This window comes from Njordella aestuarii, from assembly GCF_056494165.1.
This window is the reverse complement of sequence record NZ_CM151397.1, coordinates 3,229,596-3,344,938: the sequence shown is the minus strand read 5'-3', so window position 1 is coordinate 3,344,938 and position 115,343 is coordinate 3,229,596. Positions and strand designations below refer to the sequence as shown.

Here is a 115,343-nt window from a genome sequence, read left to right as displayed (position 1 = left end):
GAAAATGTCCACCAACGCGACGCGGTGGCTCGGGAAATATTCAACGTTTTTGCGGCCTCGACTTCCGTCAAACCGACAAAATACCGCAAGCGAACGAGTTCCGCTTTTGCTGGCTCCTCTTTTTCAAACGCACCAAACGCCTCATGGATGGCTAAAAGTTCCGAGTCCGAAACTTGTCCGGAAACTGCAATGTCAACTTCGATTAGATCAACTCGCTCAAGATTTCCACCCCGCTTGAGCTGTTGTCGGCGACGAGCTTGCTCGACAAGTATGCGTTGCATCGCCAGCGCGGCTGCGCCAAAAAAGTGTCGACGATTCTGCCAATTCAGTTGATCGCCGCCAACCAGTCGAAGAAATACTTCGTGGACCAGAGCAGTTGCCTGCAACGTTTGACCTGCACGCTCATTCTGCATTTGAGCTCCAGCCATTCGGCGGAGTTCGTCATAGACCAACGGCAGAAGGTCTTCGGTCCTTGCTTGTCCTGATTCGATAGCTTGCAATGCGAGAGTTAATTTGGTCATGGTCTCGTAAGTATAACCCGAATCTCGATCCTTTGCGGGCAGAGTAACGACTACCAATAAGATCCGACGAGCAGATTGCCAAGAGCCAACCACTGTTCCCGTTGCCGTCGCCAGTCGAACTCCAAAGCGATCTTTAGAAGTAAGCGAAGGCATTTCGAATCTCGACCTTCAGCAATTCAATCATTATTGGCACCACGTGTTGTTCCCAATAGCTTTTCCGGCCGATACGCAATCGATCGACTCCGTCGAGTGCAATCCATTGCTTTGATCGCAGCTTACTTTCTTCAACATTGAACCCACGGTAATCGTCGGCCACGAACAGCCATTTGTGGTGGTAGATGTATGGATCGGAAGGAGTGTTGCGTCGTTGAGCGGTCCCGTCAGCGCTGACAACGATGATGGCCTGGATCGCTGGTTCATTCCGCTAACGTGTCTGCTCGCGCCAAAATGGGAGCGGGAATTCGGGCAATCATGGTCAGGGTAAATCATTCAGCCCGAGATCGACATGAGAACTCGATTACCCTGGGCGTACGTCACGCTGCTCTTCGCCGTGACAAATATCGCAGCATGGAAGCAGTGGAGTTAATAGTGATGCATTAAGTTAGCGTCTGGTTACTGTTTCGCTTCATACAGTGACGGAGCTTTGCATCGCAACATGCGATTCGCAAAGTCTTCAAGAAAATCTTCACGCCACCGGCTGACGGACTTGGCGCCATGGTGTTCGCGTTCGACGAACTCAGGCGCGGGATTGTCGGTCCACCAGTTTGGAAGATGCGGATCAGGCTGCGAGGCAACCTCTGGTTGGGTAGCGACTACTTTAATTGCGCCGGTCTTGCCATCTAGGGCGGTAACATTGCTGGAGATAGCCAGCGGGTAGGTCTTGGCTGCTTTTGGACAAAAGCGAAATCGCAAGGTGCCATCGCCGTAGGCGTAGCCCGCTAATGCCAAGCCGTCTGCCATGAGCTGCGCTTCGGGATTCTTTGGCGGGTTATTCCCCAGCGGCAAAACCAATTCGAGCACGCCGAAGACCTCCATCTGATCATCCTCTGTTGTGATTCGTTCGTACCGCGAATACGGTCGCTTCCATGCGCGGACAAACTGGCCGCCCCAGCCTGGCTCCGTTGGATCCTTTGGCGTTCCATTCAATAGCCAGCCCACAGAAGGCGTATCCCCCATTTTGATAGAATTCATTTTAGTGGTGAAGAGATCGCCGAGCGCGCCATGGCTGGAGACATGTTCTTTCACGAACTGAAGGTTGCCCCATGTGCCCGACTGATTACCACCGGTGAACCAACCGCGATAGGTTGCATTGGCTTCGATGATCCACAGCTTCGGATGCTGGTCAGCGATGTACTGATATGCATTCGGACCCCACTTTTTATTTGGCCCACCGATGTAGTAGACTCGCAGCTTCGGCAGGATATCTGGAGCGTCGTGCAATGCCTGGGCAAGATCTTCAATACCGCCCCAGACAAGCACGTGCAATGGTCGCGGATCGCTTCGCCGAGCACACTCGATAAGCCACTGCGAACCTTCCGTGGAAGCTCGAACGCCGGAATACGGGGCGATTTCGGTTTCACCCTGTTTGGTAATCGCTCGCAACGTCTGAGGCGTCGGATACTTGTCCGAATACGATTTCAGGTTTGCGTAGTCTTTGTCATAACAATCGATTACCTCCAGAATGTGCTGCTTGCGCCCCGGCCCATAGGGCGATGAGATCAACCCCTCGATTTCCAGCATATCGGCACATACAAGCAGATGTACCATCGATTGAAAGTCATCGGGATCGGTGCCACCAATATCTGTGGACACAACCACACGCTGCCGTTCAGCAGAACCCGCACCGGTCTGCATTACCACCGAAGCAATCAGTGCCAATAGAACTACGTAACTCGACATCGATTCAATTCATTTTAAGTGGAATGACGGCCTGCAACTACTCAATGTCAAACACGATGCGTTGGTATCCGACTAACGGCGGCGTACCGTCGTCGGTCACTTCGAGAATGACTTGCATCTGTTTGCTTGGTTCGTCAGGTACAACGAAACTGGCTGCATCTAGCGAATCGCCGTTGGTGATGGCTACGGTTGAGTTGACAGAATCAGCGTCAGCGTATTGCCACCATGCATATCTCAAGTTGTCGCCGTCAGGGTCCGAGGCAGTGGCCGAGAGCATGACACTCTCTCCGGCTTTCACAGTGCGTCGAGCTTCGCCAATTACCCGTGCGACGGGTGCGTGATTGGCGTTGTTGAATTCGTTAACGCACCAGTCTAATCTTGCGGCAAAATCGTTCTGCGCAGCAGGGACCCACCGCCAAAACATTTTGTGTGCATCCCCGTCATCGGTAAGCGTTTTGTCGGTGATGTGATTCGGATGTTTTTGCGGATCGTCATAGGCCCCTCGCCCACCCCAACCGCCCAGCGTGTAGTCGCGGTCTGCATGCAGTCCGTTGTTCACAAGAGTCAGGAACGAAGGTGTGTCCCCTTCGCTGATATACGACTGCGGCGTTAAAGCGGCCAGCGGACCATGTCCATTCATGACATGCTCATTCACCCAATCGGGATTCATAAACGCCTGGATTGCTTGCGGATTTGCGATTGGCTTGTCTTTTCTTCGTGCATTGTCGTAACTCTCATAGTCCCAAACGTCGTCCCACTTATACGCTTCATAAATAAAAGCTTCGGGAATGTTTTCCTGAATCCAACTACCTCCTCCATCTTGATACCAGATGCAATAGATGCGGATACGTGAGGCAGCATATTCGAACTTCTCCTTAGAGTATTCGGTCTTCAGCTTCCACAACGCGGAAGCCGTAGTGTTCGCCCCACCCCAAGATAGTACATGCACTGGTCGCGGGTCATCGTCGAGCAGAGTGTCGATGATGAGTTGTGCTCCTGCGGTGTTTTGAGTTTCCATGGCTGGCGGAGCTACATACAAATCATTGATGTTCTCATTGCCGATTCGCAGAACACTTCGGATCGCATTGGCGTCAGGGTAGGCCGTGTTGTGTTTGCGTAAGTTCGGCAACACATTCTCGTAGGCATGCATTTGTTCCTGAATCCAAAGCTCTCGACTGTGGCCGTTCTTCTGGAACTTGGAGTTCACTTCCACGATGCCAGCGATATCGAAGTCGCAGGAGTAAAGCAGAAAGCGAATCATGCTACTGCGATCATCCACCTCGCCATCGGTGGTGGCAATGACACGTGGCTTTTGCAAAGTGTCTGCCGCAGAGGTGTCAGCTACGGTCGTAAAGCTACAGGCGGCTACGAGCAGTAAGCTGGCAAGCGACCGAATTCGAGCGACAGCGATCAAAAGAGCATTTCGGGATGAACTGCACATTTCATTGCGTCTCCGCAGGGAATGAAGGGAGTGATTCGTAGAGGTTATGTAGCCAGTCTCAGACGACCCGGATAGAACCGAGCCCCACTGGATTGGCTATTTTAAGCTCGTTTCTCAGGTGATCTCCCTAATGTGAAGCTTAAACTAACGATATTCTAAGGCGATGGAAGACTTGATACCACGCGGCCCGAGTTTTCGCCCTATGGTTTCACTTGCGAACCGTAGGCAGATACCATTCCACACTCTATTGGTAGATTTCTCGCTTGGTCAAAACCCGAAAGAACTCTTTGCGGCATGCGGCTAAGTCGGTTGCTTCTTTGGGAATGACTAGGATGCTCCCGGGTTGTTTTGCGGTACTCGGGCTGAATTGAACAGATTGTCCCTGGAATTCTGTGTCATAAACTACCGCGTTCGTCCAGCACCTCGGCTGATACAACCAGACCAGTGGCGCGCCGTCCCCAAGTTGGTTTGCTCTGCCAAGGTCTGTCTGTATGAACTGCTTCATGTCTCTTGCAAAGTCGTTGTCGGGAAGTACATCAAATTGCTCCGCTCGTAACACGGAGTCCTTGTCCCAAAAGTCGCCCCCGCCCCAATCCACATACCTACATCGTTGCGTGACGATGTAGACGGACCAACCGTCCTTGCCGTTGTATCCACCATTGACGGTCAGACCGAAAACAATCACGTTCGGCGCTATTTCTGGATTGGTAAGTAAAGCATTGGCGATGGTCGTTAATGGACCTCCAGCAATGATTACAAGTGGCCGTTCAGGGGTACAACTGCTTGCTTCGGCCACAATCAACTTACTGCCGGCAGTCGGATAGGCTTTGGTATCTTCGATACATCCACTCGCAGGACGCTTCAGAGCGGTATCGGAGCCGATCGTTAAATCAGGGATGTTCTTCAATCCTGAATCTCTAGCTAATTTGAGAGCTTTGTTGGCATCATCAATTGATTGCTGCATCGTGTACTGATAACCCTTCTGCCAGTCCCACATGTCGCGAGAGACGATGTTGCCACGCAGGTTGGCTGCACCGAGGCTTGCCTGTGCCCAAAGGTAGTTGTTATCAAAAACGTCAAACCACCAATCATTGTCGTACAGGATTGGATTCCCTGGACCAACGCCCTCAATCTTGACCGCTCCATTGAGGACTTCAAATGCAGGGGATTCCGCTGCGAGTCGCTCTGCACCGAACGCGAAACAAGTCAGCCAGCAGAGCGAACGAACGAAAGTGAAAACCTTTACCATACGAATGAGCTGATCGAAACTGAGGTTAGGCAATCGCCAGTGCGGTGTTGCAGGAGGCCGCAGGTCTGGACATCATAGACCATCTAGCGCTAGGAGCAGCGATTTGCTTGGCCTCGATCTCAAACTTTCATCCCTACATGCATCGTCGTCACTGAAGAGACTTCCCGCAGCGCGACTTGGCTAATACAATTGCAGGACTACTGATGTTGTTCTGCGGTAATCGACAGAACGATTGGAGCCGACTCGTCCTCACCTTTCCTCAGCTCAACAGACTCAATCGGCTCGCGCCGCTTAGGCTGAATAGCAAGGTAACGAACTTGCCTGGTGCCTGCTGCAAATGCATAAGTCGATTTCGGGACGTCCGACTTGCCGGCAAACGACGCGATGTGCACGTTGTTGAGCAGTTCGTGGTCCTCAGATGCACCATCTTGATAATGAAGCCGGACAACAATACTGACGGTCTCGCCTTCGGTTCTTGGATATCCGTAACCACTGATCGCCCCAAGTATGTGAAGGTTCTTGACAATCATATTGCACGGAAGCGTGACCGAGCGAGGCATCTTTGGCGGAATGACGCCAAGGCTTCCGTTCAGTACTACGATGTTGGCGCGTTGATCACCCTGAGGGTCCACTAGCTGGAATGGGATACCCTCAACTTCACGCTGGCCCCAGCTTTCCAGTTCTATTGTGTCGGGAGCCCCTTGGTCGTCAAACAGTTCCTTTGTGCTAACCGCGTTGGCAACTTTGGCGATTGGCAAGGGAACGAACCGGCCTTTGTTGGTCAGGAATTCTAGCATGTCCGTCATTTGGGATAGATTTAGAAGTTGTTCTATTCCATCCGGCATGACGGACTTATTCGATGAAGTAAGCTGTTCAATGTCCTCTCGGGATACCGATTGTTTCTTTCCCTCGGCGTCGATCAAATCAACCGAGGACAGGGACTCGGCGGCGAGCATTCCGGTGAGAACTTTTCCGTCCACGGTCAACAACGTGTATCGGCGAAAGTTTCCTTCGACGCCGCGGCTGGGGTCAAGTATGTGGGTCAGCAGTTCTTCTTTGGGGTGAACTGCCATGCCGGTCAAGTCCGGACCAACCTCATTACCTTCTCCCGAGTGCTTATGGCAGATGGCGCAATTCTTGGTAAACAATGCCTTTCCTAGCGCTACGTCACCGGTCGCGTGTGCAGCAGCCAAGTATTGGTCGATAACTTCCTGTCGCGCAGAATTGACGGCACTTCCCGCCGCGTCCATCACCTGCTGAGCTTGCTGACGAACAAGTTGACTAGGGTGGTTAATGAGCGTTTGGCGTTGATCCAACGAGAGATCCCCAAAGCCGATTTTCTGTTCCCGAATTGCATTTAGCAATGCCAACGTGGTGCTGGGTTTGGTCATAAGCACAGCCACGATATCATTGCGTTGCGCGGGAGTCATTGTTGGCCAGACGTCGAGCAACTGCGTGGCCACATTTTCAGCGGTTGTGTTCGCGAGCAAACGAATAACTCCGGTGGAAACCTTCGGAGCAAGCTGAGGTGACAGCCGTTCAACTAAGCTGGCTACCGTTTCATCTTTGTCTGCAGAAATTGCCAACCACTCTTCCGCAGCCGCAACGCGATCTTTCGCATTCAGCGCAACGTCATCCACCTGGGTTTGCAGATGCTCAGCAAGGGCAGCAGAGTATTTTCCTAGTTCCTTACTTCCGAGCAACGCTCCGAGTCGCAACAAGGGACCAATTTCCGCGACGGGTGTCGACTCGACGGTAGCAACTAGTGCCTTTTCGGTGTCGGCGTTGATATCGCTAGGTTTCGATGCGGCGGGCCATCCGGCAACGAGTCCTTCGATCACAGCTTGGCGTACTGATGCCTTGGAGCTCGCGATCTGGGTCAAGAGCGTTTCTAGGGCGGTTCCTTCAAGCCCCGATCGCGCAACGTGCTCACCGACGACTCTCGCGACGTTAGTCCGAGTCTCATCGCTGGCCGAAACCTGCGTTAAGAGTAGATTAGCAAGGAACGAGTGGGAATGAGCGGCGCCGGCGAAAACAATGCCGTCTTTCAAATAGCGATCTGCGAGCATATCTTCATCCGTTGCGAGGCTGGCAATGGCTGCGCCAGCATTTTCGTTGGATGGCATATCCGCTAACGCCATCAATGCAGCCAAGCGAACTTGCATGTCCGAGTCGGCTATAAGCTTCGCTTCGAGTAATGCTTGAGTCGATGCGTCGGCCGCTGGAAGCACCAGAGCAGCGTTCCGGCGCACTCCTGCAGCAGCATGCTTCAAAGCAGACGCGGCAGCTTGAAACGCCTTACCTTCCGCTTTCGAAAGCGCTCCGAGTCCATGTAGCGTCCAGAGTGCATGAATTGCTCCTGCGTTGTTACCGATATCATCCACCGAAGGATTCTGAATCAGTTCAATCAACTGGTCAACGACGTCCCAATCCCCTCTTTCAACAAGCAAGCGTTGAGCGTGCCGGCGCCAGAGACGGTTTGAGTGAGACAAGCCTGCGACCAGTGTCGAAGGTTTGGCAGAGTCAAGCGCCGGAGGAATGGTGGCATCGGGCTGGCCTTCGTCGCCATCGTATACAAGTCGATAGATCCGCCCATGCGATTTGTCACGCAGATCGGATTCGTAAGCGTTCCCCTTGCCGTTCTTGAAACCGTTTGGAACAGGATTGTGCTGCACAATGAAGTTGTACCAATCGATGATCCAAACGTTGCCATCCGGGCCAACCTCGGCCATGATCGGTGCGCTCCACTCGTCGTCGCTGGCCACCAAGTTAAACGGATTATCTGCTTTATAGTTCGCCCCATCGCGTTCCAGCACATAAGTTCCTACCAAATGGCCGGTAGGACCGCAAACAAAGGCAACACGATTCCACCAGCTCTTGGGGTAGGTTCGAGCCGTATAGAGCGCGTGTCCTGCTCCTGCCGTGTAGCCGCCGTGCCAGTCGACTTGTCGGACTTTCTCAGTGATTGGGTCGAACAAAAAATCACGCGCAATATTCTCGGCGACTAGTTGTGGTGTCCATCCTCGAACACTTTCATAGTAGCGGTTTGGAATTGGAACGAAAACGCTTGGTACTCCGTTCGCAGTTGAAGCAAACACCAAGCCTTCTTCGCTACTGCCTAGTCCCCAACTGTTGTTGTTCGTCGAACGAATAAACTCGACGTTTGTAACTTCAGGATGCGCCGGTGTTCCGCCAATGGTGAAATTCCAGGGGCCTTGGCGAAATCCAGGGTGCTCGCCACCAGCGTACTTAGGTTTGGAGTCGTTGTAGCCTTGCATGGACCAATAACGATTATCGAGTCCGTATTGAAAATTGCTGACTCCACCATGCGTATCGTTCATCGCCCAGCCAGTTATCAACACTTCGCGTTGGTCTGCTTTGCCATCGCCGTCCGTGTCGCGCAGGAAGAGAGTTTCAATACCAGCTTGAATGACAATGCCATCGCGGCAAAATTCGATTCCGGTCGGGATGCTCAAGTTCTCTGCGAACACCGTAAACTTGTCTGCACGCCCGTCGTGGTCGGTATCTTCGCAAATGCGAATGCGGTCCCTTCCCTCCGATGGAGGCATTAGTTCGTTAGGATAATCGACGGTTTCCGAAATCCACAGCCTACCGCGGTGGTCCCAATTCATAGAAATCGGTTTGGCTTGCAGATCGGACTCGTCTAAGAACAGCTCGAGATGAAAGTTTTTGGGCACGACATAGTGCTTGACCGATTCCTCAGGAGGCAACGGCTTTTGCATTTTCGTGATAATGTCGCCCTGAGTTCCCCACTGTTGATTGGGCAAGTAGTTAGGGATCTTCGGCCCTACTTCTTCGTATTCAAACGGAGCGACATCGGCGTTTGGCGCTGTCATCTCGGGTACAGGGAATTGTTCTATCGATGCAACCGCAGGCGGGGTGAACACGCTTGCATCGTCGGCTAAAGCATTAGACGAGAGAAAGAGAAGCCAAGCTGTCGCAACACTTAGAATTGCAGTGCGAACGGTCATTACTTTAACCTTTAGCGAGAAGTAGAGGAGTTCATGCGGCGGAGTGCAGGTCGAAATATTCTAGCTCGAATGATGCACCGCCGAATCGAGCGATCTTAGTTCCGAGACTATCACGAAAAAGTCACACATAGCTTCCTCATTGTATTCACAATCCGAGAGAAGTTAATAAGCAGAAGTCTATAGTTTGCCCGTCAGTTTACAACTACCGCCTCGCCGTTCCCTTCGTCAATAAAACCAATTTTAACGCCGTTCAAATCGAAGGTTTTGTGCTATGACCGGTGAAGCGAACAGGGAAAAAGGGGACAAAGCTAAGAAAATTCGTTCAAACATTCGGAGTCCTCGCAATGACCATTTTCAGTTCAATAACATTGGGGCTCTAAGTGTACGGCCAGCATCGCTTTTGCATACTGACCTTATCTGGAAAGCGGAAAGGAGGTCGTGATCTGGCTCGCATTGCAGAAACCTCTCCGTGGACAAAACGATGTTATTCCTACGTATTAACACCGAGATCATCTTGATTGGACCAACCTTCGATGAGCTCTCACTTCAACGGGAAGCGAACAGCAATATCGTCTGCGTCGGACACTATTTGTTCGCGAAGCGGCCGTTGACTCAACGGCGGAGTGCCTTTAATAAACTGAGCCTTAGAAAGAGCGAGGATCTCATGGTCCGATCCATAGGCCATGAGGTCCAGACTATAGCCATACAGCGTGGTTAGTTGCTGATGGCAGCCCCAGTCGTCCCGACCGTTGCGGCCTTTCGAGTAGAGCAAGTAGCCATCGGCACTTCGACGGAAAACGAGCGGCTGGCCATGAAAGAAGTCGCGTGGGACGCTTGGAAGATTGTGCGGCACCAATTCTTCCAACGACTCCGGGAGCCGTCCTGCATTCTCTGCCCGATACTCCGCGATCGCCACGACAACTTGCGTCAGCTGGAGTTGAGCATTGCTCCGTTCTCGAGCCTCAAATAACTGATCGATATCTGGCGTCAGCAAAAAGGCTTCGAGAAGCTTGCCAGCCTCGTCGCGGTCCTCGTCTGTTTCGCCATAGTCGCGCACGATCTCCGCAAGCGACCGGCGAAACTCGGCCTGGGCCTTGTCAACTGTCGGCATAGCGACCAGTCGCTCTGCATAGCTAGAGGCCGATTCTGCGCGGTCCATTTCATCGCAGCAATTATTTAAATTCTGCATCACCGCTGTCCAGTCCGGCGCCGACCTTGAAAATTTCTCAAAACCCTTTTTGAAATACGGAGACAAATCCTCCTCATATTCTCGCCGACCGGAAATGAATAACGCAAGATCCAACCCGCTAAGCCGTTCGCGATTGTCTCCGGTGAACATCGGCGGCACGGACAACTCTGGGTTCGCCAAAAAAACCTTTATCTCAGAAGCCAACGCAGCCGAGATCGAGTGTTCGCAGAGAGTGTGGACCCTGTGCCAAATGATCCCGTGGATTGCGATTCGTATGAAGTGTCCGACATCCCCTGCAGAATCGATCCGCCTGCTCAACAAAAGCCCAACCAGTAGGTCTTGCCAGGCCCCTGATGGATCCCCCTCGCCAAGCTTCAGCATGGCGCGCGTGGCCAAGTTGCGTGCAACAACGCGAAATAAAGCGATGGCGGCCGGACGAACCGAGGTCAGCGGTTTGTTTCCTGCGAGCAGGTCGGGCTGCGGCAGGTAGAATCGCTCGCGACCGGCGGCTTCGTAGATTAGATCGAACTCGGCGGCGTGATCGTCAAACCATTGAGCGAGCTCGGGTGCGTCCAAGCGGGTCCAAGGTCGGTTGATAAAACGGCTAAAATGAAGGAAGAGTTGGATATTGATATCTTGCTCATCGACTGCGGTTTCTCCTGAGTATTTACCGGAAGCGTTCTCGCCTAGGTCTGACCGTAGCTTTCTAAACCGCTCCCGTACCCCGTTTTGCAACATTTCGAGATTGCGATCGCGGTAGACCTTCCAATGAGCCGACTCCAATTCTTGGAAGTCAAAACCGGTTGCCCGTTGCAGCGGTTCGATACGCAGCTCATGTGCGACCACCCGCTGTTCGGGTTCCGTCATCCCACCGGGCCAAACTGCCATGAGGAATGGGACTGCGCCGTTTTCAGTTGGATCTACACTCCGATCCTGCTGACTCAGTACAAATTTCTTGTAATCGGGGTAACCATCTTCTGCCAGCGGCGTGGTGAGGTACGTTGTCTCTCGCGTTACTGGAATCTTTTGCGCAAGCGTTGGAGTTGGAACAGCGAAGCATAATGCAATCGCCAAAAGTGTATCAACGCCGATAGCAGCTTTAAGTTGAACCATTCACCCTATCCAATTGCGATAACTAATCAACATCCATATTACAGGACCAGGTTTCAAGCTCTTAACTTGAAGGCCGAGGCAAACATTAGAGTTGGAGGAATCCGTTGATGCAACCAGTGTTCTTTTTTCGCTTCTAAACGAAGAACGGTTGCAGGCCTCCCACGCTTGTTATTGCAGCGAATAACAAAGCCCTTTCGTAGTACCGCCTTTAGGCGGACCCAAGCGCAACCAAACGAATCCGCTATAACACCAGACTAGAATCAACCAAACCACAAGTACTCGCTAAAACTACCGAGCGATACTATTTGTTCTTCATCTCCGTCGCCGCTTGCTCGGGCTAATTCCGTCAGCGTCGCCATTTGTGATGCTAAATGTATGGATCGGAGGGAGAGTTGCGCCGTTAAGCGATCCCGTCAGCGGTGAAAACAATGATAGCCTGGATCGCGGGTCCATCTTCAAGATCAAAATGGTGCAATAGATGAAAGAAACGGCAGACCGTTTGCTCGGTGTGCACAGCTTTGTTAGAATCATCCTCACGGTCGGCGTGCGGTCAGAGATCGAGAGACCTTTATGTCGACCGTAAAAAAATACTACGCCATCGACGTAACAGGACCCCGATTATCAGCGATGGAATTGAAAATCTAATTGATATCGGAAGGGCAAGCTGTAATTGAGCATATGACCAGTCGCGCACGAATCCGGCAAGAATACAGCCAGACATGGTGCCCGCGACGCAACAAAGCGGTGATAGAAGCAAGTCTCTTGTCACCAAAACCGAAACAATAGCAATTGCGGCTGTTACAACCAGTTCCGGCCATGCTCCATAAGACGTTCCAAGTAGAGCTTCATCAGTGTACGTGTAAGTGAGCGACAAAATTACGGATGCGCCTAGAAAGTAGAGCGCGTGCCGTCGTGTATATCGAATTCGTCGGACACCACTATCTGATTTGCATACTACAGTTGGCGGTGAGTAGGGATTAAATGGTTCCATCAAACTTAAGGGCACGCTTTGAACTCGAGGACCGAACGAATCTATGTAAGTCCTTTGATTGGGTAGGAGTCATCTGATTGCAATCTCGCGACTCGGGTCCGTGAAGCCGAGGTGCTTGTAAAATGCTCGTTTGCAATCATCCAACCCCAAGCCTATGGATTGTACACCATGAAGAGCTCGAAATAGACCTCGGTAAGTTCAAAACATTGTGCTGCTTTTTTTGAATCCGAAACTCGGAAACTTCAGTTTCTCAGGTGCTGCCACCGAGCGAACGAACCTCACCACACAATTCATTAACGCAACGTTGACCTCAAAACGCAACGTTGACGTCTCGTCCACGCTCCCTTCTAACTCACTCATCAACCGGCCACTTCGGGCCGACGCCCTTAAACGCGGGTTGCCAGCCTAGATACTAAGCCGGTGGCTAACAGCTACTCAGGTGAGATTCACACTCACTCGGCTTCAACTATTTCCAGTTCGATTCGTTCACCGCTTGGTTCGGCGTCGTTCTAGAGCGGAAATTACTAATTCTCGTACGTCCATGGGAAGCCGAGCAAGTTGCCATGCCTGCTCTTTGTCGGCCGCCCCTCCTGCCGCCTCGATCGCCTTCGCGCCATAGATCACCGGTCCCAAGCAATGATCGGCAAAATGGGCCGTTGCCACGGCATGGCCCGCAGCTCGAGCAACTGCGACTGCGGCAGCGTCTGAAGTCTCACGGGCCGCAGCATGTGCCGCGACGGCCGCTCGCTGGGCAACGCCGGTTTTGATCTCGCCTCGAGCCCACGCGCGTCCGATTTCAATAGCTTGTTGCGGCCGATCATCTGAACTGTGAAGCTTGAACAGCGGAAGTAAATGTTCCGCACAATCCGCGGCCCAAGCCGCGAGTAATCGATGCTCGGCAATAGCTAATGGCCCGCCTCGATGGGCCGCGACAAATCGCTTGTCACGCACAGTAGATCTCCGTCGCCGAACGAAGGCGATAACTAGGTGGCTGCAATTGATCTTCCGTTCGCAAACGCTCTGCCCGCCACTCCGTGTTCATCGCTTGGTTACCAGCCGCTCGCTTTGGTTTGAATTAGAAACAACGCATAGCTTGAAACCATAACCGCAGCGCCACAGTGTCCGACGACCAGTATTGGGTTGCTGCTCGGACTGCAGAAGAGCAGCGAGAACATTGTCGCCCACGCGAAGTTCCAGAGCAAGCTGAATGCCCAGAATGTTCGTGGATTTGCCTAAGGTTTACCCATCGCGTTCAAAACCCAGAGCAACCAGACAATTCCTCCTGGAATGAAAACGATTTAAATCACCGACGGGAGAAATATGGTACCCGTTAGTTCTAAGGGGCGACGAGCGAGAGCGAGTTGGCCCGTTCCCTTCCGCCTTCGCTCTTAATAAGGATGAGAATGAAACCAATTTTGCTGCGGAATCGATATGCATGCCAACAGCATGTTCGCCTGCGTGGTCGACTCTCTAGGACAAAACGACTCCACGCGAACTTACATACCCGCGATACTGCGTTTAACCGCGTGCCCAACGGGCCGCGCTCGCCTTGTTGGGTGAGCACGTGGTCTGAGTCGCGCGAGAGCGTGGCCAGGAGCAGTTCAGCGACAAGGAAGCTCGCAAGTTAACTTCATGTCCGAATCGATAATGGTTCATCTTGCAGAACGAAAAGCCGCACCAGGAGTAGTGCAGGAGATGATTTGTAGGTTGATCCTCGGAGCTCGACAAAAGAGAACTTAAGAACATCAGCTTCGGCGCGAGTTCAAAGGGTTGGCAAGCGAGAGCGAGTTGGGCCGTTCCCTTCCGCCTTCGTAAGGACGAGAACGAAAGGCAAAAGCGGAAGGGAACTCACGAAACCGAGCTACAAAAAATGGTCAACTTTTACCGTGGCTACCGGTACGAACCACTCGACTTCAAAGGCCATGTAGATGTTCGTCGCGATCTGGCAGCACATTGATCATATTGCCATCAACAATATCTCCGTACTCGCGACTTGAATGCGTCCGGATCGTTGTGAATGTCCTCGCCAAGGTTGTGAATGAAGCAATCACCACCATCCTCATGATAATTAGTAATCTCATCCATCGTTAGCGCAATCTCGACGCCGTACTGTCCAACTCGTCCACACAATACATTCAACATATACAAGCCATCGACCGTGCGACGTAGTTGGGTTCCGTACTCGTGGTACAGCACTTCGTCGCCGTCCGCTCGCTGAGGCATTATGTCCGAATACCGCGATGAACGGTAATCGACGTTGTTACCACTTCGTGTTCGGAGTCTTGGCTTTTCTTTACGCATTTAGGAATGTCGACGAACGCATGCGGTAACTCAGTCGCCGCGTTTGATGTTGACGTAGTAACGTCGCTGTCGGCAACTTGGTTTCATCGCAATGATCCCCATCATGGCCTGCTTGGGTGAGGCAGTTTTTCCAATACAGCCTGAGCCGTAAAACACTCGTCAATGGAGCTTACACTCCAAAGCGAAATCTATCGCTGTCTAATAAACTGTTTCACCCTCAACCCAAGAAGACACCCACGATGAAATTCTATCAAACTCAATACCAATTTTACTTCGGAATCGACCTGCATGCCAACAGAATGTACGCCTGCGCGGTCGACTCTCTAGGACAAAACGACTCCACGCAGACTTCCATACCCGCGATACTAGTTTAACCGCGTGCCCAACGGGCCGCGCTCTTAGCATCCCAGCGCGGGGCGTTGCCCACGCGGTTAAACGAGTTGCATCGGTCGTTTAACCGCGTGCCCAACGGGCCGCGATCGCTAAGTGAGCGTTCCCACTCTTGAGATAATACCCACGAAATTCCCTGATGAACCTAGTTCTTTGCAGCAGCCGCAGACCGACACCGAGCAATGCTTCACGGCGTTGTTTGGCAGAGCACCGGTAGATGTTTGAACGCAACCGCCTTGCTGGGAAGCACGTGGTCCGACTCGCACCGGCGAGCGGGGCAGTTCAGCGACAAGGAAACGCGCAAGACAACCGCTAGCATCAGTTCGGCCCGCGAGTGGACTCCTCCCAGGAAAAGCCAAGCCAGTACCGTAGCCAAAGGAGTCGGGTGACGGAGTGCAAGCTCCGAGCTCGACAAAAGGGAACAAGAACAACCGTTTCGATCTGAGTGATAGAAAAGTCGGAATTGATTCGAGTTGGTCCGTTCCCTTTCGCCTTCGCCCTTCACCAACGCAGCTGTGAGTGAAGGGCGAAGGCGAAAGGGAACTCACGAAACCAAGCTACAAAAAAATGGCAAACTTTTACCGTGTCTACCCGTACGTACTACTTGATTTCAAATGCCATGTAGTTGTTCGCCCCGGTTTTACCCGTTTAGCACCCGATAGCGGACTGTTCTTTTCTGACATTTTATCATGGAGTGCACCTGTGGCATACGACGTCGCGATTTTTCTTTTATTGTTGCCGTTTCTTGATCGCCAAGAGGACATGGGACAGTAGGACCACCGCAAGTACACAGACAGAAGAATAGATCAGCCCTGGTAACCAACCAGCAATGATCGACAGTCCTGGAGCCATGCTGTCGTATTCGGGATCCGCTGCCAGATTGTATTGACTACCGACAATCATCAGCCCCCAGAACGCAACTGTGCCGAAGCAAATGGCTAGTGGCCTGCTACGAACTCTGATCGCGAACCAAAGTGGTATTGTTAATGCAAGTAGACCAAAAATGGCATCCAATTGAATGTGTCCCTTCAATAGGCGAACTATTCATTAAAAGCAGCCAGCGCGTGATATCAGGCTGTACGACTGCGTGTTCCTCAGCTTCAGCCTAAATGTCTTTCATGACGCAGTCAACGCGATGTTACTGCGTTTTCCGCAGCTTGCGTGGACAATCTCAAATCAACAGTCTCCATTCGATTTTGTCGCAGAACGATGGAAATCACGCGGTTGCAGCCAAGTGATCTACCATCAGGACCCTCGTGTGCAGTCATGTGTCCCCCCATTCTTCGTCTTAGCCGAACAGATTTCGTAAGAACGACTTCTTGTAGAACGGTTTTGTTTCGTGGAGTAGGTACTGAGACACGCTAGTGTCACCCGGGGACACACGTATAAAGTCAACGATTTCATTTGCCGACAGTGTCTCTTTGGCAACCATTCCTGCATCACCAATGATCCTGTCCCATTCTGCAACGGCATCAATTCCAATAAGCGTGTGCGGCGCTTCGTCGCGTTCAGGATTATGAATGTAGGCCAAATACGCAGCCTTGACCACTGGCAGTTTGCGAAAGAGTCGAGATAGCGATTCTACCAATATTGTTGGGTATACAGCTGGCTGTCCAAGGAGCACCTGGGTTGCTTTCTCTACGGTGTATCCTTGGCCAGCGTGAAAAATGGAACCATCGAGAATGCTGGTAATCTCAGATGTGGTGAATTCTTTTCCGTATTCAAGATTCGGGTTTAGGACTACGTTTGCACCGCGAGTAATTTCAAAGAAGGCCTTCATGTTGAGGCGTAAGTAAGTTGCTTCTGATTGCAATGACTGCTGAAGACGCGGTAAAGACGAAAACATGGGAATCCAGTTTTCGCCATCTCGTTCCCATGATTGCAAATGAATTTTGCCGCCCTGTTGAACAACTCCATCATCAATTTCGAGCGACTCATCTCCCTCGTTAACGATGAAAATGTCGGAGACGAGTAGATCGCGATAAAATTGCGGTCGATGGCTGGTGTCGGTACTGGCTTTGACCAGCGAACGCTCAAGATCGTTGTTAGGCTGAAACATCATCATAACTGTAGTAACGACCAAAATCACCCGGTTGCCGCCCAGAGGTTTTGATGTAAGGAAACGCCCGATCGGCAACTCGGGTGCAGTTTTCGGTTCGCCCGCTATCTACGTGTGCCCGGTATACGCGTGAAACGTTGCGGTTTATCGGTTCGAAAACATTTCTCAATCCCCTTTTCCTCGATTGACTCAAGGAATTCCTTTGAATCGGCAGTTATAATCGGCCAGCGACTCTTCTTTTCATACGTTTGAATATCGCCCGCGATAGTTCCAGACTCAACCATTTGGAGAAACACATCATCGTTCGGATCAGCGATAAGCAGAACGTCATTGTCACGTTGCACTACGTAAGCGAACCCAAACTCTGTACCCTTTGATTCGACGCCGAGCATGCGCCCGAAAACGAATTCTCTTTCACCTAGACGAGTAAACGTGCAATCCATGTTTACAGCCGCGAATCCGATTTTGTCGTCCTCGCGATCAAGCCAACATACTATACAACCTTCATCCTTCTTAGCGCTAAGGCGACATAGTTCGCCCTCGGCGTTCTTCCACCAGCCAGTAAGTGTGTCTAACTGCTCACGTGACAGCGGGGTTCCATGAATCTGCGTCGTTGCAGGAGTGTGACATCCGATACAACATGCGATGAACATGATCAGATGCGAGAAAGCGATCGGTTTCATTTGCGTGTACACTCGTGGACGAACGAATTGCATCACGGGGCGGCGAGAGTTAACGTTGCATTCAAAATAGACTGGCCACCGCCGCTCCCCTACATGCGATGGTTCGCCGTGATCTTAGGTTTCTGTGATGTTCGATTCACGCCAGTGACGAGCCCATTTTTTGACGCAGCAAGTTGGAAAGTCGTTCGTCAGCGTCGTCTTTAAGAGCTCGCCTCGGGATAACCGACACATCGCGCTTGCCATGATACAGAATGTAGAATTCATCATCACGTAGCCATGAATCGTAAATTGACCATTTCAGCTCCGAGTCGATTTGGTCAGTTTGAAAACCGATCGCATCGTCCGAGAATCGAAGACGATACTCTAAAAGGAGCTTCGGTTGATAACGATAGATCAATTGTGGCAATATCACCACTGCGTAGATAACAAGCATCAGGAGTACCGAGCCGACAGCTATGAGCATCCACGCCAATCCAGGCATACTGGTCGAGCGCAGCAAATAGGCTCCGGCGAGAATCGCGACAGCGCTGCCAATGAGATCGCGTTTCAGCTGAAGGTTCGTCTTGTAATATCGACGCATAGCACTTATGTATTCATCTCGCGAAATCGTAAATGTGGCTTCGATGAGATCCGGCATTGAGCGATGTTCTTTTCAGCGAACGCGCAAGGTGACCCAGCACAAACCAAGCGACAATCGATCAGCAAAACCGTGCAGGTCGTCCGCCGGTGAACCATGTTGTTATCTTCGATTTGTAATTGGATCGCCAGCGAGCCGACGAAGGATAGTCTCGACATAGCGTACGTCTGCGATTGCAAAGAACCCATGTTCAATCGATTCGTGGTCTGTGTCAACCGAAGAAAAAACTACCTCGCGATCCAAAAGCAAGTATCCGGACCCGTTTGGCAATTGTTTTCGATGGATTATTTTAAGGTTTTCCGGTGTGAATGATCTAATTGAGGTGGGAATACCTGTCATTAGAAACGTCATCCCGCGTTTGAAAATGATGGCTCGTTGATCAGTTACGACATACGCAATTCTATATGTGCGAATCATAGCCAGTACTGGAGCTATAAACATAAGAAATCCCAGGATGATGAATGGAATTCCGAATAGAAATCCAAAATCTCTGCCTGCATTGAATTGAGGAATCTTGAAGCCCGCCATCCCTGTCATGACGAATAATGCGAACGCGGTCCAGGGTATGGAAAAAATGGTCATATGGTAAAATCGTCGCGCGTTTAAGCGCGCAATCGGTTGGCCAACCCAAACGATTCGCTCGTTTGTTTCAAGTTCGTTCTCGATCATATCTTGCATTGGACGCGAGATGTTCAAGATATCCCTTAAGTGGTTTCTTCAGGTCATAACAATTGCCGTGACCGGCCACACGCCAGTTCGGCCACAATGTCAGAAACGCCAGATCGCTGGCTCCGGTGCAAGGCTTTACTTTCTTATTTCTTTTTTCGTCGCAAGGTCAATCGGACCTCGTCGTCCATTTGTTTTTTATCAAATGATGATGGCGGCATGAAGTCGCGAAAATGCTGACCTTCACGACCTTGACCACAGTACATGAGCGCGACTCGAAGCTCGTCATCTTGAAGCCTGTGGATCCCAACAAACCAAAAGATGGTGATTTGGTTTTCAACATCAACAATCCTGTCCAAGTTCCGCGCACCGCGTTTTTGCAGCTGTCGATACGGATTTTCCTCAAGCGTCTTGGGAATCGCGAACTCAAGAGGCTGTGGCAGTTCTTTCGACACACCGGGACCATTTACGGTCATTCGTTGTCCGGTAATCGTCACATGTAGTTCCGGTGGCGTTTGATTTTTTCCCGAAGAATCTGATTGAGAAACGAGAATCCAATCGCCCTGAAATTTCTTATAGTGATTTGGTACATCGATTCCCTGAGACGCATGCGTCTCCTGCGCGACGACGATGCTTGGCATCGCCAAGAGGAGAATCAATGACACGAGATTCATCACACTGTTTCCGTAGGCGAACGATCAAAATGACGCGGTTGCGGCCGAGTGGTTGCCCACCACGAAACGCAAGACTCGCATCTCGCGTGAATGTTTTTGCTACCTCTGATTTGTCTCTGCCGCCATCTCCAATTGTTAAGCGACATCTCGTGCAATTGTGCGTACAGTTTTTCCAGTACCTGGAACGGTGTCATGCTCATGTTCGTCAATAACTTCATTACACAAATGGAGGTCGATTACCTTTGAGCCATCCAAATTGCAGTCGCAATCTAGTTCTATCAGTGTGCCGCTAGCGGAAAAGAACAAGCCAGCGAACGGGTTTACACCATGGGCATCTTGAGATGCGCTAATTAGTATCGTTTCCTGGGCTTCAATGCCTCGCGATTCGAGCAAGGAATAGGCAGCACTCGGAACTCATGCAGTCCTAACGCGAAAGCGAAGCGTAAGCTCCTTTATCGCTAGCGACTTCCGCCTATTCTCTTCGTTGGTGTTCAGGGTTTTGGCGGTAACGCCTGGCATCGCCGAGCACGAGGAGTTGACTCAACGCAAGTGAAAACTTTGACCGATTGTCGGCGGCCCGACGGACTGAATCGGGTACTCCGTCTAGAATTGCGTACGTGCCGGACTATTCTTTTGGCCAGTCTGGCAAGTCAAACTTCTTTACAACGTTGGCTGTGTGCTCGTCGTAATGCCGCTCCATTTGTACTAGCAATGCTTCGAGTGAGGGCCAATTGGTAGCCGGAAGTTTCGCGTCTAACGCAGTACTCTCTAACAAGTAGGCGTACCGTCGACAAAAATCATCAACCCTTTGCATGGCGCGAGCTTCTTCTTTGCCGCTCCAATCTGGATGACGCGCTTCGTATTCTGTTGGCATTTGCGCCGGATTCCAATCGAAGACCGGAATCGCGGGATCTAGTGCATGGTAGATTTGCGAGAAAAACAGTAGCTGTCGACCTGCCATGTGCTCGACGTTCCAACGCGGAGTATGGGATCCATTCGATGGTTTGAAATTCATTTGTGCCGTTGACAGCTTCCGAAACACGTCTTGGGAACGGCGATTGGCCGCTTCCATCCGGTCGAAGAGTTCAAGTAGATGGGCTGGAACAGTGGGTGGCTTCTCGAGCAGCACCGCAGGCTCGATGAGCTTGCGGCTCGAATCTTCGACATGAGATTGCCCTAGCGAGATGCAGGGAAATGCTGCCATCTCACACGCCAAAACGAGAATACTCAGCGGCATAAAATGAAACAAGTTCGACATGCAGTTCCTCTTCGAAAGACGCGATGAAACAGTTGGCTCAACGTAAGCCGCTAGCCTTGGAAACCATCATTGTAATCTTGTGCGAGGTCCTGGTGTTCAACGTAAGGACACTTCGACATTGCGATTGCTTTTCGAGCTTGCGCTATCCCGGAGTCGATAAACCAACGGCATTTCCGCGTGGAAGAAGTTCGTCGCGTCCGTCAGGCATGCAACAAAGGTCAATATTCTACGATTCGTACGGACGATGAATTTCTGAACACATTCTATCTCCCCTTACTCCACTCGGCCAAAAACTGCGCCCTCCAACGCGCACTTCAAAACCTGCTAATAACCATAGGAAGCAACCAAATGCACGGAAGTGAAATTCAATGTGGCTATCTTTATAATTATAAATGCGCATTATTTTGCTCTACAGAGATCTCCAAGGCCATACTCTTTGGAATTGAGTTCGATTAGTGGCGAGAGTCATAGTGCCGAACATCGGATCTTCGATTTTGGGGGCACGTGTAAAACAGGGCAAACGCATCTTAATTGACCGAAAATTATTCGTGACAGGCTTGCCAAAGTAAATGCTAGCAGCGAAAGATTTCCGAAGTGGATGATTCGTTCTCACGGAGGTCTTTATGAACAGCGTTACAAAACTGGTGCTTGCTTTGGAATCCATTCCTGATCCTAGAATCGAACGAACTCGCCTTCATTGTCTCAGTGATATCCTCACCATCGCGGTGCTAGGGGTTAGCTGTGGCGCTGAAGGATGGGAGGACATTGAGGACTTTGGAAAGCAAAAAAGGGAGTGGCTCCAGAAGTATCTCAAAATGGATAACGGTATACCTTCCCATGATACGATCGCTCGTGTTTTCCGCATTCTGAAGCCGGAACTGTTTCATAATGTCTTCCAAGAATGGTTAGAGCAAACCGCTAACACTGTTGATCAGGACGACATCATCGCCATTGATGGCAAAGCGCTGCGTGGAAGCCACGACAGAGCCTCCGCGAAACGGATGCTTCACAGCGTGAGTGCTTGGAGCAGTGCTCGCGGCTTAATGCTAGGACAACAGGCCGTTTCCGATAAGTCCAATGAAATCACCGCTATCCCAAAATTGTTGGAAATGTTGGAATTACAAGGAACTGTTATCACCATCGATGCTATGGGCTGTCAGAGTGCGATTGCTCAACAGATTATTGATCAAGAGGGCGACTATATGCTGGCGGTTAAAGGTAATCAGCCTAACTTGAACGCCCAAATAAATAAAGTCTTTGATGCACATCACCGTAATCAGAAAACTGATTGCCGTATCGCGTTATACGAAGACCAAGAGGTTGGTCATGGACGATCCGAGCATCGCATTTACTTTCAAGCGATGCTAAGTGACGCGATGCGGGATACCAATCCTCAATGGCGCGGGATGCGAAGCTTTTGTCAGGTCCTCAGCACTTCACAGCGGGACGGTAAGCAAGTCAGCGAGACACGCAATTACATCAGCAGCCTTGGACGCAACGTCAGGCGAGCGGCCAAGGCGATCCGCAATCACTGGGGCATTGAAAACAGTCTGCATTGGGTTCTTGATATGAGTTTTCGGGAAAACGAGAGTCGTATACGAAAAGATCACGGCCCTGAGAACTTTGCGCTGGTGAGGCGAATAGCGTTAAACATTCTCAAGCAGGACACTTCGGCGGGCAGTATCAAGCGAAAGCGCAAACGAGTTAGTGTAACTTTGTTTCTGTAAATTCAAGTTATCAGCTATGGCTCGTTTGAGTTCGTGAGCGCAGCGAACGAATGAAAACGAGCCATAGCTGGGTGGCCCTCTTGTAAGAGTGGGCCAGGATTGGTTTCTTTTTAGTTACCAGACTGAAAGGATCCCAACACCATGACCCACGCGTTCCAATCTAACAATACTCACGAAGCTGTCCAGTTGCTCGCCGAGCACGGCTTCGATTCCATGGCACAAGCGATCCAAATCCTCATGAATGAAGCGATGAAGATCGAAAGGACCGAATACCTCAACGCGGCCCCCTACGAGCGTACCGACCAGCGTAGAACCTACGCGAACGGGTTTAAGCCAAAGACCGTCGATAGCCGACTCGGGAAGCTCCAGCTCCAAGTCCCCCAATCCCGCGACTCCCAGTTCTACCCGTCGGCTCTCGAACGTGGTGAACGAAGCGAAAGGGCTCTCAAACTGGCAATCGCTGAAATGTACGTCCAAGGTGTCTCCACTCGCAAAGTCGCTGCTATCACGGAACAACTTTGTGGACTTGAGGTGACTAGCACTCAAGTCAGCCGCGCTGCTGCCTTGCTCGACGAAGAGCTCGAGGCCTGGCGGAACAGGCCCATCGGGCAAGTCGAATACTTGATCGTCGATGCTAGATATGAAAAGGTACGCGTTGATGGAACTGTCAGAGACTGCGCTATTCTGGTCGCTATCGCCATCTTGCCTGATGGTCATCGAAGCGTCGTCGGAGTTAGTTGTTCGCTCAGCGAAGCCGAAGTGCACTGGAGAGAGTTCTTCGAGAACCTCTTGGCTCGCGGAATGACCGGAGTAAAACTCATTGTTAGCGATGATCATTCCGGATTGAAAGCGGCGCGCAAAGCGGTCATGCCCTCGGTGCCGTGGCAGCGATGTCAGTTCCATCTCATGCAAAACGCTATGCATCATGTCCCCAAAGTCTCGATGCGCAAAGAAGTTGCTGATGACCTGCGGGCCGTGTTCGGTGCCAAAGATGCTGTTGCCGCTAGCCAAGAACTAAAGCGAATGGTCACAAAATATCAAACCGATGCGCCCAAGCTGGCTACATGGGCCGATAACAATGTCCCCGAAGCGTTCGCCATCTTTCAACTGCCAAATGAACATCAAAAGCGAATGAGAACCACCAACATGCTTGAACGTCAGAACAAAGAACTCAAGCGTCGAACTCGCGTTGCTACGCTCTTTCCCAATGAAGCCTCCGTCCTCCGACTCGTTACTGCCGTCCTCGTCGAACTATCCGACGAGTGGGAAACCGGAATGAAATACCTTACCTTTAACCCCTGAAATCAATCCGACTTTTACAGAAAACATGTTGCTTTATCGCAAACGAGCGGGTTGGAGCAACGAATATCTCGAAGAATTCCTCAATAAGCTTGAAGTTTAGATGCGTTTGCCCTGACCAGTTGTTAACTCAATTAGATTTTGACCCTGAGCTGCACTTAGTTACTGAAACCGCAACAGGATTGCTCATTTGGAGCGACAACGTTCATCGAACTTTTAAATCTTACATGCGGGATTCTTTTATTACTAAAAAGGAGGACGGATAGATAAGCTGCCGACAAACAACTTGCATTCGCAAATTTAACGATGAATTTCAAATCATCATAGATCAGAGCCCGATTTAGCATGATTCATATCGCAGATAAACTCCACGGTTTCTGTCACCAAAACTAAAATGTCGGGATTCGCTCAACGAAGACAAGCTTATAATTTAATACTCGTCCATTCTCGAATGTTACTGACTTGTTGAACGGTTGCGTGTGATTCACATTATATCCGCAACGGACCTCAATAGTAGCGTCTCCAGGCCGTCCTAGTGCTTCGAATTTTTCTTCATTCTCCATAAAGGAGAGGCAGCAATCAATTTTATGATTGAGTAAATCAAGGTGCGCGTCCGAGTCTCGTGCACGCAGTTGGCCAGAATCGAGTATCACGAATTTCACGCTAATACCCGGATCTTTTACAATCAAGTCGATAGAGTCACGGTCTTCTAACACGACAAAGCCTTCCGAGATTCTCAATTGTTAGTTTTAATCTTGACATATTGTTAATTAAACGGCATGACTCGCGTATGTCGCTACTCCCAACGCCCAAAGGGTTCACCTTCCCAAACTTCATGGGGAGCTTCGATTTTCTCTAGCAACGATGCCAGAACCTTCGACGGAATTTTGGGCTTGCCAGAATGCATCACTTGTAGGTCGTACAAGCAGTCTCCGGCAGGTCGATGAACCACATCGACTTGGACATCGGCACCTTGTACTTCTTTAAAAAGCAGAGGGAATCGCACGGTATGTCCATGGTCGGCCTCCGCCGGTCGTTCGTAAGGATCAAAGCCTTCACGATACATGAAAGCCGCGATTGTGCTTTCGTATGCAGGCAAAACCTCAACCAATGCGGAAAGCGTTTCGTAATAATCGTCAGGACAAACTGAAATCAAAGCGCAAAAGTCCTTAATACCTCGCTTGGCATATTGCTCAAAAGCAGAGCAGAGAGGTTTAGTCAATTGTGACGATTTCGCTTGAAATTCAGCCAACTGAGATTCTTTTAATGAAAACCATTCGACTAACGAATCTAGCGTCCAATCGGATGGTTTTTCATTTGGCTTAGACTTAAAACCTAATTCGATCGAAGCACCTGGAATTTCGCTCCACGGACTCAACAAATTGTGTCCACGCGCCTCCTTGTTCACCGACATATACCAATGGTTATCCTCTAGCACCAAACTAGCACTAACCTGACAATTATTCATATAGAAACTAACATTTTTGAGCCCCTTCATCGGCTTCTGCATTAATTGGAAGGTTCCTAAGAGGCTAACAAAAAACTGGAGTTTGAAAAAAGGATTTATAGATTATCAAAGATGCGAAAAGTAATGACGGCAGCGGCGAGTTTTGCCCAAGCATCAATCATGGTAGCATCTCGATCATAGCGAAAGCGAAGTCGTCTTATTCCTTTAAACCACGAAATGGTTCTTTCCACGACCCATCGTAATTTGCCTAGATGGCTGCCATGTTGCTCTCGACGCCGTCGAATCTTGGGTTCAATACCGATCCATTCAAGAAGCTTCCGTCCCGAGTTGTCGTCGTATCCTGCATCGGCGATGACTTGCTTGGGATGCGTTAGTGGGCGTCCCCTTCGACCACCAATCTGCGGAAATTCGACGACAGTTTTGACGAGTTCTTTCACGTCAGGCACATTAGCACCGACCACTCGAACTGCGAGAGGAACTCCGTTAGCGTCCACCATCAAAGTGTGCTTAGTCCCCGGTTTTGCACGGTCGGTCGGATTGGGACCACTCTTGGCCCCGCCTCCAAAAGCTCGCGTCAGAGTCGAATCGATAATCGCTACTTCATGGTGCAACCGCTTCGCTGCATTGAGCTTATTGAGAATCTTCTTATGGATACGCTCCCAAATTCCCGTGGACTGCCAAAGGCGCAAACGCGATCGAGCGGTCTCACCGCAACATCCCATCTCCAACGGGACATCTGCCCAGCGGCAGCCGGTCGTCAGCACATGCCAAATTACCCGCACTACCACCTCATGCTCGATCGGTCGTCGACCACCATCACTGGTAGATTCTGGCAACGGCGGCAGTTCAGCTAAAATGAATCTCAGTAAATCGTCCGGTATAATATTCTTAGCCATGATATTCTCCTTGAATTCATGGCTGGCGCAAACCCTGTGCCAAACGAACGTTAGGCAAGTTTTTTGTTAGCCTCTAAAGACAATTCTGTCGTTTTGGCTAATTGATCACAATCAAAAATTACTTCGTAAGAATCACAATTTTTACTTTTACTAAGACTTAGGCTATCCAGTTGTCTGGGCACTGAATACCAAAATCTCATACGATGAAATCCTTGTTGCGTATGCAGCGGCTTGCCAAGCTTCAACGGTTTCAACGCCGCTTTCATTTCGCTAAGTTCTTTGCCAGAGGAAGCCTTGATGGCTGCTGACGCAAACGTCCAGGGCATGTTGTTACCTTCAAAAAATGTTGATTGAAATTATATACCACGGTGTTCAAATTTTTTCGCTATCACGTTGAATGTAATTTTGCTTTTCAAGTTAGCGGCCCAAGTGGCACTCATGCCGTAAGTCTTGAGTAGCTCTTTATCATTTAAAACCTTGTCGATGAAAGCCTCCATACTTTCATCTAAGAGCGTGTCCCGAAATTAGTTTTGGAATTTTTCCAGCCTCTTCAACATCAGTGCAATCATCGTCATTTCAATCATGGCTTTGCTTGAGTCCGGATGCCTTTCGTAATCTTTGCTATGTCGACGGCAGCGATTGATCCATGCAAAGGTTCGCTCAACAATCCAACGCTTGGGAAGGATCACAAAACCCTTACTCTCGATTGGACGCAACACCGTTTGCAATTTAAAACTACATGTTCGTTTCGCCCACGTTGGTAAGCCGCTACGCCCGTATGCACTATCGCCGAATACTACCACCAGTTTCTTCACCCTATCTCGTGCCTTTTGTAAAACCGACTTCGCTCCGTCTTGATCTTGAACACCCGCAGCGTGAATACATATGGCGATGATCAATCCAAGTGTGTCGACGACCAGATGCCGTTTTCGGCCAGCAATCTTCTTGCCCGCATCAAAGCCGCGTTCATCGCCACCGACTTCTGTTGTCTTAGCACTTTGGCTGTCAATAATCCCTGCGGTAGGCTTGGGCTTTTTGCCAAGCGAAATGCGCACTTTCGCAACCAGAAAATCGTGGATTTTTTGCCAGATCCCCGACATCCGCCAGTTCCAGAAGATGTTGTAAACGGTTTTCCATTTGGGAAAGTCTTTTGGCAATTGACGCCACTGACAACCAGTTCGATTGATGAAAAGGATTGCATTCACGATGACTCTGCGATCAATAGGTTTGCATCCCAATGGGGACTGCGGTGGCAGAAAAGGAAAAAGCAACTGCCATTGATTTTCGGTAAGGTCGCTGGGATATTGGCGTTCCATCGCTATGACTCCGTATTCCGTTATGGGATTTTTTCACAACGGTTTCATAGCGATTTTTTTATGCACAAGTCAATTTCGGGACACGCTCTTAGGGCGAGTACGAGGTAGTCTTTTGAGTTTAGGTGGAGTTTTGTGTTTAGCTGTTGCCACGAGTTTCCTCTTTGTGATGCTTAAATAGTACTACTATACTCAATTGTACTAGCAAACAGCGACTTCGGCACGGTGCCCTACACGCTGGTTACCAGGCTAGATACTGAGCCTGAAGCTAACAGCTACTCGGGTGAAAATCACAATCATTCGTTTTCAACTAATTCTAGTTCGATTTGTGCATGTCATGGTTCTTGCGATTCACGTTGTAATGTGATTTGGGTGTCAGGGGTACGTGCCATATCCCCATTCTCATCTTCTGTGAAACACCCAACCAACAGGATAACCTCTAATCCCTCGTGTTTCATCAGGCGTTCCAGTACGCCGTTGGGCAGCGCTGAATCGTAAATTGCAAGGAATCGCACCGTTTTAACATCTCGGAGAGTTTTTTCTAGAACGAGAATTTTGGTGGATTCACGTTTATTGATCTCAACGCGTGCCAGGATTCGCGAGGTCATCCCGCAGTATTTGACCCAACGCAAGTGTTTAAGTTCAGCGAGGAGTCTCAAGTCAGCTGGCTTCTGCCCTAACGGTAGAGCTAGAGCGTCATTGTCTGGGTGCGGATTGGAAGTATCGAATTGTGCCTGCCAGTCATGCGGAATCGACACATCGGGCCCAAAGCTTTCGTGCAATGCAGGAATTGTAATCCCAATCGTGTCGCCAGATCCGTTTAGGTACGATTGCGCACCCAATTTTGCATGTGTATCATCTGCGAGACAAGAAGGAACCAGCAACCACAAGACTGCAAATCGAATGTAAAGAGAGTATGTGAGCATTGATCGATCCTTGATCGGAAGAACGCCTACCGTCACCGAGCATCCGCGAGTTAGGTCTTTCAAGTCAAAGCGCCCGGCAGGATGTTTCGGTGCACGCTTTTGTACGTCCGGTACCGCGATCACGGCGTGTCTGGTTTAAGCCGTGCCAACATTCTATTTGGGCCACGCAAATGCAGCAATCACGAGCACCATCCCAACAATACATCCAGCGGAGACTCCAACGATTGTAAGTGAAGTCATATTCGGTGCAAAGTCCAGGGGATGCAGTGGTTTGATCCAGTTGGCGACGAGTCCGCCGCCGATAGTTATTAGCGGGCCAATCAAGATCGAAGCCAATCCATATACGACCAAGGATTTCCGGCGATGAGCAATTCTGTAACTGTCATTGTTCGTGTTCGGAGCATGCGCTTGTTTTCCGGTCAGCGCTAATCCAACAATGACGACAATTGGCACTAGCAATATGATTAAAAAGCCAATTCTGTTCTTTTGGAGAATCAACGGCATTCCCGCAAGAAGTCCGAGCGCAGTTGCAACAGCAACCGCAAGAAGCGTCGGCAGGTTTGTACTGCGAGTTTTTATTGCGATGCCTCACAAACTTAACGGACGAACGGTGGGCGGCACTGGGGACGAAGGTAAAGGCCACCATCAGCACAGACGCTTTTGATTACTCCGGTGCACCACACGGTTTTCCGTCTGCTGGTGAATGAAGTTATTCTAACAGAGCATCGGAGGCTGGGGAATCAAACCGGTCTAGAAAGTAATCAATCATGGCGTTGGGATCAGACCAAAGGCAGACAAGAGGTGAACCATCAACACTCGTGACCGGAACTTCAGGTTTGCGTGTTACCGGGTCAAATTCCCAATCGATCTTAACCATCTTGCGAATCTGTTCGAAGTAGTCCGGTTCGTGTGCGTTCCATCGCAGTCTCAGATGTGGTTCCTCAAGATAAAGTTGTTCAAGATCTGACCATTCGTCGGGCCATTCGCCGTCATACTTCTCCATGTATCGCACGAGTAGCGTACCGGTGTCCCACGCGGCATAGGCTTCTGGAATGTGCCACCAGACGTAAACAATCTTCCCGACGTAGAATGTAGCAAATGATAATACTATCATCGCAATGGAGTAGGCGAACAATCGTCGTCGTTTTAGCGTCATCTCTTCACTCAAAAACGGCAGCGTTAACGGAGTCGCCGGGGTGGATTTGTTAGCAAGTCAGACAGCCACGGCTGCGCCCGTTTAACGCTTTGTTCTGCCGCTATGCGAGCATGTTCCGAGCGCGTCAACGACCTGCTGCTCATTGATCATGTCGAGCAGCAGTATTGGAGCTTCTCTGTTTGGACAGTACACCATGGTTGCGGGGACACTTAAAACGTTTTGTTCTCGCATGAGTCGTGAGACTTCCGGTGACTTATTGGTCCAATCTGCTCGTAGGAAGGAAGCGTTTGTTGAGCGACATGCCTCCTTGATCGTTTCAGAGTTCCGCACAAGATAATCATTCGTTTGTGACGCTAGAGTCCAGTTTCCAAAAACGGCCACCAGTACGGGTCTGCCTTCACCAAGTTTCGCTTCTAGTGTTTCAGGGTTGTATGGCTCATGCGATAACGGCATTGCATCTAGACGGTATCGAACAATCATAGCGGCGATCGCAATCAGAACAAAAAGCGGTGCCGCGGTTCGAAGGGTAAATTGCATTGGAAGATCCTGTACTCAAGGCAGAAAGGCCAAGTTCACTCGGTCGCGGCGAAAAAAACTATTCATCAGTAAACGCCCGACCTGCGTCTCCGGAGCATCCGATTGATACTCATCCTGCCCTCCTTGGGTGAGGCAGTTTTTCCATTACAGTCGGAGCTGTAAAACATTCGTCAATGGAGCTTACACTCCAAAGCGAAATCTATCGCTGGCTAAAACTGTTTCACCCTCAACCCAAGAAGACACGCACGATGAAATTCTATCAAACACAATGCCAATTCTACTGCGGTGTCGACCTGCATGCCAACCATGTACGCCTACGTGGTCGATTCTCTAGGACAAAAACGACTCCACGCTAACTTCCATACCCGCGGTACTAGTTTAACCGCGTGCCCAACGGGCCGCGTTTGATTTGTATGATGCGTTAGCGCGGGGCGTTGCCCACGCGGATAAGCGAGTTGCATCGGTCGTTTAACCGCGTGCCCAGCGGGCCGCGATCCCTTTGCTGATAGAGCACGTCGTCTCAGTCGCGTGAGAGCGGGGCCAGGAGCAGTTCAGCGACTAGGGAACGCGCAAGCCAACTACGACTTCGAATCGTCAATGAGTCATCTCCCCCGAACGAAAAGCAGTACCAATAGTAGTGCAGGAGTCGAGTTTTGGGTTGATCCTCGGATCTCGACAAAACGGAACTCACGCAACCGAGCTACAAAAAAATGGTCAACTTTTACCCTGGCTACCGGTACGTACTACATGACTTCAAAGGCCTTGTAGATGATCGCCATTCTTATCCAAGCCTTTCAAAGAGGCAATCAAGGTTTCCGTTGAACCGCGTTCGGATCCAAAAGAGTTCTTCTCAACCAGGATTACATCGTGCGCTTCCCATTCCAGGAGCAGGTTTCGATCGGCTTTATCGGAAAAGTATTTTTGCGTGGCGAACGATTGCCGTTCACGAAGTACGACGAGCGAACGTCGCCATGTCAAAAAGCATCCGTGTCGTGCGTTGGTGCGTCGGAATTTTATTCACTAACCTGACCTGTTGACGAATCGAATTCACTTACCATTTGCCAAAGTTGCAATTTAACCTTATCAGAATTGGAAACAGTTACTCGCGGCGTCGAGTACATCGGGATTGCCAGAATCGACTGCCGTTCTTCCGGATTCAATCGGCTTAGATACGGCGGTGGCGACGGAAATTTAACATCCGCTAATCGAATTTCTGCCGTTAGGTGAAGTTTCTTTCCAACCGTGCTCCTAAGTAGATCCATTGAGAAATCGCCTTCAACTTCACAAGCGTCTTCGTTGAATCCAACAATACGTCCCCTGAATTCAGGTCCAAGTTCACTACTGATCTCTTTCAATGGAAGGTTCAACGATTTGGCTATATGTGCAGAAAGCTCATGGTCCAAATAAAGAAACAGTTCTGTCCCAACTTTCAGCGGCTTTGGCTCGTCTGCCTTGACATACATCGACGGTAACATCGTTAGGCATGCGATTATGCTTTGAACCAATACGATACGCATCAGCAAACTCCATGATAGAATAACTATTCATCCCACGCAGCTTGCGTGCGATATCTGGCTGTGGGCGGTGTAACCGCAGTTACAGAGTAAATATCTATTATGGCGCAGTCAATGCGACGTTAATGTATCTTTGGAAGCTAGCCCGGTAGTCCATGCCACCGCGCTAGAAGGAATATTTTTCACCTCCATGCGAAATCGGGCGCGACGGAAAGACCGGCTGAAGCCGGAACTACGAACGGTTCAGAATAACGTCCTCAGGCGGAATCGAGCGCAAGGCTTTGCACTCGCTAGCTCGGGGGTTTCCACGGAGCTAACGAGCGCCTCGAAGGGTTCGTGTTTGCTCCCACAGAAATGCTTACGCGGCGCGGGTCATGCCGAAGCCGGTGATGGTGGTAGCAGGCGCACACATGGGATCGACTTGAGCTTAACAAAAGAACGCTGCATCGAACAAACAAATCATGCGCTCCGCCGAGACTCTGCGCCGATGGGTGTCGGATGCGAATTCGACGACCTTTCTGCAGTCTGAAGCTTTTATCATCAGCGCTGTCACTTGCTCGTTCCACAGATCGGGTAGGATTAGGTCTAACAGACTACCAGAAACCAGCACGGAGAAGATTCTGCTTGGGCCGCTGACGCGTTTACGGAAATCAACATCGACAATCATGATTGATTCGCCTGGCAATGACCAAACGCCGCAAACGTTGTGGTGCTATATTAGTTTACAAAACTTCACCATGGCGAAGGGAACATGAAGTACGCAATCCAACTCTTTACTCTCCTGTATTTCATTGCTGGCTGCATTGGCGTTGGCTACCTTACAACAGCCAACCTGGAATTGACCTCCGATGTCAGTCGCCTGGAAGCTGAGCTGGGTAAGATGACGATCACGGATCCCAACCGCATCTATCTCACCGAAATAAAAAATCCCGACGTTCCGCCCGAGATCGCTCGCCATCTGGAAGGCGTCTGGCAGTTTCGCTGTTACATGCCACCGGGATACGATTTCATACAAATGAGCGGAAGTGGCAACATTGCCGAGGAGGGGCTTTATCACGATGGTGGTTATGGTTCGAGCTCGGGCATGCCCAAGCCCGAAGCTGTCCATGAATTGATGACGGTGAGCCTTCAGAAGAGGGGCGAGCAACTAGTCATATTCGAATCTTTTGGCGGATCGAGTGGAACTACTTCGTGGAATGAATTGCAAACGGCCGACATCGGTGCCCTCGTAATCAAGCAGCTTGTGAAAAGTGAGCAAGGTCCGCGTTCCTTTGACAAAGATTCCATCTTGCCCATCCTAAAAGTGTACGATCCCGAAACGGCGCAAGAAAAAGAAGTTGCTGGCAAGAAACTGAGAACTTACAAAGGTGGGCTGTTCGTCATTTACCCAAAGTCTCGCTACGATCATTTCGAATTGTTACGAAGTGGCATAACGCCTGCTGACTTCGAGCCGAAGTGGCTAGCAGAGGAGTTAGGCGATGAGTGAAGCCAAGCCTGCTCGAACCGCTGTCTTCGTTTTTTCGCTGCGGCATTTGCTTACGCTCACCGCTTTGATTGCGGTAACCGTCGCATTCGTCTTGGCATATCTGAAAAGTTATTCGTTGTCTCAGCAGCAACAAGAGCTCTTATCTCTCTCTGGCCATTTGCACGCGTCGGCCAACGACAGATTAGCAGAGTCGTCGTTGCCTCGCGTGGCGGATGACTTCTATTCGTGGCAAGTTAGCGTACCGGTTGGCAATGAATATGTCCTACAGCTTGGCATCGGGCCTCAGTCAGACCAGAGCGTTCCGCAGATCGTTGGTAGTGCGCCGCTTTCAGCCGGGTTGCATCGAGTGACATTGCACACGGGCGATTCGCCGAAGGAAGAGTTTAACTATGTGGTCTATGTTGATGGCAAGCCGTTGATTGAAAAAAAGATGGGCAGCGACTGGCTGCCGGGTGGATGGTCGTCAGCTCGTGGCATCAGTTGGCCGAGTCGATGGAAGCGATTGCCTGCACCTTTGCAACTAGGAGGACAAAGCTATCTACCGAGGCGCGATTTTGGACCTAACAACTACTTTAACGGACAAGGCGATAGTTTCGTCACCCATCTTGGTTACCGATTATGGATTGATCAAGCTGCGGCGGATTATCCAGCATCTTCACCGTTTTTGGGATTGCCGGAAGACCCAACGTATGAAGGAATCGGACTCAGTAACGGGCTCCGGTTCAAGGCGATTTCTTCAAACTATGAATGGCAGTTCACTCGACCAAGCCTCGAGTCAATAGCCCCGCTTTTACGGATTGAAAGTGAATTTGTCGCAAGCGATGGGCGGAAGCTTTCAAAGCTGAGCCAACCACTGCCTTATTGGGAAGTTCGCAACGAAGCGACTGGGAGCGACAAGATTGAATGGAACGCCGATCCAAGCGTGACAACGCAAACGGCATTTCTTCATGCAGTGTCGAACGCTCCGAGTGAACTGCAGCCGGTAGTTGAATTGAAATGGGATACCAACAGACCGGATGAAGTTGGTTTACGGCTAGCTGACACACCCGCGAATGAGTTGATCGTGCAATGGCGGCTTCGGATTCTCGATGGCAGCCATCACTTGTGGCGAATGCTAAAGGATGGCGAGCGAGCTTGGATAACGCCCGACGATGTAATGCCCTTAAACGAAGGCAATGTGGAAGCGTCGGAGAATCAGTCGCTTCGACCTGCAAAGATCGAATTGGCGCAAGATTCATCGGACAATCATTCTTTGGAATGGCGCACGGATGAGGCGTTGCCACTGCAGATTGCTGGACGAGGCAATAAGAACTATCTGAACATGAATCTATATCGAGGGTTGCCCGCTACTTTTGGAATTCAGATCCCTCGCGAAATGAAGCCAAGCATTTCAGTTGCCATTCAAGCCAACCACACGCAAGTTAGTAAGGCGGCGTTTCCCGGAGGGCCTGTTTTTGAGGAGATCCAAATTGATGTGGAAACCATTACACACGCTTGGATCTGGGTGGGAGCAAAGCAGACTGAGTAGCGCGGTCAGATGTCGAGACATCGGGGGAATTGACGATCTGCTGAAGCCGGACCTCCCATCGGTTCGCAGTACCACTTTTGCGCCGATGCATGCACAGCTAAAACGCGATCGCCGTTGCTCAAGCCCACGTCAGTCGACCGGTGCTCTGGCTGAACGAATCCGTCTCAATTCCGATGTCTTGCATCAGACGAACAAAAAGATTACACAGCGGCTGGTCATCTTCTCTTCGCAAGTCGACATAACCGCCATGATCATAACCACCACCCGCTAAAAAAATCGGTAGGTTCCTGGCCTCGTGCGCATTAGCATTGCCAAGATTGCTTCCGAAAACAAGAGTCGTGTTGTCCAGCAACTGCGAACCGAGCTCGTTCGGTCGTTTCACTTGCTCCAGTAAACTACCGAAACAGCCGACGATGCCAGCCTCGATCTTCTCAAGCTGCCCAATCTTCGCAGGGTCTTGCCCGTGATGTGACAGATTGTGATGATCTCCGGAGACTCCTTCGACTTTGGGCACGACCGAATGATCCTGCACCATGACCGTTATTACACGGGAAGAATCAGTCTGCACGATCAATGGCACAAGGTCCATCAACAACTGCGTCCGTCCGATCAAGTCAGCTGGATCGTTGATATCCGCTGGAGGTTTCGCAGCAACAACTGGTTTCGGTTTGTCCATCCAACCTTGTACGGCGGCGATCTTCGTTTCCGCTTGTCGAACCGATTGAAAGTAGTCATCGAGCAGATGGTTGTCCGACGCACTGGCTTGGCTGCGCAGCTTGGCGGTTTCGCTTCCCAATTGATCCAAGATGCTACGGCCTTCGCCAAGTAGTCGCTGTTGCGTCCTAACTTCGTCGGGTTTGCCTTGTAAGAACATTTTTGCAAAGACACTGGCTGGCGACGTTTCCGCCGGAATCATCACACCGCCGCCCGTGTACGATTGGCTCTGGGCCTTCGCGGTCCCAAGTGTGACCGATGGAAAGCGAGTTGCGTTGCCGAAGTGATTCGCCACCACTTGATCGACGGAAACTGAATTGCGAAAACCAGCCATGCCTGGCTTCCGCGCCGCCGTTAACCAAGTCATTTCGCTGTCGTGCGGTTGTCGGCCAGTTTGATCTTCGTGCGAAAGTCCGCTGAATAGCGTAAAGTCATCTCGGTGATCTTTCAGAAGTTCCAGATACGGCGTCGATTCGTAGTCCCGCCCCGTCGATTTCGGCCAAAGGTTCGGTGGATGTAGTCCTAAAGCGGTGCAGACAAAGATCAATCGCTTGGGCGCTGCGGTCTGGTTCGTTGCAAGCGCAGGAGTCATCGACTCTAGGAATGGGAGCGCGAGCGAGATACCTGAGGCCCGCAGGAATGTTCGGCGATGAAGCGAGTGTGGCATGGGCGAAGCTCAACTATTTTTGACGGAAAAGGCGGCTCTGGACAACAGCGTGAATCAGGTCACGCACCGGATAATCATCCGCTGCGGTCTTGCTAAGAATCCCTTCGATAACTTCTCGGTCAGCGAATTCAATCTCGCCGCCGGTTGCATAAACGATCAACTGCGAAACGAAGTTGCGGGCGATCTGTTCCTTTTGGTCCATCAAGAGTTTTTTGAACTCAGTGACGTCTGAAAAATTGCGACCATCGTCCGTTTCACCACTGGGGTCGACCAGCGGCCCTTGGTGATATGACTCTTGCGATAGACTCGCCAAGAAACCTTGACCAGGACCGCTGGATCGATAGTGGGTACGCAGTGCTCCGATCGGATCAAATGACTCTAGCGCAAATCCTGGCGGATCAATCGATCGGTGACAAGCTTTGCAGGACTCATTGTCGCGATGCGCTACAAGAATCTCGCGGATGGTCGACTTGCCACGTGTATCCGGCTCGATTGATCCCACGCCTGGCGGAGGAGGCGAGGGTGGAGTTCCGAGCAGATTGGTGAGCACAAAGTTTCCGCGAGTAACAGGCGAAGTCACTGTGCCGTTGGCCGTTGTCTTCAAAATCGCAGCTTGGGTAAGCACACCGCCGCGGCGACTCCCTTCAGGCAGTTGCACTTTGCGAAAATGTTGGCCTTGAACATTTTCTAGACCGTAATGCTGAGCAAGTCTACGATTAACGAAGCTATAACTAGAATCGATGATATGCGTTAGCGGTGCGTTTTCGCGAATAAGCCCGTCGAAGAAAAGTTGCGTCTCTTGCGGAAGTGCATCGGCAAGAAGTTCGTCGAATTCCGGATAGAGCTTTTGATCGGGCGACGTCGCATTGATTTTGTTGAGTCGCAGCCACTGGCCGACAAAATCATTAACGAAGCGTTGCGCTCGACTGTCATCCAGCATGCGTTCCACTTGTCGCGCCAGTTCGACGTCGGTGCGCAGTGCTCCAATGTAGGCAGAATCGTACAACTCGTTGTCGGGCGAACTCATCCAAAAGAAGTAGGACAGGCGACTAGCGAGGGAGAAGGGGTCCAAATCGCCGGGTTCACCAATATGCATCAAAAATTGTGGCGAACAGAGTACGGATCTCAAGGGCACACGGATGAACTCTTCCAAAGGCAATCCTTCCTCAATGGCTGGTCGAGCTAATTCGACGAACGATTCTATCTCGTCTCTTTGCAGTGGTCTCCGAAACGCGCGCTCTGCAAAGCTTTCGACAATTTCACGCACGTGTTCGATCGGTTCTTTCGAAAGTTCAATTTTTGTAGCACCGGTCTGTGCATCGGTGACAAACGTTACCCCATGCAGTAAATCGCGCGTGCTCTTGGGTGGCCACTGTTGCTGGATCGGTCCAGACGCGCTGAGCGACCGAATCGCAAGCCCCGGGCCGGTGTAGTTCTTTACGTCGATTATGGTTAGAGCCGCGTAAACGGTCCCAGGATCATCGTTGTGCATTGTCACGTAGAAGTCGTCGCCCGGTTCCAAATAAACATCTTCTTTAATCTGTACATGCCCACCTGGCTCGATATCGCCCAACTTGATGATACGCGCGTCGCCACTCGGGCGCTTTCCGATGATCTTGTACGTGACTGGTTGTTTCGCTTGATAGGCTTCAAGATCCGCGGTGATACGGTAAGTCCCTGGCACTTCGACGATCAAGCCCATCGCGCGATACGAGTGAATGAGATAGTCGTTATCGAAAAAGATCGCGACGCCTTTGTCCAGACGCTGCATAATGTTGCCGCCTTCATGAAGGCGTTTGTCGTCAAAATAACGCAAGTTAACACTGTTCACGAAGTCGAGACTCAATTCACGACAGGGATTTGCACCGAGAAAAATAGCACGATTCAAGGCTTCATCCGCAGCCTGCAAAAAGCCTTGCATATGAATTGCCGAGAGTCGTTGCGTACTGCCGACCGTATCAAAACTTCCCGCTTCCACTTCGTCTGGGAGATGGATGGCTACATCGCCTTCTATATGCATTAAGTCCTGCAACGTGTAACTATACTCGCGCTTGGTCAGTCGCCGGGCTGGGACACGACCTGCGGTGCTCTGCTGTGACCTGCTATATTCGCGCAGCCAACTTTGCATTGTGTCCATCGCCGCATTAGCCACCTTAACATCAGGTCGCTCTTCAGAGTCTGGAGGCATCGTGCCCGCGCGAACACGGTCGAGAACAATAACCCATTTGCGCATCGTATCTGGATCGTTCAGGTCGCCTGATAGCGATTCGAGATTCAGCGGCGTGGTTGTACTTGAATCGTGACAATGAACACAAGATGCCTGCAGCAATGCGTCGATGGATGGATCGATCTCGCTCGCAATAGTCGCAGCTACGAATTGTAGCCAGACGAGTGTTAAGAAGAGCGTCGACCGCTTTACCGCCCTACATTTATCTGCGAATTTCATCGACTCTGCCTATAACCTTTGAGGCCACGAAATATAAATCATTGGTTAGCCGAACGTTGCTCAAAAATGTTTCGAATTTGCGCATGCGCATCATGCAGTGCCTCAAAGTCGAGTTCTAGGTTCAGCGTCTGGTAAGTATGTTGGTAGACAGCTTTCCAAGCGGAGTCCAATTGTTCCGGTGCTAGTTCGAGCGGCGTAACCCCGTACAGGTTTGTTTTGGTCGGGTCAGCCCCTGCGTCCAGCAACATCGCAACTATCTCGGGCTGAGCGAAAAAGCAGGCTTGGTGCAACGCCGTGCCTCCGGATTTGTTGCGCACCTCTAGATCTGCCCCAGCTTTGATAAACAAATTCACCGCATCGCGGTTACCAAACGCAGCAGCCAGCATCAGTGGCGTATTTCCGCCGACTTGCTCCGTTTCACTTAGCTCATTGCCGCCGCCGAGATATTTTTGGATCGCTTGTACATCACCAGCGATCGCAGCATTCAGGATGTAGGATGGTTCGGAAGCCGCACCCGCTTTATCACTTCCAAGCAGCAGTTTGAGGATTGTTAGGCGTTCGCTGCGAATGCGATTCATATCTAGCCGAGTGTTCATCTCTGCTTCCGCACGTCGCAGGTGCGCTTCATAGTCTTGGCTCCACGGAGCTCCCGCGCAGTCGACGGAACTAAAACCGGCAGCGTTGCGGGCCATCGGATCCGCTCCATGCGCGAGCAACGCACGTACAACGTCGGTGTGTCCCAGAAAGACAGACATGTGCAACGCCGTGTTACCTTCGTTGTCGGTTAGAGCCACATCTGCGTTGTGATTCAATAGCAACTCGACTGCACTTGCATGACCGAACACTGCAGCAATGTGCAAAGGCGTGTAGGCTTCTTCGGTTGACGCGTCGACCGCAATGCCGCGCAGCAGATCCGCTTCCAGCATCGGCAAGTCACCATTCAACGCACCCACCCAAATATTTTGATCGTTCCGCGAGACGCTCGTATATAGCTTGCCCAACGAGGGAACGGCCATCGCCGTACGTGAAGGTGGAAGGTACAACAAGATTAGGGCTAGTAGAATCGAGGCCGCTAACGTCGAGATCCCGGAAACCCATTTCCAAAGCCCGGAAGAGTCGCCAACCACGCTTTCGGTGCGAGTCAATCGGTACGAATCTGACGGATCGACGTTGTTGATAGCTTGGACTTCCTGACGCAGAAGCGCGTCGATTTCCGCTTGAAGCAAGAACTCATGCTGCAGTTCCACATCGCAGGTGAGACGACGCTCAAGCTCGTGCACTTCTTCTTCCGTCGCAATCCCCAATAAATATTTTTGGATCAACTCGTTCGATCGAATGTTCATGTTGCCTCCGCGGCCATACGATGGCGAATGCACTCAACGAGCTGCTCACGTAGCCGCCCCAACAACTTATAAAGTGCATTCGGCGATTTTTCTTGCCGCTGGGCAATCTCGACCACCGAATCATTCGCACTATGCGGAGCCAACAAGAGTGCCCGATGCTCTGGTGAGAACTGGTTCAAGCATTCGTGCAGTGCTCTCCCACGCAGGTTCGATTCGACGACGCGATCGGCACAACGCTCAGCCAAAGTTTCCAACATGGTATCGGACAGCAGCGGTCGTCTTTGACGCAGCTTTTCCAACTGTTTCAGGCATTTGAAGCGAACTATTACTTTGGCCCAGGGCACAAAACCGTCCGCACTTTCGAGCTGCCCGCGTTTCTGCCACATCGTCACGCTAGCTTCCTGCAGCGATTCGTCCACCAGATCCCAATCTGGTAATAGGACCCGCGCATAGGCTCGCAGGACTGGTTCATGCTTAACCAATTGGGACAGGAACTCTGTTTCCGACAACTCAAATGGTGTAGTTTTGTCATTCATACATCTCTATTATCCGATCCTGACCATCAATCCTGCCGCATTCTTCGAGAATTTTTTCGCTACGTTCGCAAGAAACGGCGGTTGCCTATAATTGACGCAATTGAAGAACGGCTAATTTCGGGACCGCCAACGCTTCATGGCAAGGCATTTAGGCGATTGCAAGCGCGACAACCTTACCTACCAGTAGTCCAGCCACAGCGAATCGCTGATTGGTAGCCCTTGTGGCGTCAAGCGAATATTCCCTTCATGCCACTCCAAAAATCCCAAGGCGATATGTTTCGTTATTTGCGCAGCGATCGCTTCCACCGACTGCGGTTCACCGGAACAGACCAGCAAACTCCAGTCGACTCCTTTCAGACGACGCATACCAAAGATAAAACGCTCGCGAGTCCTTGTTGACCAATCTAGTGTCTGCGATTCAGCTACCGGCGACTGTCCGCTTTCCATTCGCTGAAGATACTTGATCGTGCTCCGGTGATTGACGGTACGCGTTCCATCAACGTAAGCCGCAGCGCCGGGACCAAAGCCTAACCACGAATCGCCCTGCCAATACGTCTGGTTGTGAAGGCACTCGCTACCCGGCTTAGCAAAATTAGAAACTTCGTAATGATTCATCCCTTGCTGTCTGAGTGTTTCAATCGCATAGAGATACATCTCCAACTCGGTTTCTTCAGCGAGGGCGACGACTTGACCTTTCTGAAGTTGCGCCCAATATTGAGCTCCCTTTTCATAGGTCAACCCATAAGTCGACAGGTGGCTGACAGAACGCGACGTAGCGGCATGCAAGTCCCGCTTCCAAACCTGCATGTCTTCGCCGGGGACTCCGAAAATCAAATCGACTGAAACTTCATCGAACCATTGAGATGCAATGTCGATCGAACCGGCAAGTTGATCGCCCGTATGCTCGCGTCCCAGCATCTTCAATTTCGCTGTGTCAAAAGATTGTCCACCCAGACTGATACGGTTGATGCCTTGATCACGCAAAAGGGTACATAGTTCTTGATCGACGTCTTGCGGATTCGCTTCGATACTCCACTCTCCACCTTCTGCCAATGGTAGCCAACGACGGATCACTTCTAATAGACTTAGCATCGGTTCGCGCGGGAGCAGGGTCGGTGTTCCGCCACCGATGAAGATGGTGTCTACCGTGCATGGGCTCTCGAGCGTAGCCAGCTCACGACGGACGGCCTCGAGGTAGCGATCTACCAAGTCCATCCGATTCGCAACGACCGTAAAGCTGCAGTAGGGGCATCGAGCGTGACAGAACGGGACATGAATATAAGCTGCCTTCGGAGTTGACAAGTGCTCAGTTGTACTGAGGGAAGTTTCCATAGATCCAGTCGCGCAACGTAAAAGAGGTATCCGTATAATTAAGCAGTATCGCTATTTCAGAACTCTTCACCAGTGGCTGCGAGCGGCTTCATCGCCATATCGATTGACAAACATCGCCGCAGATGCGACCTCAGTTGTCAAGCTTAGCCAGATGCGCCGCTTGCTGTGAAGACTAGTCCCATGCGATTGTCGACCAGCGCTCCGCGGAAGAACAAGAATGCGACTTTCGCGGAAGCGACATTGTCCCCGCTGTCTCGTGAGTTGGCCAAGCGAAATGAAAATTTTTACCCAATACGACCATTTTTTTTGACACGCTCAGAACGTTGACCTAGGGTTCACAAACTTGCCTGCGACTGTCGCGGCGTGACACTTCTAGCCTTCTCGCGTGCGCGACAATGAATCCAGAAACCACGAACCAAGTCCAATACATTCCAGAGAATACGCTACCCAACCATAATAAGTCGGGGTCCAACCGAAACTGGCTCTTAATCGTGCTGGGCATTCTTTTTGTCGGACCACTTGTCTTGTTTGTTGGTACCATCGGCTTGCTGGTTTTCGTTGCATTCCTTGGCGGTGCCGCTGACCGGGGGCAAGCATCGGTCGGAACTGAATTGCAACCCGTACCTGTCAAAGCCGCCAGCACCAATTGGCAGCAACAGGATCTCTCGCGTGCCGAACAAGCTTCTCCTGAGGAAGCCCGTGTACTCGACTTTAGAGGCGAACGCTACGTTTTGGCATACGCCAGCGGAAACCTCGAAAACGGGATCATCAATGAATACATCCTTGAAGGCGATTCGCTAGATCATTGGACAAAATTGCTCTCTGTGCGGTACGATGCAATCAATGTTGAACCGAAAGTGTTCGCCAACAACGTGGTGCAAGTCATTTCAGAGCGGTATCCTGAATCGACTCCACATGTTTACGTAGGCCAAGACTCCGAACGAGCAAGGGTCGATTTCGTAGTTAACTCTGGTGAGTTCGCGGAACTCAATTTCTTTATCTACCAGACTCCTGCAAACACGAATGGCCTCATCAGCTACCAATACGCAGAACGAGCCTACAGCGATCAGGCAGACTCTTTCATTGGAAATTCTCAGAACACAGTCGATGAACTGACTCCGTATATTCTCGACTTTGATTTCCCACCAATAAGCATGAAGCCGACGACCACTCCCCCGTCGCACTAGTTCTAAGGTGCTGGCGTGCGTCAGCTCATGTGATAACCGTTCGCGGGGCGTTGCCCACGGTGAAGCGTCGGAGCGCTAAGCTATTACACTACAGACAAGAATCAGTGTAGCGACCAACTCGTAACTCAGCACGGATCCTGCGAATTCCCAGCGAAACGCCATCAGTACCTGGTTCTCGAAAATAGAGCGTACTTGGCGACTGCATACAAAATCCCAAAGTCTGCCCAGATCGTTCTCACGCCGGAGCCACTAATTTTACCCTCACCAATGCGACGCCGATAAGGAACCGAGACTTCTTCAGTTCTCAGACCATGCTGCATTGCTTTCACTTGCATCTCGACTGTCCAACCGAAATTTACGTCGCGCATCTGTAGACGATTAAGGGCGTCGAAGCGAATCGCGCACAAGGGGCTAAGATCGGTATACGATGCCCCCCAGATCCCATTCATAAGTAAGCATGCAACTTTAATCACTGATACGCGTTGAAGCGGCGTGACACTGCTTTGGCGTATCCTTAACAAGCGTGAGCCCACAACAAAATCAGCTTGATTTTGTACGATTGGTCCCAACAACTTTGGCAACAACACAGGGTAATCGCTGTAGTCGGCATCCAAAAACACCACGTACTTAAGCGTCTTTTTTGGGGAGCCGATAGTCTCTCTAGATGTAACATTAAGTCTGCGATTGTACCGGCGCAACGCATAGATCCCAGCTCGGCACGCCCGACCGTAACCAGCCGTTTCTTCGTGAACAACATATGCGCCGTTCTTTGCCGCAATATGCGAAGTCAGATCGGTTGAGCCATTATCCACCACAAAGACTTTCCCGACCTTCGGTAGGTCCCGCAAAATCAAGCCGATGGAGTTTTCTACGTTACGAGCGGGTATAATTACAGCCATTTGCTCAAGAGCATTTCTAATACTTTGCGATGCCACCAGCAGCTTCTTACTTTTGTAGTTGAGCAACATTATCATCAAAAATTCCTTTCGACTTCCAGACCTTTGACAGACTTGGGCCGAAGCGAATACGCGACCCTACAATTGCTGGCGTCTAGTTTGTGGCTGCGGCGAATGTTGCGCATTTATCGACATTGCTTGCAACAAGAGCCGCGTGGTTTGTCAAGGCTCTCATTCGTTTTCATTTACGTTCGTTCAATCCCCAGTCATAATCAAGAAATGCAATTGTTCCCGCCCCAGACGCAGCGGCTCGTGAAGAGATTGGGTCAGGCAACCAAGGGGAAATCTTTCTTAATTGCGCTGACGGCGAACTCCCAAAATCCTCTCCAAACCAATCAAGAATAGGCGAGAGATGAAAGATCCGACGAGAAGCGTCGTAGCGAAATTTATCCGGATCAGAGAAGAACGATTTGGCATTGCTTGTGAGCTGCTCGTCAAGCTTTTCTGCCAAGTACGCTTGGTTCAATAGGCGTGGACAACCCATTGATGCACACACGATTGCGAAATGAATCCGAGGTTCTTCCATTTTACGTAGTACTTGATGCTCGATTCCATCAAGTGAAATAGGCTTCCCACCGACCGTAATTGTTAAATCCTTCCAAATGTTATACCCTATCAGTTTGGCGGTATGGTTACGAATACTTGACGTCGGATACTCCCGTAGTATGCCTTTGACAGTCAATGCGTTGTAAGTGTTGATCCAAAATGCAAGTTGCTGGTCCTTGGTGCCTTTACCGTTGGAACAGGATAGATGGTCCAAATAGCGGTCAAGCGTCTGGCTATCTGCTGCTGAAGCTTTCCACGCTGCATAGTTGACCATCCCACGATCATCACAGAACTTCGTTAAGAGCAAATCCCATGCAGAGTGATCAATATGGTCTAGCGAAAGTTGTTCGGCGACAGGTACGATCACTCCGACAGATCCGTCGGCTGCCTGCGATAAAGAACAATTCGTCAGTACCAGAACGACAAAGACTTTTAAGACTGGCAAGAAAGTCAACTTGTACATAATTATGAAAACTCCATTGCGATACTTAAAAAGACAACCAACCATGCCGCTATCCAGAAAGATGTTACGGAAAACACAACTCCTCGTCTGTGAGGTGTCGCACTTATACGGCTCGATATTTGACTGTCGCAAAAATGGTAGATGTCTTTGTCATCGTGCTGCTAAAGTTCCAAATTTTTCCGGATTCGACGTTTAGATTGAGCGGACTATATGTACCGATCATCCGGAGTTCTGGTCGGTAAATCGGATGCTTATAATCGTTCAACCGCATGCCAAGCGAGTATTATGTTCCCTACATCGAACGGCCGTTGCAAACGCATCGCGACGGCAACTGAAAATCACCCAGCCTGGAACACGGAAAAGAATTGAGAGATCCCGAGGGAGAGTGTTGATGAGAAGCGGACTTTTGCGAACAACCAAACCAGAGGTTTTTCTAAAATCAGCATTAAGTACTGCCTCTTCATCAGTGGCACAATTCGCAGGCAAGCTCTTTGGCTTCGATGAAGTCTACGATAAAAACAAGACACGAGTATCGCTCAGCGAAGCCACCTTGGCCACCGAAGACGATGTCAGGGAGCTAGCGTTTGTCGTTGCACCATCGCTGGCTGATTCCATTGGAGATGCGTGGCAACGACTTGAAAATTTCTCAATCGCTTTGCCTGGTTGGGCGATAGGCGAACCCATCGTAGAAACCAATCGAGCCATCTGGTTACGTGATCTGCTGCGTGAGTTGGCTCGCTTTGAGTTGCCGACAGAACCAGCAGGTGCCGTGCTGTGGCTTGCGATTCACTGTGGTTCCTTTGTGGAGAAGCAAAGCGCTGTATTTGCCGCCATGACAGCTGCAGTGTTGGGTAGTGGGAGGTACAACCTAAGCTCGACCGGATGCGATCATGTTGGCCGTTGGCTGGCCTGCGAACTTGCGAAGAAGGATCGCGATGCAGAGAATTTGCTAGACACCTTGCGACTGGTCGGAACTGGTCGGCATCCTGCGCTAGCTTCTGAAATTCGTTGTGTGCCGTCACCACATGTCGCGAGAGCACTTGCGCTTTGTGGTCGCCAAGACGCACTAGAAATACTTTGCGAAACGATCACAGTGGATCGCGGAGACGCCGAGCTAACGCTGATGGCAGCCATGCAAGCAACTGCAGCGGCCGCTGAAGCGTTTTCCGTTTTTCCCCATGTCTTGCCGACCGTTCTCGAAACGATTGCGGGAGAGTTAAACCGAGGAACGATCGAACCAGACGCACTAGCCCAACAATTAACATCGGTGATCGCATTGCCGGCAGCAATTCTGGAGCTACCGACTTGTGATTCCATGCTGCGAACATGCGCTAGTATGCTTTGCGATGCAGACCATCGTCAACAAATGATCGCTAGCAACGACGAAAGCGAACTCTTTTTGGGCTTATGGGCGGAAGCGGCTGTCGATATACACGGCTGTGTTTCTCGCCTGCTCGCGCTTTACTCACAAGCTTGCGTCGATGGACGCGAAGATCTCAAATCTCTGCTGCGCACCTTTGCAAGAATTCGCGAAGGACGAACGCTCGCGATGCGACCGATGTGGCTCTGTATATTGAAGGAGTCGATCAGCGACGCGTCCGAGCAGCTCAACCCAGCACTGCTTGCTGAAGCGCTGCAGTTCGGGTGCGTTTCCGGACTGACTTTGGACAACACCGACTTGATACCCGCCGATGAAGCTCTTGAGTTGCTGGTCGAAATTGAAAAGAGACTGCGCAACGAGACATTGATGACTAAGCTCGTGCAAGCTAGCCCTGGCAAGCCGGCGTTCGAGATCCAAAATACGCTGGTCCGACTCATCGTGCTCAACCTAGCCGGCCGACCTGGCGATTCAATGTTGCCGTTTGTCGAACGCATGGACAGCTACAGTATCGCTGTCCTCCTTGATGCGGACTTGTCCAAGACAGATGTAGCGACGCGTAAGTCGATCTTTGAGAAGTGCAGTGTTGATACTCCGCACGGACCAAAACTGATGGTTCGGGCGGTTGCTGCAGCCGAATCGACGCAAGAGTTACTGGATTGGATACTGGAGCAACGTCGACTTTTACGTTCGGTCAATGCATTGTTTGCGTTCGCTTGCGCGTTGCGGCAAGATCGCTTGGAACTATGGCGCAAATTGTTACTAGCAAGCAAGAAAGATCAACGCGGACTGGGTATCGATGTAATTTCCTTGACGCTTAGAGCCATCGATGAAACGCAACAGTTTAATGAGTCCAAGATTGTAACGGCGATCACTCCCGACATCGTTGTCGATAGTGAGGCCATCCGAAGCGATGTTTCCTTGGTGCTTGATGAGTATGAAGCGGCACAAAGCAAGAAGAAAAGCGGAGACAATCTGAAGTCACGCACATTTCTCGCTGCTCGTGAGATGTCACGTTCGTCCGTTGAGGTCGAGAGCGAAGACTACAAGAAGCGAGTTGCATTGGAACGGCTATGCAAGCTGGTTGCCGATATGGCAGGGCTTGATCGAAGTCGCTTTATCCCGACTCCGCCAGAACCACCTCGTGATCGTGGAAGTCGTTGCCAAGATGTCTTTGGCGCAGTTGCACCAAGGTTGCTCGAGACAGCGGGACGCTGGGTCGAGGAACTCGACTTACAATCACTCAGCTCGGAGGAACTTAAGTTCCAATTTCTTGCACGGATGGAAAGTCGTGGCAAAGATTTGCGGGAGGATGATGGCTCCGAGTTGCTTCGTGCCAATTTTTGGTTATGGGGCATTGGTGAGTGGAAATCTTTCGACGAAAAAGTGCTCAGTCGCGCAAATCCATTGCTAACACCCGACCAAGCAAAACGAATTTCGGAACTCCGTCCGCCTGCGTTGAGTGTACCCAAGAAGGAATCCTTGAAGTCATTCTTGGGTTCGCTGCAGTGGAACGCGACCTACCGCTATGAAGACATCTTGTTAACTAATCTCGATTGGTATGAATCAGTGCTCGCCAATCTCCCGAAGGAAGTACAATCACTTGGACCAATGGCAGAACACTCTGCTGCACCGCATCCGCGACACGATCAAGGCATCTCGAGTGTGTACATGATGGTCAAGAGCCATCTGGACTGGAAGAAGAACGACAACCAGTCCGAAAAAGATAACGTTCGCCAGCGATTCTGGCCGTTGCTGTGGTGGACAGCGTCGTTTGGTGGCCGAGTGGAAGGAATTGATGCCACCGCCATCGGTTCGGCCGTCTCATCTGGCCAAGCGAGTCTCGCAGATTTGGTTTGGTACCTTGTACAACCCGGTTATGACCAAGCGGCTGAAAATCTCATCCGAGCAGTCGAATATCCAGACCGACTATGCTTGGGATTCAACGCACAAAGAGATCACGAGATCTTGGCCGTCGTTGATGCGGTGGCTGACATCTGCCGACAACAAGAGCAAGCCATCGATCCAACTTTGCCGGCAAGTTTGGGTGAATCTTGGCGGAAGATGCCTGCACCTAAGAACCAGAATGGGCTTCGCGATGTACTGATCAAGTACGCCGATGTTCCTTATCAAACGGCCGGACGGACCGATGACAAGCAGAAGGCATTCGCGGCCCGTGTGAGAGAATCCCTCAACGACGCCGAAGAGACTTGGATCGTTAGCAAGGACTACTTTGCACCGAAGTTCGTCAAGTTTGATGTTCTCGATGCATGGCTCAAGCAGACGACAGGCGAGTTGAGTAAGCTGGTTGAAGAGAAAGCAGTAAGCGAAGATCTTCTGCTGCGAATTGCATTCGATCATCCGGTGCTGATGCGCAGCGTCTTGGAAGCAACGGGCCGCGCCGATCAACTAGAAGCAGCCATCTGGATCGTGTTTCATGTGGGGATGAGTCTAAAGGATCTAGCGATCACTTTGGATGGGGATACCGGCCACATGTTCATTCGTCGACCCGAGCTAAGTACCCAGCAAATTGAGCAGCGACTACTTGGGCATTATGGGGTCGCGAACAAGGAACTGTCGGAGTGGGATTATCGAGCACCTGTCCAAGATGCAACGATCCGACGTAGCTGGAAGCGATCGGCTATCGATACTCATCCGCGTGAAAAGCTTGAGCCGTTGTTCAAAACGCTCAAAGCGATCACTTCGCCGACGGATCGACTGCGCGTCGAAGGTCTGCTTGATGCAATCGATGGCAAGCTCAGCAGCGCTGCTCAGCGCAAGGCACTTGAGGCCTCTATCAAAGATCGTCCGAACCTCGAATTGCTGCAGCTTGCGGTGTTGCCATTGCCAGATACTCATGACGCGTTGATAGCCGATATTTCACAGCGTCTGAAAATCTTTGAAGCGATGGCCGTCGCAGGCCGCAAACGAAAGACGGCGGAGGCGAAAGATGCCATGCGCCAGGCTACTGATCAAGTTCGGCGAACGTTAGCCGACAACGCTGGGCTTGCGGACCCGATTCAGCTTGATTGGCTGTCCGGTGAAGCGATTGCAAAAGAACTTGCCGAGTTTGAACGCTGCGAAGTGGGCGAGTATATCATTCAGCTTCGATTAAAGGGTGACGGTCCCCATGTGCTGGTAACTAAGGCAGGCAAGTCGTTGAAGTCGATACCTGCTTCATTTAAGTCATCAGAGCCCGGGAAGAGGTTAGCTGAACTACAAAGTCGACTCAAGTTATCGTTGCGTGACGTAAGGTCGGTTCTCGAGACATCGATGATTCAGCAACGTAGCTATTCGCCGGAAGAATTGATAATGATGATGACTCATCCCGTGGTGGCCGCTGTAGCGAGTGAGCTTGTCATGGTAATGAACGCCTCAACCGACAACACGACGCCTGTGGTTGGAATACCCAGCGTGGATGGAACTCAGTTGATTGGCTTTGATGACGCTCATACAAAGGTCACACAACCAGTTCGCATCGCACATCCTCTGGCGCTCGATGAATTGGGAACATTGACGACATGGCAAGCATTCTTTACGGACCGGTCGCCTCAAGCGTTTCAACAAGTCGATCGTGCGATTGTACGTGCGGAAAACTTGGAGACGGCGGAGGAAGGAAAGAGAATTATCCGGCATGATGGCGTCCGAATTGTTAATGAAGACCAAGCGTTTCGTATCTTGCAAGCGCACGGTTGGCGGGACGATCGTGAATGCAACTTGCTTATGAGGACTTTCATGAATGAGACTCAGGGTGAGATCACGGCGAATCTTGTTGATTTTATGAGCTCCGGTGGCAGCATTGGAGCACTTAAGTTTTGGGGGCCTGACGGAAGCGAACTGGCCATCCAGGAAGTACCTTCGATCATCCTGAGCGAGGCGATTCGCGACATCGACCGAACCGTCAGCGGCACGCAAGCATGAACATCTCGTTTCAAAAAAAAGCATCCGTGTGTTACGAAGGTATAAAAGGATCAGCTCGGCTGTCGCCTCGTACTGAGGCGCTGCACGGCTGCGGGCCGAAGTGCCTGAGCTATGCTAAACAAGTAGGGGGATCCGAGTTTCCGATCGTACGGCTACGTTTCACATAGATCCTTTCGCGTACTATCACGTCTCTCATGTAACGCTCCAAAGACTGCTCAGTACCGCTGAGGCAAGCATGGTTAATCGATCGTTTCTGCGATGGCGTTGAGAAAAGCCTTGGATTCATGTAGTTGCAGCGAGCCAAAGGACCGATTCTAATGGACGATAGGGTTACCCATTCAGGACCGCCGGTCGAGTCGACAAACATGTCTCGACGAACCCAAGCGGAGAATCAAGCCGCCGACAGCGTCGTCACTAAGAGCGTGTCCCGAAATTAGTTTTGGAATTTTTCCAGCCTCTTCAACATCAGTGCAATCATCGTGATTTCAATCATGGCTTTGCTTGAGTCCGGATGCCTTTCGTAATCTTTGCTATGTCGACGGCAGCGATTGATCCATGCGAACGTTCGCTCAACAATCCAACGCTTGGGAAGGATCTCAAAACCCTTACTCTCGATTGGACGCAACACCGTTTGCAATTTAAAGCTGCATGTGCGTTTTGCCCACTTTGGCAATCCGCTGCGTCGATACGCACTATCGCCAAATACTACCAGCAGATTCTTCGCCCTTTCTCGTGCCTTTTGTAAAACTGACTTCGCTCCGTCCTGATCTTGAACACTTGCAGCGTGAATACATACGGCGATGATCAATCCAAGTGTGTCGACTACTAGATGTCGTTTTCGGCCAGCAATCTTCTTGCCCGCATCAAAGCCGCGTTCATCGCCACCGACTTCTGTTGTCTCAGCAATTTGGCTGTCAATAATCCCTGCGGTAGGCTTGGGCTTTTTGCCAACCGAAATGCGCACTTTCGCAACCAGACAATCGTGGATTTTTTGCCAGATCCCCTACATCCGCCAGTTCCAAAAGATGTTGTAAACGGTTTTCCATTTGGGAAAGTCTTTTGGCAATTGACGCCACTGACAACCAGTTCGATTGATGAAAAGAATTGCATTGATAATGACTCTGCGATCAATAGGTTTGCGTCCCAAAGGGGGCTGCGGTGGCAGAAGAGGAAAAAGCAACTGCCATTGATTTTCGGTAAGGTCGCTGGGATATTGGCGTTCCATCGCTATGACTCCGTATTCCGTTATGGGATTTTTTCACAACGGTTTCATAGCGATTTTTTTATGCACACGTCAATTTCGGGACACGTTCTTAGGTAAACTCAGTTCCGTGGTTTTAAGTTGAATGCAGATTTGCTTAAAAACGATTGGCAGCCTCGCCCACGAGGCTCTTTGTCTGTTCGGCTTTGTTGTTTTTTTCAAACTCTTGGCTGTGCAACTGTGAGCGTGTCGAAAGAGCCACACAACTAGCACCGTCTTTTTCCGCTTTGTGATGTTGCAAAAGCCTAAAAGCTGATCGATGATTTCGGGCGACGCATAGCGTTTTCGGCGAACTATGCTCGAAAGCATATCTGAAGAAGTGTTTCTTCCAATGCTTGGACATGACATTACCCGCGCTCGCTGCGGAAAATACAGTAACGCCGTGTTGACCACGTAGTAGAAGATATTTACGCTCTAGCTGAGAAAAACGTTGTGGCATAGCCTGATATCACGCGCTAGCGGCGTGTTATGAATAGTTCGCCTTATTAAAAGTATGATCTTATGCGTGCAAAGATAAAGTGCTCCAATTGCGGGGCAGAAATGTCGAACCTAAACATGTCATGGGGCTGGAAGCATCTCTTGATCATGGTCCCTATTTTACTGTTGGGTTTCTTTCCTCTCCTGAAGTTGACATTCTTCAAGGGTGACATCGCCACGGAATTATCTATCAGCGACACGGAAAAACGCACCAATAAGGGACGCTTGGAGATCGTTGGGCTGATCACAAATTCAGGCTCTCGCACATGGACCGGTGTCACGATTCAGGCTGAGTTTTTTGATGCAACTGGAGCATTTGTTGATGAGGCCACGGAGTATCTCCGAACGGATGTCACAGGCAAGGCTGAAGAGCATTTCAAGGTAACCATTACGAACCCCAATCCTGCACTGACCGCACCGGACACCAAGATGGTTGTCAAAGTGGCGGGTGGTCGGGCGTCACTGTTTTGATCCCGAATGGCAAGGTGCACGACTCGACCGTCGAAGCGAACCAAGCGTTGCCCCAGAGACGCCGATGATGCGGGTTCCAAGATCATAGATTCTTGGCGGCGGCCCGGCTACCGCAGTCGTTTCGCCAAATAAATGATGAGCACACAGGGCAATAATCCGACTCCGGAAATGATCTTAAACTTCGAACGCCGAACGTTTGAACACATCGGTCGAGTACGCAAGTGCCTCTTTGCAATGGCAGCGGTGACACCTTATGACGCACAGCTTATTCGACGATCGTTAGTTCACGATGCGTCGAAGTACTCGAATGAAGAACGGGTACCATACATCTGGCTTACTGAGTACCATCGATGCCGTCGAAATAATGAACCATTTGAATATCCGGATGGCGTGGAAGAATTAGTGCGCCAAGCCATCGAGCACCACGTTCGAACAAATCGCCATCACCCTGATTTTCATTCGGATCCAAACGAGATGACGGATGAATAGCGTCAAAGGGTGGATAGGCAACGAATAGACAAATACATTAAATTGGCTCGTAGAAGCATCGACTCAAAACTGAGACTGCCAACTATTGGACGCGACCAGCTCGATTGGCCGACTTGTGTTAAGCTTGCCGCTCGGGCTCGGTCAATGGCTGCCGTTTATTGTGAAAGACAAAAGTACATGTGGCACTGCCAGAAATGTCGAGAATCCATCGAACCCTCCTTCGATACGTGCTGGCGTTGCGGTACTTCGCAAGACGGAACTGAAGATCCATCGTTCCGCTCCGTCGAGGAAGTGGATAACGTGCGAAGCAGTTGGACAACCGCAGAGTCGTCTTCGCTATCAAAAAACGTCTTGGCCTGTCCTCGATGTAATCAAGAACTTACATACGTCGGTACCAAGAAGTTTCACGAAGGTACCCTATACGGCGTCCTGGGCGATCTGGGAGAGTTGTTTGTGAACAAAGAAAAATTTGATGTATACTGTTGCCCGAAATGTGGGCGAGTAGAGTTCTTCTTGGAAGGCATCGGTGAGGACTTGCGGCCCCAGTAGTACTCCTGTATCGGAATTACGATCCGATGGACGGGAGCGAGGGATTGAGCGATTCCTGAATGTAAATAAGTTAGCCCCACTCGGTGATCGAATGTTCGGTAGTAGACTAAATTATTTGTGCGTCACTTCCCAAATTAATCGTCTGAAGTGCCATTGCATCTTGACGATTCCATATTCCCAGCCCATGCGACACAACAAACTTTACGCTCAATGATAATCCGTAACCTCCATTTAAAGACGCTTGACGAAGACCGACTCAAGCAATCGATCAGGCGAGCACTCGAATGCAGAAATGTCACGATCTTCTACAGTCAGTCGGAGAACGTCTTTCGATTTTCCAAGTTTAGCGCTTTGTCTAACCTTGTGGAAGGCACCGGAATGATCGCGATTGAAAGAACTCTAAAAGGGATCCATGTGCGACTAGGCATGGATACCGCTGCAACTTCGTGGGGGCAGGCATTGCTTGCAGTTTCATTTCTTCTCTTTTTTGTCGGTGTTTTGATCGCGACATTGATGATGCAAACGACTACCAGTATGTTAATCCGAGAATTTGATGCACTAGTAGAAGAAATTCATCAAGAATTTCAGTTTGCAGATCGCTATACTGAGAAGTCGATCAATACGGGGACATAGAGGATAGGTCGATTTTTTTGGCGACGATTCCTCCGATACTTACGCCCGAGTAAATGGTAACAAATCGCTGCACTGAATTCGCAGCTAGGCCATTTTCTGATGTTTGATCTATTCGCCGCGACGTCGGTGATTGCGGACCTTACGCCACTAAAGCCATGTCACTAGCTTTTCCACTCAACATCGCTCGTCGCACGGACCGGATTGATTTGCTGCGCTTGTTGCTGGAAAGACTACCAAGCCCTGTCACTTACCAAGTCTTGGAAGGGCGATTCATACCTTATTCGATTACACACGGTGATCTCGATGACGCCGCAACGCGCGTGGCCGGATGCTCCATTGCATACGTTCTCGACAGTAGTCGCAACGGACTGTGCGAACCTATCGCTGGATTCATTGCGAACGAGTCGCTCGGAATCTCCAAGCTTCAGTATTTGATCGATACTCGTGCTCCTGCATCATGTTGGTTTGATCTTAATTGCGAGGTTGCCAGTGGTAGTGTTGAGTGATTCTTCCAAATCAAGGCGAGCTCGAAATCAAGGCCTGCTTTTCTTGATGGGTGCATGCTTAGCTTTGGTTGGTCGGCTACTTTATGATGTACCTAGCGTATCAATTCCAATACAACTGCTCCTAATGATCGCCTTGGCGTCCTATGTTTGGCACTGTCATCGAAAGATGAAAACTCAAATGGCAGGAAATGGAAAATGATGATTGCAAGTCCAATCTTCCGCACGGTGCGTGCTGTTGGATAGACCTCTAGCTTTTTTCAGCCAGTAAACGAAATCGCACAAGGCGCTTGTAGCGCTTGGTTTTCTTCTGGTACGGTTGCACAGTAATACTAGTTCTCACCTCATCTGCAGACGGATGGACATTTGTAATAGAGCTAGTAAACCAAGCGTGGCGCCGGAGCGTGCGTTGGACTGGGTTTGAAATGGAAACATTAACTTCGCGGGCCGCGGTGAGCGCCGCCGACTATGAAGTCCTTGGTTTCAAAGTGGCTAGAATTCAAGGGCGAGCTCTTCATCGTGTATAATCCATAGGTTTGGGTTGGAAGAATTTGATTGAGCATTCTTCAATGCGACTCGCTGTCACGGGCCCGAGTCGCCAGATTTAAAATCAAAGACTTCCCCTAGCCCGAGGAATTACATCGACTCTTTTGTCGACCGAAAAATGATCAATCCGTACGAAGCAACCAGCACTATTTCAGCGACGCCAACAAGTCCGTGGCGCTATGCAATTGCTTTCCTCGCAGGAGTTGTTGGTTACTGTGCACTCACTGTGACCTTGGGATTGACAGCTTGGTTAAGCAATGGGCGGGCGGCTGCGTATGATAATCTCGAAAGAGTAGTTCGAATCCATTGTGAACTGTCGCTCAACACGATTGCAGCAAACATGCCTAACCTAGCATTGGCAATTATTGTTTCGATCGCAACCATAAGGTGGATTGATTCACATGACTCACAATCACGATGGTGGATGTTCGCGGGCATCACAGTCATCGGCTACGTCGTTGTTCTCCTTTCCACGGGGAATGTGATACCATGGACTTGGCCAAGTGAACTTGTAAATGCGGTGCGTTCAGCGCTCACACTGCTGTTCCCACTTGTTGCATATGTAGTTACAAGCATTGTTGATCGGCGAACAAAGCGTTGAATGCGGGCGGGCAATGACACAGGTCTACACTTTAACGTCTAACGCCACCGTTCGTCGCTTCGGAACTCGGTACAACGATACAGCAACCGAGCAACCAGCCTGTGAAACGACTCATGCAGATCGCATCGGCCCTTTCTCCTTTGAGTGAGTGACGACGCAAAAGCATAATCCCCGGAAAGGTTGGTTTGAGCGACGAGTTGCGTTTTCGCCAAGTTTTGGAGCAGGCACATCTCAGCGAACTTTCGTTCCAGCCTGTGGAAATGAGATTATGCGCGCTGACTGCGGAAAGTGCAGTAACACCACGTTGACTGCGGATTAAAAACATTTACGTTGTAACTGAGGTAACCACGGCCCAGAGCCAGATATCGCTCGCTAGCTGTGGGTAATGAGTGGTTCGTCTCTGCAAAAGATCGGGGAGTTAGCCCAACCATGAGAACGATTGCGACCGCCTGTTTTTGGGTTACCTTCCTCGCACATTACTGCAGTGCGCAAATTTCGGTTAATCCAGACTGGCGTGAACGAAACGGACTGACGGTTGCTAGCTCTCAAGCTATTTCGGTTCCCGCAAAAATCCTTCGAGGTTTCGTAACACTTGAATCCGTTGATGTCGAACCCAGGAATGCGATTGCAAACGTAAGTGCGAAAAAGAAAGCCGCGATTGACGCATTGAAAACGATCAACATTCCTGAGGATTCGATCAAGACCACAACCTCTCGAATCCCAGAATGGGACACGACGCCTAGAACCGGGAGTTTCAATGGATCAAGTACCAACGCATTGTTGCCAACAACGGAATCAAAAGAAATTGCGGCTGTCGCCTACATGTCATTTGATATTCCAGTAGCTGACATGACCATGGACGAACTTGCAATCCTTCCGCAGGACACTTGCAAACGCCTGAAATCGCAACCTGTTTTCGAATCCAGTAAAATCTATTTTCTCTATGTCGGCGAACTGAACGAATCCCAAATCAAGGATGTTTCCAAGAAGGCGTATGATGAGGCTCTTGCGAGTGCCAAGTCGACTGCTGCACTCTCTGGTAGGTCCTTGGGCAAGCTTGCAGCATTAACTCCGGAAATAAATGGGAGATGGAGGTATTGGTCGGAACTGACCTATGGATACTGGAATGATGCAGCCGCAGAAAAGAACCCGCTTGCCAACTTCAGTCCTGCCGAAAATGAAGTCTTCGGAAACGATCCTTCAAAGCTCTCGCGAACCTATACTGTCGAACTTCGGTTCGATCTCGAATAGAATGTCACGAACAAACGATTGTAACCGAGCCCTCGATCAGGCGTTTTGACTTGCGTAGAGTCTACTGCTCGGGATGGCTGAATCGAGTCCTTATGTCACGAGAAGACGCAATGAATTCGAACTATCGAATCGTCGCCCACGCCGCTATCGTGGTTGTCGTCACACTTGCGTCTCTCCCGGTTGCATTACTCTCGGCCGATTAAGATTTTGGGATGGCCAGTTTCCTAGTCGTTCCAGTGTTCTTCGTCGCAGTGGTGTTTACCATCATCGCCCAGGCGGGCGGTCGTCGCATCTGGTGGTTCGCCTTCGTTTGTGCAACTGCAGCCTGGATGCTTTTTCTTTCGCAGCTTTTGGAAACGGGAGTTCACCACACCGCACTGTATTTGCAAAAGCTAACGCAGAGCGGAACGATTTCGCTTTCGCAACGTGTAATCGAACCCGCGGCGTTGGCGGTGATTTTTCTTGGTTCACCACTGGGCGCGGTCTTGACTGGCATTGGACTGGGGCAACTATCGCAAGTTTGGGTGCAGCGATGTCGCGCTCAATCGCTTCCTACTTCCGAATCGCGACATTTGATAAATCGGCTAGAAAAGCATAAAAACCAAGCGATGAACACGGAGCCGTTGAGCGTTGGTTTTCGGTTATCGTAACACTTGAACTCGGCGACCCAGTTATCGCCACCATAATTACAATCTGATCTCAAGGCTTACCTCACTGACCGCCGCGACGCATTCATGGTACAATTGACCTAATTGGTAGGCGAGCGAGAGACGTCGAAACTAGGGCCATGGCACGCTCCTATTGGATGTCTTTGATTTCGCGAATCGATTCGGAACTATCAATGCTCAACTGAAATTGTGACGAACAAGGCATTGGATCGACGCGTTAGGACATTGTAGCATTTCCTATTCGCACTTGGTCAACGCCGCCGTCCGTCGATGGAAGCTCGTATGCTTGAACAGAATCCATATGAGTCGCCTGCCACATCTTCTTCCAGTCCTCGAAGTGGGCCCCAGTTCCATCGCATATCCCGCATTCCATTCTTCGTCTTAATTTTCGCGTCGATTGCTTTGGCAGTGCAATTCTTCCTCACTGTGACGATGTACTTCATTTATCCGGCGATAAATACTGTTGCGGTGTTCGGGTTACTTTTCTTGAGCGTGATGCAGCCAGCAAGGGGACAAGATGCAACACGACAACGCCGGTTGGTCTATGCCAGCTATATCCTAACCTTTCTTTTCGTTTTTCTTCCATGGGTCCAAATGTTTGCTAACATTCAGATTCCGCCTTACGGATGGATCGCCTGGTGGTTCGAGCGAGCGATAGAGGGAAAACTGTAACGCGCACTACGGCCAACCATCGCATGCACTGGATCGGCGGTGACGAGTCGGTCTTGAAATCATTGTATACTCCCGTCCCATGATGCGGGGCGTTATCCTTCAATTCACAATTGCTACCAATTTACGTTGCTCGGTCTCCAAAAAATTAGCATTACTTTCTGATATCGATACGCATCATGATTAATACAAGTGGCCCGAATCGATCTGTTCTAAATTGGTTGATGATCGTTGGCGTTACGATTATTGCCATTGTGGTTGTTGGATTGGTTGGTTTCTTCGTCTACGAGTACCAGAATTATGGCAAATTCGCCAAGGCATTTCCGAAAGACACGCTGGACAGTATGTTGAACCAAACCGGACAGCAGATTGACACTCTTAGCAGTACTAACGGTTATCGACAGTTGAACAACCCCTTATTTGGCGCGCACGCGTTGGCAATTGATGCGCCAAACGGATCTTGGTTGATCTCATTCAAATTTGACGCGAATGGGAAAGCACAGGAGTATTCCGTAATGTATTCAAACGTTAATTCCGTGATGTACCATAACAAATTTGTCAAAAAATAGTCTAGAATCCTAGCCCTACAATATCGTTGGTATAGTGCTGCTCGATAGCAGAAAACGCAACGAGCTACTGCACACGAGCGGTCAACTTGTGCTCTTTTAAACTAGAACTATCTCCGTTGTCGCTCGGTGATTGTTCGACGTTCCCCTTTCAAAATGATGCGATAACTTGATGCATGACGATCGTTGCTTCCGCATTGACGAATTTGACATTGACGAATTGCGTGACCACATTCGAGATCAGGCCATTATTGATTCGTTCACACATTGGGTAAAAACGTTCGCTCCACACGTTGACGATGTTGTCGCCAAGATTGAACGCGCATTCGCGAATACGAAGTTGGATAACGGCATCGGGCTCTTCGAAGCAAACGGATTAGACGACTATGCGGCGGATGCAGAATTGCGACGACTTCGCGAATCGGACGAGAAGCTTGGTTGGAAACGAATCTCTGTTGCAGACTTGGCGAAATGCCACTGCTCTCCGGCATATTTTGATCCGCAAGGTTTTGTTTTTCACCTCCCGGCTTTCCTGATCGCAGAATTGAATGACAAGCATCCTTATGGATTTATCGATCGTCTGTATGCCGCTGACGAACACCCCAAAGGTTGGCGAGCACTCCTGACTCGCGAGCAGCGGGATGCAATAATTGCTGCACTAGAGTTGATTCGGGAGCACCCCAACTACCAGCACGAAAAGAACGACATCGACGCGTCCATTGATCGGTATCGTGACGGACAACAAAGGGAATAACCATCGGATGTTCGAATCGAACTGGAAATAGTTGACGTCGAGTGATTGGAACTCTCAGCTGAGTAGCTGTTAGCCACAGTCACAGTAACCTGGCCTTCAACTTGCGTAAAAGGCGTCGAGCTTTTGTCGCTGGTGGATATGTAGTCAAGAAAAGTAGCGGGTAAGAGTGGTAGGTTCCGGCTGTCCGGCCCTGAACAACACTGAGCTTCGAAAAACCCAACTTCTTGTTAGGCATTGCACAAAGCTACGAAGGGAATGATCGCGGAACACCCGGCCGAGACCACAGGAAGATTCAACGACCAGAAAATGACATCGTTGAGGGTCACTTGAGACTTAACTATAGCGTCGCACGTGAAAGCATATTGCATTCCAGGGGCCATCAGGAATCGTCCGTGTTCCTAGCATCGCTTGGTTTCTTACTGAACCTCTTAAGTATGGTAGAGTTCCAATTTTCATCATATTTCGCAAAGCTGAAAACGTTTGTACGATGAAGCAACTCACAGCCACTCTGGCGACGGTCGCAGTACTGGCGTGTGGAGCACTTATGCTTTTCGGGACTTGTCGAACAGAGTTTTATGGCGTCGGACTTCATAACTCAGATCGCAAAAACACTTGCATGGATGACTGCCTTCGGGTTGCTCGGGCTGTCGCTCGCACCGGCAATTGCTTCTGCGCCTCAGCGTCACTATGAAATTCAGTACGTGATTGTCGGAGGCATTGCAGGGCTTATAATTGGGATACTGATTCACCGACCGCCGATGGCGAAATAAGACTTACAATCGTATAGCGAATACATCGACTTTTGCACAATCATTGTACAAGGTTCGATCAGCAACTGCTATGATCACCTATAACCATGCGATGGTGACGGGGCAACAGTGGCGAATGTGTTTAAGTCGTCCGTCACCGCCCGCTCATCGCTACCGCTAAAGGTTGTTGAAATGTCTGAAGACTCAAATGAAATGCAGTCGAGAATCCGAGCGCTTGAGAAAGAAGTCGCATTGCTCAGACAGACTGTGCAGTTTTGTGGAGTCCGAAAGCGATCTAGTACCGTAATATGCGGCTTGCCGCTTTACGATATAGCTACGGGACCAAACCCTGAACGCGGTGAGATCCGAGGACATGCGCGGGGGATCATTGCAATTGGTGATTTGGCGACCGGGGTAATAGCCCTTGGTGGCATGGCAAAAGGGTTCTTTGCAGTTGGTGGCGGAGCGATCGGGGTTGTTGCAATAGGCGGCGGGGCGATTGGACTGCTTGCACTCGGCGGCGCAGCGATTGGTGTCGTGGCGTGTGGGGGTGGTGCTTGTGGATACTACGCTTGCGGCGGTGGCGCGATTGGTAAATACGTTTTGTCGGCTGCGGAACAGAGCCCAGAGGCAGTCCGATTCTTCCAGTCGTGGCTTCCCGGCATTAAGGACATGATTCGCTAAAGAATGCGAAAACACACAGTAGCATCGCCGCTGAAGTCGGTGAGTTTTGCAAATGGATACACCACTGGCCGCAAATCGGTGCCCCGAGTCGTTGCGTCGTTTGTAATTGAAACTTTTGTTTACCGATTCAGTCATGAATATTTTAAGCGAGGAAACAGAAACTGGTTTTTCCTATCGATGGGAGTATCCGAATGTTAAGCACGCAGCAAACATGCTGATTATTGTTTGGGTAGCTAGTATCATTGCTGGACCGTTTTTCCATCTTGCAATGTTCTTGGAGAGTGACGCCAAACGCACGCCGTTATTCTTCACCATCAGTTGGTCGGCACTGTCAATCATCGGCATGATCTTTACATTCATTGCAATCTACTACGTGGGACGTCGGACTCACCCCGAGGTATTGACTTTTACCGATAAATCGATGACTTACGACACTGGGATTTGTTCCCCAATCGTTTATGTATTGCGCTTGAATAAAGCTGCAATTGCGAATCCTCTTGAATTAATGCATTTGATGCTTCGTGACCGGCTTTTGATTGATGTGGACCAAGAAGAAATGAACGGATTTGAGTTAGATAGAAGCGGCGAACGCCAACGTCTCTTTTTTACCAAAGGGGCAGAATGGTTCGAAATAGGTAGATTTCTAGGTGAGACTGACCGTGAATGGCTGTACAATCAAATCCGAGAATGGAAAAAGACGTAACAAAACGGTCTACCAGAGTTCGCCATCCGGTGTCTTTCAGAATTCAGGTTAACGTTATGGGACACCAGTGACCGTTGATGTTGGACCGCAAAGGAAACCAAGTTGATCGGCAGTCCATATGCACCGTCCGCTGAAGCTGAAACGAGTCTTCCGATGAACGACAAAGCAAGCTCGTGGGCACATCGGCGAATCGACATGCTTGCGGCATGTGTGACAATCGTCGGGACGCCATTGGTCTCACTTTGGGCGATTGAAATCATTATCGACAATTTGCCGTACGTTCCAAATATGGGAACGTGGACGACGGTCGTCTTTGCCCTAGCCGTGCTGACAGCGCTGCCCAATTGGATATTGTCGATTGTTCTCAGTTACTTTCTGCGAATGAACCGTGTGCGTGTTCGATTGCTTATCTCTCTTGTTCTGTTGGTTGCCTCAATACCAATTACCTATATTGGAATAAGACAACTTGCGTTGTGGAATTCCAACAGCATAGTTCTTCACTACGCAGTATTGTTGGGATTGATTGCCCTAATTCCTATTGCTTGCGGCGTCTTTATCCGATTGTTACCTCGCAACTCAGCACTGACCGCGTGAGACCGTCGAATAACATGCTCGATCGAAGCCCTCGTCCGTCTTATTTGAAGTGGAAGCCAGGTTGGTGGAGGCACGATCAACGTCGGCTATCGTCGTTGCGACCGATGTTTCGTCCATCCACTAGAGAAGTGCAGTTCACGAAGGGAGTGCTGCTTCGATGACACGCCTAAAATCACGGATGGTCAGAGCACTCCTTGTAATTGTGACAGTCTTTGGCTTGACCTGGGGCTTTTGGGAATTTGTATACTTACGCCCGGTTGCGAGAGAAGATCCTTGGGGACTTTGGATTGCTGCGCTCAAGGGTTTTGAAGGTACCGTACTGTATGTCGGTGATAAAGATGGCTACTCTTTCTTTCTAATCGGAAATGACAGGACTCCAAAATACATGCGGCGGATAGAAGACGTGAATCTGCCCCGACATTTTGAGTTCGGTCGTGAGCCGGGCTATAAGGTTCATTATTCGATGGTACCACAATGATGCTGCGTGACTCATATCTAGGTCATGAATGATGACCGCCTAAGAGAATTGTACTGTGCTTGAAAGACGTTCCTTCCAAGCACTGCGTTGTACACGAACCGGCACTGCCGATAGATCTGACTTACTGGCATTGTCGAGATCCTCTCACTTCCCCGTCGTCCTGCTCCCAATCTGACGCGTTTCCCTATTACCGCCCGCAAAGTTTGCAACTTTGGTCCACCTGGTGAGGCAGATCAATGAACGGAAAAGAAAGTCCTGTCAGGCAGACAATTCATAACTCAGAGTCGTTAACCCGGCGGCCAGCGTTAGCTGAAGAGACAACACGGATAACCCAGAGACTCTGAGAGTATTTGTCTCTGATTGGCCCCCAGAGAGGGGCTGATTTGGCGAAAGTCGCGACCGAAGAACGAGTCTCGGGAGAGTGGTCGAAACCCGGAAGATTGCAGGAAAATACGAAAAAAGCCGACGTTTTGCTTGTTTGCTAAACGTCGGCTTCTTCGAATAACCTACTGCGGTCAGTTTCCTAACCAAACAGAGAAGTTGAGCAGTCCGCACCGCTGTCAAATAGCCTCTAGCGCTCGAATGCGGCGAAATGATTCTTATGGTGGATTGAGGATGGCAACCTTCGGTGGGCAAGACTTCTAGCGAACATCTGGCTGATGCAACACGACCGACCGGTAGCCAATTGGCCTGCTATCGGGTGTTTCGTGGGGCGGCATCCGTGCCGCCGGAAATGCGAAGGGATTCCCTAACAACTGAAGGGAGAAACGCCGCCACCGAGCGATCGTCCTTTTCGAATTGGTCAACGAGCTTTTGATAAGCTGTCTGCAGGTCGTCACGGAACCTGCTCTCATCCGAAACCTGCTTGACGAGCAAAGCAAAGTGGAAGGTCGCCGCATACCAGTTCTTTGTTGTGGTGGCTGCCGTCGCCTGCTCGTGATGCCACTGGGGATCAAATCGAGCCTTCGCAGCAAGGTAGTTGCCTTGATGTGCCGTGTTCTTGTATTGGAGATCAACAAGAAGCAGATTGTTCCTGTCGGCATTGATCAGCCAGCGACCGTCCGGAGAAACCTGTGTATGCCTGGCAGGTGGATCAAAGCTTCCGTCTGAGTCATGTTGTTTTGTCGCCAAGTCCCAGAACATTTTTTCATTTCTGGATTCCGAATAAATCTGCCTGCCGTCATCGCTAAAGCTGAAGTGGACGACGGTATCGGTGTGTCCGAGTAACGTTGTGACTTCGTGTTCGATGGGTGCGTCAAATAACTTGATTAATCCGTCGACCGCACCAGCGGCGACTTGCAAGCCATCCGGACTAAACGCAACACCGAAAAAGCCCTGAGGACTTTTCTCGATGGTGAAGACCTCTCGACCTGTTTCAGTATTCCACAGCTTTATCGCACGGTCGAAACTTGTCGATGCAATGCGTTTGCCGTCGGGACTGTACGCAATCCCGGTCACTCCTGCCACATGTCCTTTCATGCAGTAGATCTGCTTGCCAGACTGAGCGTCCCAGATGCATATCGTTTGATCATTGCTCGAGGATGCGATTTGTTTGCCATCAGGGCTGAATGCAACGTCGACAATACTCTCGAGATGGCCGCTGAGCGACATGATCTCCTGGCCCGATTGTGTGTCCCAGACTTTGATCGTCCGATCATCGGATGCAGACACAACGTGAGTGCCGTTGGGACTTAAGGCAACGCCATTGATCCGTCCGCTATGTCCTTTGAAAGTTGTGATCGATTCGCCCGATTCAACATCCCAAAGTTTGACCGTCTGGTCCTGGCCGGCTGAGACGACATGAGTGCTGTCGTGACTAAAGGCAACTGCGTTGATCAGGCCCTCATGCCCCTTCAAGGACTTCAGGTTCGCACCTGTTCGCCCATCAAGAATCTTCACGGCATTGTCGTCGCCGACGAATACAATGTACGCGTCGTTTGGACTGAAGGCGACACAATGCGCAGCGGGCTCTGCGGCAGGTTCAAGACTGTTCATACTGATGATTGTCCGCCCCGTCTCGACCTCCCATAACCGAAAACTGCGATCCAGCCCCACCGATGCGATTCGTGTCCCGTCATGGCTAAAGGCAACTCCGTTCACCTTGGAGCGGTGAGCCCGATGGGAGAGATGTTTTTGTCCGGTGCGAGCGTCCCACAACTTCAGAGTTGTGTCCGAGCTAACTGATGCTAACCGCGCGCCGTCAGGGCTGAAGGCGACGTCCTTCACTTCGTCGCTATGACCAACCAGTGCCATCATCTCCGTCCCGGCACGGACCTCCCAAACCCTAATTTGGCGGTCTCCCGATGCGGATGCGATCCGAGTGCCGTCAGGGCTGAACTTCAAATCATTAATCCACCCCGCCTTTGCATCCGCAACCCAGAGTGACTCTGTCAGTCCTGCGTCCCAAAGGGTCACGATGTCATAGGACCCGACGGCGATGTGCTGGCCATCTGGACTGAAGGCAACGCTGTATGCCCACTGCGTTCTATCGGATTGTCTTGCGAGCTCCTGACCTTTTATGGCATCCCAAAGATATACTGTCGAATCGCCACAGGACACTATGCGTGTTCCGTCAGGACTAAATGCAACGGACAGGATGGGTCCCGTGATTTTGAATTCGGATAAGCCTCGTCCGGTACTCGTGTCCCATCGCTTGACAGTGCCGTCAGTGCTCACCGAAGTCAGGTGATCGCCATTCGAGCTGTACGCGACTCCTACGACGGGGCTTTCATGACCCTCGAGCGTTGTGAGTATTTGCCCCGATCGTGTATCCCAAATCCTGACGGTCTTGTCATCGTAACCTGCTGATGCAATGCGTGATCCATCAGGACTGTAAACAACCTTGACCACTCGTCCATGATGTCCCCACAGCGTGCCGATTTCCTGGCCTGAGTTCGCATCCCAGAGTTTGATTCGATGGTCGTCACTCGCCGTGGCGACTCGTGTTCCGTCGGGGCTATAAGCAACGCTCCGCCCTCGTTTCCAGTGCCCATAACAGGTGAAGACACTGCCATCGAATTGCTGGTTACAATAATTCCATTCGAAGGTGTCGCGGTACTCGCCTGGAATCTCGCGAAGCAAATCTTTAGCGTCGCGCGCTCGTCTAGACTCCCAGCGAGCGGTGGCAAGCTGAAATTTGGCGACGGCTTCTGAACTTCGGACACGCTGTGATTCGGCTGTCGCTCGTTCTTCTGCCTCAATGGCTTTCCCGCGTTGTTCATTCGCTTCTCGGGTCTTGTCTTCCGCGACTCTGGTTTTCCGGTTCGCTTCAATCAGTCCATACGTCGTGCCGGCGAAACCGACCAGTAAAACAAAACTAATCGCAAGCATGGCAGCCACCAGGCCGCGATGTCGTCTGGCGAACTTCTGAAGCTGATACCATGTCGATGGTGGCCGCGCGGTCACCGTCTCGCCCGTCAGGTAGTTGGTTAAGTCCTGGCCAAGATCATTCGCGGTTTGATATCGACGAACGCGATCCTTCTCCAAAGCCTTCATCACAACCCAGTCGAGTTCGCCTCGTAAAAGTTGATGAAGCCTGGTGGGATGTAACCTTCGCAACTCGCCGACCGCTGAATTCACTTCGCCCGATGACGAACTCAAACGATGGCTGGGGCGAGGTGGGTCTTCCACTCGGATGAGTTCGAGAATCTTCAACAGTGCGTTTCGACCCAGGGTTTCTTTATCCAGTGGAGTGGAGCCCGTCAGTAGTTCATACAGAATAACACCGAGTGAGTAGACGTCTGTTCGAGTGTCAATATCCTGCGCATTGACTCCTTTCAGCTCGGCTTGCTCAGGCGACATGTATTGAACCGTACCGACGATCTTGCCATACTCCGTCTGCATTGTCATGTCGGTCAACAGCCCGTCCCGTTCAACGGCTTTCGCCAAGCCAAAGTCGATAACCTTTGGAACCGCTTCGCCATCAATGACCGAGACCAGAACGTTCGAAGGCTTCAGATCGCGATGAATAACTCCCTTTTGATGAGCGTGCTGGACGGCTTTGCATACCTGGACGAACAGCTTCAGTCGCTCGTCGACACTCAGCTTGTTATCGTCGCAGTATTGAGTGATCGAAATCCCATCGACCAGTTCCATCACGAAGTATGGACGACGGTCGTCCGTCGTGCCGGCATCAAGCACTCGGGCGATGTTGGGATGATCCATCATTGCCAGAGCTTGTTTCTCGGCATCGAAGCGAGCGATCACATCTTTCGAGTTCAACTCTGATTTGATCAGCTTCAGTGCGACCCGACGTTTAACCGGCTTGTCCTGTTCGGCCAGCCAGACGACGCCCATGCCGCCGTGGCCGAGTTCTTTAATCAGGCGAAAATTGGCTAGGACGGGCGGTACGTTGACTGGTAGTGAAATCGTGCCTCGATCGTCTGAAAACACCGCTTTTGCATCACGAGCAAACACCGCGGCGATTACGCGTTCCTGTTGCGGAAATCGCTGGAGGTATTCCACTTGCTGCGGTACATCACCTTGCTTCGTGCGATGTTCCACTTCCATGGCCAACAGCTCTGCCAGCAGTCCTTCGCGAGCGGCATCTGGAGCCTCTACCAGGAATGTCTCGATGCGCGGAGCGTGCCCTTTCACCAACTCCAAATCGAAACGATCACAAAGTGCATCGATTTCAGAGAGTTGCTTATCCGTCAGTGCGAAGTAGGCAGGGTTGCTGATTGAAGGGTCGTCCACAGGGCAAAAAGATGAATAGGCAGAATGGAGTTGTCACTATCTTCCAATGGTCAAACAGCGGAAAACTCCGACAGGGTAACAGAAATTTGGCAACAAGAATTGGGCAAATAGTGAAGCCGCAGCAAATGCTTTTTGCACATCCATGTTTTTGCCAGTCTCATCACTGCTCGCCGTCATGCAGTCCTGCCTCGATCCAGATACGGCGAACTCGTTCGAGCTTTCGTTCGATGGTCCGTTCTGTGCAATTCAGTTCGCTTGCAATTTCGGCGTTCGTGGCCCCCTGAAACTTGAGCAACACGATCTGCTTCATCGTTTCGTCAGGAACAGCATCGAGTAGTTGGGCACAGCTTTCCGCGACTTCTGCCAACTCATCAGGTGGCGGCTGTTTGGAACCGACCGCGTTGATGCCGGCATCGCCAAGCTTGGCAAAGCCGGATTCACCACTCACATTTCCGCCGCCTCGTTTCTGACGATGGCCACTTCGCAGTTGAGCGGAGATTTTTCGAGACGTGATGACGGCCAACAGACCCCATAAGGCGTTGCGGTCTTTAGCTTCCAGTCGCCCATCGGAGATACCACGACACAGACTATGAAAAGCACTATTTGCGGCGTCGTTCTCGTCGTATTGGCGTCGGGTAAGCGGGTCGAGTTTTTGACGCGCGAACGCACAGACCCGCGCGGAAACATGTTCCCACAGTTCTTTGACTGCCTGCTCATTGCCATCGGCAAGTTGGTCAATCCAACCTGTGATTGATGGGCGTTCCAATGCGAGCTTCTCCGGCGAAAAAAAATGACTGTCGCAACCCCTGACCGCCCAGATGTTTCGACGCTTGCATGATAGCTCCCAGCGATAACTTCTCCCAGCGAATTCCAAAAATTCTAGCGATGGCCTGTCGGACTTGAGCCGCATTTGAACATTCTGGTTATGAGGATCGATTGGTTCACGCGGCCTATCACCCCACTTCCGGCATCTAATCCTTCACCCTCACCCGACAGGAAACACCACCATCGTAACTCCCTTAGGGGACATAGCACGTTTTCAAGGGGGGCGTACCAAAGTGCGATGCCCCAGCTTGCCCGGTCCGTTGTTAGACGCAGTCAGAATCAAACTTCTTATCAGTTAGCCGGATACGAGAGTTCCGGAAATTGTCTTACCACCACCTTCATGAAAGCAAAGTCAACATGACACTCCGAATCCTCAATCTCACCTCACCCCAAACGCCCAAGTCGATCGGCAGGACAGCAGTTCGTTGTTCAGCCTTGTTGTTGGTTCTGGCAATTAGCTGGCTCTCGACTAGTACTGTCGAGGCCGACATTATTGACGTAACTAGCGTTACAGACAACGTGTTTCTCCAGGACAGCCCCAGCAATCAGCTTAGCAATAGTGGGTCAAATCTTTTAGGAAACAACCTGTCTACAATCATCGGTACAGGTGATGAAGTTACTGGAGGCTATCGTAGCCGCCAACAATCCCTTACCACCGGGACCGTGATAAATGTTGCATGGCAAGTTGAAATTCCTGTTGCGGCCAGCATTGGTCCCGATGCGTCTGGCTCTGGAGATTCGACAATACTCTTCACCGCTTTAAGTGATTCCGTATATACAGCTTCCGGAGGAAACCTCTTTGGGGAAAACAGAATTAACACACTGTCGAATTACAAACTTCGTAACCTGACCGCTGGCGTCGACTTGCTTGAATATACAGGCGGCTGGACTGAGGGAGTCCAAGTTAACAACATCACTGGTTCGCTGACAGGAAATCTCATCTCGGGTAACGAGTATTCGTGGTCGTCGAATTACGAAGCCAGTAAACGGGAGGGCCTCTCCTCTCTGAGTTTTACAGCCACAGGTGTCGCGCGCTTAGACGTTGCCGCTGTGCCTGAACCGACATCCATCGCACTACTTGGAACGGTCGTGGCCGGCTTTGTCGCTCGGCGACGTTTCAAGTCGGCTGTGAAGAAGTCGTAGTACGAAGGACAAAAAGAAGACAGCCCCAAACCGGGAGTAACTCTTTGGGGCAAAGCACGTTTTCTAGGGGGGCGTCCAAAGTGCGATGTCCCTCTTGCCCGGTCCGTTGTTAGATGCAGTTGAAATCAAATTTCTTATACGTTAGCCGGATGCGATAGTTCCGGAAATTGTTTTACCACCACCTTCATGAAAGCAAAGTCAACATGACACTTCAAATCCTTAATCCCACCCCACCCCAAACGCCCAAGTCGATCGGCAGGACGGCAGTTCGTTGTTCAGCGTTGTTGTTGGTTCTGGCAACTAGCTTGCTCGCGACTAGTACTATCCAGGCCGATATTATTTCGGTGACTAGCGTTACAGACAACGTGCGTATCCAATCCAGCCCCGGCGTTGTGAATGACGTTAGTGCGTCAAGTCTTTTAGGAAACACATTAGGTGCTAGCACACAATCTTTCAACGATTTCGGTCCAACTTCTGGAGTCTATAATAGCCACCAAGTTACCCAAACCACCGGGAGCTCTCTGTCTAGCGATTGGCTCGTTGAAATTCCTACCGAGGCAAGCCCTGCTCCCGCTGCGCAAGGCCGCGGGGATTCGACAATTCTGTTCACCGCCTTGAGTGATTCCGTATATACAACTTCCGGAGGGAGCTCCTTTCCGGATAACACAATTACCACACTGTCTATATACAAACTTCGTGACCTGACCGCTGGCGTCGACTTGGTTTCATACACAGGCGGATGGGATTTTAGCGGAAACCAAATTAACAACCTCACTGGTTCGCTGACAGGAAATCTCATCTCGGGTAACGAGTATGAATGGACGTCGAGTTACAGAGCCGGCAAACGTGCGGCCTTCAGCGAGATTGAACTTTCAGTCTCAGGTGTATCCCGCTTAGACGTTACCGCTGTGCCCGAACCGACATCCATCGCACTACTTGGAATGGGCGCGGCCGGCTTTGTCGCTCGGCGACGTTTAAGGTCGGCTGTGAAGAAGTCGTAAAACGAAGGACAGAAATAGGACGGCGAAATGCAAATGGGTCAGCAAGGGTCTTAACTTTAGGCAATAGTTGCCTTCAAAACATTTTGAAACGCCTTTCTGATTGAGTCGATGCAGGCATACTCGGGTTCAACCAGGGCTTCTAAAAATTCGTTACTGACATAACATTGCAATTTGTTGCTTTTGTTCCTGTGACGAATGTGATTCACCTGTAACGCGAGACTGGGTCTCGTGCCCACGTTTCGCAATAGGTTTGGTGTGCTACAGCGCCAAGCCCCCACACGCGGTCGCGGGCCTCGGGCCCAAGACCGCAAAGCGCTGGCGGGCAAAGTTACCCCGTAGTCACCCGCCCAAACTTCAACAACTCGATCGCCTCGTTGGGCCAATACACTCGCGTCCAGCTCTCGGGCGTCGCTCTCTCATCATCTAAATAAATTTTCATCTTGAGCCATTCTGATCACAGCTATTCGTAGTACGAGGTCACGACCGGTTGCTTGGTATAGTTTGGACCAGCGGAATCGTCTGCCCCGCGAAACTTGAAGGGGATTTCGAACTCCCTGTGGCCAGTGAGTTTCAGCAAGTGCTTAGCTGGTAAATACTCGAATCCCTGCTCGCGGAGGAATCGCACAATTCTGCGTTGTCCTTTGCCTGCATCCGAGAGACAAAGGTTGGCAGCGTCTAGGTTCGCTACAAAACGGCCATCGCTAACCAGCCAAGACGCCGCCAGTCTTATCGCTTGCAGCTTGTCGCCAAGATAGTGGAGTCCATGCACACAGGTGATCAAGTCAAATCGCTCAATCGGCTCGTAATCAAAAACGGAACCCTGCATCAGCTGCAGATTGGTTGATTTGTTGGGCAAGAACATATCCACCAAATCAACGCCCGTGATTCTTACCGATCCACCGCTGATTTTTTCGCACGATATCGCGGCTTGAATCAGAGCCTTACCGCTTCCACAACACAGATCGAGCCAGCGAACGGTGCTCTGCCTCGCCAATCGTCCATGCAACCATTCCAGTGGATCAAATCCCACTTCTACTTCGTAACCATTAGAACCACGAAGATCCCTCTCACGATTCATGGTGCAATTGGCAACGACTGGCGAGTCTTCAAGCTCAGCTGCGTTCAACAATCGTTTGATGTTCATTCGTGATCTGGGCTAATCTTGGATCGAACTTTTGCCAACCTGAACGAGCGCGATGAAAGGTTGATTCCGAAGGATTGACACGAACAGCTTCATGAAAGCGATCAAAGTGCTGCACATCTAGTTAGGCGCATCTAGTTAGGCGCATCTAGTTAGGCGCATCTAGTTAGGCGCATCTAGTTAGGCGCATCTAGTTAGGCGCATCTGCCGCGATAGGTCAGCTTCTACAGCACATAGTATCGTGTTTACACAGGCGACTAGCGCTTCCGTCGTTTGACATCGTAGAGATACACGAAGACCCCGGCGATGCCGCCGATGATGGCAAACAACGCGACCATCACCAGGGCGCTGAACCAATCCAACGATAGAAAACCAGTGCATCCGGCAGCAGCACCGACCAACGACCCCAGCAGCAATGCATACTTTCTTGGAAGTGGAATTTTACGGATGTCTTTTTCGGTCATGGCACTGGCTCCTATAGCCCGGATGTTAGTCAATTGGAATACGAGTTGGAGTTGATCTACCGAGGCAGCAGTCAACGTTTGCGGGATCGCAGGTCGACGACTCTGTAGCTATTTGCAAAATTAGATCCCGCATTCAGCGGCTGAGCAACGCCCCCACCGAAACTAGCTTTGATGTTCATTGACTACTTCTTGTATTTGACAACGACGAGTCTACCAGCGTATTCCTCCATGCCGAGCTGATCGAACATAATTTTCTCAACCTCCGCCATCGTGCCTCCACCAGTACCTGCGCCGATGAGCGGAAAGGCAACAGAGGCGAACGAGTGTTCTCGGGCGATTCGGATTGCATTTCGACAAGACTCACGAATCGAGTATTCTGATGCTCGCCACCACATGCTAATTCCAGCCACGTGGATGATACCCTTGAAAGGCAGCCGACCAGCGTTGGTCAAGACAGCACCCCCAAGCGGGATCGGACCATACTTGGCAACCTCGCGAAACGGTTGGTAGCCAGCCCGTTTCTTTATTGCCCCCGAGACACCCTGCGGCAGCAACAACCACCAAGGAATGATATTCCGATTCCAAGCGTTAACGATTACCTCAACATCCTGATCCAGCAAATCACCGGTAACCAATTCTACTGCTGCCATGAGTCGAGCGATTTCTCAAGGTTGATGCGGGAACTGAATGAATGAAACAGGGACAGCGTCAGTTAGCCAAACGCTATTGGCCGACAGGTAGAAGGCGTGACCAGATTCGTACATGGCGTCAGAGTGAATGGTCAAGATCACAGGCTTCCCGCGCCGAGAACCGACCTTCTTGGCGGTTTCGATGTCCGCAGATAAATGCACATGATTTCGAGAGCGTCTCAACAAGCCTTGCTCGCGGATGCTGTCCAAGAACGCTGCAACCGTCCCATGATAAAGAACGCTCGGAGGTAAGACCGCATCAAGATTGAGTTCCACCTCACGGACAGAGTGTCCTTGATTGGCTCGAATCAATAATCCATCTTCACTGAGTGAGAACCGCTTTTTCTCGCACGACACGACGACCTCATGCAACAACTCAAGCGTCATGTGTTTTCCCTGACGATTGGCATTCTCAATCAGCTCATCGATTGGCAGCCAACCCTCGGGATCAAGCTGCATGCCCACAACCTCAGGCTGATGCCGGAGTACAAGGCTGAGAAATTTGCTGGTGGATGTAAGTGACATAGGTTAAATCAGCATATCACAACATAAGTGGAGCCGACACCGCTCGAAATCAGCCGGTTCTCTCGTCCAGGTTATGGCTCTTTGGCGGATTTGGAGAATAACCTGCTTCGAGGGCGTTGGAGAGTCGTCTGATAGCCTCGGGGTTATTCGAGTCACCGTTTCGAGTGCTCCAACGGCCAATCCATCAGTCAGTCTGGATTATTCCTTTTCATTGGCGGTTTCTTTCTCCTCTGCTTTATAGCTCCGAACAGCCATATCCCAAAAATCGTAGCCATAGACTGAGCGAACGACTTCCATCCTCATCACATCAGTTGTTCCATCTGCGATTCGTAAGCCCATGAGGTCGCGAACGCGATCACCAAGGTCGACCTGGCGGCTGTATCCAAGAGCTCCATGAGCCCGCATTGCCGCATCGGAAGCGGCGAGAGCGATCTCGACGCCTTCTGCCTTGATGCCGTTGACCAGCGGAGACGCGGCTTCGTAATTGCCTTGGTCGATGAATTCTGCTGCTTCGCGCGCCAATGCCATCGCCATTCGGAGCTTTGTGGTGTATTCGCCAATTGGCTGCTGCAAGTGCGTGAAGCGACCAATTGGACCACCGTAAGCTTGTCGCTCCTTAATTCGATCGGCCATCTGCTGAAGAGCGGCCTCCCCACATCCAATGGCAGCGGCTGACTGCATCAGCCGCCAGTAGGTGAAGTGTTCGTTAAAGATCTTTCCTCCATCACCGTCTTCACCAAGAACGTACTCAGGTCCAACGACCATATCGTTGAATTTCAGGCCACCAAATGAATTGCCGGTCAACCCGTGAGCGTACTCGTCTACAATCTGAAGCCCAGGGTGATCGATTGGTAACAAGAAGGCGGTTCTTGCTCCTGCCTTGCCGTTGGACGCCAAGGTATACAGCACGACATGGGTTGCCTGCCGTAGTCGAGCGTTCCACAGCTTCTGACCGCTTAATGCATACCCGTCTCCAACTTTCGTAGCTCGACTTTCCATGGCCCGCATGTCGCTGCCAGCATCAGGCTCGGTGATGGCGACCGCGACGTACGCTTTGCCCGCGACGATGTCATCCAAGACGCGTTTTGCATACGCAGAATTTGAATTCACCAAAGGTCGGCCATGAGCGGCTCCAACGACATCACGAAGGTTGAGATTGTGTTTGCCTGCGTGTCGGAAGACTTCAAGCATGTCCACCGTTGACCACCCGGTTCCACCGACTTCAGTTGGTAAATCTAATCCAGGAAGGCCAAACGCTGCGCCATGACTCCGCCATGCTCTTGGGCTGGCTAGATCGCCTTGCATAGCTAGGAGTTCAGCCAGTTGATCTATGTGATTATTGATTAGGCTAATTTTATCCGCATCATGTTCAACAACATCCGTTTGCTCAGGTATTAGTCGAATCGTAAAAATCGTATTCAACTCATACGTCTGATTGGATTTTTCAAACCCTGCCGGACTACGAAAGAACACTTGGCGTCTTGATCCTGTAGAATCGCTACGATACTCGATGGTAAATGTGTAGTCCTTTATGGGCTTGGTTGGATTCACAAACGTTATTTGATTTCCATCGCACGCTTGCAATAAGACAAAATGTCTACCAAGTACGTCGCCACCTGCCGTCGTAACCGTGTAGGCAAGAATCTTGATCTGGCCAGCGTTGACGGAAAGATCCGGTCCCTCAGCCGCCGCCCAGATCGAGCCGGGATTCTCATGGTTGCTTGTCGGAGAAGAAACGGTCGTAATGGCCACTGGCGATTCATCAATACTAGCGCAAAGGTCTGCAAGCAGTTTGACAAATCGCTGGTTCTTGATTCTGCCCTCTTTTAACTCGGGGCTCTCATGAAAAAGACGTAGTGCGGTTCGATGTGGATGCGGATCTGACGGAAGACCCCTCATTGATCGTAAGGTTTGCTGAGCAATCAATCCGACTGCGATTGGGCAAGCCCCACCGCCGTCGGAAGCAATCAAGTTATCTAACTCACCCTGAGCAACGAAAATTGGATTCGCGTCACTGTGACCTTCTTGTAAGCGATCGAATAAACTTAGAATGCTTTCAGCTTGATCCAATTTTGTACCAGCAATAGCCAGTTGTTGTGCTTCAGCGATTTGAGAAGTTCCGTAATTGCCAATTGCGACAGCGACAGATATTAAGAATGCAAACGACGAATGATGTGAACTATGCATTTTTAGCTCCAGTCGGAAGGACTTGAATTTGTTTCTGATGAGTAACGCCTTGTTCAAAACCCAGACAGGCTGAACTAAATTGATTGAAGAAACCTATAAGCTCATCTTCGTGAATCAACTGGATCGCATCGTTCAGGTTCGTCGTCATCGCCGTTGCCATTCCCTGGTGAACCCTCCTCGCTATGTAGATGCCTAGGTTGCGATAGGACATAAACTGGCGAATGTCAAAAACTGATCTACAGTTGATTCATGCGGAAACGTCGGATGAGTCGCGGCATATGTCGAAATGTAACCAGTTTCATCACCTGTTAACGATGTCTTCAAACATATAAGGTATCCGATACGGTCTTTCTCATCCGCCGCGTCGAGAAAATCAATAGTTCCAAGAGCCCAATGCGATTTCGCATACTCGCGTTTGCGGAAAGGCAACAGAGTCGAACGAGTGTTCTCGGGCGATTCGGATTGCATTTCGACAAGACTCGCGAATCGAATATTCAGACGCTCGCCACCATTTGCTAATTCCTGCTACATGGATAATACCCTTGAAGGGCAGGCGACCAGCACTAGTAAGGACAGCACCCCCAAGCGGGATCGGACCATACTTGGCAACTTCGCGAAATGGCTGGCAACCAGCCCGTTTCTTAATTGCCCCCGAGCCCTCCTGCGGCAGCAAAAGCCACCACGGAATGATATTCCGATTCCAAGCGTTGACGATTACCTCGACATCCTGATTCAGCAAATTCCCAACCAAGAATTCGACAGTCGCCATGTTTTTTGTGTTTCCATGTCTTTTTCAAGACCCCCATGAGTTTATCTCATGGGTGAATACGTTTGGTAGTTAGATCGCGTTGCCCTCACCCGACCATCCGAACCGCACGCGGCCAAAGGCGGCAAGCGGTTCGGATGGTGAGAAGACAGTTTCATAGTTCGCGCGATTCTAACGATGAAAACTTTTGCTCATGCCAGACAAGCTGACATGGGGCAGGCGCCCCGTGTGCTTGCGTTGTAAAAAAACGCACAACGGCAGTCCGTCGAGCCACGTTTACGCGGCCATTCCTTAAATAACGCAACCGACGCCGCCTGAACGCGGTACGACAAACTATAACGTACAATGCAGCTTTTAAATGTCACCGTATTTCGGTTGGAGTAACCGCCAGAGTGGAAAGTCAGTACCAATCAATTCTCAAAAAGCTCAGTCGACTACGCGTTGATCGGTCAAAAGGCATTGCCCCGCACAAACCCTTGCTCCTGCTCGTGTTACTTGAGCTTGCGAAATCAAGACTACTGATCGGCCCCCATGTCAAGTTAACGCCGGACCTTGCATTTCGCTTCGCAGTCTATTGGTCGATCGTGGCCCATAGAAGGTCGCAACCACCCGATATTCGTTTGCCATTCCATCACACCAGATCATCCAAACTGTGGCGAACATTAAAGCCGGACGGCAGCGAATCAGAACACCGAGACACAACGACGGGCATTGAGTTGTCGGACGCATTTTATTCGGCGCTTCAATCTCCGGAGTTTCGAGATGCGGCTGGGTACTTGTTAATTGCAAATTACTTCGAGCATGCAGAACAGATTGCACTCTACGAGCTTGCCGGGATCGTGGCGCCCGCCGACACAAGCAAGCTTGACGACGTAGCCCGACAGGCTGACAGTGAGGCTCGCGCCGAGGGGCGAACCGCTCGTTTCCGTGTCGATGTTGTTGCAGCCTATTGCCAGACTTGCGCATTGACTGGTTATAGAGTTTCGACGATCACCGGACACTCGATTGTAGACGCAGCGCATATCCACCAGTTCGCTCATTCGCGCAACGACGATCCGCAAAACGGACTAGCCTTATGCAAGAATGCTCATTGGCTGTTCGATCTAGGGCTCTGGAGCGTCGACGATGACTATCGAGTCATCGTCGCACGGGACGCCTTTGACGAAGACTGCCCGGCACAAGAGTCCGTCAAATCGATGGTCGGTAAGCGCTTGATCTTGCCGCGCGACCAGCAGTTCTGGCCCAGCGCAAAAAACCTCGCCTGGCATCGTGAGAAACGCTTTGTTAGGTAGGGTTTTCAAGTAAGCGGCCGAAGAAGCGGATCCGTAGTTCATGATCGCGGCGCGATGGGTTGCAATAGTGAGAACGGTGGACTTTCAGAGCGTCAATTTCCATCAGTTGCAGTTGGACAGTCGCGAGTCCACAATAGCGAGCAGATCCGAGACGGATGTTCAGACTCGCAAATCGTGTCAATAACCTTGTGACAGAACACATGGAATTTCAAATTTATCTGAAACAAAGCCGACGACAGCTTTGTCTTTATATTGAGGGACGCGAGTTTCGCCGCACTGTTTAACGCCAATTGCCCTGAATCGAGCGATTTTGAATGCCAATTGATCCCGACAGTTTGGGAAAACTGCTGGACGACTACTGGGCCATTTTGGTTGAATGGGTTGGCGGAGCGCGAGACGGAGCTGAAGACGTTGTTCAGACAGCGTTCATCAAGCTAGCTTCTGAGGAAAAGGTGCCAACAAATTGCGTCGCGTGGCTCTTTGCAGTCTCAAAGCGATTGGCGATCAACGATCAGTTATCGAGGACAAAGCGTCGACTACGTGAATCGAACGTAGCGAGTTGCGTTCACAATTCGGATGATTCCGTCGTTGGCATCGAAATGCGGGAAATGCTCAATATTCTCGAAATACGTGAGCGAGAAGTTATGATCGCGCGGATATGGGGCGGTTTAACATTTGATGAGATCGGAGAAGCCAACGGAGATTCGAAAGCAACTATTTGGCGTTCATATCAGTCCGGTATTTCGAAACTCAGGCAGGCCTACGGAGAATGCGCAGATGAATGAAGAATCAGGTCAAACACCAGCGGAAAATGATTTGACAAATTTCGAGCAAAGACTGCGGAGTCATTCGCTGGGCTCCGGACCGAGCCATCGCGACAAGCGGATGTACGAGTTTGGCTACGCTGCGGGTGTCGCGGCCGCAAGACACGCGACTCGGCGAGCAGCAGCCCGATGCCGAGTTATCAGTTTGGCAGCGTCGGTAATCGCTTGCGCCGCGATTTTATCGAACTATTTTTCAGATCGACGTAGCACCAACAACTACCAAAAATTCAGCTCACATGAGGGATACTCCGGAGTCGCAAGTGGGGAATCTGCAACAGTGGCTTCTAAATTGACGGATCGACACAATTCACAGCCTTCATCGGCGAATCCGAATGGAGCATTGCCGAATGGAGTAAATCAAAATTCAGTAACAGAATCTGCTTTAGGTCAAAAGCGATCGGCTGCTTCCAGCTATTTGGTTACTCACGCAAACATTGAATTGTTGATTCAGAATTCACCAAGGATATTTGAATCGGTGGATCATTCAACAACATCGCGCGCAGACTCGTTCGAGTGGGCAAGTCGGGATGTCGAGCGTGATGGCAACAGTTTTTTCGAACTACGTAAGGAGTTTCAGTTATGAGAAATGTGAGACGATCAATCTGCATCTGCCTTTTCAGTATTTTTGGTTCTGCATGGAGTTTCACCTACGGGGACGACACGACAGAAGCAGAATCGAAGTCTCCTGTATTATTGCCTGAGAAAGCCGGTGACTGGGACGTTTTTGTCACCTCAGAAGGAAAGCGATTTCTTACGCAGGAAATCAACGTCATTGCCAAACACGAGGCCACACCCGCGCTGAAGTATCGATTCGTCGATGATTCGAGATACCAGGACGATCGCAATGCCGCAATCTTCTACTTGCGTGCATTTGCATTTCTTGACCAGGAGGGTAATCGAAATGCATTGCATGAATCTTGGAGGAAAGCAGATGAAGAGAGCAGACAAGATAAGACGTATGTCGGACTGAATGACTGGTATCAGATAGCCCCCAAAGAACTGCCAGTAGATAAAGTGAAAAAGTATCTTGCTTTAACAGAGTTTCAAGTTCAGTTTTTGTCAGAGGCCCAGAAGTGTAAAACGATGGATTTCGAAAGGAATCTCGATGAACTGGACTCACCTGCTACCTTGCTGCTGCCGGAGATTAGTCAGTTTCGCACCATTGCGAGAACTCAAGCCATTCGTTGCCGATTGGCCATTGCAGAAGATCGGATAGACGACGCAATTTCGGTTCTAAGTCAACAGATTGCTATGGCTCGTCACTGCGGTCAAGATGAAGTTATTGTTGCCAGCTTGGCAGGGATGGCGATAGCATCGATCGCTACCGATGATGCAATCAAACTGATCGAACACAGCGAAAGTCCAAATCTATATTGGGCTTATGCGTCGCTGCCGAAGCCGCTGTTTTCTTACGAAAACTCATTGGGCTTCGAAAGGCGGTTCTTGTTTGAACAAGTTAAACCACTTAAACAAGTCGACTTGAATCCCAAGGACGATATGTTTTGGGACATGTTGGTAGACCAGTTTGTCCGTACTCTCATTGAAGGTCAGTGGGAAGTAGCCGGCATCGAGCCGTTGATCGGTTTAGAGTCATCGGTGGCGATCGAACGGTTTAGACAGATCATTCAAGCGTCGCAAAGTCAAGCCTTGGCATATCTGCAGCGAGCCGAAGGGATGACTTCGGAACAGTTGAGCGTTTTAAATCCTACTCACCTTGCGATGTTGGCCTTGGTGACATACTACCGCGAACGAACTGACAGTTTGCTTAAATGGTCGGAAATTCCTTTTTGGAAATTGCGACAGAATGCTTCATACGTTCGATTTGCTCAGAAAGAGAAAGAAGATGATACGATCGGTGAATTGACCAAGGTTTGTAATAGTTTCATCGCGACTTCGGATATCTACAAAGCCTCAGCCAAGTTCGAGCGAAAGATTGCGCTCTTGCAGAACATCGAAGCCTTACGGATGTATGCTGCGGAAAATAATAACGAACTACCCATGACCTTAGCAGAAGCACCTCTGCCTGTGGCAATCGATCCCATGACTGGAAGAGATTTTGAATATAGTCATGATGGTTCCCAGTTCAACTTAATAGCACCACCGCTTGATGGTGACGTTGGATTTCAGATCAAGGTCAACATCCAGTCACGGTAAGCACCGTCCACGCGTTTTATTTCTTCGGGTTGCACCGCCGCTTTCAACTGCTTCGGATGGTCTTTAATTGGCGGCTCGGATGACAAACGAGTAGAACGATGTCCTTACTGGATTCTGCATCGCGGAACCTATGCCGCGAGAGGAAGCGTTTTTATCTAGTCCGCTCACTGGCGAAGCTGAATAGTTAATGCTTTGGTAATAACTCGGAGAGTGCCCCGAGCCCCAAACTTTTTCGAGCCCGCCGCCGATTCAGATCAGAGCGCGACTATCTGGTCAAATTCTTCGTGGCCCTGTGAAACCCTGCAATATAAACAACCATCACCGGATGATACTGCGATTCCAATTATTCCCGATCGCCTCGAAGTTTTGTTTAAGCGAATCAGCAACCCAAGACTCGAGGGCTTCCGTAGGCCTCTTGTGCTTTCATTTGAACGTATCTTATCCTCAATCAATCCAAATGAGAGTTGTAGCTCTAACAAGGCGGACCGCCAGTTCGACCCTATCACACTCCAATTATGGAGGCCTTGATCGCCCGCATTGATCTGCCAATGGTTAGGCCGGCAAATGGAAATTTCAGCACAACGCCCGTACCCTCGAAAGCGTCGAGCATCGCAAGACGATATTCGCGACCGCCCAATCCAATGACTTTCCGAAAGTTGTTGAGTCCTAATTCCCGTACCTGCTGCTTGAGCGTGCTACTCGAAACCGGATGGTTAGCCTTGCGTTTGAAAGTCACTTCGTAGGGGCTTGGAATCTCGAAGTCTGGGGAAATGAACCCATACTTAGCGCTCAATATGACCCACTTTTTACCATGATGCTCCGCGTATTGCCGATTTAATTTGAACGGCGCACCGATGTACGCATCTCTAGCGACCGTTGGTCCGGCGTTAGGATCTCGGTCCCATATCTTGCTACTACCGCAAGGCACGATGACCAACACGTCGGCATCAATTTGGATGTCCATGTTAAAATTGCCCGTTGAGCATCAAGTCTTCCAATGTCATATATTGATCCGATTTCCCGACACATCGCCATAGGAAGAGGTTGCTTCCGTCGTACCGGATCGATACTCCTGTAGGAAGATGAAACCATGCGCGGCCTTTCGGATCATCAGCATTCTGCACGCTCGCAGTCGCAAGCTTAATTTCATGCTCAATGTGATTGGCACGCAACCATTCCAGCAATCGCCATTCAGGTTCAGTCTCTAGTCCAACCTCACTCAAAGTTTGCGCGCGTTGAAGCCCTAGCCGAGTTGTCCATCGCCAATGCCCAGCCATTGTTTCTTGCAAAGCTAGATTGATAGGCCTTGCAAGTGCTCGAACCGGCCCCAATCTGTATAGCACCATCGATTGATCTCGTCGCGCCGTCCACGGTGTTGGAATCTCAGATCGATCTACAATCTCGATCTGCTCAACATCAGCAACGTAACGAATGCCATTCGGTTCCCGTATGCCGACCGGTATGTACAGCGCGACTTGCTTAACGAAGAACTGGCGGCGTTGTGATTTTGTGAGTGGTTGATAATACAATTGTTCCCGTTTGATCCAGTCCAAGTGTTCTTGAGAGCCCGGTGATCGCAAGACCCCAATCAACACTGGCTCGCTCGCCGCGATACGCCAATCGCGTGAGCGACCTTCAGCAAGGTGCGGAATCACTCGGTCAGCCATTGACCATCCGCCTTTTTGAAACGCTTTTACTAACCAGTCCCGCATGTAGGACAGATCGCTAGGTAACGCGGGAATTGCGCCGACTCCGAACCGATCGATCGACTGCCATAATCGACTTGATCTGAACTCATTCGGTTCTATTTCAGCGTAGGGGAAAGCTGCGACTGCCTGGACGACAACATGCTTTGGCGTTGCACTCGCTCTCGCGTCCTTCTCAATTTCAAGTATCGCATCGCGATATCGATGTAGGACATTAATCGCATCGCGTGGTGGACCGTATGATCGAAACTGACTTCGATACTCTTCCGAAGCGTCGATGCGATACTTGGCGTCACATACAAGTAAGATCTGCGGCCAGCCAACTTCCTCATAACGGATGATGATGTCTGGCTTCTGGGGAAGAAGTGTTACATCGTCGGCGTCGTATTGGAAGTTGTAGGTGACACTTATCTTGCGATCCTTTGAATTGACGCAGTCAACCCGTTGGCGTCGTCCCTCCAGCAATCGGACTTGAAGACTCGAACGATTAAGCTTGAACAAGTCACGAAGATCTGCGTTACTAACGTTGGGCTCGCGAAGCAATTGCACCATCGATAAAAAAACCCAGTATTCGTAAAGTACACTCAGGTCTTTGACAGACAGTCGGTAGATGTCGCCTTCTAAGCGAAGTCCAAACTTCAGAATCATGCAGAGTCGGTAGGTCTCCCGATATCCTGGTGCCGAAACCAGTTGCAAAGATGCGAACTCACCAGGAACAGGCCCGTTCGCTTCGGCGATTGGCTCAAGTCGAAGCAGTTGCGATACTCGGTTCTCCAGATTTCGCAGCGATGTTTGTGTGGTCCTACTACGTTCGCCCGACTCGGTAATGTCTCCCAGCGAATTATTGAGAAGGCCAAGTGTCCTGCGAATGTCCGTCAATTGCCGACGGATCCAGCGATGCTCCATCGTATCGAGCGTCGGCTCAGAGGGGCTCTCTAGCAGTCGCTCGCGAATATTTCCTATCAAAGTCTCTTGAATCGCACCTCGGCCGACGCCGCGGCGCACTTGAGAACGAATTGATGAGTCACACCGTCGAATACGTTCGATTCGATTGTAGCTCGGACGTCGCACGAGTGACCTGCGAGGCTGCTGAGCGATGTAGCGAACTGTTTTCTCGAGTTCGCCGAGTATTTGCTCCAAGAGTATCAACCATTCCAACCGTGATGGGCGACGACTCGTATCCAACTTTCCTAGCTGGTGCGTCGAGCGAAGATATTCATAGGCCAAGCTCGTCAGGATTTCCTGGATTTGTGCGAGGATCTCTTTGTAGTCCGTTTCGTAGTCGATCTTTGTGGGGAAGACTTCCAGTTCGATATCGAGCTGTGGCTTGCCATTGATCGCGACGGTAAAAAGGCTGCGACCAATCTGGCCCTGAAAATTGATGACACCGTATGCAACTCGGCTATTCTCCCGAGAACTTATACGCTGAGTGATGAGCGGGTCGCGGTGTTGAATACTAACTTGGTCGCCTGGCTGATGTGCCTTCAGATAGATCTGGTAGTCGAGTTGCTCATAGAGCGCCGGTCCAATCTCTAAAGTGGGATCGTGGTTCAAGTGCTCTGGAACGTCTCGCCAATTGTCACCTTCGAATGAAAGCGAGTCACATCGGGGCGATAGTTTCAATCTTCCCTTAACCGCAGTTCGTTGCGCAAGGATGGGAGGATCGTGCTTTGCCGAACGCTCCCATACCAGGGAAAAGAGATTCGTGTTGATTCGGAATAATTCTTTCATCGATTACAGCCAGTAGGAAGTAAAGCCTTCTGTCTCCAGCCGATCCCACATGAGGCACAGTCTGGCCGCTGATCGAGGAAGTTTTGCTCCTTCCAGCGTCGCGGGTCTACCTGCTTTATCCCATCTGTCGACCTGTGAACCAACGACATCCTCGTTATCAAATGGCTGCCCCTGAATAGTGAGCCCTAGCAGCCCCAGAAGCGTCCGTCGTATCGCATTGCTTCCGCCGACGATTCGCGGGAGTATCTTCATCGACAACGCTAAATCAAGCGGGTCAACCTTTTCATCGCCACTGGAACGGAAAGCTGAGCGAACCTGTTCTGCGTTCAACAGAAACAAGATCATTTCATCGCGGGTTCGATAACCCACTTGTAATTGACTGCACGTCAGGCATTCATTGACACGCTTGAGAAGTTCAATCGTGGTTTGTATTACAGCCAGTGATTGTTCGTCTAAGTTCGATAGTTGATCCAGACGAGTTGCCGGAGAATGCCAAAACTCGATGGGCCAGTTTGCCTGGGTTTCCTCGAAAACCGTACTATCATCTGAAACACTGGGACTCCAATCTAAGTTGACTTCGGAGAGTTCGATGGTAAATGCGCGATCAAGTACCTTCCGACTGAAGCCGTGCGTACTTTCATCCATGTTGACTGTACCCACGATTCCTAGGTTGGCTGGAATCCTTTGACGCTGCCACTTTTTGTCGTCCACTTGCAACTGCAGCGAGAGCAAAGCGTCGCTCTCGTATCCACCATCTTGTGAAGGCGATCGATCCTCAATACAGCTCAGGATCTCGGCAAAGTAATATTCGACCCTCGCGAGGTTCATCTCGTCAATGATACAGGTTGAGTGCGAGGAAGAGTTATTTGATGCCTCCTGTGCGATCATCAAGAACGCCCCAGGCCGAAACTTGCCCTGCAGATCAACATATCCGAGCACTTCGGAACTATCTGTCCAGTCGGGCCGAACCGAAATTCGATGACAAGCCCCTCCAGTATGCTTTGCAATCAGTGATGGCAGCTTTGATTTCCCCGTTCCGGACACACCGGCTAGAATCACGAACGGCTTTGTTCGAATGGCCGTCACATAGGTTGCGATTTGCCATGGTTCAAAACTAAAGCCGTCGTGAGCAACATCCCGGATAAGTCTTTCGACAGCGATGGATAAAAGCGGGGGTTTTGGATCGGGATCGTCACCCATTTCAATATTCCATTTTTCTTTGATCTTAGAAAGGACATCAATTCTGCATTGTTCTGATTGGAGCGCCCGCCAGTAGGGCTCTTTCAGTACCGCATGTTGAACGCGTTGTCGAACTTGAGCTGTAGTCGGCTGATCGATGGTCAGAGGCTGGCTGACGTCGGCGTGTGCGAGCAACCAGAAGAAATCGCCAGCAAGCCGCGCGAATCCTTCAGCCAGTTGTTGGTCTGATACCTCACGATCGAGTTCCTTGAAGTTGGAGATAAATTTTGGCAACAGCCAATCAAACGAGACACGGTTCTCCCGTAACTCACCTTTAGCGATCGCTTGCACGACGAGAGCAACGATCATCGGTTTGTAAAGCTGCGGGCTCGACATCTCCTCCAACAACGTGACGAAGTTCGTCGAAACTTTCTCAGGTGAATCGAGGAGCACCACTTTCTTGCGTTGGTCGACTAAACCGAGCTCAGCGCCTTGCAAGTAGCACATTTGGCGCGCGACAGTACCATCCAATTCCGTGCGATCACCGCTACCAAGATTCTCGCGAAGCCATTCGAGTCGAGAATTGTAACCTGTAAGAGTGATACGCTCGGATTCACTTGCATCTACTCTCTGGACTTCACACCCTGCATCGTCGACGTTCTTGACATAGTATCGTGCCGACCGATTAGTGCTGTAGAAGATAATCTTTTCTGCGCAGTACCAACGCATGATTTCCAAGAACGATTTGGAGGTCACTGGACTTTCATGGACTTTCTCAACCCAAGCTTTATAGGCTGCTAGTAGGACCGCAAACGCGGAAGAGATCGATGAACTATGTTGGCGCAGCTCCTCAAGCGTGACAAAACGTTCGAAGATCATGCCACGAGTATATCCTCCGGCAAGTTTTCCTGAGCCGATTGAAACACGTTCTCCACTACCGCTGATCACATCCGTAAAACCATGTTCACGTAACCGTTCAATAGTCGGCGGCTCTATTTGACGGTAGACCTCGGTCGCCTTCGCTTCAGGATCAACTCTAAACTCAGTAGCAGCGACGCCCAAACCAATTCGAATGCCCACCGGTTCTTCGCACGAAAAATGCATTACGGGGTAAACGCCCTTTTGAGCGCTCGTCGTCTCGCGATCATCAAACACGGACAACCAAGGGACATTGGTCCAATTGCCTTTCCCAACCGATGCGTCCCCACGCCAGTGACTGTTCGGACAAAGCTCGTCAGCTTTCGTTTTCGCCAACTCTCTCAGTCGTCGCACAAGCCGAACAGCATCAGAATCGCCCGAAAATTTCTCCGGCCTTTGGGAATAGGTTTCAAGCAGTTGTTGGCAGGCTGTCCAAAAATCGAATTGTTCGTAATCAATGCTACTAGAACTCAACACTGCCCCCCTTTGAAAGGAAAAACGCGAACCACGATCTGCGCTGGAATCGTGCAGGTCTACGAGTCTACCATAGAAACGAGCTGTTCGATGGAGTCCGCAACGTCATAAATCGCGACGGTATGGGATTGTGTACGGACGTCAACCAGGCCAATGGGAAATACTAGCCTTCCTCGACTCTGTTGAATCTTGGTTGCGGAACGCGTTTGCAAAGACATCCATTTGCACAGTCTTTGTTTAGAGAGTATTCAACAGGTTTAGCCGTGTCCCCTATTAGCCGAAGTTTGTTAGCACCCGGTTTTTCCCCGAGAACCGGTCGCCAAAGAGTGCTGGCTGATTCTCCGCTCCAGCTGTATTAATGAATCACATTGGCGAAGTCGGATCGGCTCTGGCAGCTTCGCTGGTCAGGCAAACTGTTCAGGTTGCGCGGAGATTTCTCAGCTTCTTGCAAGTAGCAATACATCTTCTCGGAATTTGCATGCACCCAGACGGAGAATGAATGCACCAGTAGCGCTCTACAATGCACCTTCTCCATCGAAAAAATTGTTCAGAGCAATAAAACAAATGTTTGGGCCATCGCAACAATTGTTTTGTATGCTGGTAACAAGTTCTAGAATAATAAATTCCGGTTTTCCTGATTGTGACGAGCTACAGGATCATTAGAAATGGAAATTCAAGAGATCCTTATGTACTTTTAGCTTTGTCTTAACCAAACCGCCGCGGCCGACCGGTGGACGTGCCAGGTGCAAGCTTATTCACGTTTGTCAGTGAAGAGCCAAGCGAGAATCTCAGCGATTGGAAGTTCGAGGCCTCCACAACCAAGATGACGTATGACATTGAGATGCCTATGAGCGTCACTCCTGGCACTCGTGTTTGGGAATCGGCCTTCTGGTTCAACGCCAAAGCTCAACCCGGCCCCATGTCTGCCCCAGCCGCGACCTTCACCGGCTTCGGCATGACCCGCGCCGCGTAAGCATTGCTGCAGCAACAGCCCCGACTCCTTCGAAGCACTCGTTAGCTCCGTGGCAACCACGCGCTCTAGCGAGTGTTTTTTATTGCGCCCAAGTCCGCCTGAAGGCGGTACTACAAACCGCTCGTAGTTCCAGCTTCAGCCGGTCGTCCTGTGGTTGCGCCCGATTCCGCTTGAAACTGCACTGCGAAGCGACAACACAACGACGCGCCGACTAAACCGTCCACGCAACTCGCACCGGCACATTCTGTTCTTCGCTAGCAGCGAAGCAAAAGCCTAAACGCCAAATCGCTTGTCTGCTTTTATCCTCGACTCGTTCGTCAGCAGCGGATCAATTTGCCGTCCAATCGGCCAGATCGGTTTATTCGAGCGCGAGACAACATTTTCACTACAGAACGTTTCAAGCTGAACCGCTTGCACAACTTTTCCAGCGCGTTGATATGAGATGATCCGCGCTAGCTCCGGAAAAAGCCATAACGGCGCGTTGACTGCGTAATAAAAGACATTTACGCTGTAGCTGAGGAAAACGCAGTCATTTGGTCTGAAATCACGCGCTAGCTGCGTATAATGAATAGTTATTTGGCAGGAGTGAACACGACGGCATGAACGAATTGCGGCAGTTCGTTGACGCAAACAATCGTTGGTTTCGCGGCCATCTTCCCGAATCCGACGCGAGCCTTGATTCGGCGGAAGCACAACTTGGCGTACCCCTACCTCCAGACATTCGATGGGTGCTCCGTCATTTTGGATACTGGCACGCAACTGGAATATCATCTCTAGACGAAACCATCGAGAACACCATCGCTGCTCGCGAACACTTGAAACTTCCTCATCGCTATATCGTGCTGTACGATCATCAGGATGGTGGCGTGATTCTGCTTGACACGAAACCGAACCAAGCAACCGGACAGTACAAAGTCTACGATTCAGGCTGGGATTCTGTTCCCGATAACCTTGAACATAAAATTGTGTATGATTCATACTTGGACTACGTTAAAAACGTACTCGCGCGACGACAGGACTTCATTGCTCCTGAGGATATCGACTATGATCCGACTCGATACCGTACGCCGTAAAGCCAAATAACAAAGCCATGCACGCCGAGCACGCGAACGGCCGTTTTCACATGGATGCCTTACTCGCGCGTGCCGGGTGATGTCCGTCGTTATGTTGAAGAAATGAAGAAAGAGAAGCCTGCGTAAATGACAATCGAAGAATCAGAGGTAATCGACATCGTAGGATCCGACTCAGAGAACCGACCAATTCTTGTCGCTGTTGACGCCGGCACGACAATCGATCCCGACCGCCGTTTGAACGCTGTCAAAGCAAAATTGATGTCTTACGCCAAGTACGTCGCATCGGGAAAATTTACGCATGACTATCCAAGCTTTAGCCCCGACGATGTATCGTTTGTGGTCGCATGTGAAGTTGCGCCAACCCCGGAGATGGAACGCCTTGAGAGTATCTCGTGCGACAACAAGCAGTTCGAGGTTCGTTTTGACTGTACTTACTCTCTAACTAACACAAACGACCAATTCTGTATCAGCGAGACAATGCAAGAACTTGCCAATACCGCATTTGAAATCGTTGATAAGATCCTCGAAACAACAAATGCATTCTCATTCATCTGGTGTCTCAGAGACGGTGAAAAGGTATTTGTTCAGATTTCCGCGGCCACGGAAAGCGAAGAACCATTGGATATAGCAAGTCGATGGCTTGATTCGAACGGCGGCACTGTGGAGTGTTTGGTTGTAATGTGTCGTGCTACATCGATCGTCGACGAACAGATTGTCGACATGGCCGTTGCAAATTGCGTTGAGAGTGGCCAAAGGGAAGGGTTTGTGCTGACGAAATGTCTCCGGGCAAATGATGAGACTGGCATGCTCGAGCCTGCAGGCGGTATCGAATTTGAAACGCGTTTCCCGAACACTTTGCTGTGAATAGCAACACAACAAAGGGTTGCGGACGAAGCCGTCGATCAGCCCGCGTGACTTGCGTTGAGTCACTTGCTCGGGCTCGCTGAACCCTGTCGTTATCCCGCTCAAGAGGCACCGCTTGCGAAACGTTGACGAGCCACGGATTCGACAATGCCCCGACTGCAACACGTCGTTCTCATCGGTGCAATCAACTGGGATCTGTCCATCATGCCAACTGGTCTTCGATGTCGACGCCGAAGGTAACGTACTTCGACGGCGGACACGAATCGGTGAACCGAAACCGCCACAGCCCTCACCTAAAGAACAAGCCATTAAACACGTTCGGAAATACCTCAGGCTCTTAGACGCTTCAAAAATCACCACCGACGAATTCAACTTCAACCTTCTGCTCCATTGGGTTGGCTTGCCGAATGAATGCTGGACACCGAGCGCATCCGAAATGCCGAACGATGTTGCACTACAATTCTCGCATTACCTCGACGACTATTTGATTCCACTAGACTTTAAACCGACTCCGACGTGCTTTATGCTTGGGCCTTTCGATCCCGATTCGGTTGAACGAAAGAAACAGGAACTTGAACCCAGGTATCGAGAGATTCATGACTTCTGGCGAGGGCACATCCAGGAACGCGGGATATCCAAGCGGTGAGCGGGAGCCGCCGATGACTCGTGTTTTGAAATAATTTTTTTGGCCGCGGCCCCATTAACGCCGTCGCTCTGTCACTTAGCTACTGGTCATCGAGCAATGCTCGCGGGAATACTTAAATGCATTCAAATGGATTTCTAACAACAAATTCGATTTCAAATTTATCCACGCTATGTCAGACGATTTTGTTGCTGTCTCTAATGTTTTTGCAAATGCGTGCAAGTGCGCAGGAGGCAAAAGATGATGATGAAACACAGATCACGAATAGCATTGGCATGAAGCTACGGTTAATTCATGCTGGGACTTTTGAGATGGGTTCACCAACGACAGAATCTGATCGCGATGACGATGAGACACAGCATCAGGTTACCCTAACTCGAGACTATTATTTTGGGATAACTGAGGTGACCCAAGAGCAGTGGATGAATGTAATGAACACCAGTCCATGGATGGGTGAAGATTCCGTAAAAGAAGGCGCGAATTGTCCAGCGACTTGCGTGACCTGGAGTGATGCGGTGAAGTTTTGCGAAGAACTTTCACTGAAGGAAGGCAAGTCATATCGCCTGCCGACAGAAGCAGAATGGGAGTATGCTTGTCGAGCTGGGACTGCTACGGTCTACAGCTTCGGAAATTCGTCGAATAGTTTCAAAGATTTCGGCTGGTTTATAGAGAATGCATGGGATGTCGGCGAGAGATATGCACATTTGGTTGGAGAGAAAAAACCAAACGCGTATGGTTTGTATGACATGCACGGCAATGTCAATGAATGGTGTTCAGATCGGTTCGAGATGTATCCATTTGGCAGTATCAGTGATCCGAAGGGTGGTGCCAGTGGTTTGTCGCGGATCCTGCGAGGCGGATGCTGGTTTGATAGCGCAGGGGAATGTCGTTCGGCGAGCCGAACCAAGGCAGATCCTGATTACACTGGCGTGACTATGGGGTTCCGCGTCGCGATGGCTCCTGATAGCTAGCGATCTAGGAATGCCACTGGAACTAGTACGTCCTAAGATGCAATGCTTTGATCGATAGTGGCTTCTAACGGCCCGGATAACTCCTGTCATTCAAATAAGACATCCGACATCACCGTACTCAGATATAACATGTTGTTACGTGAATCGAACTGGAAATAGTTGAAGACAATTGAGTGAGAGTCGCACCTGAATAGAAGCTGAGCGCCGAAGATTGGGGCATTGCACTACGAGACGCCGGAGTCAAGATTCGAGGGAATCGACTTGCTTATCAAGATGGAGTTGCAAGGCGTCGTCTGCCTCCGAAAGAACAGTTCCTTCCATTTGTTCGACTTAAAGATACCGAGCCAGCTTCCCAAGATACCGTCGTTGCCGTCGACGATCCTCAGCCGGAGGCCGTCGATAATATCGACCTTGACCTCGAAGACCAGATTGATGAGCGATCGACTAAACCGAGCGAGCTTCCGGTTCGCTCACGGCGGTTTGGGATCGGCAAAGAGATCGGCTATGCGGTGTATGTCCATCGAGACTACGAAGAGGTTCTCGGCGAAACAGTGGCATGGGCAAAGCGGCATTTGCCGGAACAGTTCGACTATACCGTCGTGAAGCTTAATCACCGCAATGATTCGGTTTCCTTTATTTACTGCCCCCACTTCGATCTTGAAGATGAACCAGCGATCCAGGCCATCATCGTTGTCAGCGCTGACGGGATCGCTCAACGACGCAACACTCCTTCCGATCCGTACATCTACCACCACAAATGGCTGTTCGTGGCAGACGACTACGCTGGGTTCAATGTTGAACAAAGTAAGCTGCGATCAATGCAATGGATTGCACTCGACGGAGTCGATCGATCGCGTATCGGCCGGAAAAGCTATTGGGAACAGCATGTGGTGCCAAGAATGAGTGAACTCGTAACAAATCCGCAATATGACTCAATAGAGGAGCTGGAAGATCTCTGGGTACGCAGCGCCGAAGCTCGCAAAATATTAAAGCTCTCTACATGCGACCTTGCTCATAAACGAGAAGCCTGCGAAATCGAATCGAAGAAAGTCGGCAATACTTATTTCTACAAATTGCCGAAAGTGGAAGACGACGCGAGGCACATGTAAGCGAGCCAATCTGTCCGAAGTTCGTGTTAGCAACGAGAAAGTTGGAACGCAGATCATCTACCTCAGCTGGCTCGCGCCGGGATATAGTATTCAAGTGTATTAGCCCCTGCTCGACGGCATACGTACGCAGGCAGTCGCTTTTCAATAGCCGGTTGCTCTCAGTCATCCCCAGCCTCACGCTTCAAATTGTTTTCGGACGCCGGATAGAATTCAATACCGACCAGCCCGATCGATACGAGCTTTGATCCTTCGAATCTTAAGAGTATGGGATCTTCCCATCGATAGCCTACTAGCATTGTTTTGCCGTTGCCATTCACGCGGATGAAGCCATTCGTAGTCGGAGCGTTGTTTCCCCAATCGATTGAACAATACAGTTGCCCATCGGTTATCTTAATCCTCATAATCTGCTCCTTTGAACTTCTGTATTCCCCGATGATTTGGCTGACAGAAAGACGCTTGACAAAGACCACATCGTCCAGCACGGTCACTTCAGAAATCGTATCGAGTTCAGGATCCGTTTTTGTCACAAATTCTTGCTGATCAATCGGTTGCCAGAAGATGTACTTCTCGCCAATCACTCTCAGCTCGCCTACACTGCATGGTGCCCCGTTCGCCCAGTCGAATACGGTACGAACTCCTTTTTCTTGGGGAAGAACGGTAAGAGTCCTTCCTCGATCGTTTGTGAACCATCCGGCGATCCGGTCTACCTTTCTATCGAATTCGTTGCTATTAGACTTAGAGGTGGCTGGTATCTGCATCAAATCTGAACCGGATCCTGCATTCGAATCATCGGCTGATAATCGATCGCTTGATTCTTCTATGATTTGCAGTTTTGTCTCCGGAGGAGTTTGTATCTCAACGTCCGTACCAGACGGAACGCGAATCGTCGTTTCGATTCCATTCTTGTCTCTCAACAGGATTACAATCACTGCCAGCATGACAAGGCAAGCGGAGACCGACGCTAACCTCCCATTTAATGGAGGGACGCGAAAACTGGAAAACGATGTTTGTGTCCCGTTCGGCGGTCCGCTTCTTTTCGTTGTAAGGCTCGGACGCAAACCTTGAGAGACGCTTAAGTTCAACTCAGTCCTCGCAACTGGAGCTGTGCAATCCCCACCTGGCTCGATTAGCGAGTAAATGGTTTTGAATTCGGCGCTAACTTCGATCGCACTACTGGGACGTTCCAAAGGTTCTTTGGCCAGTAACCGCATCAGCAAAGACTCGAGACACGGATGAATATCAGGTACAAGTGAACTGATCGGTTTCGGATCTTCGTAAACAATGCTCACGAGGATCGCACCCAGACTTATGTACTCGAACGGTGGTGTGCCAGATAACAGGTGATAAAGCACGCTTCCTAGGCTGAAGAGGTCAGAGCGATGGTCCAAAGGTTTACTTAGTGCTTGTTCGGGAGACATGTAAAGCGGTGTCCCTAGAATCGAACCGGACAAGGTCAAATCGGCCTCTTTTTGAATAGGCTTAACCAGGCCAAAATCTAGGATCTTGATCCGACCAGTATTGCTCTCGAGCCAAAGATTGTCGGGCTTTATGTCGCGATGAATCAGCAGTTGGGAATGAGCAGCTGCTAGCCCTGATGCTACTTGACGCCCAATATCAACAACTTCAAGTTGCGATAGCTTACCGAGGCGAGTTAATCTTGATTTTAGCGTTTCCCCTTTCAGCAGTGGCATCGCGATAAAGGGTATTCCGTTCTCCTCCCCAACTTGAAAAATGCTGATGATATTATCGTGCTCGATCGCCGCTGCAGATTGTGCCTCCCTGAGAAACCGTTCTTTCAATGCAACGTCGAAAACCACAGACCTTTGCAATACTTTCAAGGCTACAGCCCGCTTCAATCGAACATCCACTGCCTGAAAGACTAAGCCCATGCCTCCTTTACCAAGCAATTTCACAATTCGATAACCACCTATTGTTCCACCTTCCTGCAGCCCAAATGGTGCAATCTGATCGGGATTCAATTCTTCCGAATCCATATTTAAGACTGTCAAGTCAGTTGCGATTTCTTGCGACTTAGCTTCGGTACAATTTACCGTTCCAAGGCGACTCAACAATTCATTGGCGCCAGCAATCAACTTCGTTATCGCATCTTTCTCTTCCAATGTTTCCGTGAACGGTTCTGTCGTAGTTGTCATTTTGCAGGTTAAAACCAGCCACTTGTTTGCGAGTCAAAACCAGCCAATGAAGGTGGTTAATTAAGTGGACTTTGGACGCTGTTTTTAACTCGATGGATTCTCTGTTTTTGCGGTTGCCGTAGCTCCAGCCGGTTTGCGAGTTTGGCTGGTTTTGGAAGAATCAGCCTTACTGAACTTATCGGCTGCTTGGCCTCGAAGTCTGTAGCTTCGCCCCGTGATTTCGATCACTTTGGCACTTTGCAAAAAGCGATCTAGGATCGCTGTCGCGCTCGGTACATCTCCTAGCAATTTTCCCCAATCCTCCAAAGGCCGATTGCTCGTCATCATCGTGCTGCGGAGCTCGTGGCGACGCATCACTATCTCGAACAAGTACTCGCCACTACCCTTGGGCAAATGCTTCATCCCCATGTCATCCAAGATCAATAGGTCTGGTTTCAGATAACGATTCAGAATGCGATCATGTCCCTCAAAAGCTTCGTCATGTAAGAAGTCTCGTGTACAATCAAAGATACTTCGGTAATATACCGTGTACCCATCGCGAATCAGTTGACGACCAATCGCTTGAACTAAATGGCTCTTGCCAACTCCGGGTGGTCCGAGCAACAACGCATCTTGCGCCTTGCGAATGAAATCACCGGCAGCTAGATCATAGAACTCCTTCTTTTTGGTGGCAGGATTGAATTCGAAATCAAAATCATCCAGCGATTTCAAATCTCGAAAGCAAGCTTGTTTGGTCCAGCGTTCGATCTGGCGGTCACGTCGCACCACCAGTTCATCTTGTAGAATCGTCTCCAAGAACTCACTATGATCTAGTCTTGTCGACTTCGCTTCCTCTAGCCGTACATCCAATGATGTCGCGAGACCGCTCAAGCGTAACTCTTTCAACTGTTCACGCAATCTTCCGTTCATCGTTCCCTCCTGAAACTTTCTAAAGAACTAAGTGAATAATCCGACAGCGGACGAATGATCGGATGTTCTTCGATGAAGTCCATCTGCAACTGTTCCTCCGCTGCCACCTTCTGCTTGAGCAAGTTGCGAAGCGACCGCAGTCGAAAAGCGCCATGCGATAAAGCGATCTTGCAAGCAGTTTCCAATTCGCAACTGCGGTGTGTTCCCGCCAGCCGCTTAAGCCCTACGAGCACACGCACGCCCTCGACACCGCGAGCGGCCATCATCGCTTCACTCCAAGCCTTTGTATGGGGGCCAATGGCTGCCGTTTGACGCAGTAGCGCATCGGTGCCACGTTCGACTGAAGAGACTTTTTCCCTGGGAATATGAGCATTATCGGTGCGAAAACGACCTGGTTCACACTTGCTATGTGTGGCGATCAATGCAAAACGCTCATTAAAAATGCGTACCAAGCGAGCATCCCAACGCACCCACAAGCGACGACCGACATACTCCGGTGGTGTGGAGTAATACGCTTTATCGACTTCTAAATGACCATCGCGCGAAACGCTGCGACGAGCTTCCTTGAAGTTGACGAATCGTTCACTTGGAAGCGGAATCAAAGCCGCTTGTTCAGCTTCATCGAAACGTTTCTTGACTTGTTCTTTGGTGGTACCGTGGATGCGTGTATCAGCAACTTTGGCTTCCCACTCTAAAAGGAAGTTGTTCTGCTCTACAATACTACTGAACCGCCGCGCCTTGAGTGCGTTGTTCTTGGCGAACTTGACGCTGCTTTCTACCTTGCCCTTGTGCTGTGGCGTGTAGGGCTTGGTCGGAACAATCACGGTCCCATAGTGAGCGGCAAACGATTGCAACTTAGGATGAATCTCCGGATCGTACCAATCGGCTTGCTTGACTGCCGCTTTCAAGTTGTCGATCACTAAGCGTTTAGGGACACCTCCAAAGTAATGCAACGCATTCTCGATGGCACTGATGAAATTGTCGGTTGTTTGGCGATAGACTACTTCACTGTAGGCCTTGCGCGAATGGCTCAGTACGATGCGAAACATCCACGGTCGCCGCTTCTTACCTTCGGAGTTGAAGATCAGTGCGCCAGTACCAAAGTCGATCTGAGCTTCTTCGCCTGGTTCGACTTCCATGCGTCGATGCGGAAGCGGTGTTGTGAGGGCAAGCGTTTTAACAAAGCGATACACGCAATGATAGCTGCCTGTAAAGCCATGTTCGGCTTTCAGATCTTGGAGAATCCGTTGCACGGAAAGCCCTACTTCGAGCTTTGCTTTAATCGTATCGGCGAACTGTATGCACGAACTTCGCGGTCCGCTTTGAGCGCCGCCGAGGTTGTGCGATTGGGGCTGAGCCCAATCGCCTGAGCCGGTTTGCGAGTTTGGCTGGTTTTGGGTTACGTCGGCTATTAATTGATGAACAAACTTGCCGACCGTTTCGCGATTGAGCTGTAGAATTTTTGCGATTTGGCGATTGGAATGCCCGCTACGATGCAGGCTTGCAATTGCGTTGATATTGGCCATAGACGTGTGATTCGACATGCTGGGTACCTCCAGCACTAATCGTGCTTGGAGGCCCCCACAAAATCGCTCCCAAGTGGCCGGTTTTCACCTGCAAACTACTGGCTGGTTTTGAGTGCAAACTGACACGTCAGCAGCATATTCGTCGTTCATTCTAATCTTGTAGTGTTGAACCTTCAAAACTAGGCTATGGTTCGATCGTGAATCCCGATCGTGATGTCATGCTCAAGTCGGCCAAACGTTCGTGTTTACCGGCCCAATGAATGATCAAAGCCCGGTGCAGGACGGCTTGAACTCGGATTGTGAGGGCTTTCTAACTTTCTTGATTTTGCATTTCGTCGATCAGCGGCCAAAGTTCGTCGATATCGTCTTTAAATAGGTTACCAATCAAAACATCGGTTACGAGACCTTTCTTATCCGAATTTTGGCGAATGAATTTTCCGAAGCTTAGACCATTGTAAAACTCACAGACAAGTCTTCGCATACGGTCCATGCCAGCAACAAAGTCAGGTCCCCATTTGCCAAGTTGCGAAGCAGAGAGATCATCGTTCTTGAGCCCTTCACAGATTGCATCCGCAGCACTCGCCCCGGACTTCAAGGCGAGCAGCACACCGGAAGAATAAAGTGGATCCAAAAACCCGAACGCGTCCCCTACCAGTACCCAGCCATTTCCAGCAACTTGTTTGGACCGGTAAGAGTATTCTTTTGCCGCGTGGTAAGATTCAACTCTCATTGCGTCCTTGAGTCGTAACTGAGCACCAGGACATTTTGCTAGTTCCGACGAATAGATGGATTCAAGATCCGTCGTACCGCGTCCTTTGAGCAGATAATCGTAGGATGCTACGACCCCAACGCTCACGATCCCATCTTGCAGCGGGATGTACCAAAACCAACCTCGTTTTCCTTCGAGCTGCATTACGATTGTTGCCCCCTCGTCTTTTCCCGAATCGCGAAAGGCATTCTTCCAATAGGTCCAAATGGCGGCTTTCTTGAGCTCGGCATCCCACTCCCGAAGTCCCAGTCGAGCTTGTATGAGGCAACTTTGACCGGCTGCATCGACTATCACTTTCGCGTAGATTTCATGAATGTGTCCGCTCTCATCCATCACGCGCACTCCAACAGCGCGATCGGCTTCAAAAATGACCTCCGTTACTCTAACTCCCTCTTGCACGTCTACAGAATGCTCGCGGGCGTTGTCGAGCATCATCTGGTCAAATTCTTGGCGGTTTACTTGCCAAGTCTGCGATGACTCGTGACTCCGGTGATCGTCAAAATAGAATGGTTCCGAAAGTCGACCTTTTTCTGACACAAATTGCACGCTGTGTTTCTTGATGAAAGAACTATTCTTCATCTTGGTGAGCATACCGAGTCGCTCCAGTACCCAGTATGTCTCTGGGATTAGAGACTCCCCGATGTGGTATCTTGGAAACCTCTCACGCTCGAAGAGTTTCACTTTGTAGCCAGCTTTTGCGACTAAAGTCGAAACGGTCGTTCCAGCCGGACCGCCGCCTATAACAAGAACATCCAAGTCCGTCACGTAAGAGCTGCCCATTGCTTTATCCCTTCACTACTGAGTGCATTTTGAAACAGCAAACGAGCCCCCATGTTAGTCGTTTAAACAAGTCTTGTCGCGACAACTAGCTCGTGTATGTAGCTGTAGACAGCCGATCCTATACACTCCATTCATACGTGGCTCGCGAAGGCGGGCGACCTGAACATCTGCACCTCAGTCACGATGTTCCGATTTAGAAAGATGCGACATCGCGCTAATTCCTCAATTTTTTAGATTGCCTCCGAAACACTACTCGTATATCTTAGTAGCGGCGTTTTCGTGCACGCAAACACTTCTTTATGCGTAATCCGGGTTCACTGCATTGTTTTTTCTGCGAAACAATAGCGATTCCACGAGGTGCAGTTCTGCATTCAGGGATTGTCGTAGACTGGTTTTGCTTACGCTGGTAACTTCGGCAATACTTTGTACTTTCACGTCGAACTCCTTTGCGTTTTGTCGTCATGCGGTCAGCGACATTAATGAATTCAAGGTCACTTCGTTTCATGCGTATTCGGACGATCAACTCTTGTTGATGCCAGCGACGTATTGGGTTTATAAAGATGGCAAGATTGGCATCAGCTATCAGCGCCCTTTAGTTCCCTGCGAAGGGCCAGGCTGCAAATCTAAGCAGCCAAAACGGAACTCGCTCCTCGCAACCAACACGAGTCCCACAAACAATACTCAGCAAGACGTTATAGGACTCTCGATCGCAAATAGGTTTACCGATTCTGAAGTTCTCTATCGTCTCTCTGTGACTGCAATGCGAATTGAGAGCAGTCTTCTTCTGCCGCTGCATCGACCGCCAATCTTCGCTTCTTAAGCAGAGTAATCTCGCTCTGCCGCTCGAATTCATCGAGCAAAATCGCCTTGGATTTTGTCGATTAGTCCGCAACATGATTTAGCCTTAGCGCGAAATCCTGTGCGCTCTAGCCATCTCGGCATGACAACTTCAATCCAGGGACAGAACTATGCCTGGCTAGCAATCCTCTGCTTTTTCTGTGCAGTGGCTTGTTAGGCCAGGTTAAGGCAAGCCATGCCGATAGTTCGCCAGCGGGCATATCGATTAAATATTATCTCTTTAGGCAAGACTATGAAAAAAGCTAATCTAACACTCATTCGATCTGGGTTTACCCTTGTAGAACTCCTTGTTGTAATTGCCATTATCGGCATTCTGGCAGGCTTGCTGCTTCCGGCCATTCAGCAGGCGAGAGAGTCAGCAAGGCGAATAAATTGCACTAGCAACATGCGACAAGTGATGCTCGCGAACCACTCGTACGAAGCTGCCTACAAGGTCCTTCCAGCCGCAATGGTGACACGCACTTACAACGCGACTTCACGACTCCCTCAAACGGTGTCCGACATATCTTTGCATGCGAGAATACTGCCTTTTATCGACCATGCAAATGTCTTTAACTTAATTGACTTTGATACGACTTATTCTTCCGCAAAAAACGAGCTACCACGCAAGAAAAGCCTCGCGATCTTCCGCTGTCCATCCGATCCCGCAAGGTTCATTCCACGATCTGTCGGCGGGCCTAACAGCTACTACGGTAACTCGGGCACAATCCCTCTTTACACTCGTACCCACTCAAGTGCAGCAGCGAATGCCAATCTGAAAGATCATGACGGAGTCTACTATCACGATTCCTTTCTGCCTTTGGCCGCAATCCTCGACGGAATGAGCAACACAGTGGGCTTTTCTGAGCGAGCCATTGGTGACTTCAGCAACCAAATAGCGACTATTAAGTCGGATACATTTTCGACTGGAACGTATCCGGCGACTGGTGAGGAGGCGATACGCGACTGCAATGCAATTGATCCCATGGATCTAAGTCGTCAGGGATTCTCAGACATCGGTGGACCTTGGATTCGCGGCTATCACTCTACAACTACTTACTATCATATCAATACACCTAACCAAAGATCGTGCATGTTTCCTCCCGGTCGAATTATGACCACTGCATCTAGCCACCATCATGGCGGAGTGAACGTTGTCTTTTTAGACGGTTCCACTCGTGCTGTAACGGACGCCATTGATCGCGAAATCTGGCAAGCATACGGGACTCGGGGTGGTATGGAGTCGCCTCTGAGTAGTGGCGAATAGTGTTAATTCTTCATTTCTTCCGCTCAGTTTGAAAGGAATTTTTAACGATGAAGCCGTTCATGAAATTGGCGATCCTAACGTCGTGTGCAATCTCAAGTTTGATTTGTAATCCAACCACGGCCCAAGAGAAGACGAGGACTACAATGGGCTGGGATGCCGCATTAAGCAATCAGCACACTTGGCAACAGATCGCTGTTCCAATCAGTGGGCAGATTCAACCGTTGCCAGAATGGATTCGCATTCTATCTGGGAAAATGCCAAAAGCAGCAGCGGCATTTATTGAATTAGATTTCGCCCATCGGCAGTTAGGGCCGGTGGATCTCCGGCTTCGCAATGCGTTGCGCTTCACGTCAGCATCGCTGAATGGATGCAGCTACAACAAGACGATTGCGATAGCTGATGCAAAGCGAGCAGGAGAAAATGCCGAACGTCTGAAAGCACTTGAGGACGGCAGTCTGCGAGGCTGGAGTGAACCCGAGAAGCATGCGATTGAGTTTGCACGGGCAATGACCCTTGATTCTGCCAACTATCCAGATAGCGAGTTTGAAAAACTGGTCACTTCTTTTAGTGAAGAAGAAGCGGCCGCCATGGTGCTTCACCTTGCTTATTACAACTTTCATGACAGGCTCATGATTGTGTTAGGTGTACATGACGGCTCGCAGGATGCAAATCTGGTTGCTGCCGATGTCAAGTTCGAACACCAGTTCCCGGCCTCCGATACTAAGAAATCGGCTTCCCCAACACCGAATAAGCAAGTCGCGACTGTGTCGGGGTTAAATGAGAATGTTGTTTCCCATGCATCGACTCACACGTGGCTAGGATATGACGATCTACAGGTTGAGCTACAAAAACAAAGAGAGCGAAACCCCAGGCTTGCACCACCAGATTGGGCCGAAATCGCGGAGCGTTTACCACCAGGCCTAATGGACAATCCCAGTGACATCGTGTGGTATCAGCTATCCTTTGGGTACGCGGCTGAACTCGCAATACCTTTTGAGATCTATCTTCGTGAAGCCGGTTCCGAGGTAGGCCGAAACTGGGACTCTCTTTTTGGCGGAAGCCTGTTCTGGCTCGTTACTGACGCAATGAAGTGCCCTTATTGCATGGGCCATTGCGAAATGAATTGGGAAGTTGCAGGCTTATCGAAAACTCAAATCGCCGATCGTAGCCGGGCACTTTCAGGAAATGATTGGAGCAACTTCACGGCAGGTGAACAGATTGCACTAGATTTCGCGAGAAAGCTTACTGTCTCACCGCAACAAATCAGCCCTGCCGACTTAGACTCGCTTCGAGAAGCATTCGGTGAGGAACGCGCATTTTACATTGCTTTAAATGCGAGCAGATACAACTACATGACACGAATCAGCAATGGGTTTCAACTTCCACTTGAGCGCGATAATGTGTTCTGGGACTATTACGGCCTACCGAAGCCAGCTCGCTAAACTTCCATTTACCACAAACATTTTCAATTAGACCATCGGAGAAATTAACATGTTCATTTCAAAACGACCGCAGCGCATATCTGTAGTTCTACTCCTTTTTCTCATTGGTTCCACTACACCATGGCTCAAGGCGCAAGAAACCGTTGGGGACACCAACATAAACACTCTAAACCACGACCAGGATTTTGAATTGGTCATCGATAACTTGGTCCAAGAGCCGCGATCAACACCGTACACGCGCCGCGCGCTAAAGCAATACATTGAACATTTGAAAGTACGGACGCCTCGAATTCCATTGCCAGAACAATCTACTACTGAGGAGCAACTGGCGATCAATGACGGGCGAATGGCAGGTTATGAGGGGCAGTTGCGAAGTCTTTACTTAGATGGAAACGCGACGAACGGCTATATGGTCTTCGGTGGGCGACCCATTTCAAAAAGTAGTTCCGCTACTGAGGGAACGCAGCAGCGGACCGGTCGCGCTAGTAATCAAGTAGCCGATCCCAATTTGTCACTCGACTATGCCTTCAAAGTGCGCATGTTTTGGATTGCTGCTCGCGCGAATAACTGCCAATACTGTTTAGGACATCAAGAGTCCAAATTGCTGGCAGCCGGAATGCTCGAAGATGAGATCGCTGCGTTGGACTGCGATTGGTCGAAGTTTCCAGACAGCGAGCGTGTCGCATTTGACCTAGCGTTAAAATTAACTCGCGATCCACACCTGCTTGAAAGTCAAGATATTGAAGCTTGCCGCGAGTTTTATACAGATCTTCAGATACTGGAGATGATTGGTTCGGTGGCAGGAAACAACGCGATCAATCGTTGGAAAGAAGGAGCTGGAATCCCTCAATCGACCGGCGGTGGCAACTTTGGTCGCCAAGGTTCTGATAACATATCTAGTTCGAATAATTTGCATTCGTACCTGACACCAACATCGGTTGAATATGCGACGAAGCCATCGAAGATAGTTGCGGTCAGTGAGTCAGATTTGAGAAACTCCGATGTGGCATTCACGAGGGTAAATCGACCAACGCTTGAAACAGGGAGTGAGCTGGAAATGAAGCTCAAGCGAGTCTCCGAACGCGAGCCACTTTTGCCACTTATATCAGAAGAAGAGGCTCGGAAACTGATTGGCGAAACGGACGTTAATTCTTCTGTACAACAGTGGAAGCGATTACTCCTGAATTTCCCCGTTGCAGGCAAACGATTAATTGACGCGATCGAGTCAAGTCGCGCGTCAACGGAGATATCACCGAATCTTCAATCAAAGATAAATTGGGTTGTCGCTAGACAGGATCGAGCATGGTACAACGCCGCTTTAGCGCTCGAGGAAATGCATGCGCAAGGCATATCCAAAGAAGAGATCAGCGTCCTCGACAATGATCTATCATCTCCAAATTCGGTGATGGAAGATCGAGAACGATTTCTGCTCAATGTTGCCGTAAAGCTTGCTGCATCACCAATCGTTCTGAGTGACAAGGATGTCGCAGATGCGGTTGAGAAAGCTGGTCCGAAGGCAGTCACACAGGTGATAAACTACACCGCTTATCGAGCCATGTTAAACCGCATCACGGAAGCTGCTCAACTATCGAACTGATGCTTTCAGTCGAATAAAACACATCGTGGCATACTCGTTTTCAAACTGAGGTAATTGATGTATCCACTGACCCATTGGCGAGTGCTTCTCGTAATTGTTTTCGCGGCAAGTCTGGGACATGCAGAAGATTTTCCGGCGCAGGAAAACTCGAATCTTTCTACGAACGTCAACGCCCAGGAGTTTGGAACAACTGGCTTGAGTGAAGATGAATTAACGTACTGGAAGAAACGCTCGCAAGAGGTGATTGGATCTGAAGATCTTCAAAGACAATTGAAAGTCGAACTAGACAACAAGTTCAGTCAAGGTAACGAACCTGAAATTATTCGTATGCTGAAGGCAGTCGTTAGTGGCTCAGCCATAGGTGCAAATGACGGATGGTTTGGTCCCGGAGAAAGTCTCTATGATTGGAATTGGCTATGTGAGACGTTCAAATCGTCCAACGGCGACGGCATTTTGAAGTCGGAATTTGTCGGACTAGAGAGCTATTTTGCCGCGGTCGACAGAGATGGTAGCGGCTTGATTCAAGCAAATGATCTCGACTGGTCTGCAGATTCTGACTGGGTCAAAAAAGCAGGTGCACTCAACCAAATTTTCCGATCAATTGATCTTGATGGAGATAATCGAGCTAACAGACAAGAGCTGCTAAAATTCTTCGATATCATACGAGGAAATGAGTCTGAATTCTCGTCAGAAGCACTCCGTGATTTTGTATTGCGGGGACGGGCCAACTACGTTCAGGGCGACGCTCCTACGCCAGATCGACTTCTGCAAGGTTTATTCAACAATGAAGTCGGCTCGATCCATCAGGGGCCACGTGTTGGAGATAGAGCGCCAGCCTTTCAATTGTCGACTCAGGATGGAGCTCAGAAAATCGTACTTGAAGAACTAATTGGGGCAGAGCCAATTGTGTTGGTATTCGGAAATTTTACTTGTGGCCCATTCCGAAGAAATTTTCCGGAAGTCGAGGACGTTTATCAGCGATATCGAGACAAAGCCAAATTTATCGGAATCTACGTCCGAGAGGCACACCCAACAGACGGATGGATAATGGCAAGCAATACAGACCGTGGAGTGCATTTTGCGCAGCCCAAAACATATACCGATCGCGTTGCAATCGCAACTGTTTGCCACACGAGTCTCAAGTACACAATGCCGTTGCTTGTTGATTCTATAGATGACGTTGTGGGGAATGCTTACAGCGGAATGCCAGCAAGAATGTATGTGATAGACACCAACGGAACTGTTACATACAAAGGAGGTCGCGGGCCATACGGTTTCAAAGTGGGCGAACTAGAACAATCGCTTGTGCAGACATTATTGAACGGTTTAACTAAGAGCGTGTCCCGAAATTGACGTGTGCATAAAAAAATCGCTATGAAACCGTTGTGAAAAAATCCCATAACGGAATACGGAGTCATAGCGATGGAACGCCAATATCCCAGCGACCTTACCGAAAATCAATGGCAGTTGCTTTTTCCTCTTCTGCCACCGCAGCCCCCTTTGGGACGCAAACCTATTGATCGCAGAGTCATTATCAATGCAATTCTTTTCATCAATCGAACTGGTTGTCAGTGGCGTCAATTGCCAAAAGACTTTTCCAAATGGAAAACCGTTTACAACATCTTCTGGAATTGGCGGATGTCGGGGATCTGGCAAAAAATCCACGATTGTCTGGTTGCGAAAGACATTTCAATCTGAAGCATTTCCGTTTGCATTTGCACTATCCTTTTCGATTCTTGATACACTACATTGTAAAAAGATTGAGAAATTGCATTACATTTGGTCGCACCACTCCTCTCGCATCCGATGGCTGCCATGTGCACTAACTACATCCCACGCATTTTCTTGCACTCTTTCATTCTTGCAATTTTGTTGCATGCCACTTCTGCGGCAGCCCCCGTCGTCGATCAGAAACCGGAGTTCTTGGGAGATTTCTATTTTGTTGACGAAGCGGAGCAGGTGGACCCACCACTTCAATTGCTTGCCACGAACATGAAATTGTTCGTTCCCGGCAGCTCAGCACGGGACTATTCCGAGTATTTAACGGTTACCTATAAGGTTTTGAACCGATCGCAACGTGACACTTTCAAAGTCGCAGTCGTCGGCGAGAATCTGACGTTCTTTAGCCAAGGGGAAGTTCCGTTTTCTCGTTCGTATGTAAAGCAAGACATGCTACCAGGCGAGATTGCGAAACGTCTTCACGGGAATTTTAGGTCCATCCGGGATTATCGTGGGTAGAGATCTAATCCGCCGCAGTGGAAGTAAACTGCAATCTTGAAGTTCTCTACGTTGCGATACCCGCCTACTCGCCTTTTGATCGACATGATCTTACTGTTCATCCCTTCGGCCACTGCGTTCGTGATCCGATGCGTACAGTAACTGACTACGTTGCCCAGGCGTTCTTTGATCGTCCGGGCTACGGACTTCATCGGCTCAAGTTTCGTATGGATCACGCTGCGATACCACTTGTTAAAATACTGCGTCGCTGTGCTCGCATCGCACTGGTCCCAAAGTCCTCGAAGAATCTCTTTGGAGCACCAAGCTTTCGCTGTTTGCATCGTACCATGATAAATCGAGGCGAACGTTTCGCTTTGTGCTTCGCTCAAACTCTCTTCGCCTTTGAGCCACAAGTATTTTGTCTTGCTAAGACGATCATCTCCCAACGACAGCAACGAGCGATGCTCTTGCCGACGCACCTTATCAACCGCCTTATTCGCTAACTGCATCACATGAAATCGATCATGCACGATCTTCTCTTCAGCAAGGGGAATTGTTTCTTTGGTGGCTCGCACAAAGCTCGGGCTCATATCCATAGCGATCGCTTGTACTGAAGCGATTTGATCCTCAGAAAGCTGAGAAAAACAGGCTTTTGCACTCTCGACATCATGCCCTTCACTTATAGCTTCGACCGTACTGTTTTGCAGATCGTAGAGCATGGTCACATAGCTATGACCTTTGCGAAAAGCTTTTTCGTCGATACCAACGTGCGGGATTGGTTTGGCTTGCTTGCGAGCTTGGCCACGCTCGACAGCACGCTGCAGGATGTTCCAGGCTTGGTCCCATTTAATGTCTAAGATGTTCATGGCTCCTTTGACCGTTTGCGTTGCTCGCAGCACGTCGATTGCCAAACGTTCGAAGAGCAAGGTGAACCGGCTATGCTTTTCTGCCCAAGGCACCGCGACATTCTTGATACCATGCGTGGGACATTGGACGCGCGGAACACGTGCCACAAGGATTGTTTTAAATTGACACGAATCCAAATGCCGCCAGCGTCGCTCTTCGGCATGATCATAGCATGCGCCAGTGTGAGCACACTGCGAGCATGAGAATGTTGCTTGATCTGGGTGGTTTACTCGAACGACAATCTCTTTGGCTACTTGATCCAGAACGACTTCTTGAACAAACCAAGGATTGTTGAGTCCAAGGATGTGTTGGTACAATTCTTTGTCTTGCATGGCTGATTTCCTCCAGCCCAGATTCTACCAACTTCACGAAATTACCGGATGGACCGAATTTTAACTATTACTACGATTCCACCACGATACCAATCAATACTTTCGAAGTGAAAGTTGCTCCAAATGATTCGACGTTCATTGAGGTCCGATATCAAAACTCACGTAACAACTTCTGCAACTACTACGACGATGTTTGTATCTTTCATTTCTGGTTGAACCCTGAGTTTGGTGGTGACATTACGATGGACTTTGACATCGCCAATACGCTGGATACGTCCGTGATCGACACTCAAAAGAAACCCGATCTTTTGGGAACACAACGTACCTTGTTTTCTAATGAGCTGAGCCGATCAGATGTGGAAGACAATGTCATTTCAATTCGATTTCCTTTTGTCCAGGAAGAAGAAGTGGGGCCGAGTTTCTCCGAAATGTGCGGCGGCCTTTTGTCGTTTGTCGACAATGCATTTCCTCGTAATAGTTTGTTTGGACTTGGAATCATTGTAGGACTAGTACTTATGGCACTAGCACAAGGGTTGCTTCGACGTTTTGGCAGGACATCGCTGACAACTGAAGTCGCTCGGACAAGCAATACAAACTCTGTCTAATACCGGCCCTGTTCCCGCGGCCCAAGAACGCGTTGGTTTCGGCGGGAGGACCTATAGCACTTGGTAGCGTTTTTGCACTTGAATGCCACTTTGGTAGACGCGTTTGTGGGGCTACTGTTGGGCCACTATCGCGTTATGTAAGCACGAAGCTTTTTCAGCATTGAATTGACCAATCGCATTGCAGCAACGATGACGAAAATTAAAGTCGTAGTTATCAAGGCAACTACAATCACACCGAGTAAACTGCCCACGTTCCAACCTCGGATCGCTACTGCAACAAAGTGACCAACGATGATTCCAAAGAATCCGCACACGCTGGCCAGCAAAAGCTTTCGGTAAAGCAATGCGGAGGCTATTCCGAAAAGTAATCCGATCGCTGGCAGCCCGAAAAATCCAAAAAGCCCGCTCGTCAGAAGCAAATCGAAAGTAACGTAAAGAGCAGACACGATAACGCTGAGAAATACAAAAATTGCAGCTTTCTTGTTGTTTCTAGAGTCATTCGAGGAAATCTCGTCCTCCGGTGAAAGCACCAGAGAAGTTTGTTCAGCTTTGGGTGGCGAGTACGGATTGTCGATATGCATGTGACTAATTCTAACATCAAACATTGGTGTCATGCCTCTGTGTTTCTCTTGCTCAAAAATCAAAGTGCGCCAGGTGCGTTGGGTACTTTTGTTAATTTCCATGCGCGCATATGGAAGATAACAAAGTGACCCACCACAAGCCGGCGCAATCTGCAAAATCCCAATGTTGTTGAGGGTTTTTCGTAGATGGTTGAGTTACTCAATTTCGTCAGTTTTTGATAGTGAAATTCCTTCGAAAACCTTTTTGTTTCGGTAGCGCCCGAAGTTGCGTTTGGAATGAGCAAAGCGAGTTTGCTTCTGTTTTGAGAATCGTAATTGGCTGAGATCTCCTACCCATGTTCGATAGGCATCAAAGATCTCTGTTGAGGTGACGTCTAGCTCGGAAGATACATCGCAACAGTCGGATATGATGCGCCTCAATTCGTCAGAACTACCATAGCAAAAGCGAAAATTTAACTGCACGAAGAAAAAATCCGCTGACTTGCAATCCGTATCATAGTGAATCCAATTTATCGCAAGGCGATCCACCAGAGTCGCTGGACAAGGCGAGTGATGATCCGAAACTCAATCCGAAACTGGACCGCGTGCAGTCACATTTTTTTGTTCAAGGACGATCTCATCCAATTGTCGTTTGAGCTTTCTGTTTTCTTCTTGAAGGTTCTTGAGCATCACACCGACCTGGAAAAAACACATTGGAATGAAGCCCAAGAATGCCAGTAGCCCTGCATTATGGCTTCCGGTCATGAATCGACCGGCGACGTTAGCAGTAACTGCGATAAGGGAAAGCCCACCACAAAGAATGGCTGGTATCCAAGGTTTTAATTTCTCACGCATCTATGACCCCTTTGTATTACTTTCGACCTGTCTGACCATGTAGAGTGAGCCTCCACCTTCGGCATCTGCAGCGTAGACGGCCTGGTTGAAGCCAAACTTACAGTAGACCGCACGAGCTCGTGAATTGCTCTGCTGTACCTCAAGTGTAAGTTTACAACAGTCCGTTTGCTTTGCCTCGTCTAGGATTGCGACGAGCAACAAACGACCGATACCTTTCCCTCGGTAAGCTGGATCAACAAAGAAGTCACTAATATTGATCAACGGCCTAGCGGCGAACGTTGAAAACCCACGAAAACATGTAGCAATTCCGCATGGTTGCTCGCCGACAAACGCCAGAAAGACCAGCGTAGTCGGGTGCGCGCGTAGTCCGGAAATCAGATTACTGCGAGCGAAATCGAAAGAGGCTTTGCGTCACCCATCGGGTCGACGGAATATGCGTCCATCATTTCAAGAACTGCACACTGATGCTGAGGGTTACACAAGTCAGCTTTGACTATTTCGATTTCTTGCATCGATGCTATCTTGCTTCACATTTGTTCTAGGAATTGAATCAGGCCTTACCAAGCAATGCGCGCAGAATCTCGCGATGGCTATTGAGTCGATATTGAGTTGGAACGTTAGCTGCGTTGCGAGGAACAAATACCAGCACCGCAAGTGAAGCTAGCGAAGCAGGAGCAGACAAAGCTGCGAAGCGCCCGTAGTTTTCCGTCCCTAAGAAGCCAAGGAAGAATAGGAAAAAGAGAAATCCCAATGGAGCAAAGAATCGACGATCATAGGTTTTGTTCATAATTAAGCCTTTCCTGCTGTGAATTTAAGGACCGGTTTCGCATTTATTCAGGGTTACGAATGGACTGCGAGACAAAAATGCGATTTATTCATTAAGTTCGAAAACATCTTCGACGCTGCAATCGAAGACACGCGCGATTCGAATGGCAAGTGCCAGCGACGGTGTGTATATACCCGTTTCCATGGCGACAATTGTTTGACGAGTCACACCAACAGCATCGGCTAGCGCTTGCTGAGTCATTCCTTCCGCTTGGCCGCGAAGTTCGCGAACACAGTTGGTAAGGTGCGGTTCTGGCCTACGTGGCACGATTAGTGCCTCGATACTGAAGCAAGGCTGTCCCACCCTTTATTGCGTAACAAAACGCGAACTGCGACCAGAGCAACACGCAGAGCAAGTTTGTTGGCACATCGCGTTGTTGCTGGATATAAAAAAGCGTTATTGCGACCATCGATAGCATCAGCAGGAAGTATGCTGCACCGAATCCGAACCAAGATGCAATCCTTTCGATCCCTACGTCGCGTTCGTCTCGTACAACTTGTTTGCCTCGTTTCCGCAAAAACAGCGGTGTGATGCCGAGCAATCCAAGCAGCCCGAAACCACAGAGGGCTGCATTCCCCAGCCATGGATACATTGCCACCACGAGTACTGTCGCCAAAACTGAAACGATCAGTTCCGTCCACGCCACTTTCTCAACAGCGTTCATCACCTATACCTCACTGGGGGAAGACAACTTGTCCTGCGAGTACGCAGTTTCTACCAGCGCATGATATACCATACACCGGAAATGTCAAGTCTATTTGTCACTGGGAATTCAGTCGGCATGAGAGAGGCTCGCGAAGTCAACTGTTTGGAATCGACTCTCGAAGCGAGTGGTCATTTGTTATAGCGAAGTCGTTAGGCTGACCATATTTGACTCGGCTCGGCAATCTAGCATCCAGGATTGATAGACGTCTCCAACGTTGAAAAACCATTTCAGATAACTTGATAAGTGCTGACTTTCTTTGCGGCAAATACTTGGGAAGACGAGATGTTCATTCAACGTCGCTCATCACTAGGGACCAGCGACGAGTTCCCGAGCCTCTTGCAGCGTTATGCCAAGCGCAGCAGAGGTCAGCAGAACACCTGGATCTTCAACTATGAGCTCAATCTCCTTTCTAGCCGTGTCAATATTCCGCGCTTGCGCGTGGATAATGATTGTGTTGGTAGCGCGATCGACATGCATTTTCTTGATTGTCTCGCTACCTGATAGGATGTGATCCAAATGGCTCTCGAAAACGCTCACGTCGAATGCTGGCGACAGAACCGTAGTTCGCACGGTACGTCGTGGCCAGGAAAATTGAAAAGCAACAATTGTGAGGGATGTAAGTGCGATCAATCCGAGTAACGCACGAATCGAAAACTGCGGATATTGAGCGCGGGTTTGTGCGGACTTACCGCAATGCATTTGTGTCATTGCCTTCCTCGACTGTGAGTTTTGGTTGGAACTGAGTAAATGGATTTTGTCGCGAAGGCACCGCGAATCAACGGGCACACTTCAGGATCTGTTGGTTCTACATCACACTATTGTGACACTACTAAATCGTTTTTGGGTCGATAAAGCCCGAACAGTACGATAAAGCAGAATGCGTAAACAACGAATTGGATTGCAACGTTTCCGACGCCCGTCCAGTAGGATGTTTCTTGCAGCCAATTTAAATCCACAACTCTCGCCTGAGCCGCATTCGCTAATGGCCTAACGAGTGGCAAAGATGTGACTGCGATCAGCATTGCCGTTAAGGACAATCGTGGATAGCTACCAAACACCCAAGAAAGCTGCCTTGGCTGCAATATTAGACTGAGTACTGCGATCCAGAATAGGACGAGAGCAAGCGTCGCGAATACTCCAGTAACGGTCGCGCCGAATCCGGCATACGCCATACCAGTTGAAATACTTGAAACGATCGCTGTTGAAAGAGTTCCGCAAATGGTAACTCCAAGGTAACCGAGTAACATCCAAATAATCCTAAGTTGATTTATTCCCAACAAGTTATTTTTTTGGAATTCCGCATCTAGGGTTCGCGCATACCCAAGACGCTTCATTGCAACAACAAAACTTTCCTCTTCACTCAACCCTTTTCGGTTAAGTTCAGAAACAGACTCTCGCAGATGCGACTCAAGTTCGTCGATGCGATCTTTGCTCAGCGAACAGCTTTGCTGAAATGATCGTCTCCATTCGAGAATTGCATTACCTAACTCAAACATGCCTTCTTCTCCCAAATCGCTGTTAATGTGTTGTGAATCGTGCTCCATTGCTTTCGTTCGACCACCAGCGCCTTGGTTCCAGCAGCGCTAAGTCGGTAATACTTGCGTTTCCTGCCATTCTCGCCAATCTTCCATGATGAGAGGATTAGCTTCTCATTTTCTAGTCGGTGAAGGACCGGATATAGCATACCTTCCGACCACTCCAGCTCTCCACCTGACCGGTCACGAACCTGCTCAATGATCGCATAACCGTAACTTTCGCCCTTTGCCAAGATGGCTAGAAGCATTGGTCTGGTAGAAGCTGCGACCAGTTCTTTTGAAATCACGAATTGCCTCCATCCAGAATACAGTAGCATAGCACTGCTAGGTAAAATACCCAACGGCGTTAGGTATTACAAGAGTTCGATAATCTTTTTCCAATCTTGTTCACCAAATTGGACCTCTACGTCGTGGCTCAAGGCGTTAGTCACCGTTCCCAAAGGTATGCGTGTCTCGCTGTAAATCTCCTGGGTGCGATGGCCAGACACCATCCTGCTGCGATTGGCGTTAGCGCCTCAGGACGAACTGTCCGGTACGCATTTTTGTTAATAAAATGACACGCCCTCCTTTGTCATTAGTCGCGGACGGGCAGTGACAGCCGTAGCGGACGCAAACGGATGACGACCTCTACGATGAACGCTGTGAAAGTTGCTAGCAATGCACCTCCACGCAGGGTTCAACATTTGTTGGCTCCTCAAGGTACAATGGATGGAGGTAGTTCTTCGCTCGCTTTGCCGTCGAACTCAGTTCTCTAAGTTCCACCATCGATAAGCATTAACACAACTGCAAATCTCTTCAAAAGTTGTCCAGTATCAAATGACACAGAACGCTAAATCTTTCTTCGCGCCGGAGCTTCACATTCCAAATGGAACAACCAACATCGATTTTTACTTCGATTTCGGCGCAAAGGAACATTTTTGCTTTCGCAACGACGACGGAAGTATACATGTTGTCGAACTGGAAATTGATGGTGCGATTTTCCATCTACATGAGACTATGCGAGATGCTTTGGAGCCAGCAATCGCCAAAGGTGTCACCTCGGTTGTTGGCTTCTTTGTGGAAGATGTTCAGGAAGTTTTTAATCGCGCTATCTCAGCAGGTGCAACGGTGATCGAGCCTATTACTGACCACGACTACGGCTACAGACAAGGAATGTTCAGGGATCCGTTTGGCCATCTTTGGCAAATACAAAAACGAATTTAGCAACTCACTGTCTTGTTGAAGAACTCGTTTTTTGACAGAAAGCGTATGTTGTATTGAATTTAGAGAACTGAATTACAATCGAAGAGAATTGGACTTCCAACGTGCAGTTTCAATTGGTCTTTTAATTGGCTTTCTTCCAGTAGCTTGTTCAAACCCAAGAATGTCCACGCTCAAGACGAAGTGGTCGTTGTGTACTAGACTCCCTCGGTCACGCCTTCCTTTGAAACTCGGATCCGTCAATCCTCGCGGTTCAGTGCACCAATCGTTGCAATCTTTTTATTATGCGTTCAAAGTGTTTCTGGTCGAGGAAAAGCAAGAGAGTTAGAACAGCCTGCTCCGACTGTCTTCGTGCGTTACAACTTGGTGTTTCGCCTTGGCAAGCCAAATTTGTGAAGACGCGAAATCGAATATCATCAGGAAGTGGGACTTAACTAACTCGCATTTGCGACAGAGGCGCAGAAGAGAACAAAGATGGAGATCAATCAGTCGTTGAGCTGAAAAGGTATGGCAAAGTCTATCACCGATCGCATTCATATCGTGCAAGTTTCGCTTCCAACTCAGCGACGCGGTTTTGCAGCCCTTCAATGATCGGGGCGATTTGGCTGTGGGGATAGCGTACGTGAATATGTTGAGGACAATTTGCGTCCCAGGCTTTTACATGGAACAGAATGGAACGCTCAACCATGCCGACATAGTCGGGGTCGCGAAGACGCTCGTTGAGTTCGGCGCTATTCTCGATGACTTCAGCGCGGCCCCAGATCTTGATTCGTTGGCGGTTCACGTAATCCATCAAGAAGATGAAGGCTTTGGGGTTCTCTGATAAGTTGCCAAGTGTGATGTACTGCCGGTTGCCTCCGAAATCGGCGAAGCCAAGCGTTTGATCGTCGATGACTTTGAGAAATCCAGGAGGTCCGCCCCGGTATTGGATGTAGGGCTGCCCCTCTCCATTCACTGTGCCGAGATAGAACATGTCCAATCCCGCGAGAAACCCCGCTAGGTCGGGCGAAACCTTCGTTTGCGAACCTCCATGCGACTCCATCCGGGCGTAGCTTGCACGCGATCCCTTCTGTGCCTGAATGGCTTTGACAGCCGGAGTGAATGCGATATCGCTGGATGAAGTTGGCATGGTCATTGTCCAAGGATGAATTGCTACATGAAGGGTCATTGCAAGAGCACTCGCTCGTATCTACCGAGCGAGTGCAAGACTGTAACGATCACTTAGCAAGCGTCTTGCCTAAGAATGAGTTCATCAGTCCGGCAATCTCGGCACTATTGGATTCCAATGCGAAGTGTCCGGCGTCTAGTAGATGGAACTCAAGGTTTTTGACATCGCGTTTGTAAGGTTCAGCTCCGGCAGGCGGAAAGATCTGGTCGTGCTCACCCCAAACGATAAGCATCGGCGGCTGATGTTTGCGGAAGTACTCTTGCCATTTTGGATACAACGCAGGGTTGCTGCCGTAGCTGAGGAACAAATCGAGTTGAATCTCCTGATTGCCCTCTCGATCGAGCAAGAACTGATCGTGCGCCGGACCATCGGGACTAATCCTCTCCACATTCTTGACCCCGTGTGTGTACTGCCACTTGGTCGCATCGTACGTCAATAGGCCTCGAAGGGCTTCTCGCTTAGAAGCATCTTTGGGTGCATTCCAGTAAGCTTTGATCGACTTCCAGAAGTCATTGTCCAAACCCTCGTCGTACGCGTTTCCATTTTGGACCACGATCGCTGTCACGCGCTCAGGATGTGCCGCTGCGATCCGATAACCAACGGGTGCACCATAATCTTGAACGTATATCGCGAAGCTCTTCAGGCCAATCTCGTCGGTGAAGCGATCGACGACTTTGGCAAGGCTGTCGAAGGTATAGTTGAACTTGTCGCGTGGCGGCATCTCACTATGTCCAAAACCTGGATAGTCTGGCGCAATG

Annotated in this window: 109 protein-coding genes (2 of these 109 cut by a window edge); 42 read left to right on the top strand and 67 right to left on the bottom strand. The window is 50.1% G+C overall.

Annotated features, from left to right (window positions below; all coding sequences use genetic code 11):
• From SH451x_RS13200 to SH451x_RS13125, 16 genes are all read right to left on the bottom strand, one after another.
• A protein-coding gene (locus SH451x_RS13200; RefSeq protein ID WP_479357391.1) for an ECF-type sigma factor crosses the window boundary here: on the bottom strand, window positions 1-674 show its 5' portion. The gene continues 49 nt to the left of window position 1, outside the view; the window shows 674 of its 723 coding nt (coding positions 1-674); the start codon lies at window positions 672-674; its stop codon lies beyond the left edge, outside the window.
• On the bottom strand, window positions 655-837 hold the full coding sequence (locus tag SH451x_RS13195; protein WP_479357390.1) for a hypothetical protein: 183 nt from the start codon (window positions 835-837) through the stop codon (window positions 655-657). The genes SH451x_RS13200 and SH451x_RS13195 overlap by 20 nt, the downstream gene beginning before the upstream one ends.
• A 296-nt stretch (window positions 838-1,133) precedes the next feature.
• Complete coding sequence (locus SH451x_RS13190; protein WP_479357388.1) at window positions 1,134-2,420, bottom strand: DUF1593 domain-containing protein; 1,287 nt, start codon at window positions 2,418-2,420, stop codon at window positions 1,134-1,136.
• Window positions 2,421-2,457: 37 nt separating this feature from the next.
• Window positions 2,458-3,861 (bottom strand): DUF1593 domain-containing protein, encoded by a 1,404-nt coding sequence (locus SH451x_RS13185; protein WP_479357386.1) that lies wholly within the window; start codon window positions 3,859-3,861, stop codon window positions 2,458-2,460.
• Window positions 3,862-4,105: 244 nt separating this feature from the next.
• The gene (locus tag SH451x_RS13180; RefSeq protein ID WP_479357385.1) at window positions 4,106-5,110 is read right to left on the bottom strand and encodes a hypothetical protein; all 1,005 of its coding nucleotides are present in this window, start codon (window positions 5,108-5,110) and stop codon (window positions 4,106-4,108) included.
• A gap of 197 nt (window positions 5,111-5,307) precedes the next feature.
• Window positions 5,308-9,102, bottom strand: coding sequence for a PVC-type heme-binding CxxCH protein (locus SH451x_RS13175; protein ID WP_479357383.1), 3,795 nt, complete (start codon window positions 9,100-9,102; stop codon window positions 5,308-5,310).
• Window positions 9,103-9,643: 541 nt separating this feature from the next.
• Window positions 9,644-11,404: a hypothetical protein gene (locus tag SH451x_RS13170; RefSeq protein WP_479357381.1), complete on the bottom strand. Its 1,761-nt coding sequence runs from the start codon at window positions 11,402-11,404 to the stop codon at window positions 9,644-9,646.
• A gap of 1,477 nt (window positions 11,405-12,881) precedes the next feature.
• Complete coding sequence (locus SH451x_RS13165) at window positions 12,882-13,346, bottom strand: putative immunity protein (protein ID WP_479357379.1); 465 nt, start codon at window positions 13,344-13,346, stop codon at window positions 12,882-12,884.
• 1,017 nt (window positions 13,347-14,363) lie between these two features.
• The gene (locus SH451x_RS13160; RefSeq protein WP_479357377.1) at window positions 14,364-14,696 is read right to left on the bottom strand and encodes a hypothetical protein; all 333 of its coding nucleotides are present in this window, start codon (window positions 14,694-14,696) and stop codon (window positions 14,364-14,366) included.
• Between the two features lie 1,119 nt (window positions 14,697-15,815).
• Window positions 15,816-16,100 (bottom strand): hypothetical protein, encoded by a 285-nt coding sequence (locus tag SH451x_RS13155; RefSeq protein ID WP_479357375.1) that lies wholly within the window; start codon window positions 16,098-16,100, stop codon window positions 15,816-15,818.
• Between the two features lie 274 nt (window positions 16,101-16,374).
• Entirely contained in the window at window positions 16,375-17,151 is a 777-nt protein-coding gene (locus tag SH451x_RS13150; protein WP_479357373.1) for an enhanced serine sensitivity protein SseB C-terminal domain-containing protein, read from the bottom strand.
• A 98-nt stretch (window positions 17,152-17,249) separates the two neighbouring features.
• Complete coding sequence (locus tag SH451x_RS13145; protein ID WP_479357371.1) at window positions 17,250-17,828, bottom strand: hypothetical protein; 579 nt, start codon at window positions 17,826-17,828, stop codon at window positions 17,250-17,252.
• A 136-nt stretch (window positions 17,829-17,964) separates the two neighbouring features.
• Window positions 17,965-18,465, bottom strand: coding sequence for a YcxB family protein (locus SH451x_RS13140; RefSeq protein WP_479357369.1), 501 nt, complete (start codon window positions 18,463-18,465; stop codon window positions 17,965-17,967).
• A 102-nt stretch (window positions 18,466-18,567) separates the two neighbouring features.
• Window positions 18,568-19,143 carry a hypothetical protein gene (locus SH451x_RS13135; protein WP_479357368.1) on the bottom strand — a complete coding sequence of 192 codons (576 nt, stop codon included), beginning with the start codon at window positions 19,141-19,143 and terminating at the stop codon, window positions 18,568-18,570.
• Between the two features lie 134 nt (window positions 19,144-19,277).
• Window positions 19,278-19,805 carry a hypothetical protein gene (locus SH451x_RS13130; protein WP_479357366.1) on the bottom strand — a complete coding sequence of 176 codons (528 nt, stop codon included), beginning with the start codon at window positions 19,803-19,805 and terminating at the stop codon, window positions 19,278-19,280.
• 625 nt (window positions 19,806-20,430) lie between these two features.
• Complete coding sequence (locus SH451x_RS13125; protein ID WP_479357364.1) at window positions 20,431-21,063, bottom strand: DinB family protein; 633 nt, start codon at window positions 21,061-21,063, stop codon at window positions 20,431-20,433.
• A gap of 623 nt (window positions 21,064-21,686) precedes the next feature.
• On the opposite strand from SH451x_RS13125, the gene SH451x_RS13120 reads away from it, so the two are divergent.
• Window positions 21,687-22,790 carry an ISAs1 family transposase gene (locus tag SH451x_RS13120; protein ID WP_479357362.1) on the top strand — a complete coding sequence of 368 codons (1,104 nt, stop codon included), beginning with the start codon at window positions 21,687-21,689 and terminating at the stop codon, window positions 22,788-22,790.
• Window positions 22,791-22,931: 141 nt separating this feature from the next.
• Window positions 22,932-24,092, top strand: coding sequence for an IS256 family transposase (locus SH451x_RS13115; RefSeq protein WP_479357360.1), 1,161 nt, complete (start codon window positions 22,932-22,934; stop codon window positions 24,090-24,092).
• Between the two features lie 386 nt (window positions 24,093-24,478).
• On the opposite strand, the gene SH451x_RS13110 is transcribed toward SH451x_RS13115, so the two are convergent.
• The 9 genes from SH451x_RS13110 to SH451x_RS13070 all read right to left on the bottom strand — a co-directional run bounded on the left by SH451x_RS13110 (window position 24,479) and on the right by SH451x_RS13070 (window position 30,385).
• On the bottom strand, window positions 24,479-24,829 hold the full coding sequence (locus SH451x_RS13110; RefSeq protein ID WP_479357358.1) for a DUF6572 domain-containing protein: 351 nt from the start codon (window positions 24,827-24,829) through the stop codon (window positions 24,479-24,481).
• 56 nt (window positions 24,830-24,885) lie between these two features.
• Window positions 24,886-25,557, bottom strand: a complete 672-nt coding sequence (locus SH451x_RS13105) for a hypothetical protein (protein ID WP_479357356.1) — start codon at window positions 25,555-25,557, stop codon at window positions 24,886-24,888.
• A 95-nt stretch (window positions 25,558-25,652) separates the two neighbouring features.
• Window positions 25,653-26,453, bottom strand: coding sequence for an IS5 family transposase (locus SH451x_RS13100; RefSeq protein ID WP_479357354.1), 801 nt, complete (start codon window positions 26,451-26,453; stop codon window positions 25,653-25,655).
• A 50-nt stretch (window positions 26,454-26,503) separates the two neighbouring features.
• Window positions 26,504-26,779, bottom strand: a complete 276-nt coding sequence (locus tag SH451x_RS13095) for a hypothetical protein (RefSeq protein WP_479357353.1) — start codon at window positions 26,777-26,779, stop codon at window positions 26,504-26,506.
• 198 nt (window positions 26,780-26,977) lie between these two features.
• Window positions 26,978-27,769: an IS5 family transposase gene (locus tag SH451x_RS13090; RefSeq protein ID WP_479357351.1), complete on the bottom strand. Its 792-nt coding sequence runs from the start codon at window positions 27,767-27,769 to the stop codon at window positions 26,978-26,980.
• 332 nt (window positions 27,770-28,101) lie between these two features.
• Entirely contained in the window at window positions 28,102-28,692 is a 591-nt protein-coding gene (locus SH451x_RS13085) for a hypothetical protein (protein ID WP_479357349.1), read from the bottom strand.
• A gap of 153 nt (window positions 28,693-28,845) precedes the next feature.
• Window positions 28,846-29,196, bottom strand: a complete 351-nt coding sequence (locus tag SH451x_RS13080; RefSeq protein ID WP_479357348.1) for a hypothetical protein — start codon at window positions 29,194-29,196, stop codon at window positions 28,846-28,848.
• A 205-nt stretch (window positions 29,197-29,401) separates the two neighbouring features.
• Window positions 29,402-29,848 carry a hypothetical protein gene (locus SH451x_RS13075; RefSeq protein WP_479357346.1) on the bottom strand — a complete coding sequence of 149 codons (447 nt, stop codon included), beginning with the start codon at window positions 29,846-29,848 and terminating at the stop codon, window positions 29,402-29,404.
• Window positions 29,849-29,929: 81 nt separating this feature from the next.
• Complete coding sequence (locus tag SH451x_RS13070) at window positions 29,930-30,385, bottom strand: thioredoxin family protein (protein ID WP_479357344.1); 456 nt, start codon at window positions 30,383-30,385, stop codon at window positions 29,930-29,932.
• A 173-nt stretch (window positions 30,386-30,558) separates the two neighbouring features.
• Between SH451x_RS13070 and SH451x_RS13065 the strand changes: the two genes are divergently transcribed.
• Entirely contained in the window at window positions 30,559-30,741 is a 183-nt protein-coding gene (locus SH451x_RS13065) for a hypothetical protein (RefSeq protein ID WP_479357342.1), read from the top strand.
• Window positions 30,742-31,138: 397 nt separating this feature from the next.
• Here SH451x_RS13065 and SH451x_RS13060 read toward each other — a convergent pair whose 3' ends face one another.
• The gene (locus SH451x_RS13060) at window positions 31,139-31,363 is read right to left on the bottom strand and encodes a hypothetical protein (RefSeq protein WP_479357341.1); all 225 of its coding nucleotides are present in this window, start codon (window positions 31,361-31,363) and stop codon (window positions 31,139-31,141) included.
• A 35-nt stretch (window positions 31,364-31,398) separates the two neighbouring features.
• A complete protein-coding gene (locus SH451x_RS13055; protein WP_479357339.1) occupies window positions 31,399-31,902 on the bottom strand; it encodes a hypothetical protein in 504 nt (167 codons plus the stop codon).
• 748 nt (window positions 31,903-32,650) lie between these two features.
• On the opposite strand from SH451x_RS13055, the gene SH451x_RS13050 reads away from it, so the two are divergent.
• Together SH451x_RS13050 and SH451x_RS13045 are read left to right on the top strand one after the other, a co-directional pair.
• Window positions 32,651-33,385, top strand: coding sequence for a hypothetical protein (locus tag SH451x_RS13050; RefSeq protein WP_479357337.1), 735 nt, complete (start codon window positions 32,651-32,653; stop codon window positions 33,383-33,385).
• Window positions 33,378-34,913, top strand: a complete 1,536-nt coding sequence (locus SH451x_RS13045; RefSeq protein ID WP_479357335.1) for a hypothetical protein — start codon at window positions 33,378-33,380, stop codon at window positions 34,911-34,913. The genes SH451x_RS13050 and SH451x_RS13045 overlap by 8 nt, the downstream gene beginning before the upstream one ends.
• 118 nt (window positions 34,914-35,031) lie before the next feature.
• Here SH451x_RS13045 and SH451x_RS13040 read toward each other — a convergent pair whose 3' ends face one another.
• The 6 genes from SH451x_RS13040 to SH451x_RS13015 all read right to left on the bottom strand — a co-directional run bounded on the left by SH451x_RS13040 (window position 35,032) and on the right by SH451x_RS13015 (window position 42,220).
• A complete protein-coding gene (locus tag SH451x_RS13040) occupies window positions 35,032-36,294 on the bottom strand; it encodes a DUF1552 domain-containing protein (RefSeq protein WP_479357334.1) in 1,263 nt (420 codons plus the stop codon).
• A gap of 13 nt (window positions 36,295-36,307) precedes the next feature.
• The gene (locus tag SH451x_RS13035; RefSeq protein WP_479357332.1) at window positions 36,308-38,740 is read right to left on the bottom strand and encodes a DUF1592 domain-containing protein; all 2,433 of its coding nucleotides are present in this window, start codon (window positions 38,738-38,740) and stop codon (window positions 36,308-36,310) included.
• Window positions 38,741-38,778: 38 nt separating this feature from the next.
• Window positions 38,779-40,083 (bottom strand): ankyrin repeat domain-containing protein, encoded by a 1,305-nt coding sequence (locus SH451x_RS13030; RefSeq protein WP_479357330.1) that lies wholly within the window; start codon window positions 40,081-40,083, stop codon window positions 38,779-38,781.
• Window positions 40,080-40,619: a sigma-70 family RNA polymerase sigma factor gene (locus SH451x_RS13025; protein ID WP_479357329.1), complete on the bottom strand. Its 540-nt coding sequence runs from the start codon at window positions 40,617-40,619 to the stop codon at window positions 40,080-40,082. The genes SH451x_RS13030 and SH451x_RS13025 overlap by 4 nt, the downstream gene beginning before the upstream one ends.
• A 177-nt stretch (window positions 40,620-40,796) precedes the next feature.
• On the bottom strand, window positions 40,797-41,951 hold the full coding sequence (hemW, locus tag SH451x_RS13020) for a radical SAM family heme chaperone HemW (protein ID WP_479357327.1): 1,155 nt from the start codon (window positions 41,949-41,951) through the stop codon (window positions 40,797-40,799).
• Between the two features lie 143 nt (window positions 41,952-42,094).
• A complete protein-coding gene (locus SH451x_RS13015; RefSeq protein WP_479357326.1) occupies window positions 42,095-42,220 on the bottom strand; it encodes a hypothetical protein in 126 nt (41 codons plus the stop codon).
• Between the two features lie 126 nt (window positions 42,221-42,346).
• Here SH451x_RS13015 and SH451x_RS13010 point away from each other — a divergent pair, with 126 nt between their 5' ends.
• Entirely contained in the window at window positions 42,347-43,138 is a 792-nt protein-coding gene (locus SH451x_RS13010) for an HI_0983 family protein (protein ID WP_479357324.1), read from the top strand.
• A 161-nt stretch (window positions 43,139-43,299) separates the two neighbouring features.
• Here the strand turns inward: SH451x_RS13010 and SH451x_RS13005 are convergent, their stop codons facing one another.
• Window positions 43,300-44,112, bottom strand: a complete 813-nt coding sequence (locus SH451x_RS13005) for a glycosyltransferase family 2 protein (protein ID WP_479357322.1) — start codon at window positions 44,110-44,112, stop codon at window positions 43,300-43,302.
• A gap of 163 nt (window positions 44,113-44,275) precedes the next feature.
• Window positions 44,276-45,103: a DUF547 domain-containing protein gene (locus SH451x_RS13000; RefSeq protein ID WP_479357320.1), complete on the bottom strand. Its 828-nt coding sequence runs from the start codon at window positions 45,101-45,103 to the stop codon at window positions 44,276-44,278.
• Between the two features lie 391 nt (window positions 45,104-45,494).
• Here SH451x_RS13000 and SH451x_RS12995 point away from each other — a divergent pair, with 391 nt between their 5' ends.
• The gene (locus tag SH451x_RS12995; protein WP_479357318.1) at window positions 45,495-50,402 is read left to right on the top strand and encodes a DUF4132 domain-containing protein; all 4,908 of its coding nucleotides are present in this window, start codon (window positions 45,495-45,497) and stop codon (window positions 50,400-50,402) included.
• A gap of 433 nt (window positions 50,403-50,835) precedes the next feature.
• On the opposite strand, the gene SH451x_RS12990 is transcribed toward SH451x_RS12995, so the two are convergent.
• Window positions 50,836-51,402 (bottom strand): IS5 family transposase, encoded by a 567-nt coding sequence (locus SH451x_RS12990; protein ID WP_479362909.1) that lies wholly within the window; start codon window positions 51,400-51,402, stop codon window positions 50,836-50,838.
• Window positions 51,403-51,405: 3 nt separating this feature from the next.
• A complete protein-coding gene (locus SH451x_RS12985) occupies window positions 51,406-51,627 on the bottom strand; it encodes a transposase (protein ID WP_479357317.1) in 222 nt (73 codons plus the stop codon).
• Window positions 51,628-52,203: 576 nt separating this feature from the next.
• Between SH451x_RS12985 and SH451x_RS12980 the strand changes: the two genes are divergently transcribed.
• The 15 genes from SH451x_RS12980 (at window position 52,204) to SH451x_RS12910 (ending at window position 63,048) form a co-directional block, all read left to right on the top strand.
• On the top strand, window positions 52,204-52,611 hold the full coding sequence (locus SH451x_RS12980) for an FxLYD domain-containing protein (protein WP_479357315.1): 408 nt from the start codon (window positions 52,204-52,206) through the stop codon (window positions 52,609-52,611).
• Between the two features lie 132 nt (window positions 52,612-52,743).
• Entirely contained in the window at window positions 52,744-53,100 is a 357-nt protein-coding gene (locus SH451x_RS12975) for a DUF5662 family protein (RefSeq protein WP_479357313.1), read from the top strand.
• Window positions 53,101-53,859: 759 nt separating this feature from the next.
• Complete coding sequence (locus SH451x_RS12970; RefSeq protein WP_479357311.1) at window positions 53,860-54,282, top strand: hypothetical protein; 423 nt, start codon at window positions 53,860-53,862, stop codon at window positions 54,280-54,282.
• 155 nt (window positions 54,283-54,437) lie between these two features.
• Window positions 54,438-54,788 carry a hypothetical protein gene (locus tag SH451x_RS12965; RefSeq protein WP_479357310.1) on the top strand — a complete coding sequence of 117 codons (351 nt, stop codon included), beginning with the start codon at window positions 54,438-54,440 and terminating at the stop codon, window positions 54,786-54,788.
• A 661-nt stretch (window positions 54,789-55,449) separates the two neighbouring features.
• Complete coding sequence (locus SH451x_RS12960; protein WP_479357308.1) at window positions 55,450-55,932, top strand: hypothetical protein; 483 nt, start codon at window positions 55,450-55,452, stop codon at window positions 55,930-55,932.
• A 429-nt stretch (window positions 55,933-56,361) separates the two neighbouring features.
• The gene (locus tag SH451x_RS12955) at window positions 56,362-57,183 is read left to right on the top strand and encodes an SIMPL domain-containing protein (RefSeq protein WP_479357306.1); all 822 of its coding nucleotides are present in this window, start codon (window positions 56,362-56,364) and stop codon (window positions 57,181-57,183) included.
• Between the two features lie 212 nt (window positions 57,184-57,395).
• Window positions 57,396-57,833 carry a hypothetical protein gene (locus SH451x_RS12950; protein ID WP_479357304.1) on the top strand — a complete coding sequence of 146 codons (438 nt, stop codon included), beginning with the start codon at window positions 57,396-57,398 and terminating at the stop codon, window positions 57,831-57,833.
• A 300-nt stretch (window positions 57,834-58,133) separates the two neighbouring features.
• Complete coding sequence (locus SH451x_RS12945) at window positions 58,134-58,523, top strand: hypothetical protein (protein WP_479357302.1); 390 nt, start codon at window positions 58,134-58,136, stop codon at window positions 58,521-58,523.
• 176 nt (window positions 58,524-58,699) lie between these two features.
• Complete coding sequence (locus SH451x_RS12940; RefSeq protein ID WP_479357300.1) at window positions 58,700-59,089, top strand: hypothetical protein; 390 nt, start codon at window positions 58,700-58,702, stop codon at window positions 59,087-59,089.
• 169 nt (window positions 59,090-59,258) lie between these two features.
• On the top strand, window positions 59,259-59,840 hold the full coding sequence (locus tag SH451x_RS12935) for a DUF6714 family protein (RefSeq protein ID WP_479357299.1): 582 nt from the start codon (window positions 59,259-59,261) through the stop codon (window positions 59,838-59,840).
• Between the two features lie 575 nt (window positions 59,841-60,415).
• Window positions 60,416-60,610 (top strand): hypothetical protein, encoded by a 195-nt coding sequence (locus tag SH451x_RS12930; protein WP_479357297.1) that lies wholly within the window; start codon window positions 60,416-60,418, stop codon window positions 60,608-60,610.
• A 171-nt stretch (window positions 60,611-60,781) separates the two neighbouring features.
• Entirely contained in the window at window positions 60,782-61,273 is a 492-nt protein-coding gene (locus SH451x_RS12925; protein WP_479357295.1) for a hypothetical protein, read from the top strand.
• Between the two features lie 133 nt (window positions 61,274-61,406).
• Window positions 61,407-61,976, top strand: coding sequence for a hypothetical protein (locus SH451x_RS12920; RefSeq protein WP_479362869.1), 570 nt, complete (start codon window positions 61,407-61,409; stop codon window positions 61,974-61,976).
• 153 nt (window positions 61,977-62,129) lie between these two features.
• Window positions 62,130-62,570 carry a hypothetical protein gene (locus SH451x_RS12915; RefSeq protein ID WP_479362868.1) on the top strand — a complete coding sequence of 147 codons (441 nt, stop codon included), beginning with the start codon at window positions 62,130-62,132 and terminating at the stop codon, window positions 62,568-62,570.
• A gap of 157 nt (window positions 62,571-62,727) precedes the next feature.
• A complete protein-coding gene (locus SH451x_RS12910; protein WP_479362867.1) occupies window positions 62,728-63,048 on the top strand; it encodes a hypothetical protein in 321 nt (106 codons plus the stop codon).
• Between the two features lie 693 nt (window positions 63,049-63,741).
• Here the strand turns inward: SH451x_RS12910 and SH451x_RS12905 are convergent.
• Window positions 63,742-67,743, bottom strand: a complete 4,002-nt coding sequence (locus SH451x_RS12905) for a protein kinase domain-containing protein (RefSeq protein WP_479362866.1) — start codon at window positions 67,741-67,743, stop codon at window positions 63,742-63,744.
• Window positions 67,744-67,903: 160 nt separating this feature from the next.
• Window positions 67,904-68,509 carry an ECF-type sigma factor gene (locus SH451x_RS12900; protein ID WP_479362865.1) on the bottom strand — a complete coding sequence of 202 codons (606 nt, stop codon included), beginning with the start codon at window positions 68,507-68,509 and terminating at the stop codon, window positions 67,904-67,906.
• A gap of 416 nt (window positions 68,510-68,925) precedes the next feature.
• Between SH451x_RS12900 and SH451x_RS12895 the strand changes: the two genes are divergently transcribed.
• Together SH451x_RS12895 and SH451x_RS12890 are read left to right on the top strand one after the other, a co-directional pair.
• Window positions 68,926-69,711, top strand: coding sequence for a PEP-CTERM sorting domain-containing protein (locus SH451x_RS12895; RefSeq protein ID WP_479362864.1), 786 nt, complete (start codon window positions 68,926-68,928; stop codon window positions 69,709-69,711).
• A gap of 203 nt (window positions 69,712-69,914) precedes the next feature.
• Window positions 69,915-70,712, top strand: a complete 798-nt coding sequence (locus SH451x_RS12890) for a PEP-CTERM sorting domain-containing protein (RefSeq protein WP_479362863.1) — start codon at window positions 69,915-69,917, stop codon at window positions 70,710-70,712.
• Window positions 70,713-71,040: 328 nt separating this feature from the next.
• Here the strand turns inward: SH451x_RS12890 and SH451x_RS12885 are convergent, their stop codons facing one another.
• The 8 genes from SH451x_RS12885 to SH451x_RS12850 form a co-directional block, all read right to left on the bottom strand.
• Window positions 71,041-71,151, bottom strand: coding sequence for a cyclic-phosphate processing receiver domain-containing protein (locus SH451x_RS12885; RefSeq protein WP_479362862.1), 111 nt, complete (start codon window positions 71,149-71,151; stop codon window positions 71,041-71,043).
• Window positions 71,152-71,172: 21 nt separating this feature from the next.
• Window positions 71,173-71,856: a class I SAM-dependent methyltransferase gene (locus SH451x_RS12880; RefSeq protein WP_479362861.1), complete on the bottom strand. Its 684-nt coding sequence runs from the start codon at window positions 71,854-71,856 to the stop codon at window positions 71,173-71,175.
• Between the two features lie 254 nt (window positions 71,857-72,110).
• Complete coding sequence (locus SH451x_RS12875) at window positions 72,111-72,317, bottom strand: hypothetical protein (RefSeq protein WP_479362860.1); 207 nt, start codon at window positions 72,315-72,317, stop codon at window positions 72,111-72,113.
• Window positions 72,318-72,499: 182 nt separating this feature from the next.
• Entirely contained in the window at window positions 72,500-72,967 is a 468-nt protein-coding gene (locus tag SH451x_RS12870; RefSeq protein WP_479362859.1) for a macro domain-containing protein, read from the bottom strand.
• Window positions 72,968-72,982: 15 nt separating this feature from the next.
• Window positions 72,983-73,531 carry an RNA 2'-phosphotransferase gene (locus SH451x_RS12865; protein ID WP_479362858.1) on the bottom strand — a complete coding sequence of 183 codons (549 nt, stop codon included), beginning with the start codon at window positions 73,529-73,531 and terminating at the stop codon, window positions 72,983-72,985.
• A 198-nt stretch (window positions 73,532-73,729) separates the two neighbouring features.
• Window positions 73,730-75,718 carry an acyl-CoA dehydrogenase family protein gene (locus SH451x_RS12860; RefSeq protein ID WP_479362857.1) on the bottom strand — a complete coding sequence of 663 codons (1,989 nt, stop codon included), beginning with the start codon at window positions 75,716-75,718 and terminating at the stop codon, window positions 73,730-73,732.
• Window positions 75,711-75,866 (bottom strand): hypothetical protein, encoded by a 156-nt coding sequence (locus tag SH451x_RS12855; protein ID WP_479362856.1) that lies wholly within the window; start codon window positions 75,864-75,866, stop codon window positions 75,711-75,713. Before SH451x_RS12855 ends, SH451x_RS12860 begins: the two co-directional genes overlap by 8 nt.
• A 225-nt stretch (window positions 75,867-76,091) precedes the next feature.
• Window positions 76,092-76,487 (bottom strand): macro domain-containing protein, encoded by a 396-nt coding sequence (locus SH451x_RS12850; protein WP_479362855.1) that lies wholly within the window; start codon window positions 76,485-76,487, stop codon window positions 76,092-76,094.
• 389 nt (window positions 76,488-76,876) lie between these two features.
• Here SH451x_RS12850 and SH451x_RS12845 point away from each other — a divergent pair, with 389 nt between their 5' ends.
• The 4 genes from SH451x_RS12845 to SH451x_RS12830 all read left to right on the top strand — a co-directional run bounded on the left by SH451x_RS12845 (window position 76,877) and on the right by SH451x_RS12830 (window position 80,754).
• Window positions 76,877-77,776, top strand: coding sequence for an HNH endonuclease (locus tag SH451x_RS12845; RefSeq protein ID WP_479362854.1), 900 nt, complete (start codon window positions 76,877-76,879; stop codon window positions 77,774-77,776).
• A 314-nt stretch (window positions 77,777-78,090) separates the two neighbouring features.
• Window positions 78,091-78,561 (top strand): RNA polymerase sigma factor, encoded by a 471-nt coding sequence (locus SH451x_RS12840; RefSeq protein ID WP_479362853.1) that lies wholly within the window; start codon window positions 78,091-78,093, stop codon window positions 78,559-78,561.
• A complete protein-coding gene (locus SH451x_RS12835; protein WP_479362852.1) occupies window positions 78,554-79,183 on the top strand; it encodes a hypothetical protein in 630 nt (209 codons plus the stop codon). The genes SH451x_RS12840 and SH451x_RS12835 overlap by 8 nt, the downstream gene beginning before the upstream one ends.
• On the top strand, window positions 79,180-80,754 hold the full coding sequence (locus SH451x_RS12830) for a hypothetical protein (RefSeq protein ID WP_479362851.1): 1,575 nt from the start codon (window positions 79,180-79,182) through the stop codon (window positions 80,752-80,754). The genes SH451x_RS12835 and SH451x_RS12830 overlap by 4 nt, the downstream gene beginning before the upstream one ends.
• Before the next feature lie 502 nt (window positions 80,755-81,256).
• On the opposite strand, the gene SH451x_RS12825 is transcribed toward SH451x_RS12830, so the two are convergent.
• Genes SH451x_RS12825 through SH451x_RS12815 form a run of 3 tightly spaced genes read right to left on the bottom strand, consistent with a single transcriptional unit; the run spans window position 81,257 to window position 86,762 of the window.
• Entirely contained in the window at window positions 81,257-81,718 is a 462-nt protein-coding gene (locus SH451x_RS12825; RefSeq protein WP_479362850.1) for a DUF6884 domain-containing protein, read from the bottom strand.
• Between the two features lies 1 nt (window position 81,719).
• Window positions 81,720-84,191 (bottom strand): DUF2357 domain-containing protein, encoded by a 2,472-nt coding sequence (locus tag SH451x_RS12820; RefSeq protein WP_479362849.1) that lies wholly within the window; start codon window positions 84,189-84,191, stop codon window positions 81,720-81,722.
• Window positions 84,192-84,194: 3 nt separating this feature from the next.
• Complete coding sequence (locus SH451x_RS12815; protein WP_479362848.1) at window positions 84,195-86,762, bottom strand: MrcB family domain-containing protein; 2,568 nt, start codon at window positions 86,760-86,762, stop codon at window positions 84,195-84,197.
• Between the two features lie 730 nt (window positions 86,763-87,492).
• On the opposite strand from SH451x_RS12815, the gene SH451x_RS12810 reads away from it, so the two are divergent.
• The 6 genes from SH451x_RS12810 (at window position 87,493) to SH451x_RS12785 (ending at window position 92,395) form a co-directional block, all read left to right on the top strand.
• The gene (locus SH451x_RS12810; RefSeq protein ID WP_479362847.1) at window positions 87,493-87,735 is read left to right on the top strand and encodes a hypothetical protein; all 243 of its coding nucleotides are present in this window, start codon (window positions 87,493-87,495) and stop codon (window positions 87,733-87,735) included.
• 599 nt (window positions 87,736-88,334) lie between these two features.
• Window positions 88,335-88,808 carry an SMI1/KNR4 family protein gene (locus tag SH451x_RS12805; protein ID WP_479362846.1) on the top strand — a complete coding sequence of 158 codons (474 nt, stop codon included), beginning with the start codon at window positions 88,335-88,337 and terminating at the stop codon, window positions 88,806-88,808.
• 126 nt (window positions 88,809-88,934) lie between these two features.
• Window positions 88,935-89,672 carry a DUF6572 domain-containing protein gene (locus tag SH451x_RS12800; protein ID WP_479362845.1) on the top strand — a complete coding sequence of 246 codons (738 nt, stop codon included), beginning with the start codon at window positions 88,935-88,937 and terminating at the stop codon, window positions 89,670-89,672.
• Window positions 89,673-90,108: 436 nt separating this feature from the next.
• Entirely contained in the window at window positions 90,109-90,318 is a 210-nt protein-coding gene (locus SH451x_RS12795; protein ID WP_479362844.1) for a hypothetical protein, read from the top strand.
• 116 nt (window positions 90,319-90,434) lie between these two features.
• Window positions 90,435-91,286: a formylglycine-generating enzyme family protein gene (locus SH451x_RS12790; RefSeq protein WP_479362843.1), complete on the top strand. Its 852-nt coding sequence runs from the start codon at window positions 90,435-90,437 to the stop codon at window positions 91,284-91,286.
• A gap of 509 nt (window positions 91,287-91,795) precedes the next feature.
• Window positions 91,796-92,395 carry a hypothetical protein gene (locus SH451x_RS12785; protein WP_479362842.1) on the top strand — a complete coding sequence of 200 codons (600 nt, stop codon included), beginning with the start codon at window positions 91,796-91,798 and terminating at the stop codon, window positions 92,393-92,395.
• 158 nt (window positions 92,396-92,553) lie between these two features.
• Here SH451x_RS12785 and SH451x_RS12780 read toward each other — a convergent pair whose 3' ends face one another.
• The 4 genes from SH451x_RS12780 to SH451x_RS12765 form a co-directional block, all read right to left on the bottom strand.
• On the bottom strand, window positions 92,554-94,548 hold the full coding sequence (locus SH451x_RS12780) for a serine/threonine protein kinase (RefSeq protein WP_479362841.1): 1,995 nt from the start codon (window positions 94,546-94,548) through the stop codon (window positions 92,554-92,556).
• Window positions 94,549-94,632: 84 nt separating this feature from the next.
• On the bottom strand, window positions 94,633-95,457 hold the full coding sequence (gene istB / locus SH451x_RS12775; RefSeq protein ID WP_479357412.1) for an IS21-like element helper ATPase IstB: 825 nt from the start codon (window positions 95,455-95,457) through the stop codon (window positions 94,633-94,635).
• Window positions 95,454-97,001 carry an IS21 family transposase gene (gene istA, locus SH451x_RS12770; protein WP_479357414.1) on the bottom strand — a complete coding sequence of 516 codons (1,548 nt, stop codon included), beginning with the start codon at window positions 96,999-97,001 and terminating at the stop codon, window positions 95,454-95,456. The genes istB and istA overlap by 4 nt, the downstream gene beginning before the upstream one ends.
• Before the next feature lie 292 nt (window positions 97,002-97,293).
• Window positions 97,294-98,532, bottom strand: a complete 1,239-nt coding sequence (locus tag SH451x_RS12765) for an NAD(P)/FAD-dependent oxidoreductase (RefSeq protein ID WP_479362840.1) — start codon at window positions 98,530-98,532, stop codon at window positions 97,294-97,296.
• 1,090 nt (window positions 98,533-99,622) lie between these two features.
• Between SH451x_RS12765 and SH451x_RS12760 the strand changes: the two genes are divergently transcribed.
• The 6 genes from SH451x_RS12760 to SH451x_RS12735 all read left to right on the top strand — a co-directional run bounded on the left by SH451x_RS12760 (window position 99,623) and on the right by SH451x_RS12735 (window position 105,913).
• Entirely contained in the window at window positions 99,623-100,636 is a 1,014-nt protein-coding gene (locus tag SH451x_RS12760) for a DUF1559 family PulG-like putative transporter (protein ID WP_479362839.1), read from the top strand.
• A gap of 47 nt (window positions 100,637-100,683) precedes the next feature.
• Window positions 100,684-102,078 carry a carboxymuconolactone decarboxylase family protein gene (locus SH451x_RS12755; protein ID WP_479362838.1) on the top strand — a complete coding sequence of 465 codons (1,395 nt, stop codon included), beginning with the start codon at window positions 100,684-100,686 and terminating at the stop codon, window positions 102,076-102,078.
• A 49-nt stretch (window positions 102,079-102,127) separates the two neighbouring features.
• Entirely contained in the window at window positions 102,128-103,675 is a 1,548-nt protein-coding gene (locus SH451x_RS12750) for a carboxymuconolactone decarboxylase family protein (protein ID WP_479362837.1), read from the top strand.
• 57 nt (window positions 103,676-103,732) lie between these two features.
• Window positions 103,733-105,028 (top strand): deiodinase family protein, encoded by a 1,296-nt coding sequence (locus SH451x_RS12745; protein ID WP_479362836.1) that lies wholly within the window; start codon window positions 103,733-103,735, stop codon window positions 105,026-105,028.
• Window positions 105,029-105,097: 69 nt separating this feature from the next.
• Window positions 105,098-105,373 (top strand): transposase, encoded by a 276-nt coding sequence (locus SH451x_RS12740; RefSeq protein WP_479362835.1) that lies wholly within the window; start codon window positions 105,098-105,100, stop codon window positions 105,371-105,373.
• A gap of 117 nt (window positions 105,374-105,490) precedes the next feature.
• Window positions 105,491-105,913, top strand: a complete 423-nt coding sequence (locus SH451x_RS12735; RefSeq protein WP_479362834.1) for a hypothetical protein — start codon at window positions 105,491-105,493, stop codon at window positions 105,911-105,913.
• On the opposite strand, the gene SH451x_RS12730 is transcribed toward SH451x_RS12735, so the two are convergent.
• A complete protein-coding gene (locus tag SH451x_RS12730) occupies window positions 105,901-107,130 on the bottom strand; it encodes an ISL3 family transposase (protein WP_479360537.1) in 1,230 nt (409 codons plus the stop codon). The two genes, SH451x_RS12735 and SH451x_RS12730, sit on opposite strands and share 13 nt — an antisense overlap.
• A gap of 107 nt (window positions 107,131-107,237) precedes the next feature.
• Here SH451x_RS12730 and SH451x_RS12725 point away from each other — a divergent pair, with 107 nt between their 5' ends.
• A complete protein-coding gene (locus SH451x_RS12725; RefSeq protein WP_479362833.1) occupies window positions 107,238-107,735 on the top strand; it encodes a hypothetical protein in 498 nt (165 codons plus the stop codon).
• Between the two features lie 125 nt (window positions 107,736-107,860).
• Here the strand turns inward: SH451x_RS12725 and SH451x_RS12720 are convergent, their stop codons facing one another.
• From SH451x_RS12720 to SH451x_RS12675, 10 genes are all read right to left on the bottom strand, one after another.
• Entirely contained in the window at window positions 107,861-108,349 is a 489-nt protein-coding gene (locus tag SH451x_RS12720) for a hypothetical protein (RefSeq protein WP_479362832.1), read from the bottom strand.
• A gap of 531 nt (window positions 108,350-108,880) precedes the next feature.
• Window positions 108,881-109,150, bottom strand: coding sequence for a hypothetical protein (locus SH451x_RS12715; protein ID WP_479362831.1), 270 nt, complete (start codon window positions 109,148-109,150; stop codon window positions 108,881-108,883).
• On the bottom strand, window positions 109,151-109,495 hold the full coding sequence (locus SH451x_RS12710) for a GNAT family N-acetyltransferase (protein ID WP_479362908.1): 345 nt from the start codon (window positions 109,493-109,495) through the stop codon (window positions 109,151-109,153).
• Window positions 109,496-109,524: 29 nt separating this feature from the next.
• A complete protein-coding gene (locus SH451x_RS12705; protein WP_479362830.1) occupies window positions 109,525-109,662 on the bottom strand; it encodes a hypothetical protein in 138 nt (45 codons plus the stop codon).
• A gap of 38 nt (window positions 109,663-109,700) precedes the next feature.
• Window positions 109,701-109,937 carry a hypothetical protein gene (locus SH451x_RS12700; RefSeq protein WP_479362829.1) on the bottom strand — a complete coding sequence of 79 codons (237 nt, stop codon included), beginning with the start codon at window positions 109,935-109,937 and terminating at the stop codon, window positions 109,701-109,703.
• An 84-nt stretch (window positions 109,938-110,021) separates the two neighbouring features.
• Window positions 110,022-110,243, bottom strand: a complete 222-nt coding sequence (locus SH451x_RS12695; protein ID WP_479362828.1) for a helix-turn-helix transcriptional regulator — start codon at window positions 110,241-110,243, stop codon at window positions 110,022-110,024.
• Window positions 110,233-110,640, bottom strand: coding sequence for a DUF2178 domain-containing protein (locus SH451x_RS12690; protein ID WP_479362827.1), 408 nt, complete (start codon window positions 110,638-110,640; stop codon window positions 110,233-110,235). Before SH451x_RS12690 ends, SH451x_RS12695 begins: the two co-directional genes overlap by 11 nt.
• A gap of 348 nt (window positions 110,641-110,988) precedes the next feature.
• Window positions 110,989-111,390, bottom strand: a complete 402-nt coding sequence (locus SH451x_RS12685; RefSeq protein WP_479362826.1) for a hypothetical protein — start codon at window positions 111,388-111,390, stop codon at window positions 110,989-110,991.
• A 107-nt stretch (window positions 111,391-111,497) separates the two neighbouring features.
• A complete protein-coding gene (locus SH451x_RS12680; RefSeq protein WP_479362825.1) occupies window positions 111,498-112,178 on the bottom strand; it encodes a hypothetical protein in 681 nt (226 codons plus the stop codon).
• Window positions 112,166-112,504 (bottom strand): PadR family transcriptional regulator, encoded by a 339-nt coding sequence (locus SH451x_RS12675; RefSeq protein WP_479362824.1) that lies wholly within the window; start codon window positions 112,502-112,504, stop codon window positions 112,166-112,168. Before SH451x_RS12675 ends, SH451x_RS12680 begins: the two co-directional genes overlap by 13 nt.
• Window positions 112,505-113,033: 529 nt before the next feature.
• Here SH451x_RS12675 and SH451x_RS12670 point away from each other — a divergent pair.
• The gene (locus tag SH451x_RS12670) at window positions 113,034-113,420 is read left to right on the top strand and encodes a VOC family protein (RefSeq protein ID WP_479362823.1); all 387 of its coding nucleotides are present in this window, start codon (window positions 113,034-113,036) and stop codon (window positions 113,418-113,420) included.
• Between the two features lie 517 nt (window positions 113,421-113,937).
• On the opposite strand, the gene SH451x_RS12665 is transcribed toward SH451x_RS12670, so the two are convergent.
• Entirely contained in the window at window positions 113,938-114,546 is a 609-nt protein-coding gene (locus SH451x_RS12665; RefSeq protein ID WP_479362822.1) for a pyridoxamine 5'-phosphate oxidase family protein, read from the bottom strand.
• A gap of 88 nt (window positions 114,547-114,634) precedes the next feature.
• Window positions 114,635-115,343: the 3' portion of an alpha/beta fold hydrolase gene (locus SH451x_RS12660; RefSeq protein WP_479362821.1), read on the bottom strand. It continues 284 nt past the right edge of the window; 709 of the gene's 993 nt are visible here — the last part of the coding sequence; its start codon lies off the right edge, out of view; its stop codon occupies window positions 114,635-114,637.

What these genes read in the sequence shown, in the direction of transcription:
- SH451x_RS12755 (WP_479362838.1), top strand. Translation starts at nt 100,684, where the DNA reads ATGAAGCCGTTCATGAAATTGGCGATCCTAACGTCGTGTGCAATCTCA.
- SH451x_RS12720 (WP_479362832.1), bottom strand. Translation starts at nt 108,349, where the DNA reads ATGACACCAATGTTTGATGTTAGAATTAGTCACATGCATATCGACAAT.
- SH451x_RS13085 (WP_479357349.1), bottom strand. Translation starts at nt 28,692, where the DNA reads ATGCTCACATACTCTCTTTACATTCGATTTGCAGTCTTGTGGTTGCTG.
- SH451x_RS12935 (WP_479357299.1), top strand. Translation starts at nt 59,259, where the DNA reads ATGCATGACGATCGTTGCTTCCGCATTGACGAATTTGACATTGACGAA.
- SH451x_RS12740 (WP_479362835.1), top strand. Translation starts at nt 105,098, where the DNA reads ATGGAACGCCAATATCCCAGCGACCTTACCGAAAATCAATGGCAGTTG.
- SH451x_RS12975 (WP_479357313.1), top strand. Translation starts at nt 52,744, where the DNA reads ATGATGAGCACACAGGGCAATAATCCGACTCCGGAAATGATCTTAAAC.
- SH451x_RS12735 (WP_479362834.1), top strand. Translation starts at nt 105,491, where the DNA reads ATGTGCACTAACTACATCCCACGCATTTTCTTGCACTCTTTCATTCTT.
- SH451x_RS12980 (WP_479357315.1), top strand. Translation starts at nt 52,204, where the DNA reads ATGTCGAACCTAAACATGTCATGGGGCTGGAAGCATCTCTTGATCATG.
- SH451x_RS12965 (WP_479357310.1), top strand. Translation starts at nt 54,438, where the DNA reads ATGTCACTAGCTTTTCCACTCAACATCGCTCGTCGCACGGACCGGATT.
- SH451x_RS12830 (WP_479362851.1), top strand. Translation starts at nt 79,180, where the DNA reads ATGAGAAATGTGAGACGATCAATCTGCATCTGCCTTTTCAGTATTTTT.
- SH451x_RS13150 (WP_479357373.1), bottom strand. Translation starts at nt 17,151, where the DNA reads ATGATGATGTTTCAGCCTAACAACGATCTTGAGCGTTCGCTGGTCAAA.
- SH451x_RS12910 (WP_479362867.1), top strand. Translation starts at nt 62,728, where the DNA reads ATGACACGCCTAAAATCACGGATGGTCAGAGCACTCCTTGTAATTGTG.
- SH451x_RS13075 (WP_479357346.1), bottom strand. Translation starts at nt 29,848, where the DNA reads ATGACGCTAAAACGACGACGATTGTTCGCCTACTCCATTGCGATGATA.
- istA (WP_479357414.1), bottom strand. Translation starts at nt 97,001, where the DNA reads ATGTCGAATCACACGTCTATGGCCAATATCAACGCAATTGCAAGCCTG.
- SH451x_RS12855 (WP_479362856.1), bottom strand. Translation starts at nt 75,866, where the DNA reads ATGACGACGAACCTGAACGATGCGATCCAGTTGATTCACGAAGATGAG.
- SH451x_RS12760 (WP_479362839.1), top strand. Translation starts at nt 99,623, where the DNA reads ATGAAAAAAGCTAATCTAACACTCATTCGATCTGGGTTTACCCTTGTA.
- SH451x_RS13140 (WP_479357369.1), bottom strand. Translation starts at nt 18,465, where the DNA reads ATGCCGGATCTCATCGAAGCCACATTTACGATTTCGCGAGATGAATAC.
- SH451x_RS12790 (WP_479362843.1), top strand. Translation starts at nt 90,435, where the DNA reads ATGCATTCAAATGGATTTCTAACAACAAATTCGATTTCAAATTTATCC.
- SH451x_RS13045 (WP_479357335.1), top strand. Translation starts at nt 33,378, where the DNA reads ATGAGTGAAGCCAAGCCTGCTCGAACCGCTGTCTTCGTTTTTTCGCTG.
- SH451x_RS13030 (WP_479357330.1), bottom strand. Translation starts at nt 40,083, where the DNA reads ATGAACATTCGATCGAACGAGTTGATCCAAAAATATTTATTGGGGATT.
- SH451x_RS13185 (WP_479357386.1), bottom strand. Translation starts at nt 3,861, where the DNA reads ATGTGCAGTTCATCCCGAAATGCTCTTTTGATCGCTGTCGCTCGAATT.
- SH451x_RS12970 (WP_479357311.1), top strand. Translation starts at nt 53,860, where the DNA reads ATGATAATCCGTAACCTCCATTTAAAGACGCTTGACGAAGACCGACTC.
- SH451x_RS13090 (WP_479357351.1), bottom strand. Translation starts at nt 27,769, where the DNA reads ATGGAACGCCAATATCCCAGCGACCTTACCGAAAATCAATGGCAGTTG.
- SH451x_RS12820 (WP_479362849.1), bottom strand. Translation starts at nt 84,191, where the DNA reads ATGAAAGAATTATTCCGAATCAACACGAATCTCTTTTCCCTGGTATGG.
- SH451x_RS12865 (WP_479362858.1), bottom strand. Translation starts at nt 73,531, where the DNA reads ATGTCACTTACATCCACCAGCAAATTTCTCAGCCTTGTACTCCGGCAT.
- SH451x_RS12805 (WP_479362846.1), top strand. Translation starts at nt 88,335, where the DNA reads ATGAACGAATTGCGGCAGTTCGTTGACGCAAACAATCGTTGGTTTCGC.
- SH451x_RS12895 (WP_479362864.1), top strand. Translation starts at nt 68,926, where the DNA reads ATGACACTCCGAATCCTCAATCTCACCTCACCCCAAACGCCCAAGTCG.
- SH451x_RS13190 (WP_479357388.1), bottom strand. Translation starts at nt 2,420, where the DNA reads ATGTCGAGTTACGTAGTTCTATTGGCACTGATTGCTTCGGTGGTAATG.
- SH451x_RS13125 (WP_479357364.1), bottom strand. Translation starts at nt 21,063, where the DNA reads ATGTCGAACTTGTTTCATTTTATGCCGCTGAGTATTCTCGTTTTGGCG.
- SH451x_RS12670 (WP_479362823.1), top strand. Translation starts at nt 113,034, where the DNA reads ATGACACAGAACGCTAAATCTTTCTTCGCGCCGGAGCTTCACATTCCA.
- SH451x_RS12780 (WP_479362841.1), bottom strand. Translation starts at nt 94,548, where the DNA reads ATGACAACTACGACAGAACCGTTCACGGAAACATTGGAAGAGAAAGAT.
- SH451x_RS12930 (WP_479357297.1), top strand. Translation starts at nt 60,416, where the DNA reads ATGGCGTCGGACTTCATAACTCAGATCGCAAAAACACTTGCATGGATG.
- SH451x_RS12800 (WP_479362845.1), top strand. Translation starts at nt 88,935, where the DNA reads ATGACAATCGAAGAATCAGAGGTAATCGACATCGTAGGATCCGACTCA.
- SH451x_RS12850 (WP_479362855.1), bottom strand. Translation starts at nt 76,487, where the DNA reads ATGGCGACTGTCGAATTCTTGGTTGGGAATTTGCTGAATCAGGATGTC.
- SH451x_RS12875 (WP_479362860.1), bottom strand. Translation starts at nt 72,317, where the DNA reads ATGACCGAAAAAGACATCCGTAAAATTCCACTTCCAAGAAAGTATGCA.
- SH451x_RS12985 (WP_479357317.1), bottom strand. Translation starts at nt 51,627, where the DNA reads ATGGAACGCCAATATCCCAGCGACCTTACCGAAAATCAATGGCAGTTG.
- SH451x_RS13010 (WP_479357324.1), top strand. Translation starts at nt 42,347, where the DNA reads ATGAATCCAGAAACCACGAACCAAGTCCAATACATTCCAGAGAATACG.
- SH451x_RS12795 (WP_479362844.1), top strand. Translation starts at nt 90,109, where the DNA reads ATGCCGAACGATGTTGCACTACAATTCTCGCATTACCTCGACGACTAT.
- SH451x_RS12920 (WP_479362869.1), top strand. Translation starts at nt 61,407, where the DNA reads ATGAATATTTTAAGCGAGGAAACAGAAACTGGTTTTTCCTATCGATGG.
- SH451x_RS12950 (WP_479357304.1), top strand. Translation starts at nt 57,396, where the DNA reads ATGGCCAGTTTCCTAGTCGTTCCAGTGTTCTTCGTCGCAGTGGTGTTT.
- SH451x_RS12750 (WP_479362837.1), top strand. Translation starts at nt 102,128, where the DNA reads ATGTTCATTTCAAAACGACCGCAGCGCATATCTGTAGTTCTACTCCTT.
- SH451x_RS13170 (WP_479357381.1), bottom strand. Translation starts at nt 11,404, where the DNA reads ATGGTTCAACTTAAAGCTGCTATCGGCGTTGATACACTTTTGGCGATT.
- SH451x_RS13095 (WP_479357353.1), bottom strand. Translation starts at nt 26,779, where the DNA reads ATGCCCTGGACGTTTGCGTCAGCAGCCATCAAGGCTTCCTCTGGCAAA.
- SH451x_RS12690 (WP_479362827.1), bottom strand. Translation starts at nt 110,640, where the DNA reads ATGAACGCTGTTGAGAAAGTGGCGTGGACGGAACTGATCGTTTCAGTT.
- SH451x_RS13070 (WP_479357344.1), bottom strand. Translation starts at nt 30,385, where the DNA reads ATGCAATTTACCCTTCGAACCGCGGCACCGCTTTTTGTTCTGATTGCG.
- SH451x_RS13100 (WP_479357354.1), bottom strand. Translation starts at nt 26,453, where the DNA reads ATGGCTAAGAATATTATACCGGACGATTTACTGAGATTCATTTTAGCT.
- SH451x_RS12885 (WP_479362862.1), bottom strand. Translation starts at nt 71,151, where the DNA reads ATGAAAATTTATTTAGATGATGAGAGAGCGACGCCCGAGAGCTGGACG.
- SH451x_RS12995 (WP_479357318.1), top strand. Translation starts at nt 45,495, where the DNA reads ATGAGAAGCGGACTTTTGCGAACAACCAAACCAGAGGTTTTTCTAAAA.
- hemW (WP_479357327.1), bottom strand. Translation starts at nt 41,951, where the DNA reads ATGGAAACTTCCCTCAGTACAACTGAGCACTTGTCAACTCCGAAGGCA.
- SH451x_RS12890 (WP_479362863.1), top strand. Translation starts at nt 69,915, where the DNA reads ATGACACTTCAAATCCTTAATCCCACCCCACCCCAAACGCCCAAGTCG.
- SH451x_RS13000 (WP_479357320.1), bottom strand. Translation starts at nt 45,103, where the DNA reads ATGTACAAGTTGACTTTCTTGCCAGTCTTAAAAGTCTTTGTCGTTCTG.
- SH451x_RS12925 (WP_479357295.1), top strand. Translation starts at nt 60,782, where the DNA reads ATGTCTGAAGACTCAAATGAAATGCAGTCGAGAATCCGAGCGCTTGAG.
- SH451x_RS13130 (WP_479357366.1), bottom strand. Translation starts at nt 19,805, where the DNA reads ATGAATCTCGTGTCATTGATTCTCCTCTTGGCGATGCCAAGCATCGTC.
- SH451x_RS13180 (WP_479357385.1), bottom strand. Translation starts at nt 5,110, where the DNA reads ATGGTAAAGGTTTTCACTTTCGTTCGTTCGCTCTGCTGGCTGACTTGT.
- SH451x_RS12945 (WP_479357302.1), top strand. Translation starts at nt 58,134, where the DNA reads ATGCTTGAACAGAATCCATATGAGTCGCCTGCCACATCTTCTTCCAGT.
- SH451x_RS13055 (WP_479357339.1), bottom strand. Translation starts at nt 31,902, where the DNA reads ATGCGTATCGTATTGGTTCAAAGCATAATCGCATGCCTAACGATGTTA.
- SH451x_RS13175 (WP_479357383.1), bottom strand. Translation starts at nt 9,102, where the DNA reads ATGACCGTTCGCACTGCAATTCTAAGTGTTGCGACAGCTTGGCTTCTC.
- SH451x_RS13115 (WP_479357360.1), top strand. Translation starts at nt 22,932, where the DNA reads ATGACCCACGCGTTCCAATCTAACAATACTCACGAAGCTGTCCAGTTG.
- SH451x_RS12835 (WP_479362852.1), top strand. Translation starts at nt 78,554, where the DNA reads ATGAATGAAGAATCAGGTCAAACACCAGCGGAAAATGATTTGACAAAT.
- istB (WP_479357412.1), bottom strand. Translation starts at nt 95,457, where the DNA reads ATGAACGGAAGATTGCGTGAACAGTTGAAAGAGTTACGCTTGAGCGGT.
- SH451x_RS12680 (WP_479362825.1), bottom strand. Translation starts at nt 112,178, where the DNA reads ATGTTTGAGTTAGGTAATGCAATTCTCGAATGGAGACGATCATTTCAG.
- SH451x_RS13005 (WP_479357322.1), bottom strand. Translation starts at nt 44,112, where the DNA reads ATGATAATGTTGCTCAACTACAAAAGTAAGAAGCTGCTGGTGGCATCG.
- SH451x_RS13025 (WP_479357329.1), bottom strand. Translation starts at nt 40,619, where the DNA reads ATGAATGACAAAACTACACCATTTGAGTTGTCGGAAACAGAGTTCCTG.
- SH451x_RS13050 (WP_479357337.1), top strand. Translation starts at nt 32,651, where the DNA reads ATGAAGTACGCAATCCAACTCTTTACTCTCCTGTATTTCATTGCTGGC.
- SH451x_RS12880 (WP_479362861.1), bottom strand. Translation starts at nt 71,856, where the DNA reads ATGAACATCAAACGATTGTTGAACGCAGCTGAGCTTGAAGACTCGCCA.
- SH451x_RS12705 (WP_479362830.1), bottom strand. Translation starts at nt 109,662, where the DNA reads ATGCAAGAAATCGAAATAGTCAAAGCTGACTTGTGTAACCCTCAGCAT.
- SH451x_RS12665 (WP_479362822.1), bottom strand. Translation starts at nt 114,546, where the DNA reads ATGCCAACTTCATCCAGCGATATCGCATTCACTCCGGCTGTCAAAGCC.
- SH451x_RS13105 (WP_479357356.1), bottom strand. Translation starts at nt 25,557, where the DNA reads ATGAATAATTGTCAGGTTAGTGCTAGTTTGGTGCTAGAGGATAACCAT.
- SH451x_RS12860 (WP_479362857.1), bottom strand. Translation starts at nt 75,718, where the DNA reads ATGCATAGTTCACATCATTCGTCGTTTGCATTCTTAATATCTGTCGCT.
- SH451x_RS12955 (WP_479357306.1), top strand. Translation starts at nt 56,362, where the DNA reads ATGAGAACGATTGCGACCGCCTGTTTTTGGGTTACCTTCCTCGCACAT.
- SH451x_RS12960 (WP_479357308.1), top strand. Translation starts at nt 55,450, where the DNA reads ATGATCAATCCGTACGAAGCAACCAGCACTATTTCAGCGACGCCAACA.
- SH451x_RS12765 (WP_479362840.1), bottom strand. Translation starts at nt 98,532, where the DNA reads ATGGGCAGCTCTTACGTGACGGACTTGGATGTTCTTGTTATAGGCGGC.
- SH451x_RS12715 (WP_479362831.1), bottom strand. Translation starts at nt 109,150, where the DNA reads ATGCGTGAGAAATTAAAACCTTGGATACCAGCCATTCTTTGTGGTGGG.
- SH451x_RS13035 (WP_479357332.1), bottom strand. Translation starts at nt 38,740, where the DNA reads ATGAAATTCGCAGATAAATGTAGGGCGGTAAAGCGGTCGACGCTCTTC.
- SH451x_RS12870 (WP_479362859.1), bottom strand. Translation starts at nt 72,967, where the DNA reads ATGGCAGCAGTAGAATTGGTTACCGGTGATTTGCTGGATCAGGATGTT.
- SH451x_RS12825 (WP_479362850.1), bottom strand. Translation starts at nt 81,718, where the DNA reads ATGGACATCCAAATTGATGCCGACGTGTTGGTCATCGTGCCTTGCGGT.
- SH451x_RS13080 (WP_479357348.1), bottom strand. Translation starts at nt 29,196, where the DNA reads ATGCCGTTGATTCTCCAAAAGAACAGAATTGGCTTTTTAATCATATTG.
- SH451x_RS12915 (WP_479362868.1), top strand. Translation starts at nt 62,130, where the DNA reads ATGAACGACAAAGCAAGCTCGTGGGCACATCGGCGAATCGACATGCTT.
- SH451x_RS13135 (WP_479357368.1), bottom strand. Translation starts at nt 19,143, where the DNA reads ATGCAAGATATGATCGAGAACGAACTTGAAACAAACGAGCGAATCGTT.
- SH451x_RS12840 (WP_479362853.1), top strand. Translation starts at nt 78,091, where the DNA reads ATGCCAATTGATCCCGACAGTTTGGGAAAACTGCTGGACGACTACTGG.
- SH451x_RS12730 (WP_479360537.1), bottom strand. Translation starts at nt 107,130, where the DNA reads ATGCAAGACAAAGAATTGTACCAACACATCCTTGGACTCAACAATCCT.
- SH451x_RS12745 (WP_479362836.1), top strand. Translation starts at nt 103,733, where the DNA reads ATGTATCCACTGACCCATTGGCGAGTGCTTCTCGTAATTGTTTTCGCG.
- SH451x_RS12685 (WP_479362826.1), bottom strand. Translation starts at nt 111,390, where the DNA reads ATGACACAAATGCATTGCGGTAAGTCCGCACAAACCCGCGCTCAATAT.
- SH451x_RS13160 (WP_479357377.1), bottom strand. Translation starts at nt 14,696, where the DNA reads ATGCGTAAAGAAAAGCCAAGACTCCGAACACGAAGTGGTAACAACGTC.
- SH451x_RS13040 (WP_479357334.1), bottom strand. Translation starts at nt 36,294, where the DNA reads ATGCCACACTCGCTTCATCGCCGAACATTCCTGCGGGCCTCAGGTATC.
- SH451x_RS12700 (WP_479362829.1), bottom strand. Translation starts at nt 109,937, where the DNA reads ATGAACAAAACCTATGATCGTCGATTCTTTGCTCCATTGGGATTTCTC.
- SH451x_RS13120 (WP_479357362.1), top strand. Translation starts at nt 21,687, where the DNA reads ATGAACAGCGTTACAAAACTGGTGCTTGCTTTGGAATCCATTCCTGAT.
- SH451x_RS13065 (WP_479357342.1), top strand. Translation starts at nt 30,559, where the DNA reads ATGGAGCTTACACTCCAAAGCGAAATCTATCGCTGGCTAAAACTGTTT.
- SH451x_RS13145 (WP_479357371.1), bottom strand. Translation starts at nt 17,828, where the DNA reads ATGAAACCGATCGCTTTCTCGCATCTGATCATGTTCATCGCATGTTGT.
- SH451x_RS12940 (WP_479357300.1), top strand. Translation starts at nt 58,700, where the DNA reads ATGATTAATACAAGTGGCCCGAATCGATCTGTTCTAAATTGGTTGATG.